Origin of the sequence: Vibrio sp. YQ_11 (assembly GCF_043103065.1) — a bacterium.
In the GTDB taxonomy this organism is placed as follows: Bacteria; Pseudomonadota; Gammaproteobacteria; order Enterobacterales; family Vibrionaceae; genus Vibrio; species Vibrio parahaemolyticus.
The window spans coordinates 287,478-402,820 of the sequence record NZ_JBICJM010000050.1 but is presented as its reverse complement, the minus strand read 5'-3'; the positions used below and the strand labels follow the sequence as shown (position 1 = coordinate 402,820).

99 protein-coding genes and 7 pseudogenes (2 of these 106 cut by a window edge) are annotated in these 115,343 nt (G+C 43.4%); 42 read left to right on the top strand and 64 right to left on the bottom strand.

The window, feature by feature from the left end; translation table 11 throughout:
• Positions 1 to 137, top strand: partial view of a hypothetical protein gene (locus tag ACF8EG_RS23535; RefSeq protein WP_025533891.1) — the end only. Its footprint begins 160 nt before the window's first position; 137 of the gene's 297 nt are visible here — the last part of the coding sequence; its start codon lies off the left edge, out of view; it ends in the stop codon at positions 135 to 137.
• Between the two features lie 95 nt (positions 138 to 232).
• Here the strand turns inward: ACF8EG_RS23535 and ACF8EG_RS23530 are convergent, their stop codons facing one another.
• Entirely contained in the window at positions 233 to 1,276 is a 1,044-nt protein-coding gene (locus tag ACF8EG_RS23530) for a Preprotein translocase subunit SecY (RefSeq protein ID WP_069505930.1), read from the bottom strand.
• Positions 1,277 to 1,655: 379 nt separating this feature from the next.
• Here ACF8EG_RS23530 and ACF8EG_RS23525 point away from each other — a divergent pair, with 379 nt between their 5' ends.
• The gene (locus ACF8EG_RS23525) at positions 1,656 to 2,117 is read left to right on the top strand and encodes a hypothetical protein (protein WP_005485973.1); all 462 of its coding nucleotides are present in this window, start codon (positions 1,656 to 1,658) and stop codon (positions 2,115 to 2,117) included.
• A gap of 90 nt (positions 2,118 to 2,207) precedes the next feature.
• Positions 2,208 to 2,681: a copper chaperone PCu(A)C gene (locus ACF8EG_RS23520; protein ID WP_069505928.1), complete on the top strand. Its 474-nt coding sequence runs from the start codon at positions 2,208 to 2,210 to the stop codon at positions 2,679 to 2,681.
• Between the two features lie 106 nt (positions 2,682 to 2,787).
• On the opposite strand, the gene yegD is transcribed toward ACF8EG_RS23520, so the two are convergent.
• The 3 genes from yegD to ACF8EG_RS23505 all read right to left on the bottom strand — a co-directional run bounded on the left by yegD (position 2,788) and on the right by ACF8EG_RS23505 (position 5,509).
• On the bottom strand, positions 2,788 to 4,140 hold the full coding sequence (gene yegD / locus ACF8EG_RS23515; protein WP_069505927.1) for a molecular chaperone: 1,353 nt from the start codon (positions 4,138 to 4,140) through the stop codon (positions 2,788 to 2,790).
• Between the two features lie 84 nt (positions 4,141 to 4,224).
• The gene (locus ACF8EG_RS23510; RefSeq protein WP_029856238.1) at positions 4,225 to 4,851 is read right to left on the bottom strand and encodes a hypothetical protein; all 627 of its coding nucleotides are present in this window, start codon (positions 4,849 to 4,851) and stop codon (positions 4,225 to 4,227) included.
• Between the two features lie 337 nt (positions 4,852 to 5,188).
• Positions 5,189 to 5,509: a DOPA 4,5-dioxygenase family protein gene (locus tag ACF8EG_RS23505; protein WP_069505925.1), complete on the bottom strand. Its 321-nt coding sequence runs from the start codon at positions 5,507 to 5,509 to the stop codon at positions 5,189 to 5,191.
• Positions 5,510 to 6,194: 685 nt separating this feature from the next.
• Between ACF8EG_RS23505 and pdhA the strand changes: the two genes are divergently transcribed.
• The 4 genes from pdhA to ACF8EG_RS23485 all read left to right on the top strand — a co-directional run bounded on the left by pdhA (position 6,195) and on the right by ACF8EG_RS23485 (position 11,311).
• Entirely contained in the window at positions 6,195 to 7,289 is a 1,095-nt protein-coding gene (gene pdhA, locus ACF8EG_RS23500; RefSeq protein WP_005483380.1) for a pyruvate dehydrogenase (acetyl-transferring) E1 component subunit alpha, read from the top strand.
• A complete protein-coding gene (locus tag ACF8EG_RS23495; RefSeq protein WP_005455773.1) occupies positions 7,282 to 8,265 on the top strand; it encodes an alpha-ketoacid dehydrogenase subunit beta in 984 nt (327 codons plus the stop codon). Before pdhA ends, ACF8EG_RS23495 begins: the two co-directional genes overlap by 8 nt.
• Positions 8,262 to 9,416 carry a dihydrolipoamide acetyltransferase family protein gene (locus tag ACF8EG_RS23490; RefSeq protein ID WP_069505923.1) on the top strand — a complete coding sequence of 385 codons (1,155 nt, stop codon included), beginning with the start codon at positions 8,262 to 8,264 and terminating at the stop codon, positions 9,414 to 9,416. The genes ACF8EG_RS23495 and ACF8EG_RS23490 overlap by 4 nt, the downstream gene beginning before the upstream one ends.
• Before the next feature lie 233 nt (positions 9,417 to 9,649).
• The gene (locus tag ACF8EG_RS23485; protein WP_069505921.1) at positions 9,650 to 11,311 is read left to right on the top strand and encodes an electron transfer flavoprotein-ubiquinone oxidoreductase; all 1,662 of its coding nucleotides are present in this window, start codon (positions 9,650 to 9,652) and stop codon (positions 11,309 to 11,311) included.
• A 67-nt stretch (positions 11,312 to 11,378) separates the two neighbouring features.
• On the opposite strand, the gene ACF8EG_RS23480 is transcribed toward ACF8EG_RS23485, so the two are convergent.
• Positions 11,379 to 12,026, bottom strand: coding sequence for a glutathione S-transferase family protein (locus tag ACF8EG_RS23480; RefSeq protein ID WP_069505920.1), 648 nt, complete (start codon positions 12,024 to 12,026; stop codon positions 11,379 to 11,381).
• A 128-nt stretch (positions 12,027 to 12,154) separates the two neighbouring features.
• On the opposite strand from ACF8EG_RS23480, the gene ACF8EG_RS23475 reads away from it, so the two are divergent.
• Positions 12,155 to 12,988: a LysR family transcriptional regulator gene (locus ACF8EG_RS23475; protein WP_069505917.1), complete on the top strand. Its 834-nt coding sequence runs from the start codon at positions 12,155 to 12,157 to the stop codon at positions 12,986 to 12,988.
• Positions 12,989 to 13,003: 15 nt separating this feature from the next.
• Here ACF8EG_RS23475 and ACF8EG_RS23470 read toward each other — a convergent pair whose 3' ends face one another.
• The 5 genes from ACF8EG_RS23470 to artP form a co-directional block, all read right to left on the bottom strand.
• A complete protein-coding gene (locus ACF8EG_RS23470) occupies positions 13,004 to 13,576 on the bottom strand; it encodes a protocatechuate 3,4-dioxygenase (protein WP_025442862.1) in 573 nt (190 codons plus the stop codon).
• Between the two features lie 170 nt (positions 13,577 to 13,746).
• Positions 13,747 to 14,415, bottom strand: coding sequence for an arginine ABC transporter permease ArtM (gene artM, locus ACF8EG_RS23465; RefSeq protein ID WP_020842245.1), 669 nt, complete (start codon positions 14,413 to 14,415; stop codon positions 13,747 to 13,749).
• A complete protein-coding gene (gene artQ / locus ACF8EG_RS23460) occupies positions 14,412 to 15,101 on the bottom strand; it encodes an arginine ABC transporter permease ArtQ (RefSeq protein WP_005498519.1) in 690 nt (229 codons plus the stop codon). Before artQ ends, artM begins: the two co-directional genes overlap by 4 nt.
• A gap of 1 nt (position 15,102) precedes the next feature.
• Positions 15,103 to 15,846: an arginine ABC transporter substrate-binding protein gene (locus tag ACF8EG_RS23455; protein ID WP_005483358.1), complete on the bottom strand. Its 744-nt coding sequence runs from the start codon at positions 15,844 to 15,846 to the stop codon at positions 15,103 to 15,105.
• An 88-nt stretch (positions 15,847 to 15,934) separates the two neighbouring features.
• On the bottom strand, positions 15,935 to 16,663 hold the full coding sequence (gene artP / locus ACF8EG_RS23450; RefSeq protein ID WP_079858909.1) for an arginine ABC transporter ATP-binding protein ArtP: 729 nt from the start codon (positions 16,661 to 16,663) through the stop codon (positions 15,935 to 15,937).
• Positions 16,664 to 16,999: 336 nt separating this feature from the next.
• Between artP and ACF8EG_RS23445 the strand changes: the two genes are divergently transcribed.
• From ACF8EG_RS23445 to ACF8EG_RS23430, 4 genes are read left to right on the top strand one after another with little or no spacing between them, the layout of a single operon-like run.
• Positions 17,000 to 17,968: a CsgG/HfaB family protein gene (locus ACF8EG_RS23445; RefSeq protein WP_025499698.1), complete on the top strand. Its 969-nt coding sequence runs from the start codon at positions 17,000 to 17,002 to the stop codon at positions 17,966 to 17,968.
• On the top strand, positions 17,968 to 18,285 hold the full coding sequence (locus tag ACF8EG_RS23440; RefSeq protein ID WP_025499699.1) for a hypothetical protein: 318 nt from the start codon (positions 17,968 to 17,970) through the stop codon (positions 18,283 to 18,285). The genes ACF8EG_RS23445 and ACF8EG_RS23440 overlap by 1 nt, the downstream gene beginning before the upstream one ends.
• Positions 18,282 to 18,653 carry a DUF4810 domain-containing protein gene (locus tag ACF8EG_RS23435; protein WP_025499700.1) on the top strand — a complete coding sequence of 124 codons (372 nt, stop codon included), beginning with the start codon at positions 18,282 to 18,284 and terminating at the stop codon, positions 18,651 to 18,653. Before ACF8EG_RS23440 ends, ACF8EG_RS23435 begins: the two co-directional genes overlap by 4 nt.
• Positions 18,653 to 19,297: a GNA1162 family protein gene (locus ACF8EG_RS23430; RefSeq protein WP_025499701.1), complete on the top strand. Its 645-nt coding sequence runs from the start codon at positions 18,653 to 18,655 to the stop codon at positions 19,295 to 19,297. The genes ACF8EG_RS23435 and ACF8EG_RS23430 overlap by 1 nt, the downstream gene beginning before the upstream one ends.
• A 255-nt stretch (positions 19,298 to 19,552) precedes the next feature.
• Here ACF8EG_RS23430 and ACF8EG_RS23425 read toward each other — a convergent pair.
• Positions 19,553 to 20,050, bottom strand: a pseudogene (locus ACF8EG_RS23425) (DUF3726 domain-containing protein); the annotation flags it as partial.
• Between the two features lies 1 nt (position 20,051).
• Between ACF8EG_RS23425 and ACF8EG_RS23420 the strand changes: the two are divergent.
• Positions 20,052 to 20,261, top strand: a pseudogene (locus tag ACF8EG_RS23420) (LysR substrate-binding domain-containing protein); the annotation flags it as partial.
• A 125-nt stretch (positions 20,262 to 20,386) separates the two neighbouring features.
• Here the strand turns inward: ACF8EG_RS23420 and ACF8EG_RS23415 are convergent.
• From ACF8EG_RS23415 to ACF8EG_RS23350, 14 genes are all read right to left on the bottom strand, one after another.
• Positions 20,387 to 21,772, bottom strand: coding sequence for an FAD-binding oxidoreductase (locus ACF8EG_RS23415; protein WP_069505908.1), 1,386 nt, complete (start codon positions 21,770 to 21,772; stop codon positions 20,387 to 20,389).
• A 501-nt stretch (positions 21,773 to 22,273) separates the two neighbouring features.
• Positions 22,274 to 23,377: an NADH:flavin oxidoreductase gene (locus ACF8EG_RS23410; protein WP_069505905.1), complete on the bottom strand. Its 1,104-nt coding sequence runs from the start codon at positions 23,375 to 23,377 to the stop codon at positions 22,274 to 22,276.
• Between the two features lie 573 nt (positions 23,378 to 23,950).
• Positions 23,951 to 24,865 (bottom strand): heme o synthase, encoded by a 915-nt coding sequence (gene cyoE, locus ACF8EG_RS23405; protein WP_195157145.1) that lies wholly within the window; start codon positions 24,863 to 24,865, stop codon positions 23,951 to 23,953.
• Positions 24,826 to 25,137, bottom strand: a complete 312-nt coding sequence (gene cyoD, locus ACF8EG_RS23400; RefSeq protein ID WP_053815358.1) for a cytochrome o ubiquinol oxidase subunit IV — start codon at positions 25,135 to 25,137, stop codon at positions 24,826 to 24,828. Before cyoD ends, cyoE begins: the two co-directional genes overlap by 40 nt.
• The gene (gene cyoC, locus ACF8EG_RS23395; protein WP_021821510.1) at positions 25,137 to 25,739 is read right to left on the bottom strand and encodes a cytochrome o ubiquinol oxidase subunit III; all 603 of its coding nucleotides are present in this window, start codon (positions 25,737 to 25,739) and stop codon (positions 25,137 to 25,139) included. The genes cyoD and cyoC overlap by 1 nt, the downstream gene beginning before the upstream one ends.
• On the bottom strand, positions 25,729 to 27,765 hold the full coding sequence (gene cyoB, locus ACF8EG_RS23390; RefSeq protein WP_031813179.1) for a cytochrome o ubiquinol oxidase subunit I: 2,037 nt from the start codon (positions 27,763 to 27,765) through the stop codon (positions 25,729 to 25,731). The genes cyoC and cyoB overlap by 11 nt, the downstream gene beginning before the upstream one ends.
• Positions 27,766 to 27,769: 4 nt before the next feature.
• Positions 27,770 to 28,651, bottom strand: a complete 882-nt coding sequence (gene cyoA, locus ACF8EG_RS23385) for a ubiquinol oxidase subunit II (protein WP_079752350.1) — start codon at positions 28,649 to 28,651, stop codon at positions 27,770 to 27,772.
• A 638-nt stretch (positions 28,652 to 29,289) separates the two neighbouring features.
• Entirely contained in the window at positions 29,290 to 30,048 is a 759-nt protein-coding gene (locus tag ACF8EG_RS23380) for an SDR family oxidoreductase (RefSeq protein ID WP_069505903.1), read from the bottom strand.
• Positions 30,049 to 30,123: 75 nt separating this feature from the next.
• Positions 30,124 to 31,026, bottom strand: coding sequence for a 3-hydroxyisobutyrate dehydrogenase (gene mmsB / locus ACF8EG_RS23375; protein ID WP_015313074.1), 903 nt, complete (start codon positions 31,024 to 31,026; stop codon positions 30,124 to 30,126).
• 26 nt (positions 31,027 to 31,052) lie between these two features.
• The gene (locus ACF8EG_RS23370) at positions 31,053 to 32,189 is read right to left on the bottom strand and encodes an enoyl-CoA hydratase/isomerase family protein (protein WP_069505901.1); all 1,137 of its coding nucleotides are present in this window, start codon (positions 32,187 to 32,189) and stop codon (positions 31,053 to 31,055) included.
• Between the two features lie 8 nt (positions 32,190 to 32,197).
• Positions 32,198 to 32,983 (bottom strand): enoyl-CoA hydratase, encoded by a 786-nt coding sequence (locus ACF8EG_RS23365; protein ID WP_069505899.1) that lies wholly within the window; start codon positions 32,981 to 32,983, stop codon positions 32,198 to 32,200.
• A gap of 41 nt (positions 32,984 to 33,024) precedes the next feature.
• Positions 33,025 to 34,179 (bottom strand): acyl-CoA dehydrogenase family protein, encoded by a 1,155-nt coding sequence (locus ACF8EG_RS23360; RefSeq protein ID WP_069505897.1) that lies wholly within the window; start codon positions 34,177 to 34,179, stop codon positions 33,025 to 33,027.
• A gap of 20 nt (positions 34,180 to 34,199) precedes the next feature.
• Positions 34,200 to 35,693, bottom strand: coding sequence for a CoA-acylating methylmalonate-semialdehyde dehydrogenase (locus tag ACF8EG_RS23355; RefSeq protein WP_069505895.1), 1,494 nt, complete (start codon positions 35,691 to 35,693; stop codon positions 34,200 to 34,202).
• A gap of 29 nt (positions 35,694 to 35,722) precedes the next feature.
• Positions 35,723 to 36,949: a thiolase family protein gene (locus ACF8EG_RS23350; RefSeq protein WP_069505893.1), complete on the bottom strand. Its 1,227-nt coding sequence runs from the start codon at positions 36,947 to 36,949 to the stop codon at positions 35,723 to 35,725.
• Positions 36,950 to 37,207: 258 nt separating this feature from the next.
• Between ACF8EG_RS23350 and ACF8EG_RS23345 the strand changes: the two genes are divergently transcribed.
• The 5 genes from ACF8EG_RS23345 (at position 37,208) to ACF8EG_RS23325 (ending at position 42,242) form a co-directional block, all read left to right on the top strand.
• A complete protein-coding gene (locus tag ACF8EG_RS23345; RefSeq protein WP_005455792.1) occupies positions 37,208 to 37,582 on the top strand; it encodes a MerR family DNA-binding transcriptional regulator in 375 nt (124 codons plus the stop codon).
• A gap of 78 nt (positions 37,583 to 37,660) precedes the next feature.
• Complete coding sequence (locus tag ACF8EG_RS23340) at positions 37,661 to 38,830, top strand: isovaleryl-CoA dehydrogenase (protein ID WP_069505891.1); 1,170 nt, start codon at positions 37,661 to 37,663, stop codon at positions 38,828 to 38,830.
• A 34-nt stretch (positions 38,831 to 38,864) separates the two neighbouring features.
• Positions 38,865 to 40,469: a carboxyl transferase domain-containing protein gene (locus ACF8EG_RS23335; protein WP_029793185.1), complete on the top strand. Its 1,605-nt coding sequence runs from the start codon at positions 38,865 to 38,867 to the stop codon at positions 40,467 to 40,469.
• A 37-nt stretch (positions 40,470 to 40,506) separates the two neighbouring features.
• On the top strand, positions 40,507 to 41,343 hold the full coding sequence (locus ACF8EG_RS23330; protein ID WP_069505889.1) for an enoyl-CoA hydratase-related protein: 837 nt from the start codon (positions 40,507 to 40,509) through the stop codon (positions 41,341 to 41,343).
• Entirely contained in the window at positions 41,340 to 42,242 is a 903-nt protein-coding gene (locus tag ACF8EG_RS23325; protein WP_025522150.1) for a hydroxymethylglutaryl-CoA lyase, read from the top strand. The genes ACF8EG_RS23330 and ACF8EG_RS23325 overlap by 4 nt, the downstream gene beginning before the upstream one ends.
• Positions 42,243 to 42,277: 35 nt before the next feature.
• On the opposite strand, the gene ACF8EG_RS23320 is transcribed toward ACF8EG_RS23325, so the two are convergent.
• The 4 genes from ACF8EG_RS23320 to ACF8EG_RS23305 all read right to left on the bottom strand — a co-directional run bounded on the left by ACF8EG_RS23320 (position 42,278) and on the right by ACF8EG_RS23305 (position 46,689).
• Positions 42,278 to 42,829 (bottom strand): DUF2301 domain-containing membrane protein, encoded by a 552-nt coding sequence (locus ACF8EG_RS23320; protein WP_069505887.1) that lies wholly within the window; start codon positions 42,827 to 42,829, stop codon positions 42,278 to 42,280.
• 25 nt (positions 42,830 to 42,854) lie between these two features.
• A complete protein-coding gene (locus ACF8EG_RS23315) occupies positions 42,855 to 43,733 on the bottom strand; it encodes a DMT family transporter (protein WP_069505885.1) in 879 nt (292 codons plus the stop codon).
• A gap of 285 nt (positions 43,734 to 44,018) precedes the next feature.
• Positions 44,019 to 45,332 (bottom strand): methyl-accepting chemotaxis protein, encoded by a 1,314-nt coding sequence (locus tag ACF8EG_RS23310; protein ID WP_005498481.1) that lies wholly within the window; start codon positions 45,330 to 45,332, stop codon positions 44,019 to 44,021.
• A gap of 565 nt (positions 45,333 to 45,897) precedes the next feature.
• Entirely contained in the window at positions 45,898 to 46,689 is a 792-nt protein-coding gene (locus tag ACF8EG_RS23305) for an MBL fold metallo-hydrolase (protein WP_206925998.1), read from the bottom strand.
• 114 nt (positions 46,690 to 46,803) lie between these two features.
• Between ACF8EG_RS23305 and ACF8EG_RS23300 the strand changes: the two genes are divergently transcribed.
• The 5 genes from ACF8EG_RS23300 to ACF8EG_RS23280 all read left to right on the top strand — a co-directional run bounded on the left by ACF8EG_RS23300 (position 46,804) and on the right by ACF8EG_RS23280 (position 50,966).
• The gene (locus ACF8EG_RS23300) at positions 46,804 to 47,769 is read left to right on the top strand and encodes a GlxA family transcriptional regulator (RefSeq protein WP_025787765.1); all 966 of its coding nucleotides are present in this window, start codon (positions 46,804 to 46,806) and stop codon (positions 47,767 to 47,769) included.
• Positions 47,770 to 48,291: 522 nt separating this feature from the next.
• Positions 48,292 to 48,876 carry an NAD(P)H-dependent oxidoreductase gene (locus ACF8EG_RS23295; RefSeq protein WP_014234393.1) on the top strand — a complete coding sequence of 195 codons (585 nt, stop codon included), beginning with the start codon at positions 48,292 to 48,294 and terminating at the stop codon, positions 48,874 to 48,876.
• A gap of 10 nt (positions 48,877 to 48,886) precedes the next feature.
• Positions 48,887 to 49,453 carry a carboxymuconolactone decarboxylase family protein gene (locus ACF8EG_RS23290; RefSeq protein ID WP_025787768.1) on the top strand — a complete coding sequence of 189 codons (567 nt, stop codon included), beginning with the start codon at positions 48,887 to 48,889 and terminating at the stop codon, positions 49,451 to 49,453.
• 76 nt (positions 49,454 to 49,529) lie between these two features.
• Positions 49,530 to 50,186 carry a DsbA family oxidoreductase gene (locus ACF8EG_RS23285; RefSeq protein WP_114868140.1) on the top strand — a complete coding sequence of 219 codons (657 nt, stop codon included), beginning with the start codon at positions 49,530 to 49,532 and terminating at the stop codon, positions 50,184 to 50,186.
• A 240-nt stretch (positions 50,187 to 50,426) separates the two neighbouring features.
• On the top strand, positions 50,427 to 50,966 hold the full coding sequence (locus tag ACF8EG_RS23280) for a peroxiredoxin family protein (RefSeq protein ID WP_025787771.1): 540 nt from the start codon (positions 50,427 to 50,429) through the stop codon (positions 50,964 to 50,966).
• 79 nt (positions 50,967 to 51,045) lie between these two features.
• Here the strand turns inward: ACF8EG_RS23280 and ACF8EG_RS23275 are convergent, their stop codons facing one another.
• The 4 genes from ACF8EG_RS23275 to ACF8EG_RS23260 all read right to left on the bottom strand — a co-directional run bounded on the left by ACF8EG_RS23275 (position 51,046) and on the right by ACF8EG_RS23260 (position 55,312).
• A complete protein-coding gene (locus ACF8EG_RS23275) occupies positions 51,046 to 51,411 on the bottom strand; it encodes a helix-turn-helix domain-containing protein (protein WP_031501609.1) in 366 nt (121 codons plus the stop codon).
• A gap of 697 nt (positions 51,412 to 52,108) precedes the next feature.
• Entirely contained in the window at positions 52,109 to 53,050 is a 942-nt protein-coding gene (locus ACF8EG_RS23270; RefSeq protein ID WP_025789556.1) for a zinc-binding dehydrogenase, read from the bottom strand.
• Positions 53,051 to 53,116: 66 nt separating this feature from the next.
• Positions 53,117 to 54,205, bottom strand: a complete 1,089-nt coding sequence (locus ACF8EG_RS23265; RefSeq protein WP_025789557.1) for an alkene reductase — start codon at positions 54,203 to 54,205, stop codon at positions 53,117 to 53,119.
• Positions 54,206 to 54,214: 9 nt separating this feature from the next.
• Positions 54,215 to 55,312: an alkene reductase gene (locus tag ACF8EG_RS23260; RefSeq protein WP_025789558.1), complete on the bottom strand. Its 1,098-nt coding sequence runs from the start codon at positions 55,310 to 55,312 to the stop codon at positions 54,215 to 54,217.
• A gap of 242 nt (positions 55,313 to 55,554) precedes the next feature.
• On the opposite strand from ACF8EG_RS23260, the gene ACF8EG_RS23255 reads away from it, so the two are divergent.
• The 3 genes and pseudogenes from ACF8EG_RS23255 to ACF8EG_RS23245 all read left to right on the top strand — a co-directional run bounded on the left by ACF8EG_RS23255 (position 55,555) and on the right by ACF8EG_RS23245 (position 57,511).
• On the top strand, positions 55,555 to 56,250 hold the full coding sequence (locus tag ACF8EG_RS23255) for an IclR family transcriptional regulator (protein ID WP_065871400.1): 696 nt from the start codon (positions 55,555 to 55,557) through the stop codon (positions 56,248 to 56,250).
• Between the two features lie 105 nt (positions 56,251 to 56,355).
• Positions 56,356 to 56,748 (top strand): annotated as a pseudogene (locus ACF8EG_RS23250) (heme-binding protein).
• Between the two features lie 10 nt (positions 56,749 to 56,758).
• Entirely contained in the window at positions 56,759 to 57,511 is a 753-nt protein-coding gene (locus ACF8EG_RS23245; RefSeq protein ID WP_025789561.1) for an SDR family NAD(P)-dependent oxidoreductase, read from the top strand.
• Positions 57,512 to 57,556: 45 nt separating this feature from the next.
• Here ACF8EG_RS23245 and ACF8EG_RS23240 read toward each other — a convergent pair whose 3' ends face one another.
• Positions 57,557 to 58,438 carry a LysR family transcriptional regulator gene (locus tag ACF8EG_RS23240; protein WP_025789562.1) on the bottom strand — a complete coding sequence of 294 codons (882 nt, stop codon included), beginning with the start codon at positions 58,436 to 58,438 and terminating at the stop codon, positions 57,557 to 57,559.
• Between the two features lie 188 nt (positions 58,439 to 58,626).
• Between ACF8EG_RS23240 and ACF8EG_RS23235 the strand changes: the two genes are divergently transcribed.
• From ACF8EG_RS23235 to ACF8EG_RS23225, 3 genes are all read left to right on the top strand, one after another.
• On the top strand, positions 58,627 to 59,823 hold the full coding sequence (locus ACF8EG_RS23235) for an MFS transporter (RefSeq protein ID WP_025789563.1): 1,197 nt from the start codon (positions 58,627 to 58,629) through the stop codon (positions 59,821 to 59,823).
• Between the two features lie 83 nt (positions 59,824 to 59,906).
• On the top strand, positions 59,907 to 60,599 hold the full coding sequence (locus ACF8EG_RS23230) for an SDR family oxidoreductase (protein WP_025789564.1): 693 nt from the start codon (positions 59,907 to 59,909) through the stop codon (positions 60,597 to 60,599).
• Positions 60,600 to 60,639: 40 nt separating this feature from the next.
• A complete protein-coding gene (locus ACF8EG_RS23225) occupies positions 60,640 to 60,765 on the top strand; it encodes a hypothetical protein (protein WP_257999947.1) in 126 nt (41 codons plus the stop codon).
• A gap of 378 nt (positions 60,766 to 61,143) precedes the next feature.
• On the opposite strand, the pseudogene ACF8EG_RS23220 reads toward ACF8EG_RS23225, so the two are convergent.
• The 4 genes and pseudogenes from ACF8EG_RS23220 to ACF8EG_RS23205 form a co-directional block, all read right to left on the bottom strand.
• Positions 61,144 to 61,346 (bottom strand): annotated as a pseudogene (locus tag ACF8EG_RS23220) (IS66 family transposase); the annotation flags it as partial.
• A 151-nt stretch (positions 61,347 to 61,497) separates the two neighbouring features.
• Positions 61,498 to 61,725, bottom strand: a complete 228-nt coding sequence (gene tnpB / locus ACF8EG_RS23215; RefSeq protein ID WP_001980395.1) for an IS66 family insertion sequence element accessory protein TnpB — start codon at positions 61,723 to 61,725, stop codon at positions 61,498 to 61,500.
• Positions 61,722 to 62,028, bottom strand: a pseudogene (gene tnpA, locus ACF8EG_RS23210) (IS66 family insertion sequence element accessory protein TnpA). The gene tnpB and the pseudogene tnpA overlap by 4 nt, the downstream one beginning before the upstream one ends.
• 416 nt (positions 62,029 to 62,444) lie before the next feature.
• Positions 62,445 to 64,004, bottom strand: coding sequence for a methyl-accepting chemotaxis protein (locus ACF8EG_RS23205; RefSeq protein WP_080388491.1), 1,560 nt, complete (start codon positions 64,002 to 64,004; stop codon positions 62,445 to 62,447).
• A 369-nt stretch (positions 64,005 to 64,373) separates the two neighbouring features.
• Here ACF8EG_RS23205 and ACF8EG_RS23200 point away from each other — a divergent pair.
• Positions 64,374 to 64,727: pseudogene (locus tag ACF8EG_RS23200) on the top strand (IS5/IS1182 family transposase); the annotation flags it as partial.
• Positions 64,728 to 65,441: 714 nt separating this feature from the next.
• Here the strand turns inward: ACF8EG_RS23200 and ACF8EG_RS23195 are convergent.
• The 6 genes from ACF8EG_RS23195 to ACF8EG_RS23170 all read right to left on the bottom strand — a co-directional run bounded on the left by ACF8EG_RS23195 (position 65,442) and on the right by ACF8EG_RS23170 (position 72,999).
• Positions 65,442 to 66,515, bottom strand: a complete 1,074-nt coding sequence (locus ACF8EG_RS23195; RefSeq protein ID WP_025795737.1) for a patatin-like phospholipase family protein — start codon at positions 66,513 to 66,515, stop codon at positions 65,442 to 65,444.
• On the bottom strand, positions 66,512 to 67,384 hold the full coding sequence (locus ACF8EG_RS23190; RefSeq protein ID WP_025795736.1) for a diguanylate cyclase regulator RdcB family protein: 873 nt from the start codon (positions 67,382 to 67,384) through the stop codon (positions 66,512 to 66,514). Before ACF8EG_RS23190 ends, ACF8EG_RS23195 begins: the two co-directional genes overlap by 4 nt.
• Positions 67,371 to 69,779, bottom strand: a complete 2,409-nt coding sequence (locus tag ACF8EG_RS23185) for a dynamin family protein (RefSeq protein ID WP_025795734.1) — start codon at positions 69,777 to 69,779, stop codon at positions 67,371 to 67,373. Before ACF8EG_RS23185 ends, ACF8EG_RS23190 begins: the two co-directional genes overlap by 14 nt.
• 391 nt (positions 69,780 to 70,170) lie before the next feature.
• On the bottom strand, positions 70,171 to 71,214 hold the full coding sequence (locus ACF8EG_RS23180; protein ID WP_025795733.1) for a M48 family metalloprotease: 1,044 nt from the start codon (positions 71,212 to 71,214) through the stop codon (positions 70,171 to 70,173).
• Positions 71,204 to 71,578, bottom strand: coding sequence for a hypothetical protein (locus ACF8EG_RS23175; protein ID WP_025795731.1), 375 nt, complete (start codon positions 71,576 to 71,578; stop codon positions 71,204 to 71,206). Before ACF8EG_RS23175 ends, ACF8EG_RS23180 begins: the two co-directional genes overlap by 11 nt.
• Entirely contained in the window at positions 71,575 to 72,999 is a 1,425-nt protein-coding gene (locus ACF8EG_RS23170) for a CHASE2 domain-containing protein (protein WP_025795730.1), read from the bottom strand. Before ACF8EG_RS23170 ends, ACF8EG_RS23175 begins: the two co-directional genes overlap by 4 nt.
• Before the next feature lie 1,273 nt (positions 73,000 to 74,272).
• Here ACF8EG_RS23170 and ACF8EG_RS23165 point away from each other — a divergent pair.
• The 3 genes from ACF8EG_RS23165 to ACF8EG_RS23155 all read left to right on the top strand — a co-directional run bounded on the left by ACF8EG_RS23165 (position 74,273) and on the right by ACF8EG_RS23155 (position 80,108).
• Positions 74,273 to 75,583: a type II toxin-antitoxin system HipA family toxin gene (locus tag ACF8EG_RS23165; protein WP_025795729.1), complete on the top strand. Its 1,311-nt coding sequence runs from the start codon at positions 74,273 to 74,275 to the stop codon at positions 75,581 to 75,583.
• A gap of 812 nt (positions 75,584 to 76,395) precedes the next feature.
• Positions 76,396 to 78,348 carry an ATP-dependent endonuclease gene (locus ACF8EG_RS23160; RefSeq protein ID WP_025795728.1) on the top strand — a complete coding sequence of 651 codons (1,953 nt, stop codon included), beginning with the start codon at positions 76,396 to 76,398 and terminating at the stop codon, positions 78,346 to 78,348.
• Positions 78,348 to 80,108, top strand: a complete 1,761-nt coding sequence (locus ACF8EG_RS23155) for a UvrD-helicase domain-containing protein (RefSeq protein ID WP_025795726.1) — start codon at positions 78,348 to 78,350, stop codon at positions 80,106 to 80,108. Before ACF8EG_RS23160 ends, ACF8EG_RS23155 begins: the two co-directional genes overlap by 1 nt.
• Before the next feature lie 234 nt (positions 80,109 to 80,342).
• Here ACF8EG_RS23155 and ACF8EG_RS23150 read toward each other — a convergent pair whose 3' ends face one another.
• Both ACF8EG_RS23150 and ACF8EG_RS23145 read right to left on the bottom strand, forming a co-directional pair.
• Positions 80,343 to 80,618 (bottom strand): hypothetical protein, encoded by a 276-nt coding sequence (locus ACF8EG_RS23150; protein WP_006071685.1) that lies wholly within the window; start codon positions 80,616 to 80,618, stop codon positions 80,343 to 80,345.
• Positions 80,619 to 80,638: 20 nt separating this feature from the next.
• Complete coding sequence (locus ACF8EG_RS23145; protein ID WP_025789568.1) at positions 80,639 to 81,022, bottom strand: hypothetical protein; 384 nt, start codon at positions 81,020 to 81,022, stop codon at positions 80,639 to 80,641.
• 189 nt (positions 81,023 to 81,211) lie between these two features.
• On the opposite strand from ACF8EG_RS23145, the gene ACF8EG_RS23140 reads away from it, so the two are divergent.
• The 4 genes from ACF8EG_RS23140 to ACF8EG_RS23125 all read left to right on the top strand — a co-directional run bounded on the left by ACF8EG_RS23140 (position 81,212) and on the right by ACF8EG_RS23125 (position 85,908).
• The gene (locus ACF8EG_RS23140) at positions 81,212 to 81,655 is read left to right on the top strand and encodes a hypothetical protein (protein ID WP_025789569.1); all 444 of its coding nucleotides are present in this window, start codon (positions 81,212 to 81,214) and stop codon (positions 81,653 to 81,655) included.
• A gap of 701 nt (positions 81,656 to 82,356) precedes the next feature.
• Positions 82,357 to 84,780, top strand: coding sequence for a DEAD/DEAH box helicase family protein (locus ACF8EG_RS23135; RefSeq protein WP_025789570.1), 2,424 nt, complete (start codon positions 82,357 to 82,359; stop codon positions 84,778 to 84,780).
• 57 nt (positions 84,781 to 84,837) lie between these two features.
• Positions 84,838 to 85,323, top strand: a complete 486-nt coding sequence (locus ACF8EG_RS23130; RefSeq protein WP_033007198.1) for a hypothetical protein — start codon at positions 84,838 to 84,840, stop codon at positions 85,321 to 85,323.
• A 156-nt stretch (positions 85,324 to 85,479) separates the two neighbouring features.
• Entirely contained in the window at positions 85,480 to 85,908 is a 429-nt protein-coding gene (locus tag ACF8EG_RS23125) for a hypothetical protein (RefSeq protein WP_025789572.1), read from the top strand.
• 88 nt (positions 85,909 to 85,996) lie between these two features.
• Here the strand turns inward: ACF8EG_RS23125 and galK are convergent, their stop codons facing one another.
• From galK to ACF8EG_RS23075, 10 genes are all read right to left on the bottom strand, one after another.
• Positions 85,997 to 87,160, bottom strand: coding sequence for a galactokinase (galK, locus tag ACF8EG_RS23120; protein ID WP_025789573.1), 1,164 nt, complete (start codon positions 87,158 to 87,160; stop codon positions 85,997 to 85,999).
• A gap of 117 nt (positions 87,161 to 87,277) precedes the next feature.
• Positions 87,278 to 88,330: a UDP-glucose--hexose-1-phosphate uridylyltransferase gene (locus ACF8EG_RS23115; protein ID WP_025789574.1), complete on the bottom strand. Its 1,053-nt coding sequence runs from the start codon at positions 88,328 to 88,330 to the stop codon at positions 87,278 to 87,280.
• 76 nt (positions 88,331 to 88,406) lie between these two features.
• Complete coding sequence (galE, locus tag ACF8EG_RS23110; protein ID WP_025789575.1) at positions 88,407 to 89,426, bottom strand: UDP-glucose 4-epimerase GalE; 1,020 nt, start codon at positions 89,424 to 89,426, stop codon at positions 88,407 to 88,409.
• Between the two features lie 43 nt (positions 89,427 to 89,469).
• Positions 89,470 to 91,191 (bottom strand): methyl-accepting chemotaxis protein, encoded by a 1,722-nt coding sequence (locus ACF8EG_RS23105; RefSeq protein WP_077201842.1) that lies wholly within the window; start codon positions 91,189 to 91,191, stop codon positions 89,470 to 89,472.
• A gap of 169 nt (positions 91,192 to 91,360) precedes the next feature.
• On the bottom strand, positions 91,361 to 92,623 hold the full coding sequence (locus ACF8EG_RS23100) for a maltoporin (protein ID WP_031501606.1): 1,263 nt from the start codon (positions 92,621 to 92,623) through the stop codon (positions 91,361 to 91,363).
• A gap of 148 nt (positions 92,624 to 92,771) precedes the next feature.
• On the bottom strand, positions 92,772 to 94,838 hold the full coding sequence (locus ACF8EG_RS23095) for a beta-galactosidase (RefSeq protein WP_025789578.1): 2,067 nt from the start codon (positions 94,836 to 94,838) through the stop codon (positions 92,772 to 92,774).
• Complete coding sequence (locus tag ACF8EG_RS23090; RefSeq protein ID WP_025789579.1) at positions 94,838 to 96,085, bottom strand: glycosyl hydrolase 53 family protein; 1,248 nt, start codon at positions 96,083 to 96,085, stop codon at positions 94,838 to 94,840. Before ACF8EG_RS23090 ends, ACF8EG_RS23095 begins: the two co-directional genes overlap by 1 nt.
• Before the next feature lie 16 nt (positions 96,086 to 96,101).
• A complete protein-coding gene (locus ACF8EG_RS23085) occupies positions 96,102 to 96,815 on the bottom strand; it encodes a sugar ABC transporter permease (protein WP_269465938.1) in 714 nt (237 codons plus the stop codon).
• A gap of 133 nt (positions 96,816 to 96,948) precedes the next feature.
• A complete protein-coding gene (locus ACF8EG_RS23080; RefSeq protein ID WP_025789581.1) occupies positions 96,949 to 98,253 on the bottom strand; it encodes a sugar ABC transporter permease in 1,305 nt (434 codons plus the stop codon).
• Between the two features lie 102 nt (positions 98,254 to 98,355).
• Positions 98,356 to 99,591 (bottom strand): extracellular solute-binding protein, encoded by a 1,236-nt coding sequence (locus ACF8EG_RS23075; protein ID WP_025789582.1) that lies wholly within the window; start codon positions 99,589 to 99,591, stop codon positions 98,356 to 98,358.
• Between the two features lie 213 nt (positions 99,592 to 99,804).
• Here ACF8EG_RS23075 and ACF8EG_RS23070 point away from each other — a divergent pair, with 213 nt between their 5' ends.
• The 3 genes from ACF8EG_RS23070 (at position 99,805) to ACF8EG_RS23060 (ending at position 103,242) form a co-directional block, all read left to right on the top strand.
• Entirely contained in the window at positions 99,805 to 100,908 is a 1,104-nt protein-coding gene (locus ACF8EG_RS23070) for an ABC transporter ATP-binding protein (RefSeq protein WP_025789583.1), read from the top strand.
• Between the two features lie 78 nt (positions 100,909 to 100,986).
• Positions 100,987 to 101,994, top strand: coding sequence for a LacI family DNA-binding transcriptional regulator (locus tag ACF8EG_RS23065; RefSeq protein WP_025789584.1), 1,008 nt, complete (start codon positions 100,987 to 100,989; stop codon positions 101,992 to 101,994).
• Between the two features lie 249 nt (positions 101,995 to 102,243).
• Positions 102,244 to 103,242: a glycosyl hydrolase 53 family protein gene (locus ACF8EG_RS23060; RefSeq protein ID WP_025789585.1), complete on the top strand. Its 999-nt coding sequence runs from the start codon at positions 102,244 to 102,246 to the stop codon at positions 103,240 to 103,242.
• Between the two features lie 196 nt (positions 103,243 to 103,438).
• Here the strand turns inward: ACF8EG_RS23060 and ACF8EG_RS23055 are convergent.
• The 4 genes and pseudogenes from ACF8EG_RS23055 to ACF8EG_RS23040 all read right to left on the bottom strand — a co-directional run bounded on the left by ACF8EG_RS23055 (position 103,439) and on the right by ACF8EG_RS23040 (position 107,465).
• Positions 103,439 to 104,374: pseudogene (locus tag ACF8EG_RS23055) on the bottom strand (IS5 family transposase).
• Between the two features lie 265 nt (positions 104,375 to 104,639).
• The gene (locus ACF8EG_RS23050; RefSeq protein ID WP_025789587.1) at positions 104,640 to 105,143 is read right to left on the bottom strand and encodes a hypothetical protein; all 504 of its coding nucleotides are present in this window, start codon (positions 105,141 to 105,143) and stop codon (positions 104,640 to 104,642) included.
• A 26-nt stretch (positions 105,144 to 105,169) separates the two neighbouring features.
• The gene (locus ACF8EG_RS23045; protein ID WP_025789588.1) at positions 105,170 to 105,805 is read right to left on the bottom strand and encodes a hypothetical protein; all 636 of its coding nucleotides are present in this window, start codon (positions 105,803 to 105,805) and stop codon (positions 105,170 to 105,172) included.
• 832 nt (positions 105,806 to 106,637) lie between these two features.
• Positions 106,638 to 107,465, bottom strand: a complete 828-nt coding sequence (locus ACF8EG_RS23040; RefSeq protein ID WP_025789589.1) for a hypothetical protein — start codon at positions 107,463 to 107,465, stop codon at positions 106,638 to 106,640.
• A gap of 811 nt (positions 107,466 to 108,276) precedes the next feature.
• Here ACF8EG_RS23040 and ACF8EG_RS23035 point away from each other — a divergent pair.
• Entirely contained in the window at positions 108,277 to 110,904 is a 2,628-nt protein-coding gene (locus ACF8EG_RS23035; RefSeq protein ID WP_242536690.1) for an AAA family ATPase, read from the top strand.
• 273 nt (positions 110,905 to 111,177) lie between these two features.
• A complete protein-coding gene (locus tag ACF8EG_RS23030; protein WP_224723971.1) occupies positions 111,178 to 112,152 on the top strand; it encodes a hypothetical protein in 975 nt (324 codons plus the stop codon).
• 230 nt (positions 112,153 to 112,382) lie between these two features.
• Here ACF8EG_RS23030 and ACF8EG_RS23025 read toward each other — a convergent pair whose 3' ends face one another.
• The 4 genes from ACF8EG_RS23025 to ACF8EG_RS23010 form a co-directional block, all read right to left on the bottom strand.
• Complete coding sequence (locus tag ACF8EG_RS23025) at positions 112,383 to 112,754, bottom strand: transcriptional regulator (protein ID WP_025789592.1); 372 nt, start codon at positions 112,752 to 112,754, stop codon at positions 112,383 to 112,385.
• A 130-nt stretch (positions 112,755 to 112,884) separates the two neighbouring features.
• Positions 112,885 to 113,082, bottom strand: a complete 198-nt coding sequence (locus ACF8EG_RS23020; RefSeq protein WP_005376117.1) for a hypothetical protein — start codon at positions 113,080 to 113,082, stop codon at positions 112,885 to 112,887.
• Between the two features lie 156 nt (positions 113,083 to 113,238).
• Positions 113,239 to 114,006: a hypothetical protein gene (locus ACF8EG_RS23015; protein ID WP_025794814.1), complete on the bottom strand. Its 768-nt coding sequence runs from the start codon at positions 114,004 to 114,006 to the stop codon at positions 113,239 to 113,241.
• Positions 114,007 to 114,315: 309 nt separating this feature from the next.
• On the bottom strand, positions 114,316 to 115,343 hold the 3' portion of the coding sequence (locus ACF8EG_RS23010) for a relaxase/mobilization nuclease domain-containing protein (protein WP_025794811.1). It continues 361 nt past the right edge of the window; the window shows 1,028 of its 1,389 coding nt (coding positions 362–1,389); its start codon lies off the right edge, out of view — the gene reads right to left on this strand; the stop codon is at positions 114,316 to 114,318.

Genomic DNA, 115,343 nt, shown 5'->3' with positions numbered 1-115,343 from the left:
TGAAAGATACCGCAGTTGATGCAGGAAAAGACAAACTGCCGGATGAAGGGATAGCGGGCAAAGCCGTTGATGCAATGACACCAGAAAAAGAGAAGAAAACGGTGAAAGACGTGACCAAAAAGCTCAATAAAGATTAAGGCTTAAGCGATTAAGTTTAAGCGTGGAAGATAAATTGCGGAAACAGAAAAGAGCGCCCATCGACGCTCTTTAAATATTTACTGAGTCTAGACCATTAAGCGGCTTCAGCTTGACCAATCCAATGGTAATGGTGGTTGGCTTTTTTACCCACCAGCCCAAGCTCTGCAAGCTCTTCGAAGACTTGGTCTACCTCTTCCGCAGAAAGTCTAAATTGCTTCGCTACCGCTTTTTTCGTACACGTGATTTGATGAGTTTTAAGGGCATCGCTCACCTGTTCTAGCAATGTTTTTGGCTCTTCCGGTTCTTCAATTTTTTGCTCAATGGCGGGTTCATCTTCATCCTTAATGTGTGGAAGATAACCCGCTGGCTCTGGGTCAATATCGCGAATTGATGCCACGGTCATGCCTGCGTAGCGACGGTAATAATGACGGAAACGTTGCTCTTCACCAATCAAACCAACAAAAAACGCCGCAAAGAAATCGAGCAGGATGGATAAGAACACCACCAGCCATAACTGAGCTTGTTGCGATGTCGTACCGAACGCATTTGCAAGGCTATCGATCAGACCGATGACCGAGCCTTGCGTTACCGGAGGCAGGCTGTCTCGCTCCATCGCCAATCTCTGCTGCTCTTCGCGCAGGGTTTTGTTTTGCTCTTGAATTCGCGTCACCCCCGTTGCGATGCGCTCCATCTCGATGTACTTCTGCGCCGCGATGTTGTTCAGCTCGATCTGTTTATCGATAGACGCAATCTGGCGGTTAAACGCTTCGATTTTTGCTTGCTCGACAGAAATATGGCTTTGTGCGCTGTTAGTCGCGCTGTTGATGCCGCCGATACTGCCGCCAATAGAGATAGCGGCAAGCACAGAGTAAAACACCAAGGTCGTAATTGCCCCACCGTAATTTCTGTGGGCGCGACGCTCGCCGTATTCATACCACGCATAAAATTTGCCAGCTTCAAAGATGATGGCCAAACCACCAAACAGCGCCTGCATCATTGGGTTGTCGTCAATTGACAAAAATAGCAATAGAGAAAAAATCGTCGACGCTAAAATAGCGGCGCCTGTGAATGTATAAACACTCACCATCGCGAATCGACCCTTAGGGTATCGAAATTCGATCTGTTGTTCGTATTTCATTGGAGAAATTTCTTAAGATGACGCCTCTCTTGCCACAGCAAGAAACGCTCAGGAATACACAAAGGAGCGAGAGAATACCGTATCCTTTATTAAATTACTGTCATAATTCCGTTAACGTAAAACAAGTGCAGAATCAGTGTTCAGTTTGATCCTTTATCCCTCAAATTTTGCACACTAACTCGCCAGTCAATTTTCGCTATCGCCCGTCGTTAATGGCCTTGGGTTCACGACTCACCTGTTTTTTCCTTTTGCACATTTTCGCGCGGTGGGTAATGCACACAAATAAAATACACTTGCATCACTTTTTGGAAATCTTGCAGTTACATTTTTAAGGTTATTTGTTAGTATCCTGCGCCGAATCAGCCAGATATCAAATCGTATGGAAACCACTCAAATACAACCTAAGAAACAACGCGTCGCCGCTATTGCGGTTATTTTCGCGGTACTGTTTCAGCTGTATTTGGCCTCCACTGCGGCGCTCAATCCCACGCAAGTGCACAATAAAAGCTGGCTTAACAAAGTTCAGAATGAAAAGGTGTTGCTCTGTACCGCTGAAGGTTTTAAGTGGGTTGACATCAATACACTCATCGCTGCAAACGCTCAACCTTCTTCCGAATTTATTGATAACTTGAAGCTACACGACGGTTTCCAGTTTGAATGTCCACTGCTGCAAGCCGTGCAATTTTTCTTGCTTGTCGCGGTTGGGCTTTATCTTGCCACCATTCAGTGGTTACGCCGCGTTAAACACGCGCTCACGCCCTACCATTTTGCTCAATGCGGCAGATTGGTTTACCAGCATATCGCACCAAAGCAATCCCCTCCTTGTGTTTTTCCTGCCTAATGGTTCTTTAAGAACTCAGGCTCACAATAATAACAATTATCCCATTGAGCATTTGCTCGGGAAGTCATTCTATTTAAAAGGAAAATACACATGCTTAAACAAATGAAAATCGCCACTTTGTCACTTATCGCTCTCATTGCTAGCCCTATGAGCCTTGCTCACGATTACGAAACCGGAAAAATTCACATCGATCATCCTTGGAGTCGTGAAGCGCCGCCAAATGCTCCTGTTATTGGCGGATTCTTTCAGCTGACCAACCATGGGGATACGGAAGACGCGTTGATCGCAGCAGAAAGCCCAATCGCTGGCCGCGTGGAGATCCACACTCACGCGAACGAAGACGGTGTAATGAAGATGATTAAAATCGATGAAGTACGTGTAGCGGCACACGAAACCGTGGTATTTAAGCCAGGCAGCTTCCACTTAATGATCTTCAACCCAACGCAAACATTGCAAGAAGATGATCGCTTCCCAATGACGCTGACGTTCAAAAACGCAGGCAAAATCGATGTTGAAATGGCGGTGGAAAAGAAAGGTCATATGGAAAAACACATGCACCACTAAGCTCCTTTCATTTCATGCAAAAGAGCCCGGTCATACTGCCGGGCTCTTTTATTAGAAAAAGGTTCTATTTAGCACGTGACATCAGTAACTCGCTCAGAACTAAAGATCACTTAAAGCAAACGTCCGCCCAGCGTGCCAAGCCTGCGGTTACCGAACCAAAATAGTTACCGCTGACGACAGGAATATTTGGCAACACGGTTTGTACCGCGTCACGTAAAATCGGCGAACGAGCGGAACCACCAGTCATAAAGATCGCATCCGGTTTTATGCCTGCTTGCTCAACAGCTTCTGTTACCAGCGCCGTCATCTTGTTCTTTGGTGATTCAATCGCTTCAATCATCTCATCGCGCTGAACGTCCACTTCAATCAGCTCCGACAATAAGTTGATACCAGTACGGTAAGCCGTTTGATCAGAGAGTGCCACCTTCGCTTCTTCTGCACGGCGGACAATGTTGTAGCCTAATGATTCGTGATAAACCTCAAGCAAGCGCGCTAGTTTTTCTGGCTCTTGCGCCTGTTTCTGCAACAGTTTTAACGCCGCTAAGTTCTCACGTGAGTAAAAGTCGTTTTGCGCTTCAACGTTATTGATAGCAATCGGATTCCAAAACTGAGTCGTCGGCATCACAATGCCCGATTCCATCTTGCTTTCCATCCCAAACGGGAACATCAACTGTTTGAAAGCCAACGCGATATCCAGATCGTTACCGCCGACACGCTGACCACTGTGAGCCAACAAACTTGCCGTTCTGTCTGCTTTTCCTCGCCAAGATGGCCCCATCTGAATCAAAGAACAGTCGGTTGTACCACCACCGATATCCACCACCAAAATCAGTTTGTCTTCGTTAAGCGTCGCCTCGTATTCTAAACCAGCGGCGACGGGCTCAAACTGAAATTCGATATTTTGAAAACCGGCACGCTTGGCGGCGCGAAGTAGAATATTTTCCGCTTGAATGTTCGCCGTTTCTCCACCACGACCATGAAAGTTGATTGGGCGACCAATCACCGCATCCGTAATGCTTTGCTGAGCATGGTTTTCTGCCTGAGCTTTGATGTTGTCCATCATGGCGCAAACCAGATCTTCAAAGAAGCTCAGCTGAACATCACGCAAGCCAGATGCACCAAGAAACGACTTTGGCGACTTCACGTAATAGATATCGCGTGGGTCTTCTAAATAGCGGTTCAACGCTGCCTGACCAAACGCGATGTCTTCTGGCTCCAGCTCAATGCTCTCTTCTCGGTTCAAGTTGATTGCGCGGCGCAGTACCTGCTCTCCAACTTGATCAAACGGTTTGATGTCACGGTGACGAAACAAATGTTCAGACACAGACTCACGAGTCGGAGCTGCAAGGGTGGAAGGAATGAACGGGCTATCCCCTTCAAGATTTAGCAAAACAGGCTCGCCTGATTCCATTTTTGCCACTGAACAATTTGCAGTGCCATAGTCAAAGCCAATATACATGAGTCCTCCCACTGACGAAAAAAAGTCGGCAATGCTAACTCAATGGCACATGAATTACTACTCAAACGGTAGAGCGATTCTCGCTTATTCGCTTTCGGACGTTTCTTTTTTCATGGCAGGTAACACGACGGCTAACAATAACGCTAATAAAAGAAAAGCAGGCGTGAGTTTCAATCCTTGCCAAATTGAGTACGTGTCGTGAAACAGCCAAAAAATTCCTATCGTTAACAAGTAAGCAAAATAGCTGCTGAACACTAAACTCATGGCGACAAAACGCGTGCGATTGATGATGAGGATTCGCACTAAATATTGGCTGAGTAAACTCGCGCAGTGCATCGCCAATTGCCAGTTAATGATAAAAAAAGCCAGAGAAACAAATCCAGCTACCAGCATGGCGTCGTGCGTACTAACAATAAAGTAGCTGCCGAAACGGCTCATCATAATAGGATAATTGCCTTCGTAGACGATGGACCAAGAGATCGCATTCGCCACTGCAATATAATTGGCAAAATAGGCAATAGCATAGAAAGTCGTGCGGGAACTAAAAGGTTGAAATACGTCCGCACAATAGCCGCGCCACTCTTCTTGATTAGCGGTGGGGCCAACCCAATTGCGTTTGTGGTCTGGGAGTCGCTCGGCAAATGCAGGGCCATTTCGAAACAGTAGCCAGAAAATATACAGCGCCAATGCAATCAACAGTATCGTCAACATACTCCCCCCTTAGAAATGTCTGTGCCACTGCCGTTGCTATTGAGGTCGTAAACTGCACTTCCCTAATTGTCATCGTCATCGCTAACGTCACACATGGCTTAACGCGTATTTAAGCCTTTCTAAGCAATTAGAATTGCGATGATTTTTCTATCTTATATGTTTACTCAGCGAGTAATGTTCGTTTTAAAAACGAGCACGCTAACGGTTTTAAACGTGCGAAGGCACACCTTTAGGTCTAGCACACTACGGGATGGATTGCAGGGAAGGAAATAGGAAGAGAGGGAACGCGCCCAAATGATATCGACGTCTTACGTCTATACCATTTGGGCAAAAATCGTTAATTTTCTAGCTTTTCTTCGAAAACACCTAGTTCGCGACCTAACCAAATCGCGCTATCTGTGTGATCACGCAGTTCTCGTTCGCTGACCGGGTGTATAAGCACAGAAAAATCCCCACGAATGGTATCTAACCAAGCCAAAAACTCTTCACTGATCGACTCAAGGTGCATTTCAAACATCGGCATCTTGTGCGGGCCGACTAATCTGTCGACCAATGGATACACGCGCAACACATCTTGACGCTCTTGGCGGATGATCTCATTCAGAGCTTGTGCTTTTTCCAATTGTTGCAAAGGAAAGTAAACGTGAACGTGGTACATAACTTCTCCAATCTGAATTCTAAGTGTTGCACTCCCCCGTCGTTCAAAGCCTGTGTAGTCATCTAAACACTGAGCCACACTAGGTTCGAATTAACGCCGCTTAGGCACGTTGGAATCCAAACTTCTTCAATTGACTGCCACCCTACCTTGATTCCGTCTGATTGGGAAGAAGTTATCTTTCTGCAACAAATAAATCTACGACACTCAAATACTTTAGCTTTGTTTGTCAAATTTCACAGCCCAATTTTGTTGCAACTTTGTAACAAATGAAAGTGATTAAATTCAGCTTTTGAAATGAATAATATAAAAAACCAGTATTTTACTCTGCAAAAATGGGGTGTAAGCAAAACTTTACTGATGGGTTAAAGTCGAATTAAAGCACGATTTAACATTTTGTTTACACTTACTGTATCTGGTTATACCAAGATTGAATCAGAGGGTTGGGCCAAGTGAATAGCAGTCAACACGAGGTTTTGCGTTTTAAAACAATGTGTTTTTCAAACAAGCAGCGGTGTGAGATACCAATCGTTTAAAGGACAAATAGATGCCTCAAACGCTCGATGACATTCGCAACCCTAGGTATGGCCTTTTGCGCTGATATCAAAGACTGAGTACCCATACAGACTTTGGTTTAATAATGAACAGCTGCAGTCCAAAAGACCCGCAGCGTCAAAAGGAGCTTGAGATGAACGTTCAGGCGTTACCCATGCATCGGTTTATCGACCATGATGGGAACCTAGTCGGCCAACTACCCAACTGGGCTGACATTGAAACTTTGGTCGGGTTTTACCGCGACATGGTATTAACTCGCACCTACGATCAGAAAGCCGTTGCGTTGCAACGAACAGGTAAGCTAGGTACCTACCCTTCACACCTTGGCTCAGAAGCCATTGGTATAGCGGTAGGACGGGCATTAAAAACCGATGACGTCTTTGTCCCTTATTATCGCGATATGCCTGCGATGTGGTGTCGTGGCATTGGTATGGAAAAAAACCTTCAATATTGGGGCGGCGATGAGCGCGGCAGTGACTTTGCGCCAGAAGGCAGCCCTATCCCAAGCCGAGACTTGCCATTTTGTGTCCCAATCGCAACACAATGTACACATGCGGTCGGCGTTGCTTCTGCGTTGAAAATTCAAGGCAATCACGAAGCGGCTCTGGTCATGTGTGGCGACGGTGGGACATCCAAAGGAGATTTTCTCGAATCCATCAACTGCGCAGGGACATGGAACATTCCGTTGGTTTTTGTGGTGAATAACAACCAGTGGGCGATTTCTGTACCACGCAGTTTGCAATGCGCGGCGGAGTTTCTTTCTGAAAAAGCAAAAGGCGCTGGCATTCCAGGGATTACCGTCGATGGCAACGACGTTGTTGCTATGTATGACGCTACCATGACCGCATTAGAGCGAGCACGAAAAGGCAAAGGGGCGACACTGATCGAAGCGGTAAGTTATCGCCTAAGTGACCACACCACCGCCGACGATGCGACGCGTTATCGTAATGCAGATGACGTGCAAACCGCATGGCAATTCGAGCCCGTGAGCCGACTAAAAACCTTTTTGATCAATCAAGGTGCTTGGAGCGATGAACAAGAGCAACAATGGCAAAGCGACTGCAAGGAACAAGTCGAACTCGCGGTTGAACGCTACCTAAACTTGCCTCAACAAGCGCCTGAAACTGGATTCGATTACCTCTACGAATCGCTTCCTCAAGAGCTTCACGCTCAACGCGATGAATTGATCAATAAAGCAATGCGAATGCAAGGAGGCAAACATGGCTGAACTTACGTTAGTTGAAGCAGTAAACCTCGCTCTGCATCATGAAATGGAACACGATCCAAACGTCGTCGTACTTGGCGAAGACGTGGGCGATAACGGCGGCGTATTCCGCGCAACCGTCGGGCTTAAACAAAAGTATGGACTAAAACGCGTCATCGATACTCCGCTTGCAGAAGCCTTAATCGGCGGCGTTGCAGTGGGCATGGCAACTCAAGGTTTACGCCCTGTTGCAGAATTTCAGTTCCAAGGTTTCGTCTTCCCGGCTATGGAGCACCTAATGTGTCACGCTGCCAGGATGCGTAACCGTACTCGTGGACGCCTCACTTGTCCGGCTGTATTCCGCGCGCCTTTTGGTGGCGGCATTCACGCGCCGGAACACCACTCAGAAAGCATTGAAGCACTGTTTGCACATACCGCAGGCTTTAAAGTGGTGATTCCATCTTCCCCTCAGCGTGCTTACGGTTTGTTGCTTGCTGCCATTCGCAGTAACGATCCAGTGATGTTCTTTGAACCCAAACGCATCTATCGCACCGTTAAATCCGAAGTGATTGATAACGGGGAAGCATTACCGTTAGACACTTGTTTTACGCTGCGCAAAGGCCGAGATATTACGCTCGTGACATGGGGAGCATGTGTTGTTGAATCTCTCCAAGCTGCGCAAACCCTATCAAGCCAAGGGATCGAAGTCGAAGTCATTGATCTGGCAAGTATTAAGCCGATTGATACCGCGACGATTTTCCGTTCACTAGAGAAAACCGGACGCCTGCTGGTTGTACATGAAGCCAGTAAAACGTGTGGTGTGGGTTCTGAACTGCTGGCTCGAACCGCCGAGCACGCGATGTGCTTGCTAAAAGCGCCACCTAAACGAGTCACAGGTATGGATACCATTATGCCTTATTACCGTAACGAAGATTATTTCATGGTTCAGGAAGAAGACATTGTGATCGCAGCGCGCGAGCTCGTGGAGGATTGGAAATGAAGACGTTTAACTTACCCGATCTCGGCGAAGGTCTCGCTGAGTCAGAAATTGTAAAATGGCATGTCAATGTGGGTGACATGGTCAAACTAGACCAGGTGATCCTCACCGTTGAGACGGCGAAAGCAACCGTAGACGTTCCAGCTCCGTACGCAGGCAGAATTGTCAGCCGCCATGGTGAAGAAGGCGACGTGATTAATATTGGCGCCCTACTTCTAGAAATCGACGAAAGTGGCGCAGAAAACACTATCTCTGCGGAAAAACGACAAACCGCCGATGCCGCAACCGTTGTTGGCACCGTATCTCACCAATCTCATAACGTAAATGTTGATGATTTTTGGGTAGGCGGCAGCCACAACAAATCGGCAGACAAACTCATCACCGCTTTACCTTCCGCGCGTTTGCTAGCGAAAAAGCTAGGCGTAGATTTGAAAACGATGGTCGGTCGCGGACCAAGCGGTTTGATCGTCGATGCCGATGTTTACGAAGAAGCAGGCAAACAAGTTCCTGGCACTGAAGTGCTCAAAGGAGCGCGCCGTACGATGGTCTCGACCATGGCAGAATCGCATCAAAATGTCGCAGCGGTGACCATTACCGAAGAAGCGTTATTGGAAGATTGGTTGCCAAACGAGGACATCAGCATTCGTCTGGTACAAGCTATCGTTTATGCTTGCCAGCAAGAGCCAGCTCTCAACGCTTGGTTCGATGCAGAAACCATGACGCGCTGTGTTCATCCTACCGTCAATCTTGGTGTAGCGGTGGATAGCCGTCACGGACTGTATGTCCCCGTGCTTCGCCACGCGGATGAGTATGAACCGCAAGACGTTCGTCGCTGGCTCGATCAAACCGTCAAAGGCATCCGAGACAGAAAGATCAGCCGAGAAGACTTACAACACGCAACCATTACTTTGTCCAACTTTGGGGCCATTGGCGGCATTTTCGCAACACCAGTGGTTTCGCCACCGCAAGTGGCGATTGTCGGTGCAGGACGAATTGTGGACCGGGTCGTGATCCGTAACGGTCAAGCCGTGGCCGTAAAAGCGATGCCGCTGTCCATTACCTTTGACCACAGAGCTTGTACCGGCGGTGAAGCCGCGCGCTTTACCAAGGTGCTTGCAGAACATCTGCAAAGGCCAAGTGTAACTAAGTCATAACGACATAAGGCTTCCGAATGGAAGCCTTTTTTGCGTTACGCACTAATTCAAACCCACCGACCGAACAGATACAATCATCACTAATGGTTTGATTTTCATACTCATTTCACTCTTTCATATTTCAAAACCCTGACCACCTCTCATCGAATTCACGTTTACGTTAACTGAGCTATAGTTTTCTATATAAACGAAAAATGTCACCCAGATGACGAAAATAAAAAGGAAGCACAAAAATGGAACGTGAATGCATGGAGTTTGATGTGGTGATCGTCGGAGCTGGCCCTGCGGGGTTAAGTGCAGCATGTCGATTAGCACAGTTGAACCAAGATCGTGAAGGCGAAGCGCTGTCAATTTGTGTGGTAGAAAAAGGCTCTGAGGTCGGCGCACATATATTATCTGGCGCGGTGTTAGAAACTCGCGCCTTAGACGAGCTTTTCCCAGATTGGAAGGAAATGGGAGCGCCCGTTTCAGCTCCCGTTCAACATGATGATTTTCTCTATCTAACAACGGAGCTTAATCATATACGTGTGCCCCACTTCCTTACGCCTAAACCCATGCATAATGACGAAAGCAACCACGTTGTTAGCCTTGCTAATCTTTGTCGCTGGCTTGCTACTCAAGCTGAGCAACTTGGCGTTGAAGTTTTTCCTGGTTTTGCCGCTGCGAGCATTAACTACGATGAATCAGGTGCCGTTACTGGTATCACCACCAGCGATATGGGGCTGGATAAAAACGGACAAGAGAAAGCCAATTTCGAACCGGGCATTGAACTTAAAGCCAAATACACGCTGTTTGCTGAAGGGTGCCGTGGGCATTTAGGAAAAGAGCTCATTCGTCATTTCGATTTGGATGCGGGCAAACAACCTCAGCATTACGCATTAGGCTTGAAAGAGATTTGGGAACTGCCGGCTGATGCGAAAGATTTTACTGGCAGCGTCATCCACTCCGCCGGTTGGCCATTGAGCGAAACCAACACAACTGGTGGTGGATTCCTCTATCACATGGAAAACCGCCAAATTGCGGTTGGGTTGATTGTCGATCTTAACTATCGCAATCCCCACTTGAGCCCCTTCGATGAGTTTCAGCGCTTTAAACACCACCCTGCAATCAAACAACACCTAAAAGGGGCACAGCGCATCGCTTATGGTGCAAGAGCCATCGCAAAAGGTGGGTTATCTTCTTTACCGAAACAACAATTCCCCGGCGGTTTATTAATTGGCTGTGATGCAGGAACACTTAACGTTGCGAAGATAAAAGGCAGCCACACCGCGATGAAATCAGGCTTACTAGCAGCAGAAGCCATTCATCAAGCATTACAAGACTCAAGGCGTGAACCTGATTATCAAACGCGATTTGAAGCCTCTTGGCTGTACGATGAACTCGCCGAAACGCGTAACTTTGGAGCGAACCTGCATAAGTTCGGTAGCCTGTTTGGCGGAGCTCTTTCTACCTTCGAGCACAACTTGTGGCTTCCTCTGATTAAAAAGCCAATACCGTGGACAGTGAAAGACCATTCCCACGATCACGAACAGTTAAAACCCAAAAATGAATGCCCGCCGATTGAGTATCCAAAACCGGATGGAGAAATCAGCTTTGATAAACCATCTTCGGTGTTTTTATCCGGCACACAACATGAAGAAAACCAACCGTGCCATCTTGTTTTGACTTATCCTCATATCCCCATCGATGTGCACCTCGGGTTGTTTGATGAGCCAAGCCAGCGTTACTGCCCTGCCGGGGTTTACGAAGTGGTCGAAATTGATGGGAAAGTGAAGTTTCAAATCAACGCTGCGAACTGCGTACATTGTAAAACGTGCGATATAAAAGATCCGTCACAAAACATTACGTGGAAGACGCCAGAAGGCGGTGGCGGGCCTAATTACCAGAATATGTAGTCAATAGAGCATGATAGCACCGTATCTATCATGCTCTGTCTTTCAAGGGTGAAACAAAATCGAGGACTTAAACCTCTACTCCTGCTTCATCTTCTTGCACAATATCTGTTTCTTGACTTGCTTCCGCTAGCCACTTTTGTACCGCTTGGCTTGCTAGCACTTTTTGCTGGTAAGCTTTAGCGCCTTGGGACAATTCAATGCCATAAGTTTCAAAGCGCAACGCAACCGGTGCATACATAGCATCGGCAATCGACCACTCTCCAAACAAATAAGCGTCTGGGAACTTTGCCATTTGCTCAGACCAAATTGCGTCTATGCGTGCAATATCCTTTAGTGCTCCATCGCTCAGTTCTACTTTTCGACGCGCGCGACAGTTCATCGGTAACTCATTTCTCAAATCAAAAAAGCCCGAATGCATTTCAGCCGAAATCGCGCGCGCTTTCGCTTTGTCCGCTACATGGCTCGGCCACGCCTTTCCTTGTAGGTACTGCTCATTCACATATTCCAAAATCGCTAAGGAATCCCAAACCGTGACTTCGCCATCAACCAATGTTGGCACTTTGGCCGTTGGTGTTACGCTCGCAAGCTTGTCGTAGAAGTCTTCAGTAAACAGCGTTAGCTTAGTCACATCCACTTTTAAATCGTATTGAGAAAAAATGAGCCACGCTCGCAATGACCAACTTGAGTAGTTTTGATTCCCGATAAAGAGTTGCATTGTTGCCTCCATGCCCAATGGTGTTGTTATTAATTAAAGCGTGAAATCACAATATCTGATTGTTTTATTTCAAACTAACGGATAGTTTTGATGGGATACTTCAACAAAAACGATGGATAGAAAAGAATATGGATATTGACGCGCTGCGCAGCTTTCTTGCGTTTGTTGAAACAGGTAGCTTCACTCGTGCTGCAAAACAAATCAATCGCACCCAATCCGCGTTTAGTGCTCAAATGCGAAAGCTTGAAGATGAACTCCATGTCAGCTTATTCGAAAAGGAAGGTCGCAACCTTGTACTGAGCGAAGCGGGTATGTCACTTCGTGCGCATGCAGAGCAACTCGTAAGTTTGCACAATCAAGCCGTCAAGCAAGTAAAACGCTACGAAAACAAACGCCCACTGCGTTTAGGATGTCCAGAAGACTATAACGATAGTCTGCTGCCTAAAGTCATCCGCGTATTGCAGCAAACCGAACCGACCTGCTCTATCCAGGTGTACAGTGAGCCAAGCGTGACGCTCCGTAAATGGCTAGATGAAGGCAAATTAGACGCCGCCATCGTGACTCGTGCACCCGATAGCGAAGAAGGATACTGGCTCGCAAGTGATAGAGGCGTGTGGATCAGTCACCCCGATTTCGCTATCGACGAATCACAGCCAGTCCCTCTCGCGCTATTTCAAACCGATTGTAAATACCACGCCGCCGCTATTAATGCGCTGACCAAAAGAGGAACGCCATATCAACTCTTAGCTTGCTGTAACACCTCTTCTGCGCAGCGAGCCATTGTTCGCTCTGGCATGGCGATTGGCGCGATGGGAAGAATCAGTGTCACAGATGATCTGAAGATCTTAGAAGATCTGCCTCCACTACCGTCGGTGGATATTGTTTTGGTAACTGGTGTCGAACCGCATCCTATACTAGACAAAGAATGCTTGTCGCAGTTGGCTGAGTTGATGCCTTACTAGCGAACATCAAACAGATTAAGCAATCACGAAATCGAACGTTCCGACTATTCGCCCATCAATATTTATCGGTTCAAACTGTAAATGGTCACGGGCTTTACCACCCCACCATTCGTTGCCCGTCTGTCCTTTCAAATAGAGTTGGGTGGTCAACAATTCGTCGTCGCCACGCCACAGTTTGACGTGAATGTGAGGAGGTCTTGAGCTGTATGGGACAGGAAACAGTGTTTGAAAAAAATAGCGTCCATCTTCTTCAGTTACTGTCGCGCCAAAACCTGAAAAACTTGGGTCAAACTTGTTTTGGCTGGGTTGATTCGGATGGTCATAAATCCCTTGGCCATCACACTGCCAAATTTCTATTTTTACGCCAGAGATAGGACGACCAAACACATCCAACACTTTACCTTGCAATGTTATCGCCTCTCCGATCAAAGTATCCGGTTTCAATACTAAATTTTGGCGAAGTGGAATCTTCACCACGGGATAAAATGGCCCTTCGGTCTGAGAGGGCGTCGGACGCATCGAGCTTTCCGCTTTAAGAAATGGCGCAAACATCAATGTCCATAGCGCAAGAAAATGTCGTCGTTCCATGTTACTACCCAGAAAAATCTACTCACTTAAGTTTGGTGAAAGATGCGCAGTTTTCCACTTCCGGGTAAAACAAGAGAAGAGAAATAAAAAATGCCCCTACCAGAGAGTCAGTCGCAGAGGCATGGTGAAATTGAAGATGTGATGAACTTAAATCAACAATGGTTTGGTATTTATACGGCTTCAAAAGCCAGAGCTTTCTTCTCAACTTGGCGGAAGATAAGCGTCAGAATCCCATTCACGCTCAGATAAAACGCGCCTGCTACACCGAAAACCATTAATGTATCGTAGGTTTGAGCATTAATGCGCTGAGCATAACCCATCAAGTCCATGATGGTGATGGTGCTTGCCAAAGACGTGCCTTTGAACACCAAAATCACTTCATTTGAGTAAGCAGGCACCGCGCGGCGAATCGCATAAGGAAGTAACACACGTAACGTGGCACTTTTGTTCATACCCAGCGCACGACACGCTTGCCATTGACCTGAAGGAATCGCATTAAACGCGCCTTTAAAAAGCTGAGTACTGTACGCGGCAGTATTTAATGCCAACGCTAACATGGCACAGAACCAAGGTTGGCTCAGCCAAGTCCACAGCACACTCTCTCTTACTGCATCAAATTGACCCGGGCCGTAGTAGACCAAGAAAATCTGAACCAGCAACGGTGTCCCAGTAAACAACGTGATGATGCCACGGCTTACCCAGTGCAAACCCGGAGTGCGTAGAATCAACGTCAAGGTCATCAATAGTGCAAGAATACAGCCGACAGCCAAAGACGCAGCCGTTAATTGAAGGCTAGTGCCTAAACCATCCAGCATTTGCCATACATGTTGTTCGTTCATGCGTTTGCCTCCTGCCCCATACTCATGCCTTGGATTGAGAATTTCTTATCAATCACTTTGACCGCGCGCTGCGTGATAAGCGTGATCACTAAGTAAATCGCCGCTGCCGTCGCATACCAAGTAAACGCTTCGTGCGTGGCTGCCGATGTAAGCTGAGCTTGTTTCAGCAGATCCGTCACGCCAATCAAAGAAACCAGCGCCGTGTCTTTTAGCAAAACCAACCATTGGTTGGTTAAGCCAGGAAGCGCATGTCGCACGGCTTGTGGCAACACAATGCGCACAAACGCGTGAAACTGACTGATACCGAGTGCGCTTGCAGCTTCTCTCTGTCCTCTGCCTACGGCTTTTAATGCGCCGCGCAGAGTTTGAGAAGCATAGGAAGCGAAGATCAACGATAACGCCACCACACCAGACAAAAACGGGCTAACCTCAATAAAGTCTCCGGTGATTAAAAACAGAACCTGAGTCGAACCAAAATAGATGAACAATACGACAAGGATTTCTGGCAAGCCACGCACCACCGTAACAAACGCCGTTGTAGGCCATTTCACGAATACGCGACGAGACATTTCACCACTGGCGAACACCACTGCCAGAATTAAACCGACTAAAAGGCTTGTGAAGGCTAGCTGAACCGTCATCCAGCTAGCTTGTACAAGCGATAAAGAGTAACCCGTTAACGCCATATTACTTACCGAAGTACTTGTTGTAGATTGCGTCGTATTCGCCGTTCGCTTTCACGGCTTCTAGCGCTGTGTTTAGCTTGTTCACAAGTTCATCGTTGCCTTTGTTTACTGCGATACCAAAACCATTACCGAAGTATTTAGGATTCGTGACGCGCTCACCAACGTACGCAAGGTTGTCTTCCTTCTTGAACCACTCCGCCACTACCGCTGTGTCACCAAATACAGAATCAATACGGCCATTCTTCATGTCGATGAAAGCATCTTGGTAGCTTGAGTAAGGAACCGACGTTACACCCGGCATTTGCTCGATAAGGTAACTTTGGTGAGTTGAACCGTTTTGAACGCCTACACGCTTACCTTCTAACGCGTTTTGGTCAGCGACTTTGTCTTTGATAGAAACAAACGCTGCTGAGTTGTCGTAGTAAGCATTCGAGAAATTGACTTGCTCAAGACGCGCTTCAGTAATGTCCATTGCAGAAATAGCCGCATCATAACGTTTGAATTTTAATGCAGGGATCAAGCTATCGAAAGATTGGTTGTGGAAGCTACATTTTGCGTCCATTTCTTTACATAGAGCATTCGCCAGATCCACATCGAAACCTTGGATTTGATTGTTTTCATCCATGTATTCGAATGGTGCGTACGTCGCCTCCATCGCGAATTTGATTTCATCTTGTGCCACTGCGTTTGCTGCCACATTTGCAGAAATAAGGCCGATTAGTGAAGTTAGTAGAATCTTTTTCATTGCAATACTCCGTGTGTACGTCTTGGGCTGACACTCGCAATGACAGCCGAGCTTATCTGTTAGTTGACTGAACTTATTGGTGTTGTTTTTAGTGCTTTAGATAATCAGCAAACTGTGTGGTTTGCGGGTTAGCAAAAGCGTCGTGCGTACCATGCTCTACGATGTGTCCTTTCTCGAGGTACAGAACGTGGCTAGCAATCTTCTTAGCAAAATCGACCTCATGCGTCACTACGACTTGGGTGATGCCAGTTTCGCTTAAATCTTTAATAATCTTAACGACTTGATTAGTAATTTCAGGGTCAAGAGCTGCGGTCGGTTCATCAAAAAGCAAAACTTCCGGTTTCATCATCAATGCACGAGCAATCGCCACACGTTGTTGCTGACCACCAGAAAGCTGCATCGGCCATGCGTCGGCCTTATCAGCCAAATGCAACGTAGACAAAATTTGCATCGCTTGGGTTTTAGCTTCTTCTTTATCCATTCCAGACACTTTAATAGGCGCTTCAATCAAGTTCTCCATTACCGTCATGTGTGGCCACAAGTTGTACTGCTGAAATACCATGCCCACTTTACGGCGAAGCGCTAAACCTTGCTTTTCTTTGATTTCAGCCGAGAAATCAAAGACGTCATTAGCGATGTTTAGTTTGCCGTTATCCGCCCCTTCCAAAAGGTTTAGAACACGTAATAAAGAACTCTTTCCCGCGCCGCTTGGGCCCAGTAACACTAGCGTTTCACCGTTTTCACAATTGAAACTCACATCGTGAAGAACTTGTGTGTCACCGTAGGATTTGTTGATTCCGCTTACCCGAATACTCATGCTGCAATACCGCATTAATTGTCACTTGGCATTCATATTACCAACAAGGAGTTTTTATGCAATAAAAATGTATAAAAATTTAATTTGTTAACTTTTTGTATAAGAAACGAACAGCGAGATAGAGAATATGACTGGTTTGATGAGTGTGGTTTTTACAGAATTTGTTGATCTAGTAGCTAGCTCTATAACATTACGACAGCTAAGCATTTTTTACCTTTTACAGTCCACATCTCCCACTGTATCATTGCAACTAGAGGCTTATGTGATATTACTCGCATTAATTAATACCTCTAAAAACAATATGAGTTCCAAATACAAATAAAATAGGAAAGGAAAATGAGATCACGAATAGTAGCAGTTGCAATAAGCACTGCCCTAATAAGTGGTTGTGCTACTCAAAGCCCACAAACTAAACCCGCAGAGGGTGCTCACTCGCAAGCTGAGCAGCTCAAAGCTCAAAAAGAAGCCATTGCAAACCTTAACCAATCACCAGTCCTAAAACGTAAAGTAGCCTTGGGTCGAATAACTAATGAGACTATTTATGGAAAGAGTCTACTGCGAGATGACAAAGGCGATGTGTTAGGTAAGCAAGTGACTGACATGTTGTCCAAAGCTCTTACAGAATCAGGTCAGTACATGGTATTTGAAAGGCCAGATATTGATCGCCTAAAGGACGAAGCAAAACTTACGGGTGAAGAATTAAATATCGTAGGTGTGGACACACTGATCATTGGCTCACTAACAGAGTTTGGACGCAAGACCGAAGGTGAACGTGGCTTTTTATCGTCAACTAAAAAGCAAGTAGCTTTTGCAAAAGTCGACTTGCGACTCGTAGATAGTAAGACCGGACTTGTGTATCACTCTTTATCTGGTGCGGGGGAGTCTAGTTCTGAGTCCGCATCCGTAGCAGGGTTTGGGTCTAAATCTTCTTATGACGGAACTTTGAATGATTCGGCAATTTCAAATGCAATTGCTGACGCAATCAATAAGTTAACTATAGAAATCCAAACCAGACCGTGGATGACAGATATTCTTTCTGTTGAGGATGACACAATTTACATCAGTGGCGGAAAGTCACAAGGCATTAAGCCGGGTATGATTTTTGACATTGAAATAAAAGGCAAACAGATCAAATCAAAACAAACTGGTTTCGACATCACCTTACCAGGGAAAAAAGTTGCTGAAATCAAAGTTGTTCAGACTTTTGGTGATACTGCAACAAACGAAGGTGCCGTCACCGTAGTAAGCTCAGGTTCAATTTCAAACCTTGATACCAACAAACTCAATGTTGTGGAACAGAAATAATGAAAACTAGACTAATAATCCCGACTCTTGCTCTGTTTTTCGCTGCTGGATGCGTTCAAATGCCAACGACAGAAAGTAAAACTGTAGATAATCGACCACAACTCACTTTTTCAGTTTCAGCAGAAGGCGGTTCCGACTACACCGTTGTCATTGATGGGTTGGATAATGGATCCATTAAACAATACACCGCAGGAAAGAAAGCTCTTCGTGTCCTCCCTGGCACTCACGTCATTGAGTTTTACCAAGATGGCGCTTTAATCTCATCACAAAAAATATATGTAAGCGATGGCGTCACGAGAGAGGTAATAGTCAAATGAAGTTTTTAAAAACTATTACCGCAATTTCTGCGTCTATTCTTCTGTTCGGGTGTCAAACAACAAACACTCTATATGATTGGGGTGGCTACGATGAGGGACTATACGAATACTACTACGATCCAATTGAAGCAAAAGAGTTTCCTATTGTATTGGAGACACATCTAGTCGAATTAGAAGAAAGTGGTCAAAAGCCAGCACCAGGCCTTTATGCCGAGGTAGGCACGTTTAATCTCAAATCTGGAAATACTTCCAAAGCGATCGCTTTCTATAAAAAAGAAGCGGAAACTTGGCCTGAAAGTGCTCCTTTAATGAGTGCGCTTATTCAAAACCTAGAAAGACTAGACAATGAAAAAGAGGCACAGAATTAATGAACATGATTAAAACGCTATTTTTAATTACGTGTGTCTCGCTTTTGTCTGCATGCCAAACGACACAAATTGAAAGACAAACTGGCTTTGAGGAAATCAATCCTAAATCAATCCTGATACTTCCTGTCGTGAATAAGAGCGTTGATGTTGATGCTCCTTTGGCTGTATATAGTTCTCTTCCAGTGATGTTGGCTGAGAAAGGTTATTATGTGTACCCATCAAATACTGTAAAAACCATTCTTGAGTACGAGGGCTTATATGAGCCTGCAGAAGTCCAAGCACTTCCAACAAATAAACTCGCTGATATGTTCGGTGCTGATGTATTTTTATACGTGACGATTGAACAGTGGGATACAAAATATGTTCTTATATCAAGTACTACAGAAGTAGAGTTCACATATACGTTTAAAGACCGTGAAGGAAACACTATTTGGGAAGCAGCTAAAAAGATGGAGTACACTCCTCAGAATAGTTCTTCTGGTAATGCAATCGCGGACTTGATCGGCGCAGTCATTACCGCGGCAATTCAACGTGCAGCTCCTGATTACATGCCACTAACTCGAATGGCTAACTACCAAGTATTTTACACAGATAAAGCAACCTATTTGCCAAATGGTCCATATTTACACAAACAAACTAAATAAAAAACTGATGTAAAACTATAAGCGCTGATTGTAGCAATCAGCGCTTTCAAACTCTAAGGAAAACCCTTTCCTATCATTTTAGAAGAAGACTCGCTTCACCTTTTGTTGGTTCTGCAAGCTTAAAAGATTGCTTCGTTTGTTATTTAACAATAATCATCGTCTTTGAACTTCAGAAGTGACTGAACATCGCGCACAAAAAAGGCCGCTAAACAGCAGCCTTCATCACTTCTACTTGGAATCATCGCCTTTCATAGCTTAAACCACACCACCAGCACCTAGCATAGAACGCTCACTGTTCTCCACTAGCAACGCGGTTGCGGTTTGTTTCAGAGTTTGCCATTCTTGGTCTTCGACAAAAATACCATTTTTCCAAGAAGCTTGTTGCGTGCGGCTTAACTCATCACCTTCAATATGGATGGTGTACCCTTGTGCACTTTTCTCGATATCGAAATCGTTCACGGAGAACTCGATAACCATACTATGCAAATCCGTATCATGCCCATCAAACTGATCCGAGGAAAAGACTTCTGGCGCGATTCGTCCACGGTTCAACACATAAAGCGTTCGCTTGGGACTAGATCCATTGACCCATTGTGCGCGACACGCGATGCCTTTCGCAGAGAGCTTCAACAACTCACTGAAACCCAACCAACGGTTATGACACTGTCTCAATGTAATGGTAATCGACTTACGGTTGATCATTTTCTCGAGCGCGAAATCTAACACAGCGGGTAAATGACACACCACGCTGCCAGTTTTAGAACTTGGCATTGGCGTCACCACCTTACCTAAACTCGCTTTCCCAACCAATGAAACACGCTTGGTTTGGATCCCGCTTATCGATCCACCGCTTGAAAGGCAAATTGGTATATTTACGTTAACCGATCGCACGATCTCGCCTCAAGCTAAAGCATTTCATGATTTGTGTGTACGTTATCTAAACTATCAAGATGAAGACACGTAGTTCGAAGGTTCTTAACTAACAGTGGCTCCATCAGATTTTTGGAGCCACGATTAGTCGATATAAACTGTTAGTTGATATTAGGAGAAAAATTCCGTCATTTAAAAATCACTCCGTTCCTATAGCACTCACTCTGGCTTGATGTTCTGATTCATTTTGAACAGATTGGTTGGATCGTATTTCTTCTTAATTTGCTGCAAGCGCACATACGTTGGGCCATAGGCGGATTCGGTACGTTCGGCTTCATCTTGCGTTAGGAAGTTGATATACGCACCGCCACTGGCATACGGTTTGGTTTTGGCAAAAAAGTCTCTCGCCCACGCGATACAAGCTTGGTCATCTTCTGCGGAGTCCCATCTTCCGTGCACATTTAATACGTAATTAGCGTCACGGCTAGAATAAGCCATAGATTCAGGTTCTGGTCTAGATGCCGCGCAGCCAAGAGAAGCGATAAAAATCTCGCATTGAGGCGATGGTAACTTCCCTGCATATTCTATCGCCGCATCAATGACACCTTCGCTTAGCGAGTTAAAGTTATGCGATTTCCAATAGTTACGTGCGCCCGGAGTGAGTAAGGGATCAAACGCTTGTTGCCATGCAGCAAATGGTTGTACGCCAACATGCTCACCATGTGCGTCACCAAAATCTCTGAGTGGTTCAATTAGCTTTTCACCCTCGGATGGGTTGCCTGCATAACATATCGCCAGTACGACTACTTCTTTACCGTGAACGCTTTCAGGTAAGAATGGGAGTGGCGGTGCTTTACGACTCACCATCCACACACTTAACTCTTCTGGCGCAGATTCGGTGAATTTTGCAAACTGCGTGATGACCGATTTGGCTTGTTCAAACGGGAAGACAATCAAACCACTCAGTACTTCAGGGTCTACGGGATGCAATTGGAATTCAAACTGCGTAACGATGCCAAAATTACCACCGCCTCCGCGCAGCGCCCAGAAAAGATCCTCGTTTTCTGTTTCACTGGCAAGCAATTGGCGTCCGTCGGCAGTAACAACGTTTGCAGAGACTAAGTTATCTATCGTCATACCGTATTTACGGCTCAACCAACCAAAACCACCACCTAAAGTAAGACCAGCAATACCAGTGGTAGAGTTAATTCCTACCGGGGTCGCTAACCCGTGTTTTTGAGTGGCTTCGTCTAAGTCGCCTAAGGTACAGCCCGGCTCAACAAACGCTCTCTTGGCATTTTCATCAACTCGGACTTGGGTAAGGAGCGACAGGTCGATCATGACCCCATTATCGCAGACAGCGTTGCCCGCAATATTGTGTCCCCCACCTCGTACAGAAAGTAGCTGACCATTGTCTCGCGCAAAGTTAACCGCCATCACAACGTCATCTGTCGACTTACAGCGAGCAATCAAACTCGGCTTGCGATCAATCATGCCATTCCAGATTTGGCGAACTTCATCGTAATTAGATTCGGTAGGTAAAACGACGTCACCTTGAAAGTGACTTTTGAAATGTTCAATGGTTGTGTTTTCTAAACTCTTCATATTAGTTGCCTCTCACGTTTTACATGAGCGCTTGTAAAAAGTGATGCAACTACGAGCTTGTACAAGCTTCCTCACTGTTAAACGTGACGTTTTAGTAGTCATTTTCTAGTAAACAACACACGCATCAACACAAACCGCATTCGAGCGTCATCATTCACTTCCGGCACAAGCTTGGAAACCTAAAGTGCAGAATCGGCAATCCATTGAGCGTTCAATATTGCAGATCCTTTACCTTACCCTCGTGCCTAGTTTGAAATAAAAACGCTTAAAGTTTAGAACGCCACTGAGTTTCATCTATGAAACACTGTCTTATTATTGATATTTTTGACGATTAATATTATTCCCATTTTTTATCAATGAGATGGAATTAAAAAATCGATAGGACTTAGTTGATGAGAAAAGCCAAACCAAAACGCAGCTGTCGAGTGTTTATGATAATACGGCCATAAAACAAAGCCTCCTTCGATACGAGGAGGCTTCTTCATTGGTTATGTAAACTCACTAACTGCGGCGGTTTCGGTTCTTATATACCACGCAGAAGTTGCCGCGCTTAGTTCGGCATTTAGAGCAACGTTCACAGTCTACTGGTGCGCGATTGCCTTCTTTCCAACGTTTAATCAACTGTGGCTCAGCGAGTAGAGGACGTGAAACAGCAAAAAACTGGATGTTGGTATTGTCTGCAATGTTCTCGATCGCATCAATATCGCGTAACCCACCAACCGTAATCACGGGGATATGAATATCTTGACTGATCACTTGCCCGTATTCGTGAAAATAGCCTTCTTCTTGCAGTGTGTAACCATCGAATCTTTCACCAACAAGTTCGTTTGCTTTGCCGTGAATGTTGCCGGAGACGATGATCGCATCAACGCCCACTTCTTCGAGTTTCTTACACACGATGCGTGTTTCATCGAATGTTAAACCGCCGTCAAAGAATTCAGTCGCGGTTAGCTTCACAAGAATTGGAAACGCATCCCCCACCAACGTTCTGGTCTCAGAATAGATTTCCAAAAGCAAACGCATACGATTTTCTAAGCTGCCTCCGTATTCGTCTTCGCGTCGGTTGTAGTACGGGCTTAAAAACTGGTTGATTAAGTAAGTGTGCGCGGCATGAATCTCGACACCGTCAAAACCAGCTTCTTGAGCTCGTTTACTCGCTAATGCAAATGCTTTTACGATGTAGCCGATTTCATCCTTCGTCATCGCTTTGCCTTGAGTATTCGTGCCGCGCTCAGGCACATCACTCGGTGCAAAAATCACGCGCTCACCGACGTTGTAGGTGGTTTTAGTACCGCCATAAGCAATTTGCATCACAATTTTAGAATCGTACTGATGAACCAGCTCTGTGAGCTTTTTGTATTCTTCGATGAAAGAGTCGTTGTAAATACCCATCATCCCTGCGTTGGGCTTTTCTTCTTCAACGATATTGGCGTAACCTGTGACGATTAGCCCGACTTCACCTTTAGCAAGCTCTTCGTAAATATCGTAAAGCTTTGCCGTCATGTGGCCATCTTCAGTCGCCATATTTTCCCACGTTGCGCTACGCACAAAGCGGTTCTTTAGGGTCATGCTGCCAATGCGGGCTTCGGAAAACAAAATACTCAAAACCAGTCCTCTTAATTCGTTTTTATTGTTTGACGCGTTTGTAAATCAACAAGAACGAAAAAGGAACAGCGATACATAATGCATGGCTGTTCCTTCTCTGAATCCTTGAGACTTAACATCAACAAGGCGCACCTTACTGTTTTGAGGAGGACAAAACTTTAATCTGGGTTAAGGTTTGGTGGGATTACTGCTTCTAAAGTGGATGACGTTCAAGGAACTCATCCCAATGAAATTAAACATCTGTCTGACTCTTATTAGTACCCCTCAACTTTAAAATTTCACTGACCTGTAATTCATATAAAACCTTCTCGTCGCAAAGTTGAATGTTGCTATGTGCTGGTATTATCACACGTCTGATGAAGTCGTTCGTTCCACTATGTTTTACACACTGGTCGTTTTTACTTTTTTTATCATGGCTAGATATGAATACGTGATGGCAAAACTGGAGGGGGTTCCAAAAGGCCTGTAACGCGAAAAACTCATAAAAGTAAAATGGCCTTACTGTAAAGTAAGACCATTCTTGTATTTGCAGGGAGGTAAGCTTTGATTTTATCTAAAGAGATTAGCCTGAAGCTAAAGAGCAAGAGGTATCAACTCGACGCCAAGCACACCACTTATCCCCATCACCACCAGCAGCGAGACTTTAAATACCGACTTCGACCACGCGACGTAGTTACTGTCGTCAATGCTGCGAAAGGTTACTTTCGTCCACATAAAGCAAACGACAGCCGCAACCGCTAAGTATTCATACCCGGCTTCACCAAGTAAAAATAATCCCAGCGATACTGCGCCAAAGGCCACCACATACGCTTTCATGTGTCGGTGTGCTTTATGAATACCCTCTTTAACGGGTAAAACCGGAATCCCCGCTTCTCGATAGTCTTGCATACGGAACATCGCAATCGCGTAGGAGTGCGGCATTTGCCATAAGCAGAACATGGTAAACAGCAGAATTGCTTCTAGGCTGATGAAGTTGGTCACCGCCAAGTAGCCCACTAATGGCGGCACGGCGCCAGAAATACTGCCAACAAGAGTGCCGTATACTGAGTTGCGCTTGTACCACATAGTGTAGAAGAACACGTAGTAGACGTAACCGAGCAGCACCACGACCGCCGAAAGCGGATTAACTAATTGGAACAGCAGCGCCGTTCCCACCAGTAACATCGCCAAGGCATAGACAAAGGCGACATCAATATTGATATTCCCTTTTACGGTCTCACGATTTTGTGTCCGCGCCATCTTTTGGTCGATATCGCGGTCAAAAATATTGTTCACCACACAACCTGAAGCAATCACCAGCCCCACGCCAGCCAAGGTTGTCAGAAACAACATCAGGCTCGCAGGTTCTGATTTTGCGGCGAGGAAGAACCCCGCCGCAACTGAGATCAGGTTGCCGAAAATAATGCCCGGTTTGGTGATAGACAAATAACTTTTCAGCATACCCGTGCCTACAACTTCATGTTGACGTTCATGTTGTAGATAATCCAGATCGAACCGGCAATCAGGATCAGCACAACAATGGCGGTAAACATCAATGACACCAAGTTCCAACGCCCATCTGACGTTTTCGCTTCTATGTGTAAGAAATACTTAAAGTGCACAAAAATCTGCACCAAAGCACACGTAAACATCACAACGTAAGTGGTGCTCGCTGGCAGTGTTTGCGCCCAGACGAAGTAGAACGGAATCACCGTTAAGATCAGCGAGGCAACGAAGCCTTTTACGTAATCCGACGAGCTGGTTTCAACATGTTGGCCCATTACATCACCCCCATTAAGTAAACGATGGTAAAGACACAAATCCAAACAATGTCTAGGAAGTGCCAGAACAGGCTCAAGCAGTTAAAACGCATCGCCATGTTGTCGTTCAGACCTTTAGTAGAAAGCTGGTGATAAGCCACCGCCAACCAAATCAGACCAAAGGTCACATGCAAGCCGTGCGTGCCAACCAGCGTAAAGAATGCCGATAGGAACGCGCTGGTCTGCGGGCCATAGCCTTCTTTAATCAGGTGATGGAACTCGTAGACTTCCATGCAGATAAAGCCAAGACCTAGCGCAAACGTAACTAACATCCAACGCTTGAGACCCGCCACGTCGTTGCGTTTCATCGCGATAATGCCAAAACCGAAAGTGATACTACTAAATAGCAGCAACATGGTTTCGACAAACACGAAAGGCAGTTCGAAAATCTCTTTACCCGTAGGACCGGCAATCGAGTTGCTAGACAGCACGGCGTATGTCGCGAACAAAGTCGCAAACAATACGCAGTCACTCATCAGGTAAACCCAGAAACCAAACAGCTTGTTGCCATTCGTGTCATGGTGGTGATCGTGGTCATGATGAGCTGCGACATTAGTTTGCATAAGTCACCTCCAGATCATCGCTGTTTTCGTTGTCTTTCACGGTTCCTTTCTTCGCTTCTTCTAGCTGAGCTCGGCGAGCGGCTTCGATCGCTTTGATCTCTTCCACTTCAACGTAGTAATCCACGTCATCGTTGTAGCTGTGCTGAATACACGTCACAACGATACCCACCAAACTTGCTGCCGCTAGCCACCAGATGTACCAGATCATCGCAAAGCCAAAGACCAGCGCCCAAGCCGACACATAAATACCCGTTGCCGTATTCTTCGGCATATGGATGCGTTCGTATTCCACTTCTTTCATTGGGTCGAACTCGCCACTTTGTTTTTGATACCAGAACGCGTCCAGTACATCGCCTTTTGGCAGATGAGCAAAGTTGTAGAACGGCGGAGGTGAAGACGTTGCCCATTCCAATGTACGGCCGCCCCACGGATCACCCGTTAGGTCACGGTTTTGCTCGCGGTCACGAATACTCACGTAGATTTGGATGAACTGAGACAATACGCCCAGAGCGATCACAACCGTGCCCGCCGCCGCAACAGCCAATAGCGGGAAGTATTCCGGGTTGATGTCTTGGCTCAGACGACGGGTCATGCCCATAAAACCCAGCGCGTAAAGCGGCAGGAACGCCATCAAGAAACCGACAATCCACAGATAGAACGCGCGTTTGCCCCAAGTTTCATTCATGGTGAAACCGGTCGCTTTCGGGAACCAGTAAGTGAACGCCGCAAAACAGCCGAACACCACACCACCGATAATCACGTTATGGAAGTGTGCGATTAGGAATACAGAGTTATGCAGAACGAAATCCGCACCCGGTACCGCCATCAGTACGCCCGTCATACCACCAACGGTGAAGGTAATTAGGAAACCTACCGTCCACATCATCGGTGTGGTAAATCGAATGCGGCCTTTGTACATAGTGAACAGCCAGTTGAAGATCTTCACCCCAGTTGGGATGGAAATGATCATCGTGGCGATGCCGAAGAAGGCATTCACGTTCGCGCCAGACCCCATGGTAAAGAAGTGATGCAACCAAACCACGAACGCCAAAATGGTGATGACGATCGTCGCCCACACCAGTGAGGTGTAACCGAATAGCTTTTTACGCGAGAAAGTTGCCGTCACTTCTGAGAACACACCAAAGATAGGTAGTACCAAGATGTACACTTCTGGGTGGCCCCATGCCCAAATCAAGTTGACGTACATCATTACGTTGCCGCCAAGATCATTGGTAAAGAAGTGCATGCCCAAGTAACGGTCGAGCGTCAGCAGTGCGATGGTGACGGTCAGAATTGGGAACGAAATGATAATCAGAATGTTGGCACATAGCGACGCCCACGTGAAAACTGGCATCTTCATCATAGGCATCGACGGTGTGCGCATACGCAAAATCGTTGCGAAGAAGTTCACACCCGTTAGCGTGGTACCGACACCAGATATCTGCAGCGCCCAAATCCAATAGTCGACTCCGACGCCCGGACTCGCTTCAATGCCAGATAGTGGCGGATACGCCAACCAACCGGTACGACCAAATTCACCCAAACCTAGCGACATGTTCGTCAGGATCACACCAACCACAAACAGCCAGAAGCTCAAGTTATTCAGATATGGGAACGCCACGTCACGTGCGCCGATTTGCAGCGGCACGATGATGTTCATCAGACCAATCACGAGCGGCATCGCAACGAAGAAAATCATGATTACGCCGTGCGCGGTAAAGATTTGGTCGTAGTGATGCGGCGGCAAATAGCCTGCTTCACCCGCAGAGGAAAGTAGCTGCTGGCTACGCATCATCACCGCGTCCGCAAAGCCACGTACAAGCATCAGCATCGCCACAGCGATGTACATGAAGCCAAGTTTTTTGTGGTCTACCGAAGTAAACCATTCATTCCATAGGTATTGCCATTTTCCAGCTTTGGTTACGGCAACCACCACGGCTAATCCCACCAACGCGACGATCGCCAGCGTGATGATGATGATCGGCTCGTGATATGGAATTGAATCCAGAGTTAATCTTCCAAACATGTGATTATCCTTGGTTTTCAGGCAAACAGTTCATGGAACCCGGATGTTGGGTCACGACGTTGCTGAACAGAAACGGAGGAACACTTGAGAACAGAGTGACAGGCGCAGCAACGCTTGGCTCAGCCAGCGAGCTGTATTGCTCCCAGTCTTCGATTCGATCAGGGCTCGCTTTCACTTTTTGCACCCAGTTTAGGAATGCTGCGCGATCCGGCATTGCCGATGCGGTGAACTTCATCTGCGAGAAACCTTCGCCGCTGTAGTTCGACGCAAAGCCCTTGTAGTCCCCTTCGTGGTTAGCGATCAGATTCAACTTAGTCACCATGCCTGGCATCGCGTAAATCTGAGTACCCAAACGCGGGATAAAGAACGCGTTCATGATGTTGTCTGAAGTCAGCTTAAAGGTCACAGGCACATCTTTCGGAAACGCCACGAAGTTTACGGTCGCGATGTTTTCTTCCGGATAGATGAACAACCATTTCCAATCAAGCGAGACCACTTCAATCGTCATCGGTTTGACATCACTCACCAGAGGTTTGGATGGCTCTAGTTCGTGGGTAGAACGCCAAGTGATGGTGGCAAGAATGGCGATAATGATGATGGGAATTGTCCATACCACCACTTCAATTTTGGTCGAGTGCGACCATTCTGGTGCGTACTCTTCGTCGGTGTTACTTGCTCGGTATCGATAAGCGAAGTAAATCGTCATCAGAATCACAGGGATCACGACGATTAACATCAGCAAAAGAGCGGTGATGATCAGCTCTTTTTCTTGGACACCAATGGCACCTTTCGGGTCAAGCAAAGCAGAATTACATCCTGAGAGCAAAAGTATGACGCACGCCAAACTCCCCCTCGACAAGATGCGTTTATATCTTGAGGCTTCCATTAACTTTCTCGATGGTTGTCTGGTTTCAAAGCAAATGCCATTACGCTTGGTATCAAGCTAAGAACCAGTTGTTATAGTCATTAGAATGTTTATGTGTTGAGCATGTGCAACATTGGGATCATCGAGTATCAAACGGGATTGCAGCGTGGTTAAAACCACACTTACAGTGTGAGTTTAATGTTACACTTTGAAACACAATGTTACATTTGGCGCATTATGAGGAGTAAAAAGTTAAAGCTCATCAGTCACAACTGGAAACTAACCTTCCAATAATGAAATTTAGGTATGTAAACCACCAGCTAAAACTCTCGCGTAAAATTGACGTGCCACAGAGTAAAAGCCATATTTAATAAGGTGTTAGATAGACAGGAAAGAACGGACTGATGAATTGATCATAAATCCGGTGATAGTTATAAGATGATTAAAAATCAAACCAAAGAATTGTGACCAACATCAAATTAATGATTTCACGTAATATTTGAATGGTATTTATTCTTAATTAAATATGGCACGAATTTTATTTACTATATGAATGTGTGTATCGGTATTAAAAAAGAAAGCAGATCCTGCCCTCAATGTGACTCGTCACTAAGCAGACAAATATGCCTCCCTGAGGGAATCATTCTCTGAAAAAGCGTTTACATTCGGATTCCGCCATCCACCTCAAGCACGCGGCCAGTGAAGTAATCACTCTCAAGAATGTATTTGACGGCATGAGCGACTTCACTCGCTTCCCCCATTCTCCCTACCGGAATCATCTTTTCTAGACGTTCGATCGCCTCTGGCTTCATTTGATCAGCCATCGCCGTATGTACAACCCCTGGCGCAATCGCAGCGGCTCGAATGCCGTACCTTGCAAGCTCGCGTGCCCACGTTGTTGCCATGGTAGCGACCGCCGCTTTGGAGGCGGAATAGTTGGTTTGACCAATATTCCCGGCTCTCGCAACGCTGGAGATATTGATGATGACCCCTTGTGAGCCACTTTCAATCATTTTTACAGCAGCCTCACGCCCACACAGAAATGTTCCCGTGACATTGACATTCATGACGAGATTAAACTGCTCCAACGACATTTTGCTGATAACGCCATCTTTGGCTTTTACAAGCAAACCATCTCGCAGCACTCCCGCATTGTTGATGAGTCCATTGAGCTGACCGAAATCTTGAAGAATGGTGTCAAATGTCGCTTCCACATCCGATTCATTTGTCACATCAACCGGATAAGTGAACGCTTTCGCACTTAACATCTGACATTGTGATTGTGTCTCTCGTAAACCGGTTTCATTCACATCGAGCAAAGCCAAATCAGCTCCGGATTGAGCGAGGGTAATCGCCATCATTTGGCCCAGCCCCTGCCCTGCACCTGTAATCGCAACAACGCTATTTTTTATATCCATATTTGCTCTCCCAAACTTGTCGATACTCAGACACGAAATATCGAAACTGGGAGCTTATTGCTCCCAGCACAATGTTCATTTGTTGTTCTTATAGAATTCAAACAGACTTGAGAAATCGAGCTCACCATGACCACTCGAGTTATGGAATGCATAGAGGTTACGCGCCAACGCTCCCATAGGCACCGAGGAGTGGGTTTGTAATGCGGCATCTAATCCCAAACCTAAATCCTTTAGCATCAACTTACTCATAAAGCCCGGTTGATAATCATGGCTGGCTGGCGCGCTATCCATCACGCCCGGGCATGGATTATAAAGCTCTAACGCCCAGTTTCGTCCTGAGCTTTGCAGCATGATGTTGGACAAGACTTTTGGATCGAGCCCATGATCAATGCCTAAGTTCAGCGCCTCACACGTGCCTGACATCAAAATACCCAGCATCAGGTTATTACAGATTTTAGCCATCTGCCCATCGCCAGCTTTACCCGCATGAAAAACGTTTTTCCCCATATACTGCAAAATGGCGTTCGCTTTTGAGAATGCCTCATCCGAGCCACCGACAATGAACGTCAACGTTGCCGCTTTAGCTCCCGCGACGCCACCCGAAACCGGTGCATCGACAAACAACAAACGCTTGTTTGCCGCTTCATTGGCAACCAATCTTGCTGAATCGGGATCGATCGTCGAACAATCAATCAATAGTGTATTCGGTGCGACAAGGTTCATCACGCCAACGCCCCCGTGTAAGTCCCCCAAATACACCGACCGAACGTGAGACCCCGCTGGAAGCATGGTGATCACGGTGCTCGCACCATCCACCACTTCTTCGAGCGAGCTCGCAACCACTGCCCCAAATGGCACCAGTTGTTTTGCGGCTTCCACATCTACGTCAAATATTTGCACGTTAAACCCTGACGCTAACAAGTTCTGCGCCATTGGATTTCCCATTCGACCCAACCCAATAAATGCGATGGTACTCATGATTATTCTCCTTATTGACCTAACGGCTAACCTAGCGGCTGTTCACCGAGCTTGGCGAGCGGGTGTTCATCGTCGGACCAAAGCGAGGTAAACAATAAGTCGATGACATCTTCATCGACTTCACTGACCGTTTTAAACATCCAGTTTGGCTCACCATCTCGGTCGATAAGGCGAGCGCGAACGCCCTCTTCAAATTCCCCTAAGAGCGCACAACGAACCGACAGGCTCAGCTCCAATCGGAAGCAGTCTGCAAGCGGTAAGCGGTGATATTCTTTAACTTGTCGAAAGCAGATATGAGCAGTAATCGGGCTGCCTGACGAAAATGTTTCTTTCGCACCTGCAATCCACGGGCTGCCGTCTTCCATCGCCATAATGCGTTGAGCAATGAGGTTTAGGTCTACGCCTTTGCAAGCTTCTTTGATTTGCTCGAGATGAGGGCAGATTTGCGTGGTTGGTTTGCTGTCGATGATTTGTTCTTCCAACAACGCCAACAGCGCACTAACCAGTTCCTTCGCACCAGAAGTCCCCCATGGCACTTTTTGTAGCTCTTTTAACAAAGTGGGATATTGCTCTTCCAGCAACAGCCAATCCGCCAGACCAGTAGTGACAGCGTCACTCGAATTAACGAGCGCACCAGTCAAGCCAAGAAATAAACCCACTTCGGGATCGATTTGACTAAGGAACCAAGTACCACCTACGTCTGGATATAGACCGATGTTGATTTCTGGCATGGCTAAACGCGATATTGGCGTAACAACCTTGTGGCTTGTACCCATAAACAGCCCCATGCCACCACCCATCACGATGCCTTCACCCCATCCAATGATGGGTTTATCGTAGGTATGGATTAAGTAGTCACACTCGTATTCCAACGCAAAGTATTTTGTGCAAAATTCTACAGTCGCTTCTTTGCTCTCATTGTGCATGACGTGATACATCGCCCGCACATCCCCGCCAGCACAGAATGCTTTTTCTCCCGCACCACTTAACACCACACAAACCACGTGCGGATCGTGTTGCCATTTGATCAATTGATCGTGAAGTTGAAGCAACATATCGAACGTCAATGCGTTCAGTGAAGGCGTGTTATCCAACGTCGCGACGCCGATGCGATGTACGCCATCGACACAATCCATTTCTGTAATGGTGACCGTTCCTACCATGAAGCCTCCTATTGGTTCTTCCAGTTAGGTGGACGCTTTTCAAGAAAGGCGCGTACGCCTTCTGTTTGATCTTCGGTATCAAATAAATCGAGGAATAATTCACGCTCTTTCATTAAGCCGTGTTTGAGTGGCGCAGAGCGCATGTTTTGAATCAGAATTTTGCACGCGGCGACCGAAGAAGGCGATTGATTTGCAACCGACTCAGCCATCGCAATCGCTTTACTTAAGGCTTCCCCTTTTGGCACTAGCTCCTCCGCTAAGCCTAGTTCTTTTGCCAGAGAGGCGCTGATTTGTTCGCCGCAAAGAATCATGCGTTTCGCCCATCCTTCGCCAACAAGCGCGGTGAGGTTTTGTGTGCCACCAGCGCAAGGAAGCAGCCCAACTTTCGCTTCTGGCAGCGCGAGTATGGCTTGCTCTTCGACCACTCGAATATCACACGCCAACGCCACTTCTAGCCCACCACCCATGGCATAACCATTAATGGCAGCAATAGATACACCTCGAAACTCGGAGAGAGTTTCAAATGCTTCACCAAAGCAGCGCGCCATCTCTAACGCGCGTGTTTTGTCACCATCAGCAAACAACTTGAGATCCGCACCTGCCGAGAAAAACTTGTCACCACTGCCAGTAATGACCAAGGCATATACGTCTTTATTTTGGTTAAGCGTACACACCAACGCTTTTAAAGCGTGAAGGCTATCTGCTGTCCACGTGTTCGCGGGGGGATTATTCATCGTAATCACAGCGACGTGATTTTGAATGGTGTGCTCAATGGCTTGTGGCGTTGATGACATAATGTGACTTCCCCTTTTGATGGCGCAGACCCGATAGCTTGTTAGAGCAACGCTGACGTTTCTGAGAGCAGACGACGCGCGATGATCAGACGCATGATTTCATTAGTGCCCTCAAGAATTTGATGTACGCGAACGTCACGGAAATAACGCTCCAAGGGGTACTCTTTTATGTACCCGTAACCGCCGTAGATCTGCAACGCTTGGTCGCAAATTTGAAAACCGACGTCGGTTGCAAAGCGTTTCGCCATCGCGCAGTACGTCGTCGCATCGGAATCGCCTCGATCGAGTTTGCTGGCGGCATAACGCACCAATTGCCGTGCTGCGACAAGCTCCGTCGCCATGTCCGCTAAGTTGAATTGCAGCGCCTGAAATTGCGCTAACGATTTTCCGAACTGCTTTCGCTCCTGCATATATTGCGTAGCTTGATTCAGAGCTTGTTGCGCCGTACCAACGGAACAGGTCGCGATATTAATGCGCCCACCGTCCAATCCTTTCATGGCAAATATGAAGCCTTGCCCTTCTTCGCCCAGTAAATGACTTGCTGGAATAACGACATTTTCAAACGTAACCGCGCGTGTTGGTTGGCTGTTCCAGCCCATTTTGGGCTCTTTTCGCCCATAACTGATGCCGTCAGCTTGAGCAGGAACAACAAATGCAGACACACCTTTGGCACCCGCTTCGCCCGTTCGCGCCATCACGACCAAAACATCCGTCTCTCCTGCGCCGGAGATAAATGCTTTACCGCCATTCAACACGTATGTATCGCCTTTTTTGCTCGCGGTTGTGGTCAACGAAGCGGCATCCGACCCCGCATTGGGCTCTGTCAAGCAATACGAACCCAACCATTCTCCGGTGACGAGTTTAGGACAATATTTGGCTCTCACGTCTTCGGTCGCGAAACTCGCCACCATCCAACTCACCATATTGTGGATGGTCATGAAAGCAGTCGTCGACGTGCACCCCATGGAGAGCTGCTCAAAAACAATCGACGCATCCAAACGGCTTAACCCCAAACCACCATGTTCTTCTGGCGTATAGAGGCTGAGAAAACCCAGTTCTCCCGCCTCTCTCAATACGTCTTTGGGAAAGATCTGTTTTTCATCCCACTCTGCGGCCATTGTTGCTAAACGCTCTAACGAAAACTGCTGAGCCGTATCGGCAAATGCACGTTGATCTTCATTAAGTTCAAAGTCCATAAAAGCTCCTTGCTGGGTAGTCAGCGCAGTTGAATGGTCAAATTCGGCCCTGTTGGGATGTCATCATCAAACCACCTTGCCGTTACGGTTTTAGTCTCGGTATAAAAACGCACTGCTTGCTTGCCATACGCATGCAAATCACCATAGAAACTGCCCCTCCAACCCGTGAAGGAGAAGAATGGCAAAGGCACCGGAATCGGAACATTGATACCGACCTGACCAACTTGAATCTCGTGCTGATATTTCCGTGCTGCCGCGCCATTAGCGGTGAATATCGACGTGCCATTACCGTAAGGATTGCGATTGACGAGCTCGATCGCCTCTTGCAACGTCTCAACCTCAATACACACCAAAACTGGGCCAAAGATCTCTTGGGTGTAAATCGACATATTCGGCGTTACGCCGCTAAACAGCGTTGGCCCGACCCAATTACCATCGGGAAACCCTTCAACTTCACATTGGCTGCCATCAAGTTCACACACCGCACCTTGTTGTTTGCCTAACTCAATCAAACCCAAAACGCGCTGCTTGGCTTGCTCACTGATCAAAGGGCCATACGCAGCATCCTCATCATCCCAAGCGCCGGGATGGATTTTCGCCATTTCTTGTTTGAGATCGGCAATCCACGCTTTTGACTCGCCAACAAACACCGCGACTGAAATCGCCATGCAACGTTGCCCTGCAGCACCAACCGACGACCCAACCAAGTTGTTGATGACGTGATCTTTGTTAGCATCAGGCATGACAACCATGTGATTTTTAGCGCCAGCAAAGGCTTGTACGCGTTTAAAGTATTGAGTTCCCGTGGTGTAAATGTACTGCGCGACAGGCACTGAGCCGACGAAAGACACCGCGCGAATATCGGGATGAGCAAGCAAGAAATCGACTTGCTCTTTGCGGCCATGAAGAATCTGCAATACGCCTTTTGGCGCACCCGCCTCTTCAAAAAGCTCAGCTAAGCGAATCGAGGTCAAAGGCACTTGCTCGGAAGGCTTAAGAACGAAAGTGTTACCGCTCGCGATTGCGATGGGAAACATCCACAACGGGATCATGGCAGGAAAGTTGAACGGAGTAATGCCGCAGCACACACCCAAAGGCTGGATGAGAGAGTAGCTGTCGATCTCAGTCGCGACATTTTCGACCGTTTCTCCCATCAGGTTGCTGGCTATGTTAGCCGCTTGCTCAACCACTTCTATGCCGCGCCAAACATCGCCTTTGGCATCGGCAAAGATTTTGCCCGTTTCGTGCGAAAGCAAGGTCGCGATTTCATCATGATGTTCTTTCAAAAGATGCTGATAGCGAAGCATCAAACGCGCTCGCTCTGATACCGCCACCTCTTTCCAAGATTGAAAAGCCGTTTGCGCACTTTCGATGGCCGCTTTCATCTCAGCATTTGTCGAACATGGCACATACGCGATTACGTCATTGGTGGCGGGATTGGTGACTTCAACCCAATCTGAGGTTTGAGACTCACGAAACTCACCATCAATAAATAAGGGAACCAAACGAGTCATCATTTACTCCTTTGTTAACTGTGCAGAAATTACAGCGGGATCTCGATACCTATCGCTGTCGCCTCGCCACCGCCAATACACAGTGACGCAACGCCTCGCATCACTTTCTTGTTGCTTGCATCCCCATCAATCCCCAGTGCTTGTAGCTGTCGTAAACTGTGGATCAATGTGACCAAAATGCGAGCCCCACTGGCACCAATTGGATGCCCGAGCGCACAAGCTCCGCCTTTAATATTGACCTTACTTGAATCAAGCCCTAATTCCGCAACCGCAATTTGTGTCACTACCGCAAAGGCTTCGTTGATTTCCCAGAGATCAATTTCGTCAATCGACCAATCCATTTGCGACAACAATTGTTCAATGGCGTAGACCGGAGCCAACGTAAACTCATCCGGCTTTCTCGCGTGAGTCGCGTGCGATTTGATGATGGCAAGCGGGGTAAGATTTTGGTGGCGCGCCGTCTCTTCATCCATCAAAATCAACGCGGCTGCACCATCGGAAATGGCACTGGAGTTCGCCGCAGTCACTGAGCCTTTTTTATCGAAAGCGGGTTTGAGCTGAGGAATTTTTTCTAGATCGATGGAACGAGGATGTTCATCATAATCGAGGTGGGTTGTGGCTGTTTTTGTCCGGATGTCAATTGGTGCAATTTCATCATCAAACAAACCACGCTCTTGCGCTTCTAACGCTCGTTTTGCAGACATGGTTGCCCACTCATTCATTTTCTCACGGCTGAATTTGAGCCTATCTGCAATTTGCTGAGCATAGACGCCCATCAAGTGCCCTTCGTAAGCATCCTGCAATCCATCGAGAAACATGTGATCGTAAGTGGAGTGATGCCCTAATCGCATGCCATTGCGCGCCTCTTTCAACAAATAGGGCGCATTCGTCATGCTTTCCATACCTCCAGCAACAGCCGTTCGAATGGTGCCAGCTTTGATCAAGTCATGAGCAAGCATGACGCTTTTCATTCCCGAACCGCAAACTTTATTGATGGTTGTGCACCCTGTACTGAGTGGTAAACCCGCACCGAGCGCTGCCTGTCTAGCCGGCGCTTGTCCGCATCCGGCTGGCAGTACGCAGCCCATCAACACTTCATCAATTACGGTCTCAGAAAGTACGTTTTCACCCAGCGATTTCATCGCGGCCTTTATGGCAAATGCGCCTAACTGCGGTGCGGAGTACGGTTGCAACAGCCCTTGAAAGCGCCCAATTGGCGTTCTTTTCGCACTGACAATCCAAATGTCGTTTCCCATGATTCGCATTCCCTAACGGTGTATCACAGCGTACGAACTTACCCACCACAATTGCCTATTCAGGTTTTCTCACCTCAAACGATGAAGCTCTATCCCTTATCCGGCAACGAAATTATCGCACTGTGATTTCTTGACGTTTACGTAAGCATAGCACTAGCCTTTACAGTGAAGTAAAGAAACACATTGATAACAACCTAATTTTTATTCAGTCATGGTCGGATTTCGAGAAGCTGGATTTTTATTCGAGGTAAGTGTGTTATGGAAAAATACAAAATCAGTGATCTCGCCAAAGAGTTCGACATCACGACGCGCAGCATTCGATTTTATGAAGACGTCGGCCTGATTGAGCCAGAGCGAAAAGGCAATATGCGCGTTTATCAGCGCAGAGACAAAATCCGACTTAAACTGATTCTTAGAGGGAAACGGCTCGGCTTCTCACTGGCAGAAATACGTGAACTGTTCGAACTTTACGACATGCAACAAACGGATGAACAGCTGCTCAAAATGCTCAATATCATTGAAGAAAAGCAAGCCGTGTTACAACAGCAGTTAAATGACATTGGTGTCGTCATGGGCGAGCTCAATGCGGCAAAAGAACGCTGCCTTCAAACACTAAAAAACAACGAAAAGTAACAACGCCACTAACTCAAATTTCCCTCACTCAAGCAGTGCACGATTTTCACAGTCACACACCTGCAACAGGGAGACGTTATGAAAACGAGCTACATCCCGCTGAATTTCGGGCTCGGTGAAACCATTGATATACTCCGAGATCACGTCAATGCGTTCGCGAGTGAGCATATAGCTCCTATTGCCGCCGATATTGACCATTACAATCAGTTTCCTAGCCATTTATGGCCACTTCTTGGCGAAATGGGCTTGCTTGGCGTAACCGTCAGCGAAGAATATGGTGGTGCTGAAATGGGCTACCTCGCCCACGTTGTAGCAATGGAAGAGATAAGCCGAGCATCAGCCTCCGTCGCGCTCAGCTACGGCGCACATTCAAATCTTTGCGTAAACCAAATCTTTCGAAACGGCACCCCAACGCAACGAGAAAAGTATCTACCTAAATTAGTTGATGGTTCGCACATAGGCGCTCTGGCGATGAGCGAAGTCAATTCGGGTTCGGATGTCGTCAGCATGCAACTAAAAGCCGAAGACAAAGGCGACCACTTCTTACTCAATGGCACAAAAATGTGGATCACGAACGGCCCCGATGCGGACGTGGTCGTGGTGTACGCCAAAACAGACGCTGATGCGGGATCGCGCGGGATCACAGCGTTTATCGTCGAGCGCAGTTTTACCGGATTCAGTGACGCGCAAAAGCTCGATAAGTTGGGAATGCGAGGCTCAAACACATCTGAGCTCGTCTTCAACAATTGCAAAGTACCTAAAGAAAACATTCTCGGAGCACTCAATTGTGGCGTCGAAGTATTGATGAGTGGGCTTGATTACGAGCGCGTTGTTTTAGCTGCTGGCCCACTCGGCATTATGCAAGCGTGTATGGATATCGTCGTCCCCTACGTGCATGAGCGCAAACAGTTCGGCAAATCCATCGGCAAGTTTCAGCTTGTGCAGGGCAAATTGGCCGACATGTACTCACGTATGAACGCTGCAAAAGCGTACGTCTACACCGTCGCAGCGGCTTGTGATCGTGGTGAATGCACGCGCAAAGATGCCGCCGGGGTGATTTTGTACAGCGCAGAATTGGCGACACAAATGGCGCTCGATGCCATTCAACTACTCGGCGGTAATGGCTACATCAATGAATACGCAACCGGACGCCTTCTGCGTGACGCAAAACTGTATGAAATTGGGGCAGGAACCTCCGAAATTCGCCGAATGCTCATCGGGCGCGAATTGTTTGAGGAATCACGCTAGCTCCTGATTCACTCGCTAGGAAAAGGAAGTCATCATGGCCATCATAAAAAGCAAAACCAAGCCAACTGACGAGCTGTTTCTTTCTAACCAAGCCGCGATGGAAATGCTGGTTGAAAAGCTGCAAAAAGACATCGCCACCATCAAGCTCGGTGGCGGCGAACGTGCCATTGCTCATCAGCGACAAAAAGGAAAACTCCCGGTTCGAGAACGAATTTCACATTTGCTCGATGATGGCAGCAACTTCCTTGAAATCGGTCAGTTCGCCGCTTGGCAAGTGTACGATGAGTCCATCCCATGCGCGGGTGTCGTGGCTGGCATCGGCATGATCGAAGGTATTCAATGTATGGTGATTGCCAACGATCCTTCGGTCAAAGGCGGCACCTATTATCCTCTCACCGTGAAAAAGCACCTTCGAGCACAAGAGATAGCTCAGCGTTGCCAACTACCGTGTGTCTACCTTGTCGACTCTGGCGGCGCAAATCTCCCCCATCAATCTGAAGTCTTTCCCGATAAAGATCACTTCGGCCGTATCTTCTTCAACCAAGCCAGAATGTCGGCAAAAGGCATTCCTCAAATCGCCGTTGTTATGGGGCTGTGCACCGCAGGCGGTGCTTATGTCCCAGCAATGGCAGACGTGTCGATAATGGTGAAAGAACAAGGCACCATTTTTTTAGCTGGGCCACCATTGGTAAAAGCCGCAACGGGCGAAATCGTGACTGGTGAAGAACTCGGCGGCGCAGATGTGCATTGTCGAAAATCGGGGGTGGCAGATTATTACGCCGAAAACGATGAGCACGCCTTAGACTTGGCGCGCGAGGCGATTGCCAACGCGAACCGTCCAAAGCCGCCGAAATCAGACAGTGCCATCTTGCCTCCACGTTACGATGCCGAAGAAATGTACGGTATCGTCAACGCCAATTTGCGTTTGTCGTTTGATGTACGTGAAATCATTGCGCGTATCGTCGATGATTCGGATTTCGATGAGTTTAAAGCCCTCTACGGACGCACGTTGGTGTGCGGCTTTGCGCGCATTCATGGTCAGTTGATTGGCATTGTCGCGAACAACGGCATTTTGTTTTCTGACTCCTCACAAAAAGGCGCGCACTTTATTGAACTGTGCGCCAAACGCAAAACGCCGCTACTCTTTTTGCAAAACATCACCGGATTCATGGTCGGCAAAAAAGTCGAGGAAGAAGGCATCGCCAAACACGGTGCAAAACTGGTGATGGCGGTGGCGTGTGCTGATGTGCCTAAATTCACGGTGATCATTGGCGGATCTTACGGCGCAGGAAACTACGGCATGTGCGGACGAGCGTATGACCCAACCATGATGTGGATGTGGCCAAACGCACGCATCTCCGTAATGGGCGGAGAGCAAGCCGCTGGCGTGTTGACTCAGGTGCGCAAAGAGATAAACCAACGTCGCGGCGAAGAATGGTCCGAGCAAGAAGAACACACTTTCAAAGAATCGATCATAGACTTGTATGAGACCCAAGGGCATCCGTACTTTGCCAGTGCAAGATTATGGGACGACGGCATCATTGACCCCAAAGAGACGCGAAACGTGCTTGCACAAGCGTTAATGGCCGCGCTCAACGCGCCAATACCTGATAGCGAATTTGGCATCTTTAGAATGTAACCGTGCAATTGAAATAAACGTTCACAAGGAAATCATTATGCAGGAAAGACAACCAAGCATTGTTCCAAACGCTCAACGACACAATGATGTGCTTTGGCAGGTTGACGAATTCGGTGTTGCAACGCTGACGCTGAATCGGACAAAGAAACACGATGCCTGCATGATTGATTTGATCATCCATCGCTTAGATTATCTTGCACTAAGAACCGATGTGCGTTGCTTAGTGCTGCGCAGTAATGGCAAACACTTTTCCTCTGGTGCGGATTTAGCTTGGATGCAATCGATGGCAAATAGTACCCGAAAAGAAAACCTAGTCGATGCACAAAGCCTCGCTCGCTTAATGGAAACGTTGGATGCGTTCCCTCAACCCACCATCGCTGTCGTACAAGGCTCAGCCTTTGGTGGCGCATTGGGGCTAATTTGCTGCAGCGATATCGCTATCGCCAGCCACTCCGCTGAGTTTTGCTTGAGTGAAGTCAAACTGGGATTGGTGCCCGCCACCATTGCACCATACGTGATGCGTGCGATGGGCAATCGACAAGCACGTCGTTACATTCTGAGTGGTGAAGTCATCCCTGCGGTTAAAGCGCAACAGTTTGGCATCGTGCATGAAGTGAAAGAAGATGACGAGCTTGAATCATGCGTAAGCGAAGTCGTCGCTTCTTTGCTACTTAATAGCCCAGATGCGATGAGAAAAGCGAAAGCACTCTGCGAACAATGCCACCAAAATCCCATTGATTCTCAGCTTATCCGCTACACCAGCCAATTGATCGCCGATATCCGTGTATCGCCGCAAGGGCAAGACGGGTTAAAAGCTTTCTTAGAAAAACGGCCTCCGAGCTGGGTCCATCAACCTGATGCGGAGGAAGAATGACACTGCCTACTAACGTAAACATTGTTGAAGTTGGCCCTAGAGATGGACTTCAAAATGAATCTCCAGTTTCGGCTCGCACTAAAATCCGGCTGATTGATTTGCTTTCTGACACGGGTTTGAGTCACATCGAAGCCGGCTCATTTGTCTCACCCAAATGGGTTCCGCAAATGGCAGATTCCAAAGAAGTCATGCAAAATATCACGCGAAGAGCCTCGGTGACTTACTCGGCACTCACCCCCAACCTCCAAGGTTTAGAGCAAGCCTTAGATGCTGGCGCCAATCAGGTCGCCATTTTCACTGCGGCTTCTGAAGGTTTTTGCCAGCATAACATCAACTGTTCAATTACAGAGAGCTTGAAACGCTTCGAGCCATTAATGGTTCAGGCCGATAAATACCATGTTCCAGTTCGTGGCTATCTGTCGTGCGTCGTCGATTGCCCTTACGATGGGGCGACATCTCCAACACAAGTGGCCAACATATCGCAAGCGTTGATCGAGTTGGGATGCTACGAGGTGTCCTTGGGCGACACGATCGGAACCGGTACGCCTAATCGTGTAAAAGAAATGCTTGAATCGGTGTTAGCGCGCATTCCAAGCCAACGTTTAGCCGTACACTTTCATGATACATGGGGACAAGCACTGGCAAATATCTACCAAGCCTTATGCATGGGCATCAACACGGTAGACAGCAGTGTCGCAGGATTGGGAGGGTGTCCGTACGCACATGGTGCATCCGGCAATGTCGCTACAGAAGACGTGTTGTATTTATGCCAAGGCTTGAGCATTGAAACTGGCGTGGATTTGGAGCTGTTAGCCAAAGCAGGATGGATGATAAGCGATGAACTGCAACGCCAACCAACATCGAAAGTTTCACAGGCATTACGTCATAGAATGGAATAACGCACTTTGCGTGACGGGCTCAACTAACCCGCCCGTTAGACTTCATAATTCGCTTTGATGCCGATATCAAAGTGCAGTGGCATGCGCCATTTTGCTATAGATAAGTAGGTCATGATCAAACCCGCAAGAAGCGCAGAGATTGCAACAATGGTTGACTGTTCGAACCACAACGCAAATGCCGTCACAACCAACAGCGTAGGTACCAATTTCAAACCAAGAACTTTGAAACAGAACGACTCTTTCAACGCAATCCCAGAAAAGGTGACAAAGATAAAGCCTAATGCGAGCCACACTCGATTTAACTCTGGGTCGCAGACCATCAAGATCGCTCCTATCCAACCAGACCAACTGATGATAGTGCGAACTGACTTACTGTAAACGTGAATATTACTCGCAGACATTGCACCAGCAATGGTGAATACCGCAAATACTGCTCTATACCTGCCATCCATCCCATCGAGCCATTGACTTTCCAACGCAGCCAACCCCAAAAGCGCGATGGCAAACACACTGATGCCAGCGCGATACAAGCAAACGCTCAGCTTATCTAAAAAATCTAATGTTTCTTGATGTTCAGTATTTGCCATCGTCGTTCATCTTTAGAGCGTGTATTTACGCTCGCTTCAGGAAGCGGAATCTGCCGCCAGTGCGGTAAATCACCAAAGAAAAGAGAATCAGCAAACAACCAACAAGTTTATTGGCCGTCAGAACTTCGCCATACCAAAGAATGCTGAGAACAACCGTCCAAACCGGCTCTAAGATCATAATCAGTGCCGCATTCCCTGCTTGGACAAACTTTTGCCCCATCGTCTGCATAACGTAACGCAAACTCGTCGCAAGCAACGTACTGAGCGCAAACCACCACCAAATGGATGAATCCACCTGCTCTGGTCGTGATTCCATCAAGAACGACACCAACAGACCTAGACAGCCTGCCGAAAACAGCTGAACACAAGTCAGTAGTAATACGGGCAACTTCTGCGAATATTTGCTGTTTACATTAAAGTGTAGCGCCAAGATAAGCGCCGCTCCAAGAAACCAGAGTTGACTCGCAGACTGCTTCCAACCTCCAGCCAATGAAAGGCACGCTAAACCAATCACCGCAATAGGTAACGAGATCCAAAAGATGCGCTGAGGGCGTTGTTGAAACATTACCCAAGCCACGATTGGCACGAACAGCATCGAGAGGCTCATAATAAATGCGCCCTCGCCTAGCGTATCGCTGATTGAAATGGCGTAAATCCACGTCATCACAGCGCCGCCAAGCAGCAAACCTACGCCGCTAGCTGCTAACACGTCTTTTAACCGTGCCGCTTTTAGTGGTCGGTAACACAATGGCAGTAAACAGAGAGAGGCGATGGTAAATCGCAAGCCAATAAAACCAAAGGGAGGCAGCCCTTGGATGGTTTCTTTGGAAAAAATCCAGCCCAGTGCCGCTATCATCGTAGTGGCCACCAGAATCACGGTCGCTTTGCGTTCTGAGTTAAACATAATTACTCACAAAAAGGCCTGATGAATCGTCATCAGTGGGGATATTTATATCGATTTTAATCTACGAAAGTTATTTATATTCGTATCGCAAATGCTGACGAGGTGTGTAATAAGAATGGAAGATGTTAACGTTTGCGAAACGTCGGCATTATACATTGCAGGTGAGATTTCATCGAGAAATAACAGCGTGTTGCCTTCCTCGCTATAAACGGTATTCGCGAAGCGAGGAAGGGAAACTAGAACCGAGAATGGGCTCTTTGAAGCAGAAGTTTTTGAAGCGATTAATTACAAGGTGCGGTTGAACTGTGCGACAGCTTCAACTACTCGGCTTGCTCCGTCTTGGATATCGTTCATAACATTGCCCGCCTTTTCAGACAGCTCTAACGTATCAAGCGCCTCTTTTTGACACTGAGAAATCAGTGCAACAGCATTATTGGTGCGCTCTAGATTTTCCGTCACCATCGAGACAATCTCATCTGTCGTGGTATTAGTGCGCATGGCAAGCTGGCGTACTTCATCGGCAACCACCGCGAAACCGCGTCCATGATCACCGGCGCGAGCGGCTTCTATTGCCGCGTTGAGTGCCAACAAGTTCGTTTGGTCAGCAATTCCGCTAATGCTATTCACCAGTTCACTGATTTTCGATGAGTGAGCTTTCAAATCTTCAATGGCGGCATTGGCTTGCTGCATTTGCTCTGAAAGGGTCTGCATTTTCTCAAGGGTAGAACCGATTACTTGACGGCCTTGGACGGTTTGAGTGCCCGTTTCCTGAGATACTTCATTCGCCAACTGCGCCGCTTGTGCCATGGATTGCTCTTGAAGCACTTGCTGAGTAATGTTGGTCGCAAACTTGACCACTTTGTACAGCTCGCCTCTGTCGTTATGGATCGGGTTGTAAGAAGCTTCCAACCACACGACTGAGCCATATTGGTCTACGCGTTTGAATCGGTCGGTAACAAACTGCCCACTTGCCAACCTTTTCCAAAAATCGTGATACGCCGAAGAGTTTGCCTCTTCAGGCAAACAGAAAATTCGGTGATGCTTACCCACGATTTGTTCATGCTTGTAACCCATCGTGCTGAGGAAGTTATCATTTGCTTTAAGCACTGTACCGTCTAACGTAAATTCAATGACTGCCATCGAGCGGCTCAGCGCATTCAGCATGTCTTCGTACTCGCGCGATGTCGTGATCGTTCGAGTCAGTTCAGAGGCAAACACAAAAAAGCTCTCAACCTGGTCACTTGTGTTTCGCACAGGCTGAATAACCACTCTTAACCACGCTTCTTCTCCATCCCCCTTGGTGATTTGAAACGCGCCATTCCAGAATGCTTTTGCTTGAACCGACTGTTTCATGCGGTAAAAGTGGTCAGTATTTCTAACGTTTGATGGTACAAGATCAGAAATATGCTTCGCCAAGATGTCCTTATCTGACAGTGAAAGTTGCTGCAAAAACTTTTGGTTTGCCGATGTGACGTTGCCTTTCGCATCCAACGTCAGCCTTAACATTTCTTCGTCTAGGCTTTGCTGGATCTGTTGTAGGCTGTAGAGCTCTTGTTTTAATCGTTGGTTTTCTTGTTGAAGCGACTTATTAAAAAACATTACTTTCCCTTACTCGACCAATCTATTGATTAATCAAAGGTTTATTATTTATATCTATACAGCTCGATATTACTCAGGTAGCAGTATACTGGAATTTAGACTTGGCTCACAATTAATTACATTAATGTCACTAGAGGGCATTTGTTAATCAATGTGAACGACAAAATCACAATTAGATTCGGCCAAGACGCTTATATGAGGAAAGTGAAGTGATAGATCAAAAAAAGCTCTTTCCTTACGGAAAGAGCTTTGACTTAGTTCCCAAAATTTTTGCCGTTTTACAGCAGTTCCACCGACTGTTGAGCGATTACCCACTCTTCGTTGGTTGGATTACCATTAGTATTGCATCTGCTAGCAGAGGACTTGGGCATCAGTGAGTTAGCAAATTGAATAGTGTGTATTTAATCAATGATCACAAAGATGACTAGCATCCTCTATCTGAGTGGCCAAATTTTCTCATCCACTACAAATAAACCTTTATACGACATCACTAGCCAGAATAAGGCTTGGTTAGAAGGTAAATATCAGAGCATGACGTTGAAATCTCATCACAGTGCTGAGGTATCTAAAACTCCAACGTCTCACCATCAGCAGGAATAAGGACTTTATCTGACAAACCGTTTTTACCAATTGCTTCTTTAAGAATTGGTCGAGTCACTGCACAGTGGTTTAGTGCCTCCATATGGTTCGCAATCACCTTATTAGGGGAAAGGCGAACAAACTCCATGACCTCATCAATAGACATCAACAACGGTTGACCAACATCCATACGAGCACGGCCTGCTGCCACCACTGTGATGTCGGGTTTTAACTCATTCAACGCTCGTCTTACATCATCGGTCAGAACCGTATCACCGCTGATATAGATAGAGGGTTCATTGGGAAGCTCTAAGAAAAACCCGACGCCATTTGCCATTACCTTATGAATCCAACCATGACCGTGTAAAGCAGGAACCGCAGTGAGTTTTCCGCCTAAAAAGTCGATAGTTTGCCAATCTTCAATTCCCCATTTTACCGTTAAGCCGTATTTTTTTAGGTAGGCTTTATCTTTGGCTGGTGTAGCCACTGGGATGTTACGCTCTGTCAAAAACGCCTCACCAGCGGGATCTAGGTGATCACCGTGTTGCAACGCTTTGATACCAAATGTTTGGCTATGAGTAATTAGGGTATGAGTAACCTTGTTTAGCAACTCATCGGCATTGCTTGGCATCTCAACGGTTGGATTTTTCGTCGCTTTGGCCTTAATGACTGAAAATGGAGGCATAGAGCCTTTTTTTCCCAACATAGGATCAATCAGGATAAATTTTTCGCCAGATTCAATGATAAAAGTTGCGCTTCGTAGGTGATGGATCTTCATAATGCCTCTCTAAATTCACTCATGAGTCATGTTCTCTATACGATTTAGTATGCGACTTACCGACTCGTTGTGATACTGTCTTGAAAGTCAATGTTCGCGCAAATCGAGACACCTATGAACAAATCAAGCGAGTTAATTAAAATTACTTTGATTGCCTTTGAAGGGATCAGTGCTTTTCATCTCTCCGTACCCTGCCTGGTGTTTCAAGATATCTTTTTCGGTCAGCCCGCTCGGTTTGACTTGAAAATCTGTAGCGAAAGCAGCTCGCAATTCGAAACAAGCTCAGGATTTGGTGTGGTGATCGATAGAGATTTGAGCGCTATTAAAGAGGCGGATATTGTGATTGTTCCAAGCTGGCCAAATGATCTGCCAAAGCCAAGTGAACAACTTCTAGCGGCGCTAATAGAGCATCATGGTAAAGGTAAGCTACTCGTAGGACTCTGCCTCGGGTCTTATGTACTTGCATGTACTGGCGTTCTTGATGGAAAACGTGCCACAAGCCATTGGGCATTTTCTGAACAATTTCAGCAGCAATTTCCTAAGGTGAATTTTGATCCCAACCCTCTATTTATTGAACATGAGACTATCATTACCTCTGCAGGGGTAGCCGCTTCGCTGGATTGCTGTCTGCACATAGTGCGCCGCTTGTGTGGCAGTGAACTTGCGAATGATCTCGCACGTAAGATGGTGACAGCGCCATTTCGAACTGGTGGACAGCAACAGTACATACCTGCACCGATTAACGTAAAGCCCCTCACAGAAACAAGCATCAGCCTTGTGATTGAGCATGTCGAACAAAACCTCCATCTGCCTCACTCACTAGATGCAGTCGCTGAGCGCTGTGCGATGAGCAAACGAACCTTCACACGCCAGTTTAAATCTACCTATGGCTGTACATTTGGTGAATGGTTGCAAAATCAACGCTTGGTGCTCAGCCAACGCTTACTAGAAACCACTAAGTTATCTGTTCCTCAAGTTGCAGAGCAAGCGGGTTTTGGTTCTGACAGTGTATTCAGAAAGCACTTTAAATCAGCTTTTCATGTATCGCCGATTCAGTGGCGCACTACATTCAAACAATAGTCTTAATTTCATTGAGGGCGATGGGATTAGATCTTAGTATCTATTACTTTTTGGGCTCAAACCTTGTAAGTTGAACGAAGCTACAATTCTAGGCGTAGCTCTTTTTAGATCCGAACTAGCCATAGAAATTAGTTCAACATCGGACAGAGTTGAGTTTCGAAAAATTTAACATTAGCAATTCAGATATTACTACAGCTACACAAAGCGTAATCGTTTGTGGCGAAATCCATCATTTACGTCCTTTACATTATTGATACGCACGTCCATTCGTTCAGCTTAGTAGCTAACCAGGCAAATATTTTCAATGATACCTTGATAGCCCTATTCGCTCATTCATCCACCTCAATGCAAAAAATAAAGGTAATATTAAACAATCAGTTAATTGCAATTCGATTGATATTCATGGTGGTTACCAAAAGTTAACTAATTGAACTAGAAATGTAGGTAACCATAATAAACCGCAAGAGAGAGACATCATTGGTCGCTCCGTAAAACAGTCAAATCATCGAAGGGTTAATTATCATGACTAACGTTCTAATCATAAACGCACACGAACCATCTCCATTTTCTGAAGGCAAGCTAAATGCGGCTTTGGTCGAGAAAGCTCGCGCCCAGTTAGAGTCAAAGGGCCACGAAGTTCGCGTGGTGACGATGCAAGATGACATCGTGGTTGATGAACAACTGGCGCATTTTGAGTGGGCAGACCGCGTCATTCTTCAGTCACCAGTCAACTGGATGACGATCCCTTGGTCTTTTAAGAAATACATGGATGATGTATTTACCGCTGGTATGGGTGGCGCGTTATGTGCGTTTGATGGTCGGACACCAGAGGAACCAAAGAAAAATTACGGCACTGGCGGCACTCGTACAAATACGAAATACATGCTGTCTTTCACATTCAATGCACCAGAAGAGTCATTTAATGATGATAGCGAGTACCTATTCCAAGGTCGTAGTGTTGATGACTTGATGTTCCACATGCATGCCAACTTCCGCTTCTTTGGCATGTCTGCATTGCCTACTTTCGCTTGCTATGATGTCATGAAAAACGCCGACATTGAGAACGACTTCGCTCGCTTTGAAGCCCACCTAGACGCCAACTTCTAAGGAAATTGTCATGAGCACTGAATTTACTTACTACAATGCAGAAACGGCCCCTGAAGAGTCTAAATCGCTGGTAGAACAGTCGCAAAAGGGCTTCGGTATGCTGCCAAACCTGCACGCCGTTCTTGCTGAAGCACCAGCCACTTACGAAGCATATAATACTGCCTTTGATCTGTTTATGAAGAACACGACATTAAGCCCACTAGAGCAGCAAGTGGTCTTTATGACCGCAAACTTTGAAAATAACTGTCATTACTGTGTTCCTGGTCATACTTGGATGATGAAAGCGGGCAAAATGCCAGATGAAGTGATTGAAGCATTGCGTGAAGGTACAGCTATTCCTGATACAAAGCTGCAAGCACTGCATGATTTTACCAAGGCTCTGCTTGATAACCGTGGTCATATTGGTGATCAGAGACTGCAAGCATTTCTGGGCGCTGGCTTTACCAAACGCCAAGCACTGGAAGTTCTGACGGGGTTGTCTGCAAAGCTTATCTCAAACTTCACCAACGCATTGGCACATACTGAACCAGATGCGCCATTCCAAAAGTTTGCGTGGACGCACCCTAGCGAGCGTTAATCTAAACAAGTAGTAATAAAAAACCAGTCAAAGCACTGTTACCATATGATTACAGTGCTTTGCGTAAGGAGCCATTATGAACAACACAGTTAAAATCGACATCATTAGTGATATCGTCTGCCCTTGGTGCATCATTGGCTATAACCATTTAAAAGCTGCGATTAACGAGCTTGGAATTGAAGATCGCATCGATATCGAGTGGCAGCCGTTTGAATTGAATCCTGACATGCCTGCTGAAGGTGAAAATCTTCGTGAACACGTTGCACGCAAATATGGCAGCACAGTAGAAGAAAGTAACAATGCGCGTATTCGCATCGCTGGCATCGGTGCTGAACATGGCTTCGAGTTTAACTACTTTGATGACATGAAGATGGTGAACACGTTTGACGCACACATTCTACTTGATTACGCCAAAGGCTTTGGCAAGCAAACTGAACTAAAGATACGTTTGTTTACGGCTTTTTTCAGTGAACAGAAAGACATCTCTGACCGTGAAGCTCTAAAAAAAGAACTTATCTCTGTAGGTCTTGATGCTGAAGAAGGCATGCGTTGGTTAGATGATGTGCAGCGACGCAGTACGATACGTACCACTGAGAAGCAATGGCAGACAATGGGCGTCTCAAGCGTACCAACGGTGATTTTTAACCGTGAATCTGGCATTTCTGGTGCGCATCCCGTTGAAGATTATAAACAGATCTTGGCTGAGCTGATAGCTAAAGCAGATGCAGAATAGGTCATTTCCCTTTGTTCTCAGAATGTATTTGTTCTCACACTGCTGTTCACGAGACATTGGGTGAGCAGTGTGAGAGCAAGACCGAAAACAAATTCAAAGCAGCGGAATGGTCGTTCCCCCGTTGTTACTTATCAGGTGCTGAGTTTCTTAACTAGGTTACTAAAAGTAGACTAATTGCAACTCGCCTCATCCTGTCTTACTTTTTACGACTCAGTCGTGAGATAAATCCAAGGAGCTGAGATGGCATACTCACAAAAACTCAAAGCGGGTGACACTTTCCCTACATTAGAGGCAACAACACTGGATGGAACCAAAGTCAGGCTAGGCCAGCCTCAAGGCGATGCAACATGGCAAGCGGTGTTTGTCTATCGTGGTAAACATTGCCCACTTTGCACCAAATATCTCAATGAAATAGAGACTTATAAACAGGCGTTTAGTGATGCAGGCGTGGATATTCTAGCTGTCTCTGGGGATTCGAAACAACAGTTAGAGCAACACCTGGAAAAGCTAGATATCAGTTTTCCAATTGCCTATGGTCTTACTGAGCAACAAATGAAGACTCTGGGGCTTTATATATCGCTACCACGCTCTGAAGCCGAAACCGACCATAACTTTGCGGAGCCAGGACTATTTGTCGTCAATGAACACGGTAATTTGCATGTGGTTGACCTATCAAACAACCCATTTGTAAGACCAGAGTTAGGGGCGCTGACACGTGGTTTAGCTTGGATTCGTAATCCAGAGAACCACTACCCTATTCGTGGGACACTAGACTACTGAGTCTCAAGACCAAAATATGAACAGGGCAACCACGTATGGTTGCCGTGTCACACAGTTCGAGTAGAGATTGTTACTCCAACTATTTAAGCTGTACATTATTGCTTTCAGACCATTTTCTCAATTCTTCAAGAATCGTTAGAGCACTTTTGCCAAACTCAGTCAGTTCGTAACTTACGGCTAATGGCTTCTCATTGAGTACGCAGCGTATCACCATATTTTCACTCTCTAGCTCTTTTAAGCGCTGGTCTACCATTTTCTTACTTGCACCGCCCAACATTCTTGAAAGATCATTAAATCTCACAGGGCCATCTTTCAGATGGTAGATTATTGAGCCTTTCCATTTTGACCCCAAGATCCGCATACCTTTTTCTATCGCACAAGGCTCCTTACAGGCATCAACAACACTTTTACGCCCTTTGGCGTCAACTTCAACTTTTGCTTTCATACAGCCTCGCCAATCCAGAAACTAGATAGCTGCAGTTTCACTCGATGACATGAAACCACAGTGCTTTGACCTATGTATCACGTCATAGTAATACTAGAGATCAATCAAATTAAATTCACCTTAGTCATCCATCTTGCATGTTCACTACGAGAACTAAGTAACCTTTGGGTTATAAAAGTATCATCGCTTTATCTACCAAAGACGTACTTAGCTTTCCTTCTGAGAATAACGGTAACCCATAAGCATTGATGATAGGAGCGTTACTCATTATTAGTGACTCCGTAAATAGAGTGAATATATAAGTGAACGCTACGTCACTGGTTCTTCGTAGTATATGTTAGTTACCTAAAGGTTGAATGCAATTAGTATACTTTTAGTAACCTAGTTCAGGCATGGGCTGATGTAATTGACAATAATGCCTCCATAAATAGGCTCTATTGTTAGTTTTTCTGAAGCCACTTCTGGGGCGATAATAAAATTGCATAAATCAATAGAGCTATCAGTGGGTGAGCTGCCATGTGCTGTTCAGCGATGGTCTGTCCAACATATGAGTACAAAAAAAGCGAGCACGTAGCTCGCTAACTTGGAGTTAGAAAAATGAATTGCAGAAGTCGATATTGTGGGTAATGACTGTGTCGCTATTCGCGTGCTTAGCGATTGTGTATGCGCTTCCCAGCAAAAGTATAGATAGCGGAATCTAACTCAATGTAATAACTGTTTTTAGTTTTGTGAACTCACTGTGTTTCAATGCCTCTGACATCTGATCGAATTTAAAAGATACAGGTAAACTAACGTCAAAACTGCCTTTTGAAATACGCTCAAGCAGCGTTTCACCATTTTGCATTAATGTATGCCAATCATCTTTATCACCAAAATTATGTAACGCTCCAAGGGCTATTTCGTGGTAAGAAATAGTGCGCGTAAATGGAGGATCAATGGGTTTAGCAATACGATCTTGAATGCAGACAATATGTCCATTCGCTCTTAACAGTGGCACTAAATGGGCGGCATTTTCCCCACTCACCGCATCAAAAATGGCGAAGTATTTCATGTCGATTTGAGATTGATCCCGATAAACTTGGCGAATACCTAAGCTTTTGGCTCGCTCTTCGCTCAGACTCGCTGAGACAACATCAACGATATAACCCGCTCTGACAAGGATCTGGGATAACAAATTATTCACCGCGCCAAAACCAACGATAAGCACTTCTCTTTGTCGGGTTAATGGAATTTTTTCAAATGCTTGCCACGCAGTCAGCATCGGACAAGGCAGTGACGCAGCAAGTTCAAAAGATAGGCTCTCAGGCAGTGTCATCACTCGCTCAGCATTCAAAACTGTATACTCAGCAAAACTACCATTGTGTTTTAATGAGCCATGGTACGCCACTCGGTGGCCAATTAGACCTGTATCAACTTTAGACCCGACTTGTACGACGAAGCCTGTACCATCAACACCTGGAACATGGCCATTCGGCCAATTTAAAGGATTGGCTTTAATAAATTTCCAATCGACAGGGTTAATACCAATCGCTTTGTTTTGTACTAAGATTTCGCTGTCATCTAAAGCAGGTATTTTAGCCTTACCTAAAACAAGACTGTGTGTCTCAGTTTGATATCGCCAAATTCGATAGGGTTCCATATCACTTCCACTCGCTTAATGAAAAGGTTAGGCACCAAAGAGTTATCGTCTTTGGTACCTGGTGTGTTAGGCTTGATAAGTTGGATAATCGGTGTAGCCTTCTGCTCCGCCCCCATACAAGGTCAACCTAGCATCGGCATCAAACTCGGCCAATGGTAAATCATGAGCAAATCGGGCGACTAAATCAGGATTCGTTACAAAAGGCGTACCAAAGGCAACGAAATCAGCATACTGCTTATCTAGCAACTGTTGTGCCGATTGCTTGGTCAGCTTTCCTGCAACCATGATTGGATTAGAGTATATTCGGCGTACTTGCTGGCGAAACTCTTCAGGCACCTCTACATAGCGTGATATGTTTTCTGAAAAATGCACATACGCAAGGTTCATCGGTTGTAGTTTTTCCAGCAATGCTAACGTTAGCGGAACAATTTCAACATCATCCCCAGCAAAACCCTCTCCGATATGAGGAGACAGACGAACCGCAACTCTTTCCCCACCAATTTCGTCGGTAAGTGCTTGCAACGTATCAACCAGAAAGCGCATACGATTCTCTTTGCTGCCACCATATTGATCACTTCTTTGGTTGCTTTCTAAGCGTAAAAAGGTATCAAACAAGTAACCATGCGCTGCATGAACTTCAACACCATCAAACCCTGCTTCAACAGCATTTCTTGCCGCTTGAACAAAGTCGGTAATGGTTGCTTGGATTTCATCTGCACTCATTGCTTTTGGCTGCTGGGTTTCCACCATGCCAAACCCGCCTTCAGGTAATGGGCCAAAGACCTGATCTGGAATTTTTATCGCTGATGGTGCCAGGGGTTGTGAACCTGAAATATCGGAATGACTACGACGGCCAACATGCCAGAGTTGGATAAATATCTTACCCCCTTCCTCATGAACAGCCTGAGTCACTTTCTTCCAGCCTTCAATGTGTTCTTCTGTGTAAATGCCTGGTGTCATAGAGTAGCCCCGACCAACGGCTGAGACAGGCGCGCCTTCTGTGACAATCAAACCTGCGCTAGCACGCTGACGGTAGTAGGTTGCCATCATCTCGTTTGGTACATCACCAGGTTGAGACGTTCGTGAACGAGTCATCGGCGCCATAGCGATACGGTTTCTAGTCTCAAGTCCGTGACCTTTAAATACCTTAAACATACTTCCCCCTTAAGCTTTATACGTTGGATAATCAATCAACCCTTTTTCACCACCACCAAACAAGGTGTCAGGATCGTGCTCTGCGAACGGGTAGCCGTAAAGTAGTCTTTCAGGAAGGTCAGGATTCGCTACAAAAGGCCGACCAAAGCCGATCATATCAGCCAGTCCGTCATCAATGGCTTGTTTCGCTTTTTCCGCATTATAACGACCTGCGTAAATCAAAATGCCTTGATAAGCCTCACGTAAGGCACGTTTGAAAGAAACTGGCGTATCAGGGGCGTCATCCCAATCGACTTCAGCGATATGCAGATAAACGATACCATGCTTATTTAGTACCGCAGCGGCAGCGGTATAAGTTTCGATAGGGTTCGAATCTACCGTACCATTTAAGGTAGTCAAAGGAGCCAGACGCACCCCAACACGGTCAGCGCCAATCGCTTCAACTAATGCTGCTACAACTTCATCAAGAAAACGAAGACGATTTTCCAGGCTACCACCGTATTCATCACTGCGGCTGTTAGCTTCGGAGTCTATGAACTGGTTGATCAAATAACCATTCGCTGCATGAAGTTCAATACCATCAAAGCCTGCCTCAACAGCATTCAATGCCGCTTGACGATAATCTGCGATGACTTGTTGAATATCCGCTTTTGTCATTGCTCTAGGCTGGACGACATCAACAAAGCCAGGTTCATCACTGCCATTATCAATGAATACTTTTACGTTTTCCGCTTTTAACGCTGATGAAGAAATCGGTTGCTCACCACCAATGTTATCTGGGTGAGTGACTCTGCCCACATGCCACAGCTGCGCGAAAATTGCGCCATGTTCTGCATGCACTGCTTGAGTCACTTTACGCCAGCCTGCAATCTGCTCAGGTGTGTAAATACCTGGCGTCCACGCATAACCTTTTGCATTCGGTGAAATTTGTGTGCCTTCGGAGACAATTAAACCTGCACTGGCTCTTTGAGCGTAATACGTCGCCATCATTTCATTAGCGACATCCCCTGGTTGACTTGCCCTGGAGCGTGTCATCGGTGGCATGACAATGCGGTTTTTGAGAGTCAATCTCCCCAATTGGATAGGTTGAAAAAGTGATTTAGACATAATAAGCCCTCTTATTTCCTGAGAGGGATACTAACAAACTCATCGCAGCACATTGATAGCAACAAAGACAAATAATATTTGTTAATAATGCAATAATTGTTCAAGGAGGAAGAAATTACTTTATACCAAACTCCCCTTTATGCATGGTTACATTGTTTTGTGCTACGGAGTATTGAAGAATATGTTTGTCTAAACCGAGTGATCGGCACATTCACTTATCACGATTCTTGTTAAGGAGGAATATGAATACTAAGGGTAAAACCATTCAGTCATTAGAGCGCGGTTTCATGATTTTAGAAACACTCTCTTTAGCAGAATCGCCACTTTCTCTGCAAGATATTACCCAATCAGTCAAATTAGCGAAAACAACCGTACATGGACTGCTAGCAACGTTAGTCAAACTAGGGTATGTAGAACACACCAAACAAACATATCAACTCGGTTCAAGGCTGAGAGAGCTATCTAAGCCACTCGAACAGCGAGACGAAATTGTTCGTCGCCACTTCTTCCCCCTTTTAAAGAAAATGGCGCTGCTTTCCAATAACACAGCTTATCTCGCAATCCAAAGTGGGGCCGATGAGTACCTTTATATCGACGCAATAGAAAAAGATAATCCCTTGACGATACGCAGCCCAAGAGGACGCCGAGAAAGTTTAATTGACTCTGCCATTGGTAAAATATTTGTTTCTTTTAACCCTCAACTAAAAAGAATGCTAAGAATGCAAGGTGCGTTAACGTCAGGGTTAGAAAGGGAAATTGAGCAGATTTCCCAACAAGGATTTTCATTGGATCTAGAGCAAGCAGAGCCTGGGCTGCACTGTTTGGCTATTCCTCTTTATATGAATGGTGATCTTGTCGCTGCTGCGGGTTTAAGTGGTGCTGCTGATGAACTCACTGAGGCAAAATTGCGTCATTTTGCTCAAATATTTCTGAAGTGATTCGACATTATCGAATCTTATTTACTTTTCCTACGGTTCCCATGCCCCTAGGATTTATCTAATTAAACTGAACGCGTCATTCACGATCATAATTAGGAGACTCCTGTGATTTCTCTCAACTTAGCAAAACAGATCACTGCGATAGCCATACAACAAGCGAAAAAACAAGAATTTAACATCTGTGTCAGTGTTGTTGATCAGGCTGGATTATTAGTCCATTTTGAACGCATGGATAATGCATTGCTCGGCGCGATTGATGTGGCGATAAAAAAGGCCTGAACAGCAGCGCTTTTCCAAACCAATAGTGCTAAACTTGGTGCGATCGCACAACCTGGAGGTGCGATTTATACACTTGAAGCCACGAATGGAGGACTTATCTCCTTTGGTGGTGGTGTGATCCTCCGTAACGAACAAGGTAATGTTATTGGCGCTATAGGGGTTGCAGGAGCGACCGTTGAAGCCGATGAAGCCATTGCACAACTTGCAGCTCGTCAATAAGGAGATCCAGATGAAAACGGTAGTGATTACTGGCGCAGCTTCTGGCATGGGGTTAGCGGCTAGTAAGTTGTTTCTAGAAAAACATTGGCGCGTTCTGATGATAGACACCAACGAGGAGCACGGGCAACAGCAATGTTTGAAACTTCAAAGCCAAGGTTTTACTGAGGTTTATTTTCAACGTTGTGATATCACTCAAGCATCACAGGTCTCGCGGGTAGCCGAGTTTGCAATTGACAACTTTGGACGAGTTGACAGCGTGATCAACAATGCTGGAGTTTGGCGTGGTGGTGAACTACATCAAACAACAGAGACAGATTGGGACTTATTGTTTGATGTTGATGTGAAATCGATATTTTTGATGAGTAAGTACTTTGTGCCACACATGATTGCACAAGGTGGAGGGACTATTGTAAATACTGCTTCTGTATCAGGGCTGAATGGGGATCATCAGATGGCTGCCTACAATGCAGCAAAAGGAGCTGTTGTTAATTTAGTCCGAGCGATGGCGCTCGATTATGGAAAATATAACATTAGAGTAAACAATGTATGTCCTGCCGCTTGCGCTACTCCAATGTTTCTTGCCAACGCCAAAGAAGTGATTGACACTTTTAATCAGGCCAACCCTCTAGGCAGGATCTGCACGCCAGAGGAAGTCGCTGAAGCAATGTACTTCTTGGCCTCTGATGCATCAAGCTCATGCAATGGTATCAACCTACCTATTTCTGGTGGCTTAGAGCTGCATACTGGTCAGCCGATACAATAAAATCGATATAAAAGCGAGGTCGGCAACGGCCTCGCTTGGAACGATTTACAGATCCAGTTTCGGCTGAATAAAATCGATAAAAGCAGAAATCCGCTTGGCAACAGAAGAAGACTTATAGTAGACGGCATTAATTTGCTCCCTGCCTGAGTTGCCGATTTTTTCACCTTCTAACAACGCAATTAATCTTCCTTCCGCAATATCTTTTTTCACCATAAAGCCTGATAGGCAGGCGATTCCATTTCCCATCAATGCTAGCTGTCTCACCGTTTCACCGTTACTTGAGGTCAGCGTGGGTGTCAGCCCTGAAAATCCTTTCAGAGGCCATTCGTTGAGTGTTTTTGGTGTTGAAAATCCGATGGTATCGTGATGTTCCAAATCACTGCTCTTACTCGGAAAGCCGCGCTTTGATAAATAATCAGGTGAAGCAACAATGTAAAGTAAACTTCGGCCAAGAGGCCTTGCATGTAAAGTTGAATCATTTAATGCACCGATACGAATAGCGATATCGGTTTTCTTTTCTAGCAAATCAACAAAACCTTCATTAGAAGTTAACTCCAACTCAATATCAGGATAGGCTTGATTAAATGGCTGAACGAGTGGAACTAACTGGTGAAACACAAATGGACTGGCGGCATCAACACGCAGCCGCCCTTTGGGTAATTCCCCACGGGATATGATCTCGTCTTCCGCTTGCTGCAACTGCATCAGCCCTATTCTTACCGACTCAACGAATTGCCGCCCCTCATCCGTTAATTCAATCCGTCTTGTGGTTCGGTTTAATATCGTCACGCCAAGTTGGCTTTCTACCTTACTCACCGATCGTGATACGCGTGCCACCTGTATATCGAGACTTTCTGCCGCCGCAGTAAATCCACCAGTATCAACGACAGTAAGTAGAATTTCTAAATCGTCCGATTTCGTCCGCATGCTCGCCTACCATTTACTTAACAGTTTCGTTTTAATTATTGCATTTATAACAAATATCATTTGTTAAACAACCTGTTTTTTGCAATTACATTTTCACGCAGAATCCCTCCATCAAATCACAGTACAGCGAAACATTAATAAACACATTCGCTGCTGTGTACTAAACCTAACAACAGAGAGTAAATAATATGCCATTAGCACTTCTCGCATTGACGCTCAGCGCCTTTGCTATCGGAACGACGGAGTTTGTGATCGTGGGATTGATCCCGACCATGGCTTCTGACCTAAACGTCTCACTACCATCCGCAGGACTACTGGTGAGCCTTTATGCACTCGGTGTTGCGATTGGCGCACCTGTTTTAACAGCACTAACGGGAAAGTGGAACCGTAAGCACGTACTCATTACGGTTATGTCACTGTTTGTGATTGGCAACTTATTGGCATGGCAAGCACCTGGTTACAACACCCTTATCGTTGCTCGAATTTTGACTGGTCTAGCCCATGGTGTGTTTTTCTCCATCGGCTCCACAATTGCGACTGGCCTAGTATCTAAAGAAAAAGCGGCAAGTGCGATTGCGATTATGTTCACGGGATTAACCGTAGCATTAGTAACGGGCGTCCCGCTTGGTACTTACATCGGCCAGACCTTTGGTTGGCAATCGACGTTTTTGATTGTCGCGCTATTGGGACTTATTGCGTTGATTGGTAGTGCTTTCTTAGTGCCAAGCAACCTAAAGCAGCCTGCTGCCGCGAAACTGTCATCACAACTAAAAGTGTTAACGCAACCAAGACTACTATTGGTTTATGCCATCACAGCACTCGGTTACGGTGGTACCTTTACCGCTTTCACTTTCCTTGCGCCGATTTTGCAACAGGAAACAGGATTCAGCGCAAATGCAATCAGCCTAATTATGTTGGTATACGGCGTATCAGTAGCGATTGGTAATATTTGGGGCGGCAAAATGGCCGATAAGATGGGGCCAATAAAAGCACTGACGATTATTTTTGCAGGACTCGCCACCGTATTAGTTGTATTTAACTTTACGGCCATTAACCCTATAGCAGCGGTAGCGACCATTTTAGTTTGGGGGGCATTTGCATTCGGTAATGTTCCTGGTTTACAAGTCTATGTGGTTAAACTGGCTGAAAAATACACTCCTGATGCGGTAGACGTCGCTTCTGGTCTAAACATTGCGGCGTTTAACGTGGGTATTGCGCTTGGCTCTTGGGGCGGCGGTATGATTGTGTCAGAAATGGGCTTAATGCATACCCCTTGGATTGGAGCCGTGATAGTGATCGTTGCGCTCGCTCTTACTCGAATGAGTGGACGTCTTGATAAACGTACAGCAGTTCATTTGTCGGAAGCAAACGTACTTGTGAAGTAAGTATCACGACAATGGTTACAAGCTGGTCAAGGCTCGGCATTGACCAGCTAATTCTTACTTAGAATCAACTTAGGTAGCTCACAATGAAAACGGTTTTTATCACTGGCGCCAATCGAGGCTTGGGCCTAGAGCTTGTTAAACAATACACTCTGCGTGGATGGCGTGTGATTGCATGCTGCCGTGACATCAATACAGCTCAGGCTTTGTGTCTCTTGGTACAAACTTATCCCACCATTTGTATTCATCCGCTCGACGTGAGTAATGAGTCCCATATTCTCGCTTTGACAGAAAAATTTGCGGGCATCGCCATTGATGTACTCATTCATAACGCAGGAGTGAGCGGAGATGAATGTGAAAGCCTAGGCAACATGGGGCAAAAGGAGTGGATAAATGTATTAAACGTCAACACCATTGCGCCCATGTTAATCACGCAGGCTTTGCTTAATAACATTCTTGCGGGTGAAGATAAAACCATCATTGGGATGACTTCAATACTCGCTAGCATCGATGACAACCGCTCTGGTGGTCGATACAGTTATCGCGCATCAAAAGCCGCCCTCAATCAAATAATTAAATCTCTGGCTTGTGAGCTATCCGAAGTGGGAGTGAAGACTATGGCAATTCATCCTGGTTGGGTACAAACCGATATGGGCGGAAAGGATGGCAAGGTAACAGTAGAAGAGAGTGTTAAAGGCATGCTTAATGTTATCGACAATTTAAAACTTAAGCATTCAGGTTCATTTTTTGTCTACGATGGCACTCAATTGCCGTGGTAAGCCCTGTAGTTACGTCACATGCAAGTTCTAAGCGTATGATATGCTTTTATTTATAGTTTTAATCCTTTCTATTGTCGGTTTGATCTGGTGGCATTTACACAAAGTCTCCCGTGATATTTCCCAAATTGACTGGGATTGGGATTGGGATGACGATGAGATCCTATAAATTGATATTGCCTGAATCTATGGCGGGTCACATTAAATATTCTAAGGAACGACTGCGATCTTGCTCTGGACTGGGTAAATACTTTAACGTGAAATGGGGCAGAAAAAATCCGACACTAAGCTCGCTAACTTGGAGCAAAAATGAATTGCAGAAGGCAATTTAGTAAGCAATGGTTGTGTCACCAACACATGCTTAGCGATGGTCTATCCAACATATAAGATCAAAAAAGCGAGCACTAAGCTCGCTTTTAACTATCTGTTTTCGTTATTAATTACAGCAACTCAACCGACTGCTGGACAATCACGAATTCCTCGTTGGTTGGGTTTCTATTAGTATTGCGCCTGCTAACGGGGATTTGGGGCGTTGGCAGCAACCTACAATTCGGAGAACTTCTTCCTTGGCGGCTTCACACTCAACTTCGTTGAAGAGGTCACCTTGAGATTCATCGTAGGTTTTAATGCCTCCGAGCGTTTAGCGAACTGACGATCAAAGGCAAGCTTGAGCTGTTCAAGTAGCGACTGGCGCTCTTGTTTCCACTCAGATTCTTTCTGCTTTAGTGATGCCATCGGAACTTTCACCATCGCTTGGTGGATAAGGCTTTATTATCGACTAAGTCATTGTAAAATCGTTGATTTGAATGGGTTTACGGCCGAGAATCGTGTAGCTTGAAAGCAATCCGTCAAACTTGAATTGAGTGAGGGTAAACACCTCGTTTTTTCTTTGGATAGCCATTTATTTGGCTTTTTCAAGGCGTTTACACCAGAGAGCGGAGCCAGTTTTATCCCAGAACAACACTTTGACTTTATCGCGCTGTTTGTTGGTAAGCAGGAACAATCCACCGCAGCCAAGAGGCAAGTGTGTGTCGCTTTCGATAATCGCGGCAAGGCCGTTGATGGACTTTCTAAAATCGACACTTTCACGATATAAATGAATCTCTGGGACGCTGAGCATACATTTCATGACAACGCACCGATAAGTTCGGCAAGGTAGGTCACTGGCGTGTCTTGTGGGATGCTCAGTTCAACATCGTTGACAATCAGCGTCAATGTGGGTGGCTTGATACCTCGTGGGCTTTTCAACGACGTCTGCTTTAACAAAGCCAACCGTGTTCGGTTTTTCGATGTACTTTAACTGTTGGCGCTTAGCGTAAAAAGTGGAAAGGCTCAGTCCGTTACGTTCACAAAATAATCGTTGTGATAGCTGGCTAGATTCATAGTGTTCGAACAGAGTCCGCCATTCTTGGTTAGTGTATCGCTTAGCCATTTCAAATATCCTTTGTATTGGAGGTTTGATCTTATTGTTCGGGCTAGGCGATTAGAATGCGGGGTTTATGAAGCACTTACGAAATTAGCTGATTACTGGGTCCCCAAAGTAAGAATTGCCCCCCCCTTATCCTGAGCAGCGATTTGACGTTAGACCCAGGTAGGAGGCATATGCGTTGCACGTGCGGGGGAGCGGGTGACCGCTATTCCTACAGCGCCCAAAATACGTGGGAACCTTGATTATATCTACTCATATTATTTGTCCTCTTTGACTTCTGGAAAAATCAAAGACGCATTTAGCGTGAGTAGCTTTTAAAGGCCAGCTAAAGTGGATGATAACCATCTACTTAAGTAGCTGGTTTAGGGCTGAAAACAAAAAAGTGACTCGATAGTCACCTTTTGCACTCTTGTTGTAGGTTAGATTTTGAACGAGCCAACATAATGATCAAGCGTTTGCGAGAGCTCAGCCAGTTGTTGACTCGATTGTTCTAATTGCTCACTTGCATTTAGACCGAGCTTCACTGAGTTGCTCACCATATCCATGTTCATATTGATTTCGTTAGCCACCGTCGATTGCTGTTCTGTTGCCGTTGCAACCTGAGTATTGATATCCAGAATGGTCATTACATGTTTAGAAATCGCTTCTAGTGCTTGTTGCGCCCGTTCCGTCTCCGTTGTTCCTTCTACGATCAGAGCTTTACTGGCCCCCATCGAATTCACGGCATTTTGCGCTTCGTCTTGCAAGCGTTTGATCATCAGGTCAATCTCATCGGTTGACTGCGCGGTTTTCGTCGCAAGGTTACGCACTTCGTCAGCTACCACTGCAAAACCACGACCTGCGTCACCAGCACGAGCGGCCTCAATTGCAGCATTAAGTGCCAACAAGTTGGTCTGTTCTGAGATACCTCGAATCACCTCAAGGATTGAACCGATCGATTGAGTATTATCTGCCAAACTTACAATGATGCTCGACGTGCCGTTCATCTCGGTTTCAAGGTTTGTGATTGCCGAAGTGGTCTTTTTCAGCGTCTTGTAGCCTTCTTGCGTTTCGTCCGTTGCAGTACTTGCCGCGCTCGCTGCACCAGCTGCGTTCGATGCAATCTCGTTAACTGTTGCAATCATTTCATTCATTGACGTCACCACCAGCATGGTTTGCTCGTTTTGCTCCTGCCCACGAGTCAAAGCCTGTTGAGATTGCTCACGTAAGGCAGTTGCAGAGCCATTCAATGCAATAGCGGTGTTCACCACTTGCGAAACAATGCCATGAACCTTTTCGACAAAAGCGTTAAATGCTGATGAAATCTGAGCCACTTCATCATTGCCTTTTGTTGGCAAACGAACAGTCAGATCTCCTTCCCCTTGCGAAATATCATGCAGTGCATTTTTCAATACAGATAACGGCTTCATTAAGTGGCTTAACAGAAGTGAAAGTAGTAGCACGCAAAGTACAAAAATCACGATCATTGAACCAAGTTGGTAGCTGATAATGCCGTTCGTTGCTTGTCTCACTTCCGTAATTGGAATACCGATGTCGAACGTGCCGTAAAGCTGGCCATTCACATAGATTGGGGCCATGATATCGAACACCCACACTTGCTGCACATCCGCGTACCACTTCGAATATTGCTGCACACCTTTGGTTGCACCCGCCACCGTATAGTCATCTTCATACTTCTTGTTTAGCTTTTGTTTATCACTATGTGCGACAGCTGAAACATTGCTATCTATTACAATGGCATAGCTTACATCTGAGCGTTGTTTTAACTGGTCAACTAACGCTTGAAGATCTTGGGTCGGATGGTTTGAGTTCTCTAAAATGTAACTTGCATTCTCAGCTAAGAACTCGGCCTGAACCTGAGATTTGTGCAAGATGATACCATCGATATTCTGACTTGAGATAAAATAGGTAGACGCCATACTCGCCATGACAGCAATGCCAAACATGACACAAACGGCTAATAGGATGATTCTTTTCATTATGGTTGTCTCAACGCAAGCGATTAATTTCTATCAACGGGGTTAATCAAGCCGATGACTTGGCATTACTCTCTTTGCCAACCCACTCTCCCGCGACACTAGTTTTAACTATTTAGTTATATTGTCCGCATCAAATGCAATAACTTTAGTAAAATGAACCATTTTTACATTCATTTTTGTAGAATAACCATGTGGAGTATCTTGTTCAACAAAATTGGCCACGGTTTTTGAGTTTTCCCAATACAGTCGTTCAGACTCATTGGGTGTCAGCCCACCATTATATTGGTGTGGCCAGAGTTGGCTGTAGTAGCTATATGCTCTCTTGCTTCGCTAAAACTCCGATAATCCGACACTCAAACGCTTACAGCAATGGCTAAGCCTCGCTACAAGACAACCAACTGGAAATACTATAACCAAGCTTTAATTAATCACGGCTCACTGACATTTGGGATTGATGAAAAAAACGTTCAGCTATGGAGGCTAATCAAACAGAGAAACCGCGGAAGATCTCGCTTGTTTAGTGACTTAGCCGTTACGACGGCTCTTATGGTTAAACGTGTGTTTTCAATGCCGTTGAGAGATCGTCAAGGGGTGATTCTCTCTATTTTTAAGCTCACTCAACTGCCATTGTCATGCCCCCATTATTCATGCATTAGCAAGCGAGCTAAAACAGATAACGTCGCGTTCAAGACAAAAGCCAAAGGAACAATCCAGCATTTAGCTTTTCCCATCGTTTATCAGTTAGCATTGTCCTTGGCATGGTGAACTCAGTTGTGATTTGCTTTTGGTGAAATAATTATAACCTTCACCATGCCGTTCAAAGAATCATCACGAAAGATCAATATTCCCTAGATTCAAACTATGTTGACTTGTATACCCCCTCTATAGCTAAGCACTCTATAAAGGATTTAAGTGAAAGGCGTTTCCGCTTACTAATAGGAGACTCCTTTCAACCTTATGTTACCAACCATGAGCACAAGTACTACGATTCCCATGCTACTGTTCGCTACTCAGTATTAGCGTTAACAAGGAATGGGTGCCGCCAACCATGCTTAGCAATGGTCTATCCAACATATAAGATCAAAAAAGCGAGCACTAAGCTCGCTTTTAACTATCTGTTTTTGAAATAAATTACAGCAACTCAACCGACTGCTGGGCGATCACGAATTCTTCGTTGGTTGGGTTTCTATTAGTATCGCACCTACTAACAGGGATTTGGACAGAAATGAGTTACTGCATTTGCTAATTTAGTAACAAATGAATTAGCCCAAGTATTGCAGTTTACCAATCATGGCACATTTGGGTGAACAGCTAACTTCTGTGCTGCTGACCAAAGTCGTTAATCCAATACATTGAAATTAAAAGCCACTACAAATGTAATGGCTTAGAAGTTAACAGGTAAGGTTACAAATCACCTTTGGTGCTAACCCTGTTCGGTTAGCACCCGTTTGGCATTTGCGATAGCTTCGATATGATATCGTCCAACTGATTATCGACAGACTTAGATTTACTCAGGCTTTCCTTGAGAGATGACTCTGAATCCCTAAGCTCAGCTTTTTCTACCAAAGGCTTTGAAATCCGTTCCATTGACCGTAGAGTGTCCTTATAGCCCTGCTCTATCCATGAGTCGATATTCTTTGGCTGGAAGCCAAGGAGGTCTTTTGCGCCACCAAACAGACCATCATTACGATTAATGGTTTCGTTTGGTCGCAGCTCAATGATCGTCGTGTCACCAAAGTTATACCTCGACCACAAGCTTCCGTCTGCCAGATGAGACACAATAACCACATCACAGCCAGCATCAATTAGTGGCTGAACAGGGGTATTTCCCTGATTGCGTGTCCATCCGCCGATACCCCCGTCCACATACTCTTCACCACCAATCATTTTGGGTTTAAAAAGAAGAGGTAAAGCAGCGGAGGCCAGCAGCGCTTCTTTCTGTTCTTCATCTGACAGGCCCTGGATATGGATATATTCTGAATCCTTACTCTCGGCAATGCCCAGTTCGGAGGTCACGCACTGTAGAAGATCCGTTAAAGCACCGTCACTCTTAAAGACTGAAGCGTATAACGGTAAGCCCGTCCTTAGCCTTTCAACATCAAGGCTATCGGCCATGATCTTTGTTAACGGCGCATCATCCAGTAGGCTTTCAGCAACCTTTAATGGCATTGGGATGTACTTTGCCCAGATTGGTTTCAAGTAAGGTGAATCGAGTAATTTCAATAGCCTTCCTGCATTCAACTGTAGGCCAGATGCAAGCAATAATTGAAGGTAAACAGCCTTATTGATTTTCAACGGGTTGTCTTGCGCTAGGTTACTCCATAGGGTATCCAGCTTCTGGTAAGCGCTCTTGACCGAAGCCTCACTGGCAACAATGGCACCGTTTAGAGCACCGATACTTGCCCCAGCAACCATATCTATTTCGATACCTTCCTTTGCCAATGCTTTAAGCACACCTACCTGATAAGCACCCAATGCGCCACCACCAGATAGAACTAGACCAACTTTCATGCGCCCTCCTGCCCAAAAACTTCTTCAGTTAAATAGTTGCCTAACTTGGTGGCCGAAATGATCCTTGGCATATACAAGGGGGCTTTCTCCCACTCCTGTGTAACAAAATACGTTGCAGGGTGTTTGTGTTCTAGGCACCAATCACCTAGAAACTCGACAGCTTCTTGCGTTTTTTTTGCGCTATGTTCGATCCATGTTTGAGAATCAATGCGCTCTTTGACCATTGATCCACTATCGGCCGCCAATTGCTCAATCACCTTGTTTCTCAACAGTTCAAGGTAGTTGCTGCGTTCTTTGTCGTTAGCACTTCGAATGAAGTCACCAAAGCTTCCCCAGCGAAGTTCTTCGAGAGCAATGTAGCATCGAGTCGCAATAGGGAAGTCATGCCAATAACCTGTTCTCCACCGTGAGAATACCAAGTCCAATTGAGTGTTCGCTTTAACCTCCAGTTTTAGGTTAGCGATATCATTCTCAAGGACAGCCAGCCTATCAGAAGTAACGGCAGCCAGTGCCTCTAGCTTGGAGCGGGTTTCCATGTAATCACCAGCAAGGTGAGTCAAGTGCTCTGTTAACTTATCAACTCGCTGGTTAACCTGCTGGATAGCCAGATTGCTGTAAGCTATAGAATCTGTAAGCTCTGTGAGCCAGGACAAGGTTGATTCCAATCCTTCAGTTAAGGATTTGTTGATCTCGCCCTGACGTGCTTGATTTTTACCTGTAAGGCCGTTTAACAGTCGTGATGAAATGCTCTGTGAATCAAAGTTCTTCTGGTGGTCACGACTTACGTCCAAACCGTTCACCAGATCAACGATAGCTTTATCCTTGATGCAATCTATTTTATCAAACCACGAATTATCATTTTCTCGCATATGTTGGTCCATCATTTACCTCTAAATCAAGCTCATGAACTTGATCAGAAATTATTTCATTACGTTCCAAGTAATCACGCAATTGCTCAATCAACCGCGCCTTCTCTTGTGTGCTTAACGACTGATTCTGAATCGACACCTGAATGTTGGAAACAACTGAATCCAAGATTGTTCCGAAATCATCAAAGAAGGCATTAACCTCATGATCAACAGGTTCTTGTATCGACTTCTTGATAGTGTGGTCTATCGCCTTCATAAACGAAGTCACTTGCGCACGGGTCTTTTGGTGGATCTTGGTAAGATCAATTTGGTAATACTCAACACTAACCTCATAGGATTCCCAACCCCAGTCATCCGTATTGAAAAAACTACAAACTTTGCCCCAGGCACCACTTTGTCGGCGGTGTCGCCTTTCAGAGCGAGATTTCTCTTCTAAGGCCGAGTCAAACATTGTTTGAACATCAAGAGAAAGTGAACGCTTACTGAAACTAGGCAGGTTCAGTGAAACGGTAAACCCTGCTTCTTTCAACTCACTTTCAATGCTGGCTTGAATAGGCTTTATGGACTCTTTGATGGCTTCGTTCAGTGCAGATTCAAGCTCAACAAAACAACGAGAGAAAATGTTCTCTAACTGCCCCTGACCATCTTTAAGGATGGCATTCGTAGAGGCTTCAATCTTTTTCAATAATGTCTTTGCGGAATTCCGATCAGGGAACTCAATCACCGTCTCATTAGGATTAAAGTCTTGCTGCCCTGTCTCAGCGACTTGGTGTTCCCAAGTTGTAAGTGCACTGATAACGTTCGAGAAGAGAGCGGGCAACCCAGGATTCTTCTCTTGAGGCTTTTTTGATTTGGCCTTGCCATGCCTTTGACGCTGCTGGTCCAGCTCCTGCTGCTTGCCTTCTTTGAAGTACTTGGTCACTTGGGTATCAATGCAATTCTGAATCTGAGTTGCAGAGTTCTTCGTTGCTTTAATGACTTCAACGATGGTGTTATTCGCATGAACTTTGATAGCCTTCTCGGCTTCATCAAGCTTTTCAATATCGGCTTGCAGGGCAGTCACGCTATTCTCAAGTGTGCTCAACTCTTTGCTTGCACCCTGACTCATAAACTCAAGCTCACGCTTGAAAGTCTGTGACAAGATCTTTGTCTTCTCTACAGCACTTTTAATAGAGAACTTGGCTGAATTCGTGTGTGCTGAATGCAGAACGTTTTTGATAGGGGATGAAAACTTCGAATCCTCCCATATCTCCAAAATTAGTTGGTTAACCTTATCAGCATCATCAATTGAATGCTTCCAACGTTTTCCGAAGGCTTCCTCACCAAAATCTTCGACCCACGGTGTAAAATTGTAATCTGGCAATTTACCGCAGGCGTTCATATGGCGCTTGGCAATATTAGCAAGATACGCTTGGTTAGCTGAGATTGGGAAAACCGCGTCATCGTTAACACGGCCCTTCATCAACTGATCAACAATAAGCCTTTTGATCTCCTCTGGGGAGTCACCGTTACGCTTTTTGCCATCAATCTTATTGATAAACACGTAAAGGGGTAACTCTGTCGGAAGCTTTGAGACGAGTTCACGAACTTCACCATCAGCTTCAGAACCAATTTGAGTATAATCGACTACCGAAATGACAGCAGAGGCTTTGGATAGTTGCTCTTTGAGCATTGATGCTAAGTGTGGTTGGCCGCTTTCATTCGGCCCAGGCGTGTCGAGAATACTGATTTGGCCTTTAGATTCTTCAAGCCCTGCTAGATGCGTGAATTCAACTTCAATAAGCGGAACCTGATCAACATTCCCATACTCTTCAAACGGGAAGCGTGAACCCATTGCGCCTGAGAGGCGAACTAGGTCATTCAGCGATGAGAGATATTCAAAAATGGCTTCTTCACCTTCGTAAATATCTTTATTAAAGCTCGTACCATTTTTAATTTCGACGATGAGTGCTTGAATTTCTTTGTAGCCTGCTACATCACCAGTAGGCTCTTCACCAGACTGGAACTTTTGTGCCAACTCAATACACAGGTTGGTAATTGGCTCTTGGTTTTGTGGGCGCAAAACAGGTTTGAGTAGACCTTTCGTGTGTCGGATCAGGGTAGGTAGGGCCGTCATGGGGCGGTTACGATAAGGTAGGACTTCTGTTCCCGCAATGGCGTTAATGGTAGTTGATTTTCCTGCCTTCATGGTACCGACAACAGCGATAACCATTTCATTGTTAGCGAGCTTGTTTTGTTCATTTTTCAAAATCGTTACATTGTTAGCCAGTTCCTTTTTGAATGCACTGTCATTTGGTAAAGGAATGCTATCCTCGATTCGACAGTTTAAATCCAAAGAAGCATCAACAAGCCGTAATGCTTCATCCGTTATTAGCTCAATTTTTTGTTCACTCATCGCAAATACTCTAATGTAGTAGCTGACTTTCTAAGTTATTGTTCTATATGACGCATATCAACATAACAACCTAGAATTTAAAAGCAGATTTTTCAAAAAAATATTAATGAGCACCTTTTCTAACGGGGATTGGTTTGCGAATTTCAGAGAGAAAATGAGTTTCCCCAGCCTGAAGGGCTGATATGAGGAAATATTGGGCAATTTTCAGGTTAGATTGAATACCACTTTGTTGCGCAAACTCGAAAAGGGGCAGAAACGAGTTAGGTTCATTGCTCTAACTCGTCAAACTACAATTAGTAAAAGTAAGTAAAAACAACAAAGGCAAAAGACAAGACCTGACCCTATCTAGAACCTCTATACCCATTCATTGTGACTTTTTGGTCATTGCTGTTTATCTACTAGACACCATCGTACTCACTTTAAAACTGCTCACGGGTGTCATTCTCAAACGTCTCTCCGTTGGATAATTAGCCTTAATGTATGTTGAAACTGTTTTTTCTCTCCAAGGCTGTGGTAGATGAGTCTGGGAAAAAAGATCGCCTATTATCTCGAAATAGTTCTCCATGCTCTTATTTTTACTTTCATTAAACTTTTTTGCTTCAGCTTGCATATGAGCAAACTGTGTATTTAGGTCACCATCATGATACCCTAAGCAACTGGCTGCACGCTCTAACACATAGCGCATTGCCTGTGGACTGTACCCAGCTTTGACCATAATATCCACAGCAACAACGTCAGCGGTTACTTCATTCGGAATCATCAAGTGATTGGTCATAAGGTGTCCTTGTGTATAATCATCCATAAAGGTATCCGCCACTTCTGCCCAAGCGGTTGTGTTAAGGTAAACGTAGATATCTCTCGCTGCTCTATTAGTCTCGCGAGTCTTTTTTGAGCGAATTAGATTGATCTGCTGATTGTGAAGTAGAACATGATGCACCATTTCATGGGCGATGATAAAAACGATTTCATCAATATAATGAGACTCAGAAAATACTCCTGAAGTTAATACAATTTTGTTATTTCTAACCAATGCACCGTATATTTCCGATTCAGTAATTTCATATTGAACAGCAAGATCACATCCAAACACGCCATTAATACGGTGAGCAATATGTCTCACAATTTCTTCATTTTTTTCACTGTTAGAATTATTAACTACTTTGACGTCATTGCCTGAAAACTTTTCACATACATGGGCAATGTTCAAGGTGTCAAACGGAACCGTTTTATATTTAATGGCTGGTAACTCAATGTTCTCAACGTTGCCGCTTTCCATATAAGCTTCTCGGTCAAAATCAAAGTCTTTTATCTCATCAAGGTTCGCTATATTGTCCTTATGTTTTTCGTCGATATAGTCTTCAAACGCTAAATTATCGCTATTAGTAGTACAACCCAGGATAAAAATAACAACAAGAGCGAGGAGTTTATTTTGCATCGCATTTATCCATCATTCCATGAGTAGCATAGGTGTTTTTATCCGCCCTTGAGTTAAACTCTTTGTCTACACAAGGTTCGCTAACCGTTGCTCTCGCACTGAGTTTTAAATCCATCTGATGGATGTACTTTATTTGTCCATTAATATTTAACTTAACCATCCCCTCCTCCGTGAAATCTAACACTTTAATTGTCACTTTTTTCGGGTCTGGCAGTCTGGACACCTTAACGTAGTCACAGGTATCCATATCTGTTGCGCTTGTACAAACTTCAACCTCTCCAGAGTTAAACTGAATAACCGTATTATCCACTGCATAAGTTGGATAGGAAAAAAATAAAAAAATCATCAAGTAGAATAGTCTCATTTTTTCACCATTAATTTATCTCTTAAAATCAAAAATTCATTTACCAGTATTGATGCTTTACGCCTTGAATTTATTAATACCCATTGGTAAATATAAATAATCACTGGTTTAATTAGCATACTTGCACTAATTATTAATATGCTTATTAGAGCTATCCAGTTCGCTGGCCCTGCTGTGTATTGAAAGACAATAATCGAAAATACAACACTGATAATCACAACAAGAAATAATCCTGAAGAGGTCAGTAACTTTTTCATTTCATCGTCGCTATAAAGTACATAAGATTTTTTTAAATAGAGAGAAAAACCAATAACCACAGCATAAAGTAATATTTGAATCAAATCGTAATACGAGAAATTGCAATCCCCTACAATTGGGCATTCACCAATAACATTAGGCGATCGCCAGTACTTGGTATCCATAGATACTAAGTTTACAAATGCCATGGCGTGATAGAACACACCAGGTAACTGGTTATGAACGGGGGACACAACTAAATCTGAAGACCCCAGTAAGTCATAGCCGATAAACACCGCTCTGTTTTCTATCACTTTCCGCAAGTCTTGATTGCCCGTGGCATTTGGAGCTAAAAAATCGTCTGCACTCAGGGTTAAAATCGGCGGACACTTCACTCGATGTTCATCCATCTCTTTTTTGTTTTGAAAGCCATAGGTAACGTGTCTTCTAAATGCTTGGTACATACTACGCTGCTGAAACTCACACCCATCGGCTACATTCAAAAATGCCATTTGCTCGTTACTATTTTTATTGTTCCATCGAACCACCATTGATTCATCATAATTTTCTGAGCTTTGGAACAATTGACAGTTCGCACTTTCGCAATACCGTTCGTACATTAGCAAAGCGGTTGTTTTATGATTTTGCCCATCAAGGCTGATCATTAGTGGATAGCGGTTTGAAGGGCCGCGCCATGATACAGGCACTAGAGTGGTATTTTGGCTCAGCTTATATCTGATGTTCTCTTTGTCATTCAGTCGCCACTCTTTATCAAACTCTAAATCTTGTGCTAGATAAATGGGGTGACGTTCACTCGACTTTTTTAAATGCTTTAGCCAGTAATCTAACTCTTTTGAATGCTGGTAATTTTGGAGAATGTCGATAAAGACAGAGTTGGGATTGTGGCTACTTATCGATCTTAGAATCCTTGACAGGCTTCTATAATCTACTGGGTAGTTAAGGTGATATTTTTCTAGAGTATACTCATCGATTAACACCACTACAGCCGATTCTAAATTAGCATCAAACGTAGATGCCGTCGTGTCGAGATACAACATTTCACTCTGTTCTTGACTGGTATTTTTAAGACCCAATGGGTTAAACAGGATAAAAAATGCAATTGCTAGCGCTTTTAAACCCGATACTAGAATCAGCTTAACTTTATGTTTACCTATAATTTGCATTTGTTCCCTAAACACAAAAATTGACTAAATATAAGTTACCATCAACACATCAACCAGACCAATTACATTGTATTAATGTAGATCTAACTCAACATAATAATTCTTACTATGTAGTGGTCTACAAATTCTAGACACTGATTTAAGCCAAATTTCGGCATGAACTGTGGCCGTTGCCTATTGTAGTAGTCCATCAAGTAATAGCTAATGTCTTTCTTTGCTAACCCACAGCTTGTATCAGTAGGGATACTGCGATTCTTCAATAAAGGTAATAAAGAGTATTAAGGGCATCTGCCCTGCTAGCTATAGATTTTGTAAGGTGTGTTACCGCGAGCTTAACATCCTCACTAGAAAATTCGCCATTGCGGCGTTTTTCAAGGTAGTTGTCATCATTCGCTTAGTTATTAACCTGTCTATCTCCAGAGTAGCATTACCTTCAAGCGCTGCGATGATTTTACTCATGACTACCCCTCTAATTGTCTTGGCTTAAGAGTGTTATAAAAACTCTGATGTGTCGCATATACCAAACTCCATATACGGGGTTAGGTCCTGCCTCTTGCTATCGATTACTTTTTGTATCTCAAAACTAGTAAATTATCTGAAATAACAGTTCAAGCCGTGGCCCATTTTGGGGCAAAAACAAGTCAACACGAACCTTGCAGACTTAAGGGCACAAAATGAACTACAGAAGTCAATAGAGCGAGTAATGGAGGTACCGTCATGCGCTGCTTTGCGATGGTCTATCCAACATATGATAACAAAAAATCGAGCACAAAGCTCGCTTCTATCTATTTGATTTTAAATGAAATCAAAGCAACTCAACCGACTGCTGGGCAATCACAAATTCTTCTCTGGTTGGATTTCCATTAGTATTGCACATACTAATAGGGATATGTAAATAAACAAGCCAAAACTAACCTCGCTAGCTTGGGGTTACAAAAATGGATTGCAGAAGTCATTGTTATTGGTAATGATTGTGTCGCCATGCGCGTACTTAACGATGATCTATCCGACACAAAAAAATCGAGCACCGTGCACGAATTCAACCATATGTTTTTAAAATAAATTCACAGTTCAACCGAACACATAGAAATCCCCCCTACTGGATGAGCGTCAAATAGTATTGCAACAACAAAAAAGACAACGGTAAAACTCTACTAAAACATTTCAGCCTACTTGAGTTATTGGTATCTCCAAAAGAGCCGTACAAACGACTATTAGTACGATAATATGATATCTGAGTAATTGCCGTTCTAACCGAGAGTCAAAGCAGCCAATGCCTTCATTAATAGCACATATCAACAACACAAAAATTGGCCATCTAACCAAGACTACCGATGGCTCAATGCAATTTTGCTATGACGATAATTGGTTAGATAAACCGAATGCCTACCCGATTTCGCTATCTCTTCCACTTCAAAGCCAGCCACACAAAGGTGACCCTGTAGCAAATTATTTTGATAATCTGTTACCCGACCTAACTTCAACACGCAAGAACATACAGCGTCGCTATAGCACCGACTCAACAAATACCTTCGACTTATTGCACGCAACTGGTCGAGACTGCGTAGGCTCATTATCATTAGTTCCTGAAACTGAAATTAAGGATAGTGTTGCTCTAACCAAATTGGAGCCACTTTCAGTTGATGATTTGCGCAGTATCATTACTGCTCATAAGCAGCAAAACCCACTTGGCATGATCAATAAGCATGACTTCCGCATCACAATATCAGGGGCGCAAGAGAAAACCGCGCTACTTAAGGTTAAAAATGATTGGTTTTTACCCAATTTGGATTCTCCAAGTACTCATATTCTCAAATTTCCGATTGGAGTTATTCAGCAACCATTCACTACACTAAACATGACTGAGAGCGTTGAAAATGAGTATCTCTGTATCAAACTAGCAGAAGCAATGGGGTTCAAAGTACCTAACGTAGAGATATTAGACTTTGATAATGTGAAATCTTTAGTTGTTGAACGGTTTGATCGAGCATGGTCTAGAAGTACAGGTTCGCTTATAAGATTAGCTCAAGAAGATATGTGCCAGGCATTATCTGTACCCACCCACTTGAAATATCAAGCTGACGGAGGCATTGGTATTGCAGAAATAATGGAGCTATTGAACGGCTCAACAAACGCAGAGAAAGACCGTGATGACTTCATGCGCTTCCAAGTTTTTCAGTGGTTGATAGGCGCAACCGACGGTCATTCAAAAAACTTTTCAATTTTTATTGAGACCAATGGTGCTTATAGACTAACACCTTTCTACGACATCATGTCAGCCTATCCCGCATCAAATGGCAAAGGTATAAACACGCGTAAACTAAAGTTAGCTATGTCTCTCAAATCCACTTCAAGCGGCAATAAGTGGCATCTTGAAAAGGTATATCCCCGTCACTTTATTGCAACAGCAGAAACCGTTGGTTTCTGCACAATTCGAATGCAAGAGATACTTGACGAGTTTGTTGAGTCCTTTCCGAATGCTATTGAACAAGTAGTTAACCACCTACCCTACGGCTTTCCTGCTCAAATCATAGATTCCATTGTCAGCAACTCGCTTAGAATTCTTGGCAAAATAAAGCTCTAGCCGATCAGTTTGTAAAAAATTTTGGACAGTAATGACTATAGGTCGAAAGGTACATATGGTGTGATCGAGTTATCTCACACTTGTCGCGGATATACCGACATCGTTAACGACACTATTCTCTATGACAAACTTTGAGAATCGCCACGGAGTCTGCGGCAATTCGAGATGAGAAACAAATACTCGTATGTGATTGACTGAGCGGATAAGGTAAGTTTTCTGGAACTCTCCGTCGAGATCAATTTTGTAATCACCGACGATCTCCGCCAGATCCTGCTTAAGTTCAGACCTTACGATTAATAGTTATAAATTCGCTCTCATACTGGGTTTCTGATGCATCATTAGCGTCATTTTCCGAAACATAATCCTTGAATGAATAATGTGCCGCTACCATTAAGGTGCCTGTATAGGTCAAGTGATAGGCTTATGCCAATAAAAATATAATTACCTGATCACATAACCTGATTGCTGGACTCACTTTTTGACATAAATAAGCTAGAGGTTTTGTTATAGCTCGGATAGTTTGGATTAGGAATAGTATCAGTAAAGTGACAAGGCAAACGCAAGACCTGCTCCGCTCATTGTTAGTGATATGCGCCACTACATATTGGGATGCCACAATCTAAGTATTGCCTCATAGCCCGCAAAAATATTAGCACCTTAATTTGAATGTAACTCCAAAAGTTACTCAACATTTTCAACTAAATACCGTTGTTATGTTTTGTCCTCCTCACAAAAGTCAGTACTAGAGAATGTTAGAATGCGCATAGTGCTTTATGGCATATAAATGTATTGGAGTAATTTGTGAGGAATGTATGTACTTAGATGAGTTGCGAGTAAAAGGCTTTCGTTGTTTTGATGAAGAGTTCAAAATTACTTTCTCGCCTGGTTTGAATGTTATCGTAGGTGAAAATGGTGCAGGCAAAACCGCTATAATTAGTGCAATTCGGCAATTGTTCCAGGACTCAGAGTCTGGGCGATATAGTATTAGCCAGGATGACTTTTATTCTGCATTCACCCAAGGCTCTCCAATAGCTCCATCATTCTCAATCAAAGCTCATTTCAAAGGTTTAGACTCAGATGAAAAAGTTGCATTGCTACCTTGGAGTGGTGGTACAGACACTGCTGTCCTAAACCTACAAGCAGAGAATAGAGAAGTCAGAGGAAGATACAAAAAACTAGTTTGGGGAGGCTCCTCTCGAAGCACACAATTCGATCCTGAGTTACTCGACTTAATTCAATGCATTTACTTGCCACCATTGAGAGATGCTGAATCTAAACTCACCAATGGTAGGCAATCACGCTTATCTAAATTACTCAAGGCAATTAACCGCAAAGAATTAAAAGAATGTAGAAAAAACAATACTCCTCACCCTTTAGAGGAACAATTTAAAAACTTTAACGATACTCTGGTTACAGATGAAAGCTTGAGCATTAAAGGAGCAAACAAACTTATTACTGAACACTTAGTCAACGCAATAGGTCATCATTTTGGACAGAAAACTCGAATTCAGTTTGCTGAAAGCGACTTTACCAAAATAGCCGAAAGTTTGACGCTCCTATTTTTCCCTGACATGACAGCGGATGACCAAGATTTATTCCGAAGCTTAAGTCAAAATAGCCTTGGATATAACAACCTACTATACATAGCTTCAATCCTCGCAGAGCTAACCCTTAATGACGATGATGGAGAAGACGAACAACCCCTGTTTAAATTATTGCTAATTGAAGAGCCAGAAGCTCACTTACACCCTCAATTGCAGATTAGGCTTCTAAATTATCTAAAGTCAGTTGCAGATAAAAATAACAATGTTCAAGTCATAGTCACCAGTCACTCAACCGTCTTGGCTTCTTCTGTGGAAATCGACTCAATAATCCACCTATCTAAATCTAGTTCGCCAACAGCCACACCGTTGCGTTCATGCGGACTTCCTGACGGAAGTATACAGTTTATCAACCGATGGTTGGATGTAACAAAGTCAAACTTGTTGTTCGCAAGCGGTCTCATTCTTGTTGAGGGAATTGCAGAACAAATGTTGTTTCCCATTCTGGCGAAGGAGGTTCTAAAAGAGCAAAGTGACGGGAAAAGGAATTTAGAAGATCTGGGAGTTTCGACCATCAACCTTAATGGCATTTATTTTAAGCACTTCATAAGACTATATTGCAATTTAACTGACCTCGAAGATGAAGAAGATCAAGAAGGTCTAAATATACCAGTTCGCTGTGCTGGCGTTACAGATCTAGACCCTCCAAAGAAACAAACTATCCAAGTCGCTAGCGAAGAAAATGAAGATGAAACCATTGATAAAGAAGTCGACTTTATTCCACACGATTCACATCTACTTGAAGGCATGAACCATGCAATTAAATTAGTTAATTCAATCAACTCATCTGAAAACGCTCGCCTGTTTGTCAGTAAGTATAAGACGCTAGAATACGATTTGGCTATGGAAGGTAATAACGTAGCTCTAATGGCTGAGGTTGTCGCTTCACTTTGGCCAAAACCTAAAACAGGGAATAGCACTGTAATAGATACACTCAATCAGATTGCTGGCCAAGAATGGACAACGAAAACGTCTGAGGAAAAATCCGTATCTGCCCACGAAATTCTGAAGCGCATTGATGATGATAAGGTTGGCAAAGGTCTTTTTGCTCAAGTTTTCACCGATAAAATTGAAAAAGAAAAACTAAGCATTAGCGTTCCTAAATACATTGAAGATGCCATTCTGTGGGCTTGTTCTCTGGAGAAAACAGAGGAACAAGAGTAATGTTCGAGTTCACTGAAGAGCAACAGGCTTATATCGAATCAGATATTAATAGACACGTCTTTTTAGAAGCTTGCCCTGGTAGCGGAAAGACTGAAGTAGTAGCAGCAAAAGTCGCTACAGAAGCCAAAAGATGGCGTAAGTATCCAGGAGGTATGGCTGTATTATCTTTTGCAAATAGTGCAACTGACGAATTAAAAAATAGAGTTACGAAATATTTGCCAATTGGACGCAGTCTCTTTCCTCACTTTTTGGGGACGTTCGATAGTTTTATCTACAAGAATATTGTTAATCCTTTAGCAACTCAGTTGACTGGATTTAGTGGGCAAGCTGGCGATTGTACAATACGCATCATTGAAGGAACTTCAACTTTAGGTTTTAGAACAAGGTGGGGCATAGCTCGTCGCGGCAATATACATGCACATCACTATTCTATGGACTTGAAAAATGGTGGATATATCTTCGATACTGGGGATTCAATCAAAGATCGAGAACTAAATGCAGTTATCCTTGAAAGCTGGCAAGAAAGAGACCTAAAAGAAACCAAAAATCGAATGCTTGCTGCTGGCTACGCAACTTATAGAGACATTGAGTATTTAGCACTGAAAGCACTTACCGAAGAGAAATTTGAAAAATTTGTTCAACTATTCGCAAAAAAATATCCGTTAATAATTGTGGATGAGTGCCAAGATCTTTCTTTTGAGCAGCTTATGATTCTCCAATGTCTCTCAGATGTTGGTATTAAACTGCATTTTGTTGGTGACCTTCACCAAGCTATATATGGATTTAGAGACGTTGCCCCCGAGGAGATCAGTAAATTTGTAGGAAACAACGATTTCGTTTCACTTGAGTTAACTAGCAATTTCCGAAGTTGTCAAAATATCATCAACCTATGTGAAAAACTAACAGGTCGTAGAGATATTATCGGGCAAGTTACGTGGTTAGAGCCAAAATGTTTCATTGCTCAGTATGATAGCTGCCCAACGGAATTGATTAGCACATTTGAAAAACTATGTAACGGTTATAAAAACAACACTATTATCTCTAGAGGGCACTCAATCCTACAAAAATTTCAAACTTCTGCTTCGAAGCTAAACAACGTCCAAAAGCTAGCATTAGCAATAAAGCTATTTGACCCCGATGACATGGATGCATTAGAAAAATCCATGACACTATTATCGGAGTTTATTCGCCACCATCTACAAGAGTGCATTAAACCAAACAGTTTCAATTGTCCACAAGGCATAGACTCTAACCTAGCATGGAGAAGGTTTTTATGTTCATCACTTAAGTATTTCACCAATAATAACCTAAAACAAATGACAGGTTCTTGGTCAAATTGGGTACGTAGTGCTAAGACATTAGTTCGAAACCTATCAAGTCAAAAGTTCATCATACAAGAGATTGCCCAAGTCATATCCCCACTAAATAATGTAAATTTGGCATCGCCCTCTGGTCAAGCAGGCAACCAAGTTGACACATTTTTAGGACAAACAACTAAAACAACAACATTGCACCGAAAGACTACAATTCATGGAGCGAAAGGCGAAACACACGATGTCACCATGCTAATTTCAACGGCACGCGCAGGTGGGCAGCCTGGTTCTCATTGGCGCAGTTGGATTGATAGTCAAAGCAGTGAGGCTGCTAGGTTCGCATATGTTGCCTCATCAAGGCCTAAACACTGTTTAATATGGGCTGTGAAAACTTTAAATGATGCTGATAAAACAAGATTAAAAGATATGGGATTTCACTTACTTTAGACATTTTACAAAGGTCAAACTCAAAAATTGAGCATATTTTACATTACCTATACTAATTTCAATATTGTTGGCCTGACTCATTTTGGGGCTAAGCCGAGTTTACCGAGAGCATAGATTTCTGTGATCATAGATTGCTATGAGCGGTTCTATCAAAGCTCAAACAAGGCCTAACCGCTTCTCAAAATTAGGGTTTTAGTCATGCTGATAAGCATGACAAATACAAAAGTAAAGCGACTAAATCAGTTTATAGTTAACAGCTTTATGAAAATGAGCAGTAACCTTCTGTGTAGTTTTTTCAAATTTCAAGCCGCAATACGGACAATGAATGATGTTAAAAGCAGTTTGCCACAGCAACTCTCCTACCTCATTAAGTTCATGACTTAATTCTAGATCCATTTCTGTTGCGGTTTCAGAGACAAACAAAAACCATTGTTCTTCAGTTGTGTAGTGATCTGTATAGTACACTTGAACTTCCTCAGGCATTTGTTCACATTGATGCTGCTTCGTCATAATATCTATCCCGATTCACATTAAAAGAAACAAAACATTTCACTTTCTTTGACTTGCTCTTTTCGTTTTGATTTGTAACGATTGCAACCATAGAGTCCAGGGACACGAGATTCTTTCTGTGTTTGGTTGCTTTGCGCTGATTGGAGTCTATCCGTTTTAATATGGTATTGACTCGACAACATACAGTTAGCCGATTTTTTATTGGAGAATGATGCGTTTGGTTTAATTCTATGCTGCTGCTGTTCTTCAACAGTTAAACTGTTCGCTTTAAGTAATGCTTCGCAATCTGAGATTAAATAATCATCAAAAGGATTTAAATCAACACTGGGGTTTAAACCATCATTTAAACGACTTTTAACAAGGTTTAGTTTTGGGTTTTTATATACATATTTACGACGATTCATTTTGGTAACCTTTAAATCAATAAGATGCTTAATGCCCTTTTAATAAACCACATTTAAAAACCATTGTAAATATAAAAACAAAAATATAAATCAAACAAAAATTTTTTAATCATTAAAAACTTCCACACTTTTTAAGTTTGGTTTAAAATTGGAGTATTGGCAATTGTACATCTAATAGGAATAAAACTAATGACATTGACTGAAAAACAAGAAGCAGCCATAGAAATATTTAATAGTCGCAATAATATCCGAGGCTTAGAACTATCTCTGGGAGAGTTAGAAGCAATCCGTGATAGAGTTAGCCACGTTATAGATGAGCTTAATACTGCGCAAGAAGTGAAGGCTGTTGAAGCAGCCATACACGCTTTACAAGTAATTGACTTTGAAATCCCTCACGAACTCGAAAAAAAGTATAAAATTTTAACAGGTTCAAAGTCTTCTACCGCAACGAAGCGAAAACCAGCACCACTTGTTAAATTTAAAGTAGGAGAAGATGTTTTTAAAGAAAGATCCCAAGGTAAAGCATCACGTGAACTGGCGGCAGCAATTGAAAGATACAATAGTGAAAATGGTACAAAACTGACTAAGAAAGACTTTAAAACCGATGAAATCGTTGAGGATGACAACCTTTAGTTTAAGAGTTTAAGTCTAAATATCATTAAGTATCACCATTCGTTTACTGGAGTTATGATCACGTACTCATCTATTGAAACTCTCGCTCAAAGAGCGAGTCTACCTACTGATGCATAGTACCTCGCAAGTGGCATATAGATTTAATGCTTAATTTTGAGTGTCCACTTCTCCATTTATTATTATATATACATTTGAGAATGTGGACACATAGGTCGATAGCCATTCAAAGGTTAACTTTTACTCAAAATGAACAACCAGCAAATTTAGCATGCTACCGCATGCATATTTCAATAATTCAATGACAATTAAGAGTTTATGTTTAGGAATACAGGCTCTCAGTGTCCACATCTACATTTCTCTATTATATATACAATACAGAAATGGACACATTGTTATACGATCATAAGTCAAAGTAAGTCATATTTCTAAACTTAAATACACTAAGTTACAACCTGAACAGTTCGTTATACATGGGAGTAATATTATTTAAATAATATTATTAACAACGTAAGAACTCATTTAGCCTTTATATTTTAATTTTAATATCATCGAATATTAAAATTAAAATATAAAAACCAATAACAATTAAATCATTGAAATACAAAGAATAAATAGACATTATAAAAAATATTAAAAAATAGATTGATTTTGTCGTTATTTATTAATTAGAATTTTAAAAACTAATTAATCGAGATTAAATCATGGAATATTATTATAAAAATATCAGCACAGCTACACCTTTAAAAAACAAAAATATTAGACTTCACATTACTAAGAATGAAAAGGATGTTATAAAAGATACCGAAGCACGTGATGACTTAGCTATACGATCTCCGAGTGAAGTACTCATTAATAACCACGTCTACAACCGTTGTGTGAGTTCAATCTGTATTTACGCATCGACTGATTTACACGAAATCATCGATGCCATAGCCACAGCCATCCGATTTAAAAAGGAGTTGCTCATCTCAGGCCACCCGATAGATTTGATCGATATGCTCCCTATATTTCAAGAAGTCTACTTAACGTCTCAGGCATGTAAGCTAGACATCAACAGTGATGAGTTAATAGAGCATGCGTTCAAGCTGCTCAGAAAAGCTGTGCAAACGTCTTCTGCATCTATTGATTTTGTGAAGTCTTTTGCTTCAACATTCTTTGAAATCAGTGACGATGAGATCAATCAGCGTTTACGCTCCGTCAGGCTAAAGGAGAATGAAGCGATCACTCTGTCCCTGAACTTTTCAGAAGCAAAGACGGTTTCCTGTTTAAACAACATCGACTTATCGTTAAACCGAGTTAATGTTATCTCTGCTGAAACAGGGACGGGGAAAACAACGTATGTCATTGATAATTATCTTCGTGATCTTCTGAAAAAGGATTCGAACTTAAGAGTTGCCATCATTGCTCATAAAAACGAAATCAATAATAACATAAATTATAAGATCTCAACGCTGCTACCCAATGCGAAGGAAGCAAATCACAACACTAAGTCATTAAGAAAGCTTGAAGAGGCACAAATCATCGTTTCAACCACAAACTCACTGCCTAACATGCTGCAGTATGTACTCGGCTGCGATTTAGTTATCTTCGATGAGAGCGAAAAAGGCTTCTTATCACTCGACGGTAATCATTATAAAAATGAACGACTGAAAGCAAAATCATTTAACGCTTTAAAAACGGTCATCACCTACGCGAAGCAAGTTATCATGATGGATGCTGACAGCACTAACTGCATCACGGCTGAATTAGTTAAGTCTACAGGAATTCACGATTATCAGTTCTATAAAGTCGAGGGCGGAAAATATTCTGACATCAACATCAACCTCGTGAATAGAGATACCGTACTGAACGCAATCAGGAACGAAGATAACGCTTATCAGGTGATTGCTTTCGATAAGAAAGAAGCTTTGTACCAATATTTGTTTTCGATCGGCCTTAAATCTTCAGGTAAAGGCTGTGCTGAAAAAGCACTGGAAGCTGGGTATCTAGTGGTTACCCGTGATACTTGTAATACTGATGCTGTACGTAAATATCTAGCTACCCCAAACGTTTCATGTTTCTTGTACAAGCAAATCTTATACTCGCCCTACATCGATTCAGCAGTCAGTATCGAAACCAATTACACAGATAAGGTTTTAGTTATATCACATAGCATACTCACACCTAAGGGACTCATTCAGATGGGGAGAAGGTTTCGCCAAGCAAAGGAAATTACTTACGGTATTCAAACCGACAACGTTATCCCCTATGAGTACAAAAACATAGATTCTTCTGGTAAACCAATCAATAGTTCGTTTACTTTCGAACACATGCAGCACGTTATCCATCATATCTCGACGCATACGCGCCATAATATGCCTTTATCTTTAAAGCGCACCGCGACAGCGTTAGGTTTTCGAGTTAACGCTGAAGAATACTACGCAAAACAAGATGCCAATGAATCTCTGCTGCAAAAGCAGCTTGAAGAAGTATACAGGGCCTCAGTTAACGAATCGATTTATAACGCGCCTGAACATGTCACTGACCTGGATGAAGCTAATGAAGTCATTCAATCAGGCCAAGCAAACAACTTGCAACTGAGTGCTGCTGAAAAGAGAGTGATTTCAGAAAGGTTGCATATTCAAATTGATTATTTGACTGACGACGCAATCTCATTTTCTAGAAACAAAGCTTCGTTATTAGAACATTTGCAAGAATATACTGAGTGGCGCCAGACTAAAACATCAGACCAGCCCCTTTTTAATCTGATGAATGTTCTTTTTAAAACTTTAAACATATCTATTGAACGTATTGACCAGAAGCATTCTATCCCTAAATCCAGTTATTATGAAGCTTATGATATCATCAACCAGTTATTAAATGGTAATTCCGCACTCTGTAAAAAACTGAGTTCGATGAATACTATGTTGAAGCCCATCACTTCACAGTCACATTCTGAAGGCTATAAAACACGGGCAATAAATGATTTTCTTTCTAAACTCGGGTTTGACACTGAAGTTGATCATAAAACAAACGGGAATTATAGAAAGTATAACATCTGGTTAAATTCACACGCGTATCCATCGATACTCAATAAACATGATTATTATGAAACTTCACTTGATATAAAACAAGCTATTATGTAATCATTCTGTTCGGTTTTAAGCAATTCTACCTTTTAATCTATGAAAATGATTTTCGAAATGCAGTATCGGCGTAAAGAAAAGTTTATCTATAGACGTGATGAGATCTGCTCAATCTTTAGAAGTGATGATATTGAGCAGATCATTGCAAAAAACGACTACATCGTCAGTATTGATTTTGAGCGATTTGTTTACTTGCGTTCGACATTGCCGCCTGATTTCTTTGACAAACTAGCTTTGTCACTGCGAGAAGGCGAACTGTGTTATATATCTTTCGAAGATGCCCTTTCAAGATGGAGTGTTATCTCTCAGATCCCGATGATTTTAATTCTCGGCACAACGGGTGAATCGGGCTTTTATAAGACTAGATTTGGCAGTATTGAGTTTGTCCATGTTCCTCATAGTCGAGAGTTAATACTTTCAAATACGACCGAACCTTATTACGCCATTCGATTAGCTAAGAAATTTTTTGCTTTTGAAGATTTAAAACGGATTGATAGAAACATGCATCTTATCGATTACGAAGAACTCTATTGTGATGATTAAATAATTAAAATAATAAACCTTCACTTTTTATAGAATTTAATTGACTTTAATCATCATCAGTTATAATTTAAAAACAGACGTGTTAAACACCCCGCGTGTCACTTAATAAATCTACAATAAACGAAGTTTTTGGGGTAAGTTTATTAAGGATTTATTATGCAAAATTTGAAGAGCTATCAAGAACAGTCAAATAATCAAATTTCTTTGATTAACCGCCCTCTATTCACTAGTCATGACATTCGTTTAAACGGCAGAAAGTTACATATCACTTCGCCACTAGACCTGTGCCTTACTTTTGCACAATCTATGGAGCTAGTACTCCTTTCGTATGTAAAATTGAATGATGGTTCTGCTATTATGGCAACCTTTTCAAGCATGCTTCTATGTCAGATTGAAAGTGAGGAAGACATTTTAAACGTAGTGTTTGCTCTCAATAAATCTCACTTTAGAAATATAACTGATAATGGGCAACTTCAACTTTATCTTTTTGATGATGTTGATAACAACTCCGAAATAGATGGTTTCTGTTGTTCCTTCTCAATTAACGACTGGCTAAATCACGTTCAGCCTAATCGAACTTCATAAAATCGTGAACATTTCTCTTTGTTGTTCTTTTCCCAGATTGAACTATGCCAGCGTTTGCAAGCTGGCTTTACTTAGTAACTTACCTGTTTCACTTATAGACTTCAACAAGACCAGCGCCTTCTTTTGCCTGACAAACGTAAATTGATTCTTTCAGGCCCGTCGCAGCTTCATACTTAGATTCAACGGTTGCTTTCACTTCGTCAACCAGCGTTTGCGGAACCAATGCCACTACACAACCGCCGAAACCACCACCAGTCATACGTACGCCGCCCTGCTCGCCAATCACGTTTTTAACCATTTCAACCAGAGTGTCAATCTCTTTGACTGTAATATCGAAATCATCACGCATCGAAGCATGTGACTGAGCCATAAGTTCACTCATGCGTTTAATATTATGCGAACGGAGCGCTTTTGCCGCTTCGACTGTGCGATTGTTTTCAGTGATCACGTGACGCGCACGTTTTGCTACTATTTCATTTAGCTCATAGACTTTTTCGTTGAACTGCTCAATAGTCACATCTCGCAGTGCCTTAACTCCAAAAGTACGTGCCGCCTCTTCACATTGCTGACGACGCGTGTTGTATTCACTATCAACCAGACCACGCTTTTTATTCGAGTTGATGATCACGACCGCCATATCTGCTGGCATTGATACTAGCTCCGTTTCAAGGCTACGGCAGTCCAAAAGCATTGCGTGGTTTTCAAGACCTTCCGCGGAAATCATTTGATCCATGATACCGCAATTACAACCGACAAATTCGTTCTCTGCTTGTTGGCCATTAAGCGCGATTTCCGTCTGGCTGATTTCCAGATTGAATAACACTTTAAACGTTTGACCGATGACAACTTCAAGCGCCGCAGACGAGCTTAAACCCGCACCTTGCGGTACATTTCCGCTGACTGATATATCAGCGCCAGTGAAATAGTAACCACGATCAAGCAAGCACTTCACCACACCACGAATATAGTTCACCCACATTTTGTCTGCTTGAAAAGTGATATCCTGGCTAATATCGAATTCATCCACAGCATTGCCGTAATCAAAAGACACCACACGGACTAGATTGTCGTCACGCTTTGCGGCAGCAACGACAGTTTGGTAGTTAATAGCACACGGCAGGACAAAACCGTCATTGTAGTCAGTGTGCTCACCAATCAGATTGACGCGACCCGGCGCTTGGATGATATGGCTTGGTGCATAGCCCAATACTTGCTCAAAAGAAGCTTTCACATTTTGGATTAGATCTGACATAGTTAAATCTCGGTTTCAAATTGTATTTAGATCCCCGAACCCTTTGTTCATTCGCGCTCGTGAACCACTTGTTTGATTTTCTGTTTTTTAGGTTCTAGGATCCTAGAACCTACTAAATCACTGCTCTTTGTAGTGAACGTAACTTAAATCACGCAGACGCTGTGACGCTTGCTCTGCAGTTAAATCTCGTTGGCTTTCTGCCAACATTTCATAACCCACCATAAATTTACGAATTGTCGAGCTGCGTAATAGTGGCGGGTAAAACAGCGCATGCAGCTGCCAATGGTCAACATCTGTGCCTTCTTCGAAGAACGGCGCGTAATGCCAGCCCATCGAGTAAGGGAAAGAGCACTGGAACAAGTTGTCGTAACGGCTGGTCAACTTTTTGATAGCCATAGCGAGATCATCTCGTTGCTCATCGTTCAACTCACACATGCGGCGAATGTGTGTTTTTGGAAGCAACATGGTTTCGAATGGCCAGGCCGCCCAGTAAGGTACAACCGCAACCCAGTGTTCGGTTTCAACAACAATTCGTGAGCCGTCTTTTAACTCAGCCTGAACGTAATCAACCAGTAGGTTGCTTCCTTTCTCTTGGTAATACGCTTTTAGGTTATGCTCTTTACGTTCGATCTCATTAGGTAAAAAGCTGTTCGCCCAAATCTGCCCGTGTGGGTGTGGTTGAGAACACCCCATGGTCTCACCCTTGTTTTCAAAAGCTTGAACCCAGATGAAATCTTTACCTAACTCTTCAATTTGCTCATTCCATGTATCAATCACATCCCGAATTTTATTCACTGGTAGTTCTGGCAACGTTTTGCTGTGATCCGGTGAGAAGCAGATTACTCGGCTCAAACCACGTACCCCCTGAGTTTTGAATAATGGGTTGTCCGACTCAGGTGCATCTGGTGAATCCACCATCAGAGCCGCAAAATCGTTATTGAACACATAGGTTCCTTGGTAATCAGGGTTCACGTCACCTGAAATACGTTCGTTGGTCGGACAAAGGAAACACTTGCCGTCGTAAGTCGGCAGTTCGTCCATCGCAGGCTTTTCATCAGCACCACTCCATGGACGTTTTGCCCGGTGTGGTGATACCAAAACCCATTGACCAGTCAACGGGTTGTAACGACGGTGTGGATGATCCACTGGATTAAATTCAACATTCGACATCTTATTTACTCAACTTTCAAAATACGTTCTTTTCACTGCACATCTCGATGAGACTGGATCTGCAGATCGGCTTAAATTACTCAGCGGAATAACCTTGAGGATTATTTGATTGCCATAACCAGGTATCCGCCGTCATTTCCGTAACACTACGTGTTGCTTTCCAGCCAAGGTCTCGCTCTGCCTTTTCAGTGCTCGCCCAACACTCAGCGATATCACCGGGTCTGCGCTGGCAAAGCTCGTAAGAAACTGGATTACCACAAGCCACGCCAAATGCCTCAACCATTTCGAGCACGCTTGAGCCTTTACCTGTACCGAGGTTATAAATGTGTAGTCCTGACTTTGCGCCTACGGATTTGAGTGCAGCAATGTGGCCATCAGCTAAGTCCATAACGTGGATATAGTCACGAACTCCCGTACCATCCGGTGTTGGGTAATCGTTTCCAAAAACAGACAGTTTTTCACGACGACCAACGGCAACTTGGGCAATAAATGGCATCAGGTTGTTTGGAATACCTTGTGGATCTTCTCCCATAGTGCCAGACGGATGAGCACCAACTGGATTAAAGTAACGCAGCCAAGTGATACTCCAATCATTTTCAGCATTGAACAGATCACGCAGACACTCTTCCACCATGTATTTACTGCGGCCATATGGATTGGTAGTTGTGCCAGTTGGCGAATCTTCAGTGATAGGTACGATGTCCGGGTCGCCGTAAACCGTTGCAGATGAACTAAACACAATACTTTTTACGGCCGCTTTACGCATGCTGCGTGCCAATACCAGTGAGCCATTGACGTTGTTGTCATAATATTCCAATGGTTTAACGACCGACTCGCCCACCGCTTTTAAGCCAGCAAAGTGAATCACAGCTTGGATTTCGTGTTTCGTAAATACCGAATCCAGGAAGTCTTCATCCCGAACGTCGCCTCGATAAAACGTAGGTTGCTTGCCTGTTAACGCTTCAATTCTGCTGAGAACTTCGACCTTGGCATTGCACAAGTTGTCAATGATGATTGGATCCATTCCCGCTTCAATCATCTGCACGCATGTGTGACTGCCGATGTAGCCCAGACCACCTGTAACAAGAATTTTCACTTTTGCTTCTCCTTGAATAATTTCAAATTAGTTAGTTTCGTAGTTAAACTTTGAAAACCGCCACGTCTTTCGTTAGTGCTGAAGAAACTCGGCTGATATCTCCATGAACACTCGCGATAGCATTTGCACTGTGAGTAATTTCATCGCTCAAAGATTTAGACAGCTCAATCTCCGAGTTCAGCTTCTTCATCATTTCACACTGAATATCTGACGCTTGGGAAATGCCAGAATTGATGGTATTGATTTCACTAACGGCACTCTCAACCAGTTGAATTTGATCAATAACTTCTAACGTACGATTTCGACTTAGCTCGCTGCTTTTTAGAACTTGAGACATTTGTCCAATAAGTTGCTCCGACGAGTCGGAAAACTGAACAAGAAATTCATCAATCTCAATGGTGCTGCTTCGAGTTTTCGACGCGAGCATTCGAACTTCTTCAGCGACAACAGCAAAACCCTTTCCTGACTCACCAGCTCTTGCAGCCTCAATGGAAGCATTTAACGCTAATAAATCAGTTTGATCGGCAATTTTCTGAATAGAACTTAGAATGCTACTGATCCCCTGAGAGACAGTATCCATCACGCCGATTGAGGAAGATATTTTGTCAGTGTTCTCACCTAAGGTGATCACAATATTTTCAGCAATATTGCCTTTAACGACCGCTTCACTCACCCGACTACTTACTTGCTGCGCTAACTCCATTGCTTGTTGAGTTTGTTGCTGAATATCTAATGATGACAGTCGAATATCATTTATAGCATCAGACAGACTCTCACTTTGCTTGCTGTAACGGGAGACAGTAGAAACATTCCGTCCAATTTGAACATCAAGTTCTTCTCTGGCGACGTTTGACCTGGATATTTTTTTAAATAAAGCCTGTAGATTATCTATAAAACAATTCACTGAGTTAGAGATATGGCCTATTTCATCTTGGCGATTAATATTAATTCGTTGGGTTAAGTCCGCATCATGACCTGCCAAATTCTCCACTAAATTCTTTAACTTAGATAGCGGGTTTAATTGAAAATTAAGAATTATCAAACTAATAACCAGCATAATAAAAGCGCAAAGTGACATATACTTTGTAATATCTTGGTTTATACCATCGATAATCTTTTTGATATATCTGTAGTCAATATACGAGCGTAAATACCAATTTGAACCAGCAACAGTAACAACATCAGTTTGCTTTAATTCTAAATTTAACTTTCCAGTTGAATAAATAGAATTGCTTTGTTCATCGAGTAGTTCAAAGTAAACGCCTGGAACACTATAGCGCTGTATAAGTTCCCCAATCAAACTCAAGTTGATAGTGAAAAAATCTACTACACTATGTTTCTTTTTCGAAATAATTACTTTTGCCTGACCACTTTCAGAAAAAATTTGTGTTATTTTTATGCCTTCTTGATGGTCACGAGCCAAATCGATATAATATTGGGATTGCTCTTTATCTAAGCTTCCTTTATCACTTAATGCAGTCTTATTGACAAGCTTGACAACTTGTTCATAACCTAGTTTTTGCTTAGTATCACGAATACCAATTACGCCAAAATCAAGGCTCTCTATCACCGATATATCGCGTTCGATTGACTGTTTAATTTCACTGCTAATCAATCTTACATTGCTAACCATACGACTGTCGTATGAGTTATTGATGTAATCACCAATAATATATTTAACACTAAAGTAAGCAGTTACGATAGTAATTATTAATGATATTCCAAATAAGATTATAATCTTATTTTTTAACGACAGTGGTTTCATACATCAGTCCATGTAAAAAGGCTCTTGAAATGGAAATATAGACATATTTTCCGCCCCCTCCGGCTGAATACGACCCAATTCAAGAGCAAATGGCAAAGGATTTCGATGTGATAGGCCAGAATGGAGCTAAACAGGCCTATCTAAGTAGTAAAATGGCAATTTCTATTTATTACCACCAAGCCTCAATTTGTACACCGTAGTTGATGGTGTCGTTGCTCTTATTGTTGTCAAATGAGTCGCCCTCATTGTCTTTCAAATAAGTCGCAAAGAATCGGATTTCTGGACGAGCGAAGAAAGACTCTCCCGTTGAGATGGCGTGTGCGATAGTGAATTTTGTGCCACTAAACTTGTCTTCGGAGCCTGAATCCCAAGTTTTTTCTTGGTCAAAGTAGCCGACCTCTAACATAGTCTTATTGTATGGCGACCAGTTGTAAGTTGGACGAGCTACAAATGAGAACAACTCTTCCTTATCTAACCAGTCCCCATGATCTTTCACGTTACCGTAAGTTAGAACATGGTTGATCACGACATTCTCGCCTAAGTTCAAATCACCAGTACTGATAAAGCGGAACCCTTTTGCATCGCTGACATCACCACTCCAGATGTCATACCAGCCCCCCCCTTGTGAGATAGCGTTCTGTGCAAGTCCTTTGTCCATATATTGGAGCACAAACTTGTTATACCCCAATGAAAAACTCTGGCTAAGTTCAGCAGTTAACATTAAACCGTTATCGAAGTTCTCAGCGGCGTCTTCTTGCTCATCCGTTGGGTTAACCATTGCATAGTCAACACCGAATTCAGTCCAGGAGCCTTCCCATGGGCTAAAGCCAGCGTAACGTAAATCTAAGAAGTAAGTATTCAAATCTCCGTAACTCGTTTTATTGCCAGTATCATCCCACTCGGCCAACTCATTATCGGCTCGGATAACCGCTGCTGAAATCGCACCGGTATTTAACTTGATGTTTTCGATACCCACACCGTAGCCAGAAATATTCCAGTATTTAGTGTCTATAATGTGGATATCATGACGTTGATAAAAGCGTTTACCAGCCCAGATAACGGCATCAGGAGAAGATGGGATATAGCCTTTAGCTTGAACATTTAACTGCTTAATACCAAAGTTGGCACTGTCATCTTTACTATTTTCAGACTCTAGGTTCCCCTCCGATGACATTTCAAACATACTTTCAAAGTACATTGAACGACCATCTGCATTAAATAACTCTTGGCCTAATCCAATTTCCGAATAAGTATCAAACTCATTACCCAAGCGACCCAATGTCGTTTTATAAAACTCATCTCCTCCTTTGGTACCGCCTCCATCAGCACTGGCTCCCAAACCAGCACGTACGTAACCGTAGAAATCGACTGCTGAAACTTGAGTGGCGAATAAAGAACCTAAAATAGCGACTGTCAATGTTGCTTTTTTCATTTTAATTTCCTTTTGTATTACTTTTGAGTTATTGGCTGGGTAAATATCGCCATATCCTTTGTTTAGGCAATACTTACCCGTAAGATGAATTTCATCTTATTTTTAAATATTGTTATTCATTGCCCGCCTAAATAATCAGGCGGGATAGCTATTTATAATTTCTGATAACGATGACTTGATAGGGTTGAAGTTTAATATTCTCCTGAATATCGTCACCTGTACTTGCATTTATCCAATTCCCGTGCGGAACTTTCAAATCTCGCGGATCATTCAAAAAGTTCATAATGAACAAATAGCGAGACTGTTCATCTTCACGAGTTGTCACTGACACCCCGTAAGGCACGTTTTCAATTGGCTTGCGGATTCCATGTAAATTAGCAAGAGAGATGTAAAATAACTCGTTAAACTCTGTCTCTGTACGTGCAGCGATGTAATAAGCACAACCTTTACCAAGCTGGTTCTTAGTAATGACCGGACAAGCATCAAATAGATCCTCACGGTAATAAGCCAGAGCGTCTGCCGTCTCTAAATGAATATGTTCCATTAAGTGCTTGGCCTTAAATTCACCACTGAAGCCAAAACCAGAGTGCGTTTCCATTTCAAACAATACGCGTTCATGGTCATAGAGTGAGTCAATCTCTTCAGTCCAAATACCCAACGTGCGGCGCAATGGGCTGCCTTCTCCACCAGGGAAACCTCCCAAGAAGCACAGGTCATTCTGATCAACGATGCCACTCCAATAAGTCGCGACTAACGTCCCACCCTGCTCCACAAATGCTTCCAGACGTTCTGCTACGCCAGGTTTTATTAAGTACAGCATAGGTGCAACAATGATCTTGTAAGGAGTAAAATCACATAGCTGCTCTATAATGTCGCAGCTAATACCTTGCTGCCAAAAACCTCGATAATGGTCACACACGGTTTGCTCGTAGTGCATGCCTTCATTGCGAGGACCTGAAGCATCATCCATTGCCCAACGGTTTTCCCAATCAAAAATGATCGCCACTTCGGCCTGCGTGTTCGTTCCCGCCACATCATTAATTTGTTTAAGATACTCACCAACGGCTGTCACTTCTCGACCAGTGCGAGTATTTGCATGACCAACGTGGTCGATCACCGCACCATGGAACTTCTCTACAGAGCCGCGGCTTTTTCGCCACTGGAAGTACTGAACAGAATCAGAGCCATGAGCGACTGCTTGCAATGAGGAAAGCAGATGGACACCGTCTTTTTTGAGCTTAGTGATTGGCTGCCAGTTAGTTTGGCTTGGGGTTGATTCCATGAGTAAAAATGGCTGGTTTTTCAGTGTGCGCATCAAATCATGGTACATCCCGGTATAGCAAGCGAGCGCAACTTCATCGCCGTCACGGTGCCAAAGCGGATAGCTGTCCCAAGAAACAACATCAATTGACTTTGCCAATTCCCAATAGTTGTAGTCGTAAAAGTACTCCATGAAGTTTGCCGTCGTAGGCAGATCAGGATTAATCGACTTGAGCGGTGCAATCTCGTGCTCACAGAAGTTCGAGACGCGGTCAGTACAGAATCGTTTCCAATCTAACTTCAGTGCGTGAACGGAGTTCTCACCAACGGGAGATGGTGATTCAATTTGTTCCCAACTGGTGTAAGTATGACTCCAGAACGCACTCCACCACAGCTTATTAAGATTGTATAGGGAGCCGTATTTGTTTTTCAGCCACAAACGAAACTCTTCTTGGCAGTAATTACAGTGACAATCGCCGCCATATTCGTTTGAAACGTGCCAGCCTATCACCGCAGGATGTTGACTGTAACGTTCAGCCAATTTAGCGTTCATGATGCTCACTTTCTCACGGTAATTCGGTGAGCTGTAACAATGGTTATGACGTTCTCCATGCAGTTGTTTAATACGTGCGCTGTTGACTCGAAGGACGTCAGGGTATCGTTCAGACAACCAGGCAGGACGCGCGCCACTCGGTGTCGCCAGGAATACAGAAATCCCATTGTCTGCCAAGTTATCCAGTACGTTATCGAGCCATTCAAACTGAAACTCACCTTCAACAGGCTCAAGAGCAGACCAACTGAAGATACCGACAGACATAACGTTACAATTCGTCTGCTTCATCAGTTCAATATCTTTCGCTAAAATATCAGGTCTGTCTAACCATTGCTCAGGGTTGTAATCTGCTCCATGGAGCAAGCCTTTTATCTTTGGAATGATGTGTTTTTTATTGTTCATTATTGACCTTTAAATACTTTCAATGACGGTAGTGCGTTACCTTCAAAATCAAACAGTGCTTGGTTCTCCCATGAATTGCCCATGTCCCATTTGTCCCCGCTATAGTCCATGCCAGCGCCTGTTGACCAGGTTGCCCCATCGATTGGTAACCATGCGGGTTCCCAGTAATAAATCCCTAAACCTAGTTCGTTAGGCAGTTCATTCAACAGCGTCATGATGTCAGCCAGGTATTGCGCCTGGCCCTCAATTGACACACTGTAGCCCTCAATCGGCCCCGCCTCGGAGTAGCTATTACCTAACGAATCACCATTCTCAGTGGTAAACGGGAAAGACGTTTCGACCAAGACAACAGGCTTGTTGTAGCGACTGATGACGTCATTCATATTGGCTTTTACTTTGTCAATTGGGCCGTGCCACCACGGGTAGTAAGACATACCAATCACATCAAAATCGACACCACGCTGGGTGATTTCATCAAACCACCAACGGAAAAGACCGTTATCACCGGCTTCAGCGAGGTGCAACATGATTTGAATGTCTTTACCACTGTCGTTGTCGTGAACCGCTTGGATGCCGGTTTTTAAAAGCAGTGACAGGCGGTCGAACTCCTTACCATCTTGACCCCAACTCTTACCCTCCGGCCAAAGCATGCCACCATTCAGTTCGTTACCAACTTGAACCATGTCTGGCACGACACCCGCAGCTTGGTGTGCTTTCATCACCTCTGCTGTATAGTCGTAGACTTTCTGTGTTAGGTTCTCAAACGTAAGTTGCTCCCACTCTTTTGGCTTTTGTTGCTTTTTAGGGTCAGCCCAAAAGTCGCTGTAATGGATATCAAGCAGGAATGACATACCGTTTTCTTGTGCGCGTTTACCAAGCTCAATGGAACGCTCTAACGTGTTATTACCGCCACCAAATACATCACCAGTGGCTGACATTGGGTCTACCCACAAACGTGCGCGAATAGAATTAACTCCACTATCTTTTAATATTTTAATCAGATCTTTTTCATTGCCAACTTGGTAATATTTCCCACCCAATTTTTCTATTTCAGGCAACATGGAGATATCCATACCACGAATAAAATCAGCTCTCAGTGTTGGAGCAGTTATAACAGGAGCAGTTATAACAGTATTATCCACATCAGCATTAATATCAGAGCTGTTATTATTTGAAGTATTTACAGATTGACAGCCAGCCAAAGCCACTGCCGCACTAATAAGTGCAACCTTAAATTTTGTATTCATATTTTTCTCTCTAGTATTAGCCTTTTGTACTACCTGCTGTTAAGCCAGATACAAAGTATTTTTGTAGTGATAGATAAAGAAGCGCTACAGGTATTGAAATAAGCACAGCACCCGCTGCATATGTGGTATAACTCGCCCCCATTTTTTCTACGACCAAATTATATAAACCGATAGGTAACGTATAATTTTCAGGTGTTCTTAGAATAGTTGTAGCGAGAATAAAATCGCCTAGAGGACCCGTGAAAGAGAATAAGGCTACTACTGCAATAATTGGTTTTGAAATAGGCAGTATGATTTCCAAAAAAATACGGATATTACTCGCACCATCCATTTTTGCTGATTCATCCAGGTCTTTCGGTATCGCGTCCAAGTAACCTTTCATTAAATACGTGTTCATCGGGATCATGCCACCAACATAAACCAGTACTAATGCAAGATGGCTATTAATCAATCCCAACATCTGAGCTAAGACAAATATCGCAATTAGGGCGGAGAATTGCGGGATCATCTGCAACAGAAGGAACAGCATTAGACCATTTTTCCTTCCTTTAAAGCGAAAGCGTGAAAACGCATATGACGTACATGACACACTGATCAGCGTTAGTACCATGGTCAAAAAGCTGATTTTCAAACTATTCCAGAACCAGGTCAGGTAAGCTACTTTGTCATTAGCAAACAAAGTGGCATAATGACTCAGAGTCGGGTTATCCGGGAATATGGACTCACCCATGATACTGTTACCTGGATAGAATGACGCTCCAACCGTCCACACTAACGGGTAAATAATGATCACTGATACCAACAAAATTAGGCCGTAACTCAATGTCAATCGGATGCGATTACTACGTTTAATACTCATATTTTTATCTCGCTTCTTCTTTGAATGACTTGGTCATACGGAATTGCCAAAGAGCAATGCCCACAACAAAAATCGACAGTAATAAAGTGATTGCAGATGCAATACCGTATTGCGATGAGGACATCGTCAGTTTATAAATCCATGACACCAAGATATCGGTGCCGCCCGCGTTACTACCAATGACAGCAGGACCACCATTGTTAAACAGATAAATAATATTGAAGTTGTTAAAGTTAAACGTATATTGAGTAATCAAAATTGGAGCGATTGAGTACAGAACCAGCGGTAAAGTGATGGTTCTTAACTGCTGGAGTTTACTTGCACCGTCCATCGTCGCAGCTTCATAAAGATCATTAGGGATCGCCTGTAGAACCCCCGTTGTCATGGCGAATACAAATGGGAAACCTAACCAGGTTTGGATCATGATGAGCGCGACTTTCGTCCAGAATGGGTCTGTCAGCCAAGCTTTAGGCTCAATACCAAAGAAGTCGAGAATCACGTTGTTGATGACACCAAAGCTGTCGTTAAACATCCCGGTAAAAATAAGGATGGTAACAAAGCCCGGTACCGCCCAAGGAAGAATAAAGATAGTACGGATCAGAGGCTTAAATTTAAGGTCTTTTTGGTTAACCAGAATCGCCAAAAGAACCCCGACTGTACATTGCAATGTTGATGCAACTAATGTCCAAACGACCGTCCACTGCAACACATCGATAAAGGTGTTACGCCACAAGTTAATTTGGAAAATGTTGAAGAAGTTCTTCAATCCAACCCAGTCCACCAGCTTCGCAGGCGGTGAGTTGTAAAGGTTGTAGTTAGTAAAACCAATCGCAAAACCAAAGATGATCGGAAACACAACAACAAAGACTAAAAGGATAAAACCCGGACTTATCATCAGATACGGGAAGCCAGCATTGATGACATTGCGATACTGAACACGAAGTGAGTTCAGTGGGCGGCCTTCATCAAGCAGTTGACCGTTTTTGTAGGCGTCATTAATGCTGAGTACATAAACCGCTAAACCAAATACCACCACTAGCGAAGCAATAATGCCTTCTGCGAGTAGGAAAACTGAGTTGTCCTCTGGTAGGTTTTCGCCAAGTGTGACAAGCCCCCACATACCGTGGGAAATAAAATCACGAGTTACTGCATAAAAACTTGTTAGCAAGATGAAGAACATCATGCCTTTTACAAACTGTCGATTATAAAACTGGCCAAAGCCAGGAATTACTGAAAATAAAGAGGCAGTAAACCGTTGGGATCGATACAGCCCCGAGTTATGCTCAAAATGTTCACTCATGTCAGACATCACTTACAACTCCATTTCGGAAAACTTCTGGCGTCTGTCAGCCCCAGCCCAAGATGGTTATATAGGGCCGACAATTGCTTTCGCCAGAACAATATCTTTAAATTATTGGCCCATCATTGCGTGGTTAGCTTCTATTTGCATATTGATGCTGTCTACTGCAGAGTCGAGTGCACTTTTCGCATCTTGTTTATTCGTTGCAATCAACTGAAGTGCGCTGTTCGCAGGGCCCCACACTTCGTTCATTTCAGGAATGGAAGGCATAGACGTAGCGTGAATGGATTGCATCGCCACTGCACTTGCACCTGGGTCATTCTTGATAACAGGATCGTCTACCAATTTTGTCACTGCCGGAACCTCTCCAGTTAATTCAAAACGGCGCTTCGCATTGTCATAGTTATTGACGAACGTAATAAACTCTTGCGCTAATGGTTTGTTTTTCGAGAAAGTGGAAATGCTGTAACTCTTCACGCCCATAAATGACCCCATTTGCTCACCAGATGGCAATTTTGGAAGTGGGGCTACACCATAGTTGATCCCTGCTTCTTTGTAAGGCTGGAGCGCCCAAGGACCAGTTTGAACAATCGCTGCTTTGCCCGACGTGAATAGTGAATCGATAGCATTAAGCCCGTTATTACCAATGATGCCTGTAGGGAATACTTTAGAGTCATAGAACTTCTGAATGAATTTCGCGCCTTCTACTGCCCCTGGAGTATTCAATAATATTTTATTAGGATCATACGAACCGTCGTCTTTTTTAGCGAAAACATCACCACCCATACCGTTTAAAATTCCGTAGGTGTAATAAAGCTCATCCCATTTTGCTAGCAAACCGTATTTATTTTCTTCGCGAAACTTCTTAGACAGCTCAAATATTTCGTCCATCGTTTCTGGTAGCTCAGCAATAAGATCTTTGTTGTAAACCATAAATACGGTTTCAACGGATTTTGGCAAGCCGTATAGCACGCCATTGTAAGTCAATGCGTTAATAGAAGATTGACTAAATGTATCGGTAACGGCTTTATCGACCTGAATTGGAGCAAGTAAACCTTGGATAACCGCCCCACCGATCTGATCATGTGGGATCAAGACGACGTCAGGGCCAGTACCTGCTGGGCCATCCATGCGCAGAGATTCGACCTGACCGCCATATGGCATTTCAAGCACATTCACTTTCACATCATGTTTCTTTTCAAACGCTGCGACCGCCTCTTCATTACCCAAAGACTTTTGAATGTCTTCCCAGACTAATAAGGACTGCTGCGCTAACGCCATTGGCGAACAAAATAGAGCGGTAACTGCAAGAGCAGATAGTTTTTTACTAAATTTATTATTATCCATAAAGTTTCACGCCTTTTCGTTTTGGTAAAAATAATTTATGGTGCAAATATGCTCCTTTGTGTTATTTTTTCCATACAGGCTATTCATTGATGTGATTTAAATCACTAAAGCTAGCAGTTATTGTGATTAATCAGACAAGTGAGAATAAAATTTACTAAATAAAAATCGAATTAGATCACATACTTTATTTATTATCATTTAAGAGGAATTAAAATGTCTTCGATCCAGTTATCCAATGTCGTAAAACGTTTTGACGATACCCAAACCATTCACAACGTAAACTTGTCGATAGAAGAAGGTGAGTTTGTGGTGTTTGTTGGTCCATCTGGCTGCGGAAAATCAACGCTCTTGCGTATGATTGCAGGCCTAGAAAACATCAGTGATGGAGCAATATCTATTTCGGGAAATGTCGTTAACGACACTCCACCATCAGAACGAGGGGTTGCTATGGTATTCCAGTCTTATGCTCTATACCCGCATATGACTGTTGCAGAAAATATGGGTTACTCACTAAAAGTAAACAAAGTTCCAAAAGAAGAGCGAGATAAAAAAGTACAGCTGGTTGGTAAAGCACTACAGTTAGAACATCTACTTGATCGTAAACCAGCCCAACTGTCAGGCGGGCAACGTCAGCGCGTTGCTATCGGTCGTGCTATCGTGAGAGATCCTAAAGTGTTTTTATTCGATGAGCCTCTATCAAACCTTGATGCAGAATTACGTGTGGATATGCGTCTACATATTGCAAAGCTACATCAAGAACTTAAGTCAACCATGATCTACGTAACGCACGACCAAGTCGAAGCCATGACATTAGCAGATAAAATCGTCGTGCTTCGTGATGGTAAAGTTGAGCAAGTTGGCTCACCAATGGATCTCTACCATAACCCTGTTAACAGATTTGTTGCCGGATTTATTGGCTCGCCTAAAATGAATTTTCTTCCTTGTACCGTTGAAGCTTGGGATGAAACGAGCTTAACAGTGAGTCTAGATGTGGGTCATTCAATCACTTTACCGATAAAAACAGCTCAGGTTGAAATAGGTAAAAATCTAACGTTAGGTATTAGACCAGAACACCTCACGACAAATCCAGATATGATCACACTTGCATTCCAATGTGAAGTGGTCGAGAGACTGGGAGGCATGACTTACATCTTTGGCCAATGTGGCGGCGTGGATGACTTCAAATACCTTCATCATGGGGACACACAAGTACAGCCTGGTGAGTCAATTTCGCTATTTACATCACCTTCCCATTTACACATTTTTGAACCTGATGGAAACGTCATTAAATTTGATTCTGTACAATCAACACATTAGCGCTTTAGTGCCAAAGAGCATTCAGAATGCTCTTTGGCATGCTAGGACCGTCCGATAAAAACAATATAGGGTAATCTTTTGGCTACACTTAAAGACATTGCACAAAGAGCGAAGATTTCTACTTCCACTATTTCTCGCTTTCTTAACGAAGACCCTACTTTGTCTGTAAGTGAAGACAAAAAACGGGCCATTTTGGAGGCAGTAGAGTCTCTTGGCTATCAATCCCCTAAACGCAGTAAAAAACAGTTTGTTCATCATGAAGTAACCAAAACGAATGAGCCATTTGGCGTACGTGATGTTGTTATGTTGAACTTTTTAACGCCGACACAGGAAATAGACGACCCGTATTTCACTTCTATTCGTGCTGGCATTCAAAATCGATGCTTAGAAAAAGGAGTCGATTTAAGAACACTCCATTTAGACCAGATCGATACTAATATAAATCTAATAGAAAACGCTCCAGCCGTCATTGCAGTCGGACATTTCTCCAAACATATTGTAGATACCTTATATCAAGCTAACCACAATATCATATTTGTTGATTCTAACCCTTTAGGTAGCAAAACCGATGCAGTCTTAATTGACCGGTTGGCGTTGTCCAATGACGTTATGCAAAATGTACTAAAAAGCCGTTGTAAACGACCTGCTTTTATTGGCAATAACGAGGAGCGGTTACATACTTTTCGTAAAGTTACCAAAGAAAACGGCTTGTATCACGATGCGCTATGTAAAGTAAGTAAAGAGTATTGCATCGAGTCGGGGTATCAAGCAATGAAAGAAATGCTACAACTCGATGAGCTTCCCGACGTGGTCTACGCCGCGACAGACATGGTGGCCGTTGGTGTTTATCGAGCCATTTATGAGGCAGGGTTAACCATTCCAACCGATATACAAGTCATCGGCACCAATGATATCTCGTCAGCCCGACATATGAGTCCAAGCCTTACTACAATGCGACTGTTCCCGTTTGAAATGGGAGAAGTAGCAATAGATATGTTTATTGAAAAAATGGAAGGCAGAAAATACAAAAAAACGGTTTTATTTGGTCATGAGTTTATATGGCGAGACAGTTTTAAAATTAACTAACTGCGCGCTAATTTATGATTCTTTAACATCACGGATGATAAAATTGACTTAATAAATTTGTAGATGGATCATAATCACAATTATCTAAGTAAATTTACTTAGATAATTTACCCACAATCACAACTACATAAATCACCTTATAAAAATAATCACTAACACTTTTATACATCACCTCAACACTAAAATCCTTTGCTATATTATTTACGTTTAAAAACAATTAAAACGTGAATATATAAAAACGGTGAAACGATGAACAATACCCTAAAAACACTAGCCATCTTCGGCTCATTAGTGGCCTCAAACTATTCTCACGCTTTTATTAAAGGTGCGGATATTAGTTGGATAACTCAGATGGAAGACAGTGGCTACGAGTTCTACAACGATTGGGGCTATCGACAAGATGTCCTTTCAATATTACGAGACCATGGCATGAACGCAGTGCGTCTTCGTGTCTGGGTTAACCCCAGTGATGGTTATTACAGCTCACTGAATGATGTAATTGTCAAAGCGCAGTGGGCCAAAGACGCGAATATGGATGTGATGATTGACTTCCACTATAGCGACACTTGGGCCGATCCAGGTAACCAGTGGAAACCCGCAGCATGGCAACAACTGAGCTTCGAAGATTTAATGGGACAAGTATGGTCTTACACTAGAGACTCACTCAACACCTTAAAAGCTGCAGGTATCACACCAAAATGGATTCAAGTCGGTAATGAAACCAACAACGGAATGCTATGGAATGAAGGAATGGCTTCAAGCAACATGCGTAACTATGCATGGTTGTTTAATAGCGGACGCAACGCAGCCAAAGAAGTATTCCCAGATGCCAAGGTCATTGTCCATTTAGCAAACTGTCACGACAATGCTAATTTCCGATGGATTCTTGATGGCTTACAATCCAACAGTGCTTGGTGGGATGTTATTGGCGCATCGTCCTATCCCAAGAATGCTACTGGCCTTACTTGGCAAGAAGCAAACAATCAATGCCTCTCTAATCTCAATGACATGGTCGAACGCTACGGAACGGAAGTGATGATCACTGAAATTGGCGTGCCTTGGGATGAGCCTCAAGCAAAGACTATCGTTGCCGATATGATCCAAAAAGTACGTAATGTTAATCAAGATAAAGGCATTGGGATTTTCTATTGGGAGCCACAGGCATATAGTTGGCAAGGTTATACGTTGGGTGCATGGGATCCAAATACGCGCCAGCCTACTCAAGCTCTTGATGCCTTTCTTGAATGAGTAAAAACATAAAATATTTTTCAAGCCCCTCTTTGATTAGAGGGGCATATTCGAAAGAACAAACTTAAATTAATAATTGTTTCTATAACGCTTTCCACACTGACAATATCATTTCATCATAAGATGATTTTTTAGTAGATCCAGAGTATCTAAAGTCAGTTTTTGATGATGTTGTGGGCTTTGTTGCGTAATTCGGTCAGAGAACCAAACTGCCTGAAATTGAGCAATTAACACACTGCGTTTCAAGTATACCAAGCCCTGTAAGTTTGTTCAGCGCTTTAATCATAGCGTATGAGCATTGTAGTTTCTCAGGCTTAACCGGCCACCTAACAACTGCTTCACTCGATACATTGCTGTCTCTTATAGTGAGCATTTATGATAGCCGTACCACTTTTTCCACTTACTGTTGGCTCCGTAGAGCTTCTGGCAACCTACCGCTAAATTCCTAGGGTGACCATTCTCCCAGAAGGCTGCCTTTTCTCTTGGTGGGATTCGTGGAACAGCTCGCTTGATCCGTATGGCATCGTGGCAATCCCTTGTGTCATAAGCGCAATCACCAGATATCTCAATAATTCTTCGGCGTGTTTGCTTGAGCAAGTTAGAAAAGACTTCTACATCGGTAACATTAGATAAACTCAGTTCTGCCGCGACGATTTCGTGAGTGCTGGTGTCTACCGCTAAATGCAACTTTCTCCAGACTCTACGCTTCCCGTCAGTACCATGCTTCTTGACCTTCAATTCACCTTCGCCATAAACCTGAGGCCTGTTGCATCGATGGCTAGATGCTGTGTATTACCACTCTAGTCTTTGGTTTAAATAAAACCTCGACTTGCTTAGTTCTTCGACTGATACAACTGTAATGTGGACAGACTATAGGAACGTTAGCCAATGAAAAAACAGAATCGATAAACCCTTGCAATGCTCTCAACGACATTGAGAAAACTCGTTTCATCATAAGCGCAGTGGTAATGGCTAAGTCGCCGAACTGACGAGGTCTACCACGTTTACCTTGTTTACTCTGCTTCCACTTGTGAATAGCTTCTTCATCCATCCAGAATGTCAGAGAACCACTATTAATAAGCGATAGATTGTATTGATTCCAATTAGTGGTTTTGTAGCGAGGTTTCGGCATTAGGCTAAGTTATTGGATAAACATAGTGGATCAGATCTTAGCTTATCGATTTTGTTGGATCATGGCGTTGAAGGCAACACTGTCATACAAATGAGCAAAAAGGAGAAAGGCACATTTTATATCACAAATGATGGTGGGTTGATTTTTTGGTGGTCAAGGAAAGGCTGGATTGCACAAAGTAAAACTTTGATCTAGCTAAAAAAGCAAGCTGCGTCTAGACTTTGAGGGAGGTAGCTTGCTCTCTAACGATTGAGCTGAAAAATTATTAAACACTCATTGCGATATCTAGCCAATACGAGTATTGCTCATCTGACTCAAACTCATTAGGTGACACATGACAGTCAATTTCCAGTCCATTCTGGAAGACTAGAAATCCACAATCACAACCAAAAGCATATTGGTCAGCAAATTTTACTTTAAAGCGGATTTCACGGTACTTCTCTGATAGCGCGATGAATATTGGGTATGGCATATTATTAAAGGAAATAAAGCTAATTCTACCGTAAACATATTCATATTTTTCCTCAAGCTTGAATTCACTGTGCCAAGCGTTCCATTTTGAGTACCAATGTTTATAATTCCAATCACTGTCTTGCTCAACATGACAAGAACTATTCTTTCCTTCCAAAACCTTCAGATACTCAGGGCTAGGAATTAACCTATTAAAATCTAACTCATTATTTTCATTACTAATGCACTCAATAATGGAACTTGCATGAGCAAGATCTTCAGTTTTAAATTCGATAATATTTATTATGCGATTTGACATTATTTTTACTCTTATTTATGAATCATTTATATGGTTTTAACTTGAAATTTTTTGTCTTCATAAATATTGAGTAAATCCACTGGGATCTTTAGCCTTAAAGTCGCGCCTTCACTCAAGACGGTTGTCCATCGTTTTTTTGAGCCACCCGAAGTACAATAGCCCGATAGTAATGCAATCCCAGTTTCAATTCGAGCACCTGAATCACGACTAAATGCTTTACAAACAGGATACCCAAGAAACTCTATCGCCTTGCCATGCTCTTGTATTTCCTCGATAGCCTCAATCTCAATCGTAATGAGATCGCTATTGAAGGTTTGATCGAGTTCTTCAACTTCTTTTTCTACAATACTTGAAAATATCCAAGCGCCCTGAGATTTATCCCAAGTACCGCCGAGTTTACGGCACTCTTCAATCAACAGTGTGTTATATGCTGATTTTAAAGAACAAATGCCTAATTTAGTTTGTTCTTCTACGTTTGCTGCTAACTTATAAATCAGATCAGTCCCATACTTTGAGCGAACTGAGATATCTATAACAGCAAGAAAATGCTCACCTAACTCTAAGTCTTTTGAGCACTCGTCGATCAAAATCTTACAAGATTTATTATTGTCTGTTGTCGCAGCAAAGTACTTTCTGTTCTTTTTAATTACATTGAAATTCATAATATTTACTCCATTTATTGACTAGTAATACCCTCCTTCTCACCGCTAGGGTGACGAATGTTTTTAATATAGTTTCATTTGTTTAACTCAATCTTTACGCAAGTAGAGATAGAGAGTTTTCAGGTATATTAAAACCAATAAAAACTGCCCAGTCAACCACTATTTACATTAAAAACAATGACTTACATTTACTTTTAAGCTTGTTTATATCTAATAAGAAACATGGACTAGTGGGAGGAAACCTCTTTACCCCCTATCGGGGGTAAAAGCCGACTTACCCTCTAGAGGGGGTAAATTGCACTATAAACTTTGGTTTGATTAAAACTATTCAATTATTGACCAATGCACTGTGTAAACAGTGCTCGTTCACGGGAAGCGGCTCTCGCCGCAGATTACAAATGACCGATTTGCTTGGCTGTGACTTAAGGCACTCTTAAAGGTCGTCAATCACGGGGGCAAACTATTCGTTATGGCTGCTTAAAGGATAGCTTTGACCGAAACAATGATATGGTGCTTCGTGCTTTGGCCTGCGCACCATATGTATCACGGCGTAGCTCTTGAACTCTAGGATGAGAAAAGGATGAAACAACGGATTTGGGGACTGAGACTGTATGCCTAACAGCACAAGGGTTATCGCCGAAGTAGGCAATGCGGCGTCAGATGATATCGCCGCAATTTACGACCCCGCAGGGTCGATTTACCGAAGAATAGGTGCTAGCTTTTAGCAGTATATGAATCCTGGTTTGATTCAATTCATAGTGAATGACTTTAGCTTTATTACTAGTACTGATAGTAACTAATTATATACTTCTAAACATGCTCTTTTAGAAAATCACCAATCATTATCTGGTTTATCCATGTGTTGGTATATGTTTAGAGCATAATTCCAATCATTCCATTGCAATCGTTTACCGTTTAGATTCATACACTCATCTAGAAATTCATTATAGTCGTCGTTACTCGCGAAAAGTTTGAAGCGGTTAATTCGTAACTCTGCTCTTGCTCGATTATCAACAGCCACTAAAACAATTTGTTCTCCATTGACAGCTTTATAGTTTTCTAAACGGATGTCATTGCCTACACCGCAACCCGCTACCTGGAAATCATAATCCTCAACGTCAAGGCCCGTTCTCTCCTCAAGCAATGCTTCAAAAGTATACTCCTCAGAAAACCCCATCTCTGCTGCTTCTATAACTTTTTCAAAGAACTCTGTCATTGTTTCTTCAGTATATGAACTGAATACTGTAAGGTTATCATAGTCAGAAATTAAACAATTCTGGTGATCTAAATCTAGGGCTGAAACTTGGCAATCAGATGAGAATTCTCCATCGTATAATTGAACAAATAGGTCACCAGACCACTGATGCTCTTCACTCTGTATACTAGCTGTTACAATGGCGTTAAATCCGTCTCCATAATCCCAGGGAAAAGCCTCTTGAAAGTGAGTAATAATCTTAACTCTTTCTGTATCAATATCTTCTCTATCAATGGGACTTGAAGCCAACTTTACTGTGTCAATAAAGTCGTTATTAGAGTTCGATACGATTTCTCTTACGCCCTCTTTCACATCATCAGTGATGCGCTGATCAGTTTTATTCGCAACTATAGGTTTTGCTGAGTCACATAGATCACGGATAAGTTTGTTTTTTTGTTTAACCATTTTTATTTCTCCATTTATATACTAGTAAAGTCCTCCCTTCACCTCTAAGGTGATGAATTATTTGATATTATTTAGTTTATTTAACTCAATCTTTATGCAAATTGAGATAGAGAGCATTCATTTTCATTAGAACTCACCAAAAGCATTATGTCAATGAATTATTACTATAAAATACAATAACTTAAGTAACATAAAGTATTTACTTTTGACTTCATTTATATATAAAAAGAAAAACGAAATCCTTGAAAAGGAACGGTCTTACCCCTTATCGGGGGTAAACGACAGACTACCCTCTATAAAGGGTAAAGATGGTTTGTTGACTATGAATTAAACATCGATTGATGCACTGCGAAAGCAGTGCTGATTATGAGCGGCTCGCGCCGCAGGAGTCGAATGAATAGGTTTTGTGGTGCTGATCAATACTGGACTCTAAGTTAAGCAACTTTTGATGCTTTTTATCCAGAACCGTGCTGAGGGAGGATCTGCTCCAGCCAGACTGGACACTCAACTAAACGAGTTTCCCATATCTAAGTTAAATCATTGATTACTAATATAACAAGACATATAACAAAGAAATGTCCAGCACTTTCACAGTTGGCACTTCTTAACACAGAAGTGCCCAAACTGTGTTACGCTCGAGAGAACAGCATTCATTCTTAGCTCATAATCGCATAAATAAAATTTATGATCGAGGCAAAGGCAAGACCTGCCCCCTCCCTGTTTGATTGCAACGTTAGTGAACTTTGGAGCAGTTAGAACAGATTTAAAACTAAAAATAGCTAACCTGTGATTGGTTTGGTAGGGAATAGTAATGATAAAAAATGAATATTTGCGCTTTTTGCAAACATTGAATGCCGAGGAGGTGTCAGCAGGCGTACGAAAAGTTGCAAATCTTGTTTTTGCGCACTTTGAAGAGGTTTATCCATTAGGCACGACACAAGGCAAACGAGTCAAGAAAGTTGCTAGCCTAGCATCAAATCAGTGGGCTAACCTTTCAGATGCCATTGCAGAAGTTACATACGAGACTGGTAACGCTGGCAAAATGTTCAAGCAGCTAAAGTCTATTGAAATTGGTCCTTTTCGTGGTTTTGCCAAAAAAGAGTCTTTGAGCCTACACAGTCTGCTTGTTTTGATTTACGGGCCAAATGGTACAGGTAAATCAAGTTTCTGCGAGGCGTTAGAGTATGGTTTGCTAGGTGCTGTTGAAGAAGCGCAAAATAAGCGGTTCCGTAATCAGGATGATTACCTGAAAAATGCTCATACCAACTCATTTAGTCCACCACAGATCTTGGGTGTTGATCATCAAGGAAATGATGTAGTACTCCAACCTGACGAATCTTTATATCGCTTCTGTTTTGTAGAAAAGAACAGAATTGATAGCTTTTCTCGCATTGCAGCGCAGGCACCAGCTAAACAAATGGAGCTGATATCAACACTGTTTGGGTTAGATTCATTTAATGAATTCGTAAAAAACTTTTCACCAGAAATCGATGGTAAGTATATTGATTTAGTTGGTGAAAAATCAGTTCAGTTGAACCTTAAGCGACAGACTCTTGTTGGACATCAACAACAAATAGAACAAAACAACACCAACTTGAAGCAGCTTGGTGGTGAAGAGGCTGCGCTGGCACAACAATATCGTCTAGGCTGTACTTATAATCAAATGATGATAGAGCTAAACGGTGACGATCAAAACCCTGGGCTAATTAGTAAATTGGAAACTGATTTGCAACAGCCAGTATATGCGAAAAGCGGCTTGACCCAAGCTAGGCTTGCTATTATTCGAAGTGAAATCAATACAAACCTTGCTAACTACAATGCTAGCCAACAAGAATTGGTTAATGCCAGTCAGCAAGTATCATTTAAGCAGTTGTATGAATCAGTATCTAAATTACAAGCGAATAGCCCTGATAAGTGCCCAGCCTGTAAAACTCCATTGACACAGACAGCCCTGAATCCTTATGCACATGCAGACGAAGAGCTGCAAAAGCTACAGCATCTTGCAGTTTTACAAGCTAAATCCCAAGAATACTATCAGAGCCTTAATCAGTCATTGGCGGAACTATCACAAGTCATTAATGTTTCCTGTGATCGTTTAACAGCTAACCCTCTTCATAAGTTTAGACTTGCCTCTAACATCCAGCCTACAATTAAGTGGTTTAACTCAATGCTTCAACCGTCGCAAGGTGGTTATACGGCTTGGCAACATCTGGAAGCGCAAGTACAACAATTGGAGCAAAGCGATACCGCAATTGAACAACAAGTCCAAGTTAGAACGGCGAAGCAGCAGGAACTGAATAGACTACGTGGTTTTGCGAATAGCATAACTGTATTACAAACACGCCGCCAAACAGCTCAAACAACATTTGAAAAAGCAACTCAAGCAATTGCTAGTTTTGATCAGGAGAATGCAGAGTTAATCTCTAGTGTTGAGGGTGAAAAACATGTGGTTGCACGAAATAAGGAAATCGTTAGTGCCTACGCATCCTTTGTAGAGAAGCTTAATGCGTATAAAAATGCTTTGCCAGTTAAGCTAGTTGCTGATTTGAGTGAAAAAGTAACGGAGCTATACAATGCATTCAATCGCTATGATTCTCCAAACGATAAGCTAGCGGCAGTTCAGTTACCACTTGGACAAAACCAACGCTTGAAGATTTCTTTCCAAGCAGAGCCTGAGAAACACTTCGACGCTTTACATGTACTCAGTGAAGGTCACATTCGCTGTTTAGGTTTAGCGATATTGCTTGCCAAAAACATCAAAACGGATTGTCCGCTGTTGATCTTCGATGATCCAGTTAATGCAATCGATGACGAACATAGACAAGCAATCAGAGAAACTTTATTTAAAGATGAGTTCTTCAATGCCAAGCAAATTATTATGGCGTGCCATGGTGAGGAGTTTTTTAAAGATACACATCAAACGATAGGTTCAAAAGCAGCTAAAAGCGCGGAATCCTACATCTTTATGCCTCAAAAAGGTGAACGACACGTTCAAGTGCTTTCTCTTCAGCGCCCTAAAAACTATGTTTTGGCAGCTTCTGAGTTATATGCGCAAGCTGAATATCGAGATGCTTTAATGTCATCTCGTAGAGCTTTGGAACACCTTTGTGAAAAGGCATGGCTACACTATGGAAAGCATTGTGACAATACAGATAAACCAATCAGTGTTTCTAGGCGTACTCCCCATGCACCTTGGGACTTAAGAGCTTTAGCTGATAACTTGCGCTCTAAATTAAACAAGTCCAAAGCAGCTATACCAAATAAAGCAGATATTGTTGTTGCATTAGATTCTTTACTTGGAGTTGGCGGTCAAGATCCACACTGGGTCTACTTGAACAAGGGCACACACGAAGAAACAGATCGAGTCGAGTTTGAGAATGGAACAGTCGGAACAATTGTTTCATCACTTGATGCTCTTGATAAAGCACTAGAAGTATAGAAATGTGAAAATGGGATCAGGTTTTGTTTTTGCCCAATCTGATCTTCTTCGAGTGTTCGTTATCTCTTAAAAATCCAAACTCGGAATTGTCCAGAACCTTAATAGTTGGCATAGTTGGCACTTTGTAACTAAAAAGTGCCCTACTTCGACTTAGGGTAGATGTTCTTCACTAAACTAACGTGTTCATCTAGACTAAGATTTTCTAATGTCTGATTTTGATATCTCGGCGTATTATCAGGAAGTGAAATGAACAAGAACCTAGTGAATATCTCATTGGAAGAGCAACAAGCTCAACTCGAAAGTCGCAAACACTACACATTCTTCAAAGATGGTTACATTGATGGTTATAGCTTTGCTTTTGGGCTGTTCGAATCACTATGGTTAGATGGTTTTGATGTAAAGAACCCTACAGATCTGCTCAATGCACTGTGTTTACTCATTGAAAATGAGCATGTAGAACAAAAGAAAGTCTTTGAAACTCATATTAATGATATGACCCCAGAAGCCTACGCAATGTATCCAGAAGGGAAAACGATTCTATTCCATTGCACATTCTTTCTTCATAATATACACAATTATATTTCCCATATCGGAGAGCGAGTTATTCAAATCCCAAGAACCGAAAAGGATATGCTTTATTCTTGGTGGTTAAAGCGTGAGAACGTCTATACATACACATATCTTGATACCTTTATGAAACAATTCACCGAGATCTTGGATTCTATGCCAAGCTTTAGGCCTATGGTGATGAATTTGCACATCTCAAGACACATCCCAGATGAAGAGTTTTCTGCTTATTCAACGATCATCAAGAAAGAAGAGCGCTCTAAGCACATTGTTGAGCGTATCAACGAGGCCATAAACCAAGAATTTTATCTCGAAGCAATCGCTCTTGAAGAAAGTTGCATTTCAGACCGTTTATCGTTGGTTTTGTACTTGAAAGGGCAAAAAGCAGGGACAAAGAGCTTTGCAAAGCTCACAGAACTGTGTGATGAGTTTTTACCCAAGAATCTTAAGCGTGATGTGGACTCGTGGCGTAAAGAGCGAAATAGATCGATTCATAACTTAGTAAGGTCTTCACCTCTTGAAGAGATGATCGACCTTGAAGAGCTTGACTTACTTTCGGTATATACGGCCAAGAAAGGGTTGAAGTTACTTGATGATGTAAATATTTGGTTTGAAGAATTCATTCTTTCTGAGATGAACCCGTTCTGTTTGCGATTACAAGAAGAAGTAACCCTGAACTAGATTTGATGTTCTTGCACAACTAATTTTAGCTCCCCCTTTAGAAACGGGAGATTCGTATTTCGGTGATTTCGATCGCGTTTACGTTGTTTTTCAAGCAAGTCGCCATATTTTTACAATTTAGTAACGTAAACGATTGCTCTCTGCACACGTTTCAGGGATCGAATACACCTCATCGATATAACGCCAGTCTCACGTCTGCGCACCAACTCCATGTATTAAAAATTGATGAGCTATAGAAGCAGATCTTCCAGTTCTTTACCCATGAGGACCTCAAAAGATGTATAAATTGCTGTAAGACACTCTTCGTTTCCACACCTATCAATACGAACAAAACCTTTAGATGCAAGGTCGTCAATAGAAATCGAAAGTTCTTCGACACTGCGACCTGTTATCTCAGATAACTTCCTTACATTATTTGCTCTATCACGAGAAATCATATACAAAAGCTTAATATTTTCGTTAGTTAAAACCTGGGCCAGCTCCGTTAATGATGTAAACCACAAATGAGGAAAATTTTCTACATGGTTTAATTTACCAGCTGAAACATCCAACATATACTTACGAACTAGTTCTTCATCGGCTATTCCAATTCGAGCTTTCATAGTCTGTCCATATCTATAAAATATAATACTTCCCTTTAATGGAAAGAGAAAACAGTGATAATAATGATAAATTACAGTCGACTTCTCAAACCTTATTATCTAAATCTAATTTCATTAAACCGCACTATTATTACTCACTACTTTTATAAAGCGCAATAATTTTAAGAACATCAGCTGTAATATTAATTGCTTTAGAGCCTGATGGTATATCCATCTTATCTTGGTATTGCACCCAAACTTCACCATTTTTTGATATACGGATCATTGCAAATGTTTCGTTAAGAAATGACTTATTGACGCCAAGCTGCTCATGAATATCATCATTCATAATCATCCCTATTACATGTTGGTAGCAGAATATGATGAATACTAATCCATGATGTTCAGTAAAACAATACTATTCATCCATTATGTTTAAAAATGGACACTTGAATATAATATGAAAAGCCAGATCTTTGATCTGGCAGATATCAATGAGGTTTTATTAAAGACTGGAACACAAAGACTCTAACACCTTTCTTTCAGTGCTTAATTTTTTAACTCTATTACCAGTCTCAAAACTGTCTATTTTACTCATGTGTTTAACAAAACGATCAGCATTTGCTTTACTTGAAATTTTGAAGTTAGATAAATGATTGTAAGTCTTAATTTTATCAGTTAATTTTTTATCATAGAAAAGCATATTCTGAAAAAGAATATCAGGCATAACGTATGCGTCTAATACTTGTTTAATTCTGTACATTGACTGATACAGATCTTGTGCTTCTACAGCAGTCAAAAGACCATCTAAAGCAAGCTTTTCAACAATATCTGCAACATCATGGATTGGCTTTGATATCTTTGCCGCCTCTTTCTTAATTCCAGCTCTATCAATATCGAAATAACCACGGCATTCATTCACTTTTGCTTCATGATATATTCTATAATAAGATTTGTGTTTAGCTATAAACTTGTCGTAAGCCCCTTTGGTAACATTATACTCCCCTGACTTTACACATTCAGTTACATCGTTTTCTAGAAACTCTTCAAATGTATACTTTGGAATGTCATCAATACGTTTTTTGGCAACAATGACAACCTTATTCTTAGGACAGCCATTTCTTACTTCTTCATCACATCTTTTAATATTTAGTCGAAGATAAAGAGTCATTCCTTTCCTATGTCGATACGGAGTGAAGTTCTTACCATCATCAAGTATATTATTTCTTTTCTTATCAATCGCGACATTCATTGCATCTGCATAATTAGCCATAACTTAAACCTTACAATTTATTCTTATCTTTTAATACAAGATACCAGTTAACTTTATATAAGTAAACAAACTGGAATTTACAAAAAATATAATTTTAACAGGTTGATTCGTAAAATTTATCTATTACGAATAAACTAATTTTAATTATTATTGACGGGTAAATTTAATAAAATATTTATTAACTATGACGAATCATTGATTTTTAATAATTAGTGAGGAATTAAAAAATAATGACTAGTGAATTATATATAGAAAGTGATATAATTACATTTAATGATAGCTATAAATATTAGGCTAATTATTTATACCTTAGTGATCCTGGCTAATGATACTTTCTAATAGTTTGTTCACCGAACTTCGTTGTGGTTTATCATTCTTGTGTAAGATATCAACATGAGCAGTAGCAATAAAAGTCTTATAGTCACTCTCAGAAATCTGTTTTGTGCTTAAATTTTCAAATACATTTTCCATTGTTTTTCGCTTAGTGATACAGCTAAATGCTTTATCAAGAGTATCCAAAAATAGCGCTTCAATAACTGTTTCAAAACCCATTTCGACATCTTTAAGCATAGAAATCATCTCAACGACATACACGACATCAGAAGCGCCTTTTAATCTTTTACGTGCTCTCAGATTCCATTTCATGTCATCTATGAATTGTTCTACTTCTTTGCGATATCTAACATTCACAGAAAGCATCACAAGATAACTCCTCATATCTTGATCTTGCTTACTTTCGTAAACTCTAAGCGCATTATCTGATTGTTCTTGAGCGTGCGCAGCCGCTCTTTCTAGTTCTTCTTCATAGTTACTCAGGTCCTTACAGGCGTCATGTAGAATACCGTTTCCAATAAGCTTTCCGAGTGTATATTTTCGATTTCCACCTAACTGGGAGGCAGACATTCGAACTCCGTCGAGATTAAATACGATCCCCACCGCAACCCCCTTCTTTGTTTGTAGCTCAACTTTGAGGCTTGAATGTGTTGATTCAACAGCAGTGACAAACTCTGCAAGATTAGAGCGTGGCTTTAACTTATTGATACCAGTTTTTACCAGACGAGCTATTTGAGCCTTTTTGTTAAATATTTTAGCGTCATTAATATCAGCATAGGAATCGTAACCAATCTTATTACTACTTACTAATTGTCGCAGACCAAACTCTATCTCTAGCTCCCTCATTACTTCTTGTGCTCGTATCTTGCTATAAGAGTCTTTGATGCGTTTTCTTGTTACTATATCGATAGTAGATGTGACTACATGTATATGTTGTTCATCGGTATCATTATGTTTAAAAGCAATATATCGGCAATTTGCGTAACCCAAATGATTCATCAACT

What these genes read in the sequence shown, in the direction of transcription:
- ACF8EG_RS23530 (WP_069505930.1), bottom strand. Translation starts at nt 1,276, where the DNA reads ATGAAATACGAACAACAGATCGAATTTCGATACCCTAAGGGTCGATTC.
- ACF8EG_RS23525 (WP_005485973.1), top strand. Translation starts at nt 1,656, where the DNA reads ATGGAAACCACTCAAATACAACCTAAGAAACAACGCGTCGCCGCTATT.
- ACF8EG_RS23520 (WP_069505928.1), top strand. Translation starts at nt 2,208, where the DNA reads ATGCTTAAACAAATGAAAATCGCCACTTTGTCACTTATCGCTCTCATT.
- yegD (WP_069505927.1), bottom strand. Translation starts at nt 4,140, where the DNA reads ATGTATATTGGCTTTGACTATGGCACTGCAAATTGTTCAGTGGCAAAA.
- ACF8EG_RS23510 (WP_029856238.1), bottom strand. Translation starts at nt 4,851, where the DNA reads ATGTTGACGATACTGTTGATTGCATTGGCGCTGTATATTTTCTGGCTA.
- ACF8EG_RS23505 (WP_069505925.1), bottom strand. Translation starts at nt 5,509, where the DNA reads ATGTACCACGTTCACGTTTACTTTCCTTTGCAACAATTGGAAAAAGCA.
- pdhA (WP_005483380.1), top strand. Translation starts at nt 6,195, where the DNA reads ATGAACGTTCAGGCGTTACCCATGCATCGGTTTATCGACCATGATGGG.
- ACF8EG_RS23495 (WP_005455773.1), top strand. Translation starts at nt 7,282, where the DNA reads ATGGCTGAACTTACGTTAGTTGAAGCAGTAAACCTCGCTCTGCATCAT.
- ACF8EG_RS23490 (WP_069505923.1), top strand. Translation starts at nt 8,262, where the DNA reads ATGAAGACGTTTAACTTACCCGATCTCGGCGAAGGTCTCGCTGAGTCA.
- ACF8EG_RS23485 (WP_069505921.1), top strand. Translation starts at nt 9,650, where the DNA reads ATGGAACGTGAATGCATGGAGTTTGATGTGGTGATCGTCGGAGCTGGC.
- ACF8EG_RS23480 (WP_069505920.1), bottom strand. Translation starts at nt 12,026, where the DNA reads ATGCAACTCTTTATCGGGAATCAAAACTACTCAAGTTGGTCATTGCGA.
- ACF8EG_RS23475 (WP_069505917.1), top strand. Translation starts at nt 12,155, where the DNA reads ATGGATATTGACGCGCTGCGCAGCTTTCTTGCGTTTGTTGAAACAGGT.
- ACF8EG_RS23470 (WP_025442862.1), bottom strand. Translation starts at nt 13,576, where the DNA reads ATGGAACGACGACATTTTCTTGCGCTATGGACATTGATGTTTGCGCCA.
- artM (WP_020842245.1), bottom strand. Translation starts at nt 14,415, where the DNA reads ATGAACGAACAACATGTATGGCAAATGCTGGATGGTTTAGGCACTAGC.
- artQ (WP_005498519.1), bottom strand. Translation starts at nt 15,101, where the DNA reads ATGGCGTTAACGGGTTACTCTTTATCGCTTGTACAAGCTAGCTGGATG.
- ACF8EG_RS23455 (WP_005483358.1), bottom strand. Translation starts at nt 15,846, where the DNA reads ATGAAAAAGATTCTACTAACTTCACTAATCGGCCTTATTTCTGCAAAT.
- artP (WP_079858909.1), bottom strand. Translation starts at nt 16,663, where the DNA reads ATGAGTATTCGGGTAAGCGGAATCAACAAATCCTACGGTGACACACAA.
- ACF8EG_RS23445 (WP_025499698.1), top strand. Translation starts at nt 17,000, where the DNA reads ATGAGATCACGAATAGTAGCAGTTGCAATAAGCACTGCCCTAATAAGT.
- ACF8EG_RS23440 (WP_025499699.1), top strand. Translation starts at nt 17,968, where the DNA reads ATGAAAACTAGACTAATAATCCCGACTCTTGCTCTGTTTTTCGCTGCT.
- ACF8EG_RS23435 (WP_025499700.1), top strand. Translation starts at nt 18,282, where the DNA reads ATGAAGTTTTTAAAAACTATTACCGCAATTTCTGCGTCTATTCTTCTG.
- ACF8EG_RS23430 (WP_025499701.1), top strand. Translation starts at nt 18,653, where the DNA reads ATGAACATGATTAAAACGCTATTTTTAATTACGTGTGTCTCGCTTTTG.
- ACF8EG_RS23415 (WP_069505908.1), bottom strand. Translation starts at nt 21,772, where the DNA reads ATGAAGAGTTTAGAAAACACAACCATTGAACATTTCAAAAGTCACTTT.
- cyoD (WP_053815358.1), bottom strand. Translation starts at nt 25,137, where the DNA reads ATGGGCCAACATGTTGAAACCAGCTCGTCGGATTACGTAAAAGGCTTC.
- cyoC (WP_021821510.1), bottom strand. Translation starts at nt 25,739, where the DNA reads ATGCAAACTAATGTCGCAGCTCATCATGACCACGATCACCACCATGAC.
- cyoB (WP_031813179.1), bottom strand. Translation starts at nt 27,765, where the DNA reads ATGTTTGGAAGATTAACTCTGGATTCAATTCCATATCACGAGCCGATC.
- cyoA (WP_079752350.1), bottom strand. Translation starts at nt 28,651, where the DNA reads ATGGAAGCCTCAAGATATAAACGCATCTTGTCGAGGGGGAGTTTGGCG.
- ACF8EG_RS23380 (WP_069505903.1), bottom strand. Translation starts at nt 30,048, where the DNA reads ATGGATATAAAAAATAGCGTTGTTGCGATTACAGGTGCAGGGCAGGGG.
- mmsB (WP_015313074.1), bottom strand. Translation starts at nt 31,026, where the DNA reads ATGAGTACCATCGCATTTATTGGGTTGGGTCGAATGGGAAATCCAATG.
- ACF8EG_RS23370 (WP_069505901.1), bottom strand. Translation starts at nt 32,189, where the DNA reads ATGGTAGGAACGGTCACCATTACAGAAATGGATTGTGTCGATGGCGTA.
- ACF8EG_RS23365 (WP_069505899.1), bottom strand. Translation starts at nt 32,983, where the DNA reads ATGTCATCAACGCCACAAGCCATTGAGCACACCATTCAAAATCACGTC.
- ACF8EG_RS23360 (WP_069505897.1), bottom strand. Translation starts at nt 34,179, where the DNA reads ATGGACTTTGAACTTAATGAAGATCAACGTGCATTTGCCGATACGGCT.
- ACF8EG_RS23355 (WP_069505895.1), bottom strand. Translation starts at nt 35,693, where the DNA reads ATGACTCGTTTGGTTCCCTTATTTATTGATGGTGAGTTTCGTGAGTCT.
- ACF8EG_RS23350 (WP_069505893.1), bottom strand. Translation starts at nt 36,949, where the DNA reads ATGGGAAACGACATTTGGATTGTCAGTGCGAAAAGAACGCCAATTGGG.
- ACF8EG_RS23345 (WP_005455792.1), top strand. Translation starts at nt 37,208, where the DNA reads ATGGAAAAATACAAAATCAGTGATCTCGCCAAAGAGTTCGACATCACG.
- ACF8EG_RS23340 (WP_069505891.1), top strand. Translation starts at nt 37,661, where the DNA reads ATGAAAACGAGCTACATCCCGCTGAATTTCGGGCTCGGTGAAACCATT.
- ACF8EG_RS23335 (WP_029793185.1), top strand. Translation starts at nt 38,865, where the DNA reads ATGGCCATCATAAAAAGCAAAACCAAGCCAACTGACGAGCTGTTTCTT.
- ACF8EG_RS23330 (WP_069505889.1), top strand. Translation starts at nt 40,507, where the DNA reads ATGCAGGAAAGACAACCAAGCATTGTTCCAAACGCTCAACGACACAAT.
- ACF8EG_RS23325 (WP_025522150.1), top strand. Translation starts at nt 41,340, where the DNA reads ATGACACTGCCTACTAACGTAAACATTGTTGAAGTTGGCCCTAGAGAT.
- ACF8EG_RS23320 (WP_069505887.1), bottom strand. Translation starts at nt 42,829, where the DNA reads ATGGCAAATACTGAACATCAAGAAACATTAGATTTTTTAGATAAGCTG.
- ACF8EG_RS23315 (WP_069505885.1), bottom strand. Translation starts at nt 43,733, where the DNA reads ATGTTTAACTCAGAACGCAAAGCGACCGTGATTCTGGTGGCCACTACG.
- ACF8EG_RS23310 (WP_005498481.1), bottom strand. Translation starts at nt 45,332, where the DNA reads ATGTTTTTTAATAAGTCGCTTCAACAAGAAAACCAACGATTAAAACAA.
- ACF8EG_RS23305 (WP_206925998.1), bottom strand. Translation starts at nt 46,689, where the DNA reads ATGAAGATCCATCACCTACGAAGCGCAACTTTTATCATTGAATCTGGC.
- ACF8EG_RS23300 (WP_025787765.1), top strand. Translation starts at nt 46,804, where the DNA reads ATGAACAAATCAAGCGAGTTAATTAAAATTACTTTGATTGCCTTTGAA.
- ACF8EG_RS23295 (WP_014234393.1), top strand. Translation starts at nt 48,292, where the DNA reads ATGACTAACGTTCTAATCATAAACGCACACGAACCATCTCCATTTTCT.
- ACF8EG_RS23290 (WP_025787768.1), top strand. Translation starts at nt 48,887, where the DNA reads ATGAGCACTGAATTTACTTACTACAATGCAGAAACGGCCCCTGAAGAG.
- ACF8EG_RS23285 (WP_114868140.1), top strand. Translation starts at nt 49,530, where the DNA reads ATGAACAACACAGTTAAAATCGACATCATTAGTGATATCGTCTGCCCT.
- ACF8EG_RS23280 (WP_025787771.1), top strand. Translation starts at nt 50,427, where the DNA reads ATGGCATACTCACAAAAACTCAAAGCGGGTGACACTTTCCCTACATTA.
- ACF8EG_RS23275 (WP_031501609.1), bottom strand. Translation starts at nt 51,411, where the DNA reads ATGAAAGCAAAAGTTGAAGTTGACGCCAAAGGGCGTAAAAGTGTTGTT.
- ACF8EG_RS23270 (WP_025789556.1), bottom strand. Translation starts at nt 53,050, where the DNA reads ATGGAACCCTATCGAATTTGGCGATATCAAACTGAGACACACAGTCTT.
- ACF8EG_RS23265 (WP_025789557.1), bottom strand. Translation starts at nt 54,205, where the DNA reads ATGTTTAAGGTATTTAAAGGTCACGGACTTGAGACTAGAAACCGTATC.
- ACF8EG_RS23260 (WP_025789558.1), bottom strand. Translation starts at nt 55,312, where the DNA reads ATGTCTAAATCACTTTTTCAACCTATCCAATTGGGGAGATTGACTCTC.
- ACF8EG_RS23255 (WP_065871400.1), top strand. Translation starts at nt 55,555, where the DNA reads ATGAATACTAAGGGTAAAACCATTCAGTCATTAGAGCGCGGTTTCATG.
- ACF8EG_RS23245 (WP_025789561.1), top strand. Translation starts at nt 56,759, where the DNA reads ATGAAAACGGTAGTGATTACTGGCGCAGCTTCTGGCATGGGGTTAGCG.
- ACF8EG_RS23240 (WP_025789562.1), bottom strand. Translation starts at nt 58,438, where the DNA reads ATGCGGACGAAATCGGACGATTTAGAAATTCTACTTACTGTCGTTGAT.
- ACF8EG_RS23235 (WP_025789563.1), top strand. Translation starts at nt 58,627, where the DNA reads ATGCCATTAGCACTTCTCGCATTGACGCTCAGCGCCTTTGCTATCGGA.
- ACF8EG_RS23230 (WP_025789564.1), top strand. Translation starts at nt 59,907, where the DNA reads ATGAAAACGGTTTTTATCACTGGCGCCAATCGAGGCTTGGGCCTAGAG.
- ACF8EG_RS23225 (WP_257999947.1), top strand. Translation starts at nt 60,640, where the DNA reads ATGCTTTTATTTATAGTTTTAATCCTTTCTATTGTCGGTTTGATCTGG.
- tnpB (WP_001980395.1), bottom strand. Translation starts at nt 61,725, where the DNA reads ATGAAATGTATGCTCAGCGTCCCAGAGATTCATTTATATCGTGAAAGT.
- ACF8EG_RS23205 (WP_080388491.1), bottom strand. Translation starts at nt 64,004, where the DNA reads ATGAAAAGAATCATCCTATTAGCCGTTTGTGTCATGTTTGGCATTGCT.
- ACF8EG_RS23195 (WP_025795737.1), bottom strand. Translation starts at nt 66,515, where the DNA reads ATGAAAGTTGGTCTAGTTCTATCTGGTGGTGGCGCATTGGGTGCTTAT.
- ACF8EG_RS23190 (WP_025795736.1), bottom strand. Translation starts at nt 67,384, where the DNA reads ATGCGAGAAAATGATAATTCGTGGTTTGATAAAATAGATTGCATCAAG.
- ACF8EG_RS23185 (WP_025795734.1), bottom strand. Translation starts at nt 69,779, where the DNA reads ATGAGTGAACAAAAAATTGAGCTAATAACGGATGAAGCATTACGGCTT.
- ACF8EG_RS23180 (WP_025795733.1), bottom strand. Translation starts at nt 71,214, where the DNA reads ATGCAAAATAAACTCCTCGCTCTTGTTGTTATTTTTATCCTGGGTTGT.
- ACF8EG_RS23175 (WP_025795731.1), bottom strand. Translation starts at nt 71,578, where the DNA reads ATGAGACTATTCTACTTGATGATTTTTTTATTTTTTTCCTATCCAACT.
- ACF8EG_RS23170 (WP_025795730.1), bottom strand. Translation starts at nt 72,999, where the DNA reads ATGCAAATTATAGGTAAACATAAAGTTAAGCTGATTCTAGTATCGGGT.
- ACF8EG_RS23165 (WP_025795729.1), top strand. Translation starts at nt 74,273, where the DNA reads ATGCCTTCATTAATAGCACATATCAACAACACAAAAATTGGCCATCTA.
- ACF8EG_RS23160 (WP_025795728.1), top strand. Translation starts at nt 76,396, where the DNA reads ATGTACTTAGATGAGTTGCGAGTAAAAGGCTTTCGTTGTTTTGATGAA.
- ACF8EG_RS23155 (WP_025795726.1), top strand. Translation starts at nt 78,348, where the DNA reads ATGTTCGAGTTCACTGAAGAGCAACAGGCTTATATCGAATCAGATATT.
- ACF8EG_RS23150 (WP_006071685.1), bottom strand. Translation starts at nt 80,618, where the DNA reads ATGACGAAGCAGCATCAATGTGAACAAATGCCTGAGGAAGTTCAAGTG.
- ACF8EG_RS23145 (WP_025789568.1), bottom strand. Translation starts at nt 81,022, where the DNA reads ATGAATCGTCGTAAATATGTATATAAAAACCCAAAACTAAACCTTGTT.
- ACF8EG_RS23140 (WP_025789569.1), top strand. Translation starts at nt 81,212, where the DNA reads ATGACATTGACTGAAAAACAAGAAGCAGCCATAGAAATATTTAATAGT.
- ACF8EG_RS23135 (WP_025789570.1), top strand. Translation starts at nt 82,357, where the DNA reads ATGGAATATTATTATAAAAATATCAGCACAGCTACACCTTTAAAAAAC.
- ACF8EG_RS23130 (WP_033007198.1), top strand. Translation starts at nt 84,838, where the DNA reads ATGCAGTATCGGCGTAAAGAAAAGTTTATCTATAGACGTGATGAGATC.
- ACF8EG_RS23125 (WP_025789572.1), top strand. Translation starts at nt 85,480, where the DNA reads ATGCAAAATTTGAAGAGCTATCAAGAACAGTCAAATAATCAAATTTCT.
- galK (WP_025789573.1), bottom strand. Translation starts at nt 87,160, where the DNA reads ATGTCAGATCTAATCCAAAATGTGAAAGCTTCTTTTGAGCAAGTATTG.
- ACF8EG_RS23115 (WP_025789574.1), bottom strand. Translation starts at nt 88,330, where the DNA reads ATGTCGAATGTTGAATTTAATCCAGTGGATCATCCACACCGTCGTTAC.
- ACF8EG_RS23105 (WP_077201842.1), bottom strand. Translation starts at nt 91,191, where the DNA reads ATGAAACCACTGTCGTTAAAAAATAAGATTATAATCTTATTTGGAATA.
- ACF8EG_RS23100 (WP_031501606.1), bottom strand. Translation starts at nt 92,623, where the DNA reads ATGAAAAAAGCAACATTGACAGTCGCTATTTTAGGTTCTTTATTCGCC.
- ACF8EG_RS23095 (WP_025789578.1), bottom strand. Translation starts at nt 94,838, where the DNA reads ATGAACAATAAAAAACACATCATTCCAAAGATAAAAGGCTTGCTCCAT.
- ACF8EG_RS23090 (WP_025789579.1), bottom strand. Translation starts at nt 96,085, where the DNA reads ATGAATACAAAATTTAAGGTTGCACTTATTAGTGCGGCAGTGGCTTTG.
- ACF8EG_RS23085 (WP_269465938.1), bottom strand. Translation starts at nt 96,815, where the DNA reads ATGGGTGAGTCCATATTCCCGGATAACCCGACTCTGAGTCATTATGCC.
- ACF8EG_RS23080 (WP_025789581.1), bottom strand. Translation starts at nt 98,253, where the DNA reads ATGTCTGACATGAGTGAACATTTTGAGCATAACTCGGGGCTGTATCGA.
- ACF8EG_RS23075 (WP_025789582.1), bottom strand. Translation starts at nt 99,591, where the DNA reads ATGGATAATAATAAATTTAGTAAAAAACTATCTGCTCTTGCAGTTACC.
- ACF8EG_RS23070 (WP_025789583.1), top strand. Translation starts at nt 99,805, where the DNA reads ATGTCTTCGATCCAGTTATCCAATGTCGTAAAACGTTTTGACGATACC.
- ACF8EG_RS23060 (WP_025789585.1), top strand. Translation starts at nt 102,244, where the DNA reads ATGAACAATACCCTAAAAACACTAGCCATCTTCGGCTCATTAGTGGCC.
- ACF8EG_RS23050 (WP_025789587.1), bottom strand. Translation starts at nt 105,143, where the DNA reads ATGTCAAATCGCATAATAAATATTATCGAATTTAAAACTGAAGATCTT.
- ACF8EG_RS23045 (WP_025789588.1), bottom strand. Translation starts at nt 105,805, where the DNA reads ATGAATTTCAATGTAATTAAAAAGAACAGAAAGTACTTTGCTGCGACA.
- ACF8EG_RS23040 (WP_025789589.1), bottom strand. Translation starts at nt 107,465, where the DNA reads ATGGTTAAACAAAAAAACAAACTTATCCGTGATCTATGTGACTCAGCA.
- ACF8EG_RS23035 (WP_242536690.1), top strand. Translation starts at nt 108,277, where the DNA reads ATGATAAAAAATGAATATTTGCGCTTTTTGCAAACATTGAATGCCGAG.
- ACF8EG_RS23025 (WP_025789592.1), bottom strand. Translation starts at nt 112,754, where the DNA reads ATGAAAGCTCGAATTGGAATAGCCGATGAAGAACTAGTTCGTAAGTAT.
- ACF8EG_RS23020 (WP_005376117.1), bottom strand. Translation starts at nt 113,082, where the DNA reads ATGAATGATGATATTCATGAGCAGCTTGGCGTCAATAAGTCATTTCTT.
- ACF8EG_RS23015 (WP_025794814.1), bottom strand. Translation starts at nt 114,006, where the DNA reads ATGGCTAATTATGCAGATGCAATGAATGTCGCGATTGATAAGAAAAGA.